Source organism: Paenibacillus sp. FSL E2-0178 (assembly GCF_038593005.1).
Taxonomy (GTDB): Bacteria; Bacillota; Bacilli; order Paenibacillales; family Paenibacillaceae; genus Paenibacillus_AQ; species Paenibacillus_AQ phytohabitans.
This window is the reverse complement of record NZ_CP151953.1, coordinates 7258231-7373573: the sequence shown is the minus strand read 5'-3', so window position 1 is coordinate 7373573 and position 115343 is coordinate 7258231. Positions and strand designations below refer to the sequence as shown.

Below are 115343 nucleotides of genomic sequence, written 5' to 3'. Positions count from 1 at the left end.
TTCTTGATAAAATAATTACTATTCATGATCCCAGGGAGCAGTATGCGTGTTATGAAGAATGTCTAAAGGCCTATCATATAATTGATTTCCACATAGAGCTTCTGAATAAAATATCTGGTCTTGAGAAAAAGCTGCTATTAATTATCGTAAAATTAGTTTCAGAAAAATATAAGAAAATACATGAGTCAAGAACAAGACATGAACAGGTGTACACCTCTTTATCCAGCTGTGAAGTCATTATTAGAGCATCAACTAAGATTGTACGCGGGCAGCTCTTGTCTTTACCAGAGTTCATGCAATGGCCGCTTAAACTGTGGATGGATATATTGCTGTTTATGCAAAGGGAAGACCTTGATGTCGACAAAGAGCGGGTAAGTAAACTTCTGAATACCCGAATGAGTACAATTACACTTCAAGAAATGATGTCCTTTTCACCTAGTGACTCCTTTGAGCTATTTCAGCAAATTCAACAAAACAGTTCGTTTCGAAATATTAAGTTTATGCTAGGCAACTGGATCCAAGATGAAGCAACTTTAAAGAGCACTCTAACGTTCCTGTTCGACTACAATATCATTAAATCAGCAGATGAATTACTTATTATCAGACATTTTGCTGATATTTTGAAGTATTTTCCTGATCGGATTATATTGCCTTTACTTCGCAATCAAAAAAATAAGCTGAAATTGAAAACAGTAACCTTGAAGGTTCTTAGAAAATATCTTTACTCGGATCAAGTTATGACGGAAGAATCTTTACTAGAAACCTTCCTTTTATCATTACAATTCTGCCTGGATTACATAAAGGAATTACTTACTGATTTTTCAAATAAAATACAATCTGAAGGCAACTATATACCGATCAATGATACCTTGCAGCAAATCCTCATAGATCTGGAGAATTTCAGTTCCGAGAATGAAATAGCAAATGTGTTAGACATACAACAGTGATGATATGCAGATAAAGCCCTGGCAATTGCCGGGGCTTAATTCTGTAACAACGTTCTTATTTCACCTACCAGAAGAGCGAATAGCTTCAATCATACACATTATCCAGAATCAGCACTTCATCACTGCCAAACGGGGTTTGGATCGTGACGGTATCGCCGGGACGCGCCAGAATAAGCCCCCTGCCCATCGGAGACCAGAGGGAGATGCAGAATTCATCCAGCTCAGCTTCGCCCGGAATTACAATTCTGTAGGCATCCTTCAGCGTTTCCTGCCCGATCCGCAGTGATACCCGCGACCCGACCAGAACAGTGGATTGCTCCAGCGCTTCATCCCCGCCGGACAGAATCTGCTCCACCGCCTCCTGATACCTCCTGATCATGGACTGAATCTCCGCCCGCTCGGCGGGCGACTCCCATGTGCCCCGGTCCAGAATAACGAATTTATGCTCATCGAGATAGACCAGCTGCTGCACCAGCTCCTGGCGCAGGGAAATCGTTATGAGACTATGGCTCATAGTAGATTTCACCCACTTTCTTCATAAGGTCATGCTCGAAAATACGCTTGCTCAAACTCATAGCCCTCAGTCCTCCCGGATAATAAAATAGATCCCACGTGGGGATCTACTCTCTATGATAGCATCTTTCTATGGAAAGACAATGTCATGTATATATGCTGTTATGATTTACTGCCTGGCTGCAGCTGCTCTGCTGTACATATTGAGATCCTGCAGCTTGATCAGCACCTTGCCGAACCGTCCGCCTTGGCGGATCACTACCTTTTGATCAGGATAAGCTGTATGCAAATATTCGGTAACTGCCTTCAGGGTAGCCTCTTTCCCGTCCAAATGATGCATTGGCAGCATCTCTATTACTTCAGCAAGCGCTGCCTCTATGGATAGCTCCTTGCTTTTCGTCTCCCGGGTCACAATCGATTCGTAGGAATATCCCTTCAAATACAGCAGCTGCATCAGGTAGGCCATATCCGAAGATTCCGCATGCACTGCCCGGCCCGTCAGCAGCGGCAGCACTTCATTCATGAGACTATGCTCCTGAACCCCCGCCGATGTGCTGATATAACAGTATTGCCGGGCACAGCTAATGACCTTCTCCGCACTCTCCCAGTCAAATACCGCCGGACACATGGATACAAACACAAGATCGAAGGCGTTCAGCCAGCCTTTGGCCGCAATATCGATATCCTCAAAGGCTTCGCGTACCAGCTCCACTTGACCGGGGGCGTAGCCTGCGGTGTTGTGCAGAAACAGTTCAGACAGCGGAATGTTAGGCTCTACTGCCGTTACCTTAGCCCCTCTCTCGATAAAAGGTACGGTGAAGCCGCCCGAAGCCGCGCCCACATCCAGGACAGTGAGCCCATTGAAATCTACTCCCTGGCCCTCCATCCAGCTGATAATCCGCTCACTTCTGTCTCTTCCGGCGCTGCTGAATACCTCTTCGTTAAATACCTTCGCCTTATGATCGAAGCTGCGGTGCGGGTCCATCCCCATTGCTTTGAACTTGTTGGCCATTGCCTTAGGGTCTTCCTTCCAGGCCTTCTCCCATACTGCTGCATCAAATAATCCGTTGTTCATCTCTAATCCATCCTCTCTTATTTAACAGACTTAACAGACTTATAATATCTATGAAAATCTCGAAAAAATAACGGAGCTTAATGGCTCTCCGTTAATTTTCCGGCAAGCTCGGACATCATTTTATTGCGCAAATACTCCTCCATCTGCCCTTCTGCCTTCACCATCTCCTGCTGGATCAGACACTCACTGGAATGATTAAGTGTGCAGTCAAACAGCGAAGCCGTACCTTCGATCGCATGGATAATGTCAAGGAACGAGATCTCTTCCTTCCTGCGTCTCAGCCGGTACCCGCCGTTCGCGCCGGATGCGGATTCCACCAGCCCCGCCTTCACCAGCTTAGTCAGGATTTTGGACAAATACGTAGGGGATACATTCTGCCGTTCGGCAAGCTGCTGCACTCCTACCGGCTTATCCGGAGCGTACGCCACCAGGAACAGCATCGTGTGCAGCGCGTAGTTCGTTGCTTTTGAGTATTTCATGTCTTGTTCCACCTTAAGTATGGACTTTGTTTCTAATCAAAGACTTTATTTATCTATAATATATTTTATACAACCAAAAAGCAAGTGCAGAAATGATTTCCTGTCTGAAGCGAAGTGGGAGAAATAGTCCCGGTCTATCCATAAAATTTTTTCATGGATTGCATGCACCGCTTGAATTTTACGCCTGCAGAATGCTGTTGTACACTTTGAATGTAAGCGTTACCATCATAACAAATGACCTGCGCGCACAAGGTTGGAAGGGACGAAAGCATATTCGAGGTTTTCTGGAACAGAGCTATGGTTCCGTTTAAGCAAAAAGTAGGTTACACATTTAATTAGGGGGGTTCTCATGGTTATTCAGGTTTTAGCCATCGTTCTGGCGCTTGGCCTGCTGATGTTCTTCGCTTACCGGGGGTTTCCGGTTATTGTTTTTGCACCTATATTCACACTGCTTGCGGTAGTTATCTCAGGGGTCGCCCTGATGCCGAGTTACACCGAAGTATACATGCTGAATGCGGCAAACTACGTAAAGAACTTCTTCCCGATCTTCCTGCTAGGCGCTATCTTCGGTAAAATGATGGAGCTTAGCGGCGCTGCCTCGTCCATCGCCCAGACGATTGTCAAAGCGCTCGGCTCAAAGAGAGCCATGCTTGCCGTTGTACTCGCCTGCTCCGTACTGACTTATGGCGGCGTATCACTGTTTGTCGTAGCCTTCGCTGTCTATCCGTTCGCTGTAGCGATCTTCCGTGAAGCCGATATCCCGAAACGGCTCATTCCCGGCACCATCGCACTTGGAGCGTTCACCTATACGATGGATGCCCTGCCGGGTACGCCGCAGATTCAGAACATCATCCCGACCACTTACTTCGGTACAGATGCCTATGCTGCTCCGCTCGTCGGTATTGCCGGCGCGCTGATCGTCTTCATCGGCGGCCTGTGGTGGCTGGAACGCCGCCGCAAGCAGGCAGCTGCTAACGGGGAAGGCTATGGCACCGGCCATAAGAACGAACCGGAATTGCTGGAGAACGCCAAATATCCAAACATCTGGATCTCCGTTCTGCCGCTTCTGCTGGTGCTCGTATTCAACTTCCTGCTCAGCCGGACGTCCATGTCAGTAACCAACTGGTACAGCAGCGAGCTGCTGGAAACCTTCAATATCGCCAATGTCAAAACCGTATCCTCAAGCTGGGCCTTGATTATTGCCCTCTGCATCGGGGTTATCGCTGCCGGATGTATCAATATCCGCCAGGTCAAAGGCAAAATGGCCGCTGGCCTGACCGCCGCAGCTATGGGCTCCCTGCTTGCCATTTTCAATACAGCCTCCGAAGTAGGCTTCGGCAACGTTGTCAAAACACTCCCAGGCTTCAAATCCATCCAGGAATGGATCATGAATATCAGCGATCATCCGCTAATTTCCGAAGCGTTGTCCGTCAACATTCTCGCCGGAGTCACCGGCTCCGCATCAGGCGGTTTATCGATCGCCCTGGAGGTTATGGGCAAATCCTATCTTTCCATGGCCCAAACGCTGGGGATCAGCCCGGAAATGCTGCACCGCATCGCTTCCATGGCATCCGGCGGTATGGATACGCTTCCACACAACGGTGCCGTCATCACTTTGCTGGCGATTACCGGACTTACGCATAAGCAATCCTATAAAGATATCTTTGCCATCACCTGCCTGAAGACAATTGCCGTATTCACCCTTGCCATCGTTCTATCCATCTTCTAATTCATCCCCATGGAGGTTATGCAGAAATGAGCAGATTTTTGGAAAATAGAGTAGCTTTCGTCACCGGCGCTGCCAGCGGCATCGGTCTGGAGATTGCCCGCAAGTTCGCCCATGAAGGCGCCAAGGTAGTCATTTCCGATGTACGTGAAGAGTTGGCCGTCAACGCTGCCAAAGAATTGCAAGCCCAGGGCTATGAAGCCTATGGCCTCAGATGCGATGTTACCCAGGAGGTGGAATACAGCGCGGCGATTGCCAAAGCTAAAGAAGTCTACGGAAGACTGGATATTCTGGTGAATAACGCAGGGTTGCAGCATGTGTCGCCGATTGAGGATTTCCCCGTGGAAAAATTCGAGTTCATGCTGAAGGTGATGCTGACCGGCGCTTTTATCGGCATCAAGCATGCCTTCCCGATTATGAAGGAGCAAGGCTACGGCCGCATTATCAACATGGCCTCTATCAATGGAGTCATCGGCTTTGCCGGTAAAGCCGCATACAACAGCGCCAAACACGGCCTGATCGGGCTGACCAAGGTCGCCGCTCTGGAAGGCGCTGCCCACGGCATTACCGTGAATGCCCTGTGCCCGGGCTATGTGGATACCCCGCTGGTGCGCGGACAAATGGAGGATCTGGCCCGAACCCGGAACGTGCCGCTGGAGAGCGTGCTGGAGGAGGTCATCTATCCGCTCGTCCCGCAGAAACGCCTGCTGGCCGTTGAAGAAATCGCCGACTACGCCATGCTGATCGCCAGCGAGCGCCTCGGGGGCGTCACCGGTTCTACCCTGCTGATCGATGGCGGATATACTGCGCAGTAAGCCAGTTTATTCAGTCCTCATACAAAGTTAAGCAGCGGTCCTCCCGTTAACTGGGGGACCGCTGTTTTGCTGTTTTGTGTTATAGCTGCTCAAGCTCCTTAGAGACTTGTTCAAATCTGTTTATACCTTGGACTATTTCCATATAAAAGAAAAATACATAATTATTTAAATATCGAAGCTGAAGCATGGAGATTTGCTTTCTTTTAATTTCAGCTTTGATGTTTATTAAAATCTTTGTAATGTAATCAAAATGACCGTAAAAAAAATCAGGAGATTCTTGTATTAACGGATTAATGGACATGTAATACTGATCAAAATAGTCACGTAATGCAGTAATTCTGTTCTCAAAAAAAAGGGTCAGCAGTTCAATGTATTCAATCGTATTGTTGTCTAAGTCAATTGCTGCTTCCAGAGCTTGCTGCTCTATTTCATACATAGTTTCGATTCTTCTTACCAGGATCCTTAACAGGCGCCTGTTTAGCATCACCCAGTGAACGTCATACGAGACGTATTCGAATAGCGGTTGGTAGAATCTCAACTCTCTTTTTAATTCATCAAATTTTTTTCTTCTCCTTTTGGCTTTAAAGAAGATAAACACCCCCTTTAAGAGATAATTCTATTACCTTATATATCCATATGCATCAGCATTAATCACACGGTAGTGGAACAATTTTCTGCTGAATCTTGCACCACTTTCAACATATATGTTATATATGTAATATAACAAACAAAATGTATTTTTAATACAGAAATAACCATAAGGAGGGATATTCGTGTTCATAGAGCTCGATCTGCAATCGGACACCCCGCTGTACACGCAGCTGGCCGATCAATTGACCGAAGGGATCGCGTCAGGCGAGCTGAAGCCGGGTGATCCGCTTCCGTCGATCCGGAGACTGGCTGAGGACCTCGGGATCAATCTCCATACCGTCAACAAAGCCTACAATTTGCTTAAGCAGGAAGGCTTGCTTCAAGTGCACCGGAAGACGGGCGTTATTGTTCAGCCGGACGGGATGCCCGGTGTGACGGAGGCGTTCGAGGCAAAGCTCCGGCGGCAGCTGCGCTCTCTTGCGGCAGCGGCTGCAGTACGTGGCATGGCGGAAGAGGTATTCGCGCAGGAGAGCAAATCGGTATACCGGGATATAATTACGAACCGTGGAGGGGAATAACGGTGACACAAGAACAGATGATTATTATATCCAGCAGCTATTTGATGATTGCTCTGATGCTCAGCTTACAGGTCTATATCGGCTTGCGGACTGTTCTGTTCGGCATTGTGCTGCCGGAGGAGGCCCTGAAGGATCCGTCCGTCCGCGCCATTCGCCGGAATTACGGTTTGCTGACCTCCGGTTTTGCGGTTGTCATCGGGGGTGCCTGCTTGTTCTGGCTACGCCAACAACCGGCGCGGGGTCTCCTGATTTTGACGTCATCCATCTTGCTTTTAATGATTGCTTCATCCTTCGTAGCCCGGCTAAGCCGGATATCCGCGCAACACTTGAAGGCAGCCAGAGGCTGGAAGGCTGTAGTGCAGAAGAAGCGCACAGCCAGCCTTACGGCCGGCCGGATGCATAGCCCGGTGCTGAGCTCTTGGTGGTACTCGGCAAATGCCGGCGTTATGTCGCTATGCATCCTCTTGGCTATTGCCAGGTGGGATACGATTCCACAAGTGCTGCATCTCGGAAATTGTAGCTTTTACAAAACCGGTTGGACGGTGTTCTCTTTAAACTTCGTGCAAGTACTGAATATTACCGTGTTCGTCTGCTACAACCTGCTGATTAGCCGTGCCAGAACCTCGCTGGACCCCCAGGACCGGGAAGGTTCGCTGCAGAAACAGTTGAAGCACAAGAGAATCCATTCGCTTCTGGCTTGGAGCGCGTCGCTCCTGATGGTTATATTCTACGGGGTGACGCAAGCCATAACATTGTACGGCTGGAAGGGAAATCTGCTCTTCCTCTCCGGCATGTCGCTCTGTACAGCACTCTTAGTCGCACTGTTCGGCGTCATCCTGTATATGCGAATCAAGGGTATTGATCAGCTGAGGGACGTTCCGTCGCTGGAGGAAAAGCACTGGAAGTGGCTTGGCCGCCTCTACGTGAATCCTGAAGATCCGGCGTTGATCGTTCCGAACACCCGTGGTTTCGGCTGGACGATCAATTGGGCCAATTCGCGCAGCAAGATCATAATCTCCGCCATCCTAGCCGTTCTGGTGATCGAATTTATAATTTGCTATCCTATCTTCAATAAATATCTTCAATAAATAAAGAAATCCTAGAGAGGGAGAGTTCAAATGATAAGAAATCGGTGGAGAACCGCAGCTGTACTATTCTTGTGTCTGCTTCTCCTACTAACCGCCTGCAATGACAACACACCAGTGGCTGAAATGCAGAACGTAGCAGAAGCACTGAATACGGCTGAGGTAACCCTGTCAAGTGCTGCTCCGCAAGTCGTGTCAACGGCGGAAGCGGACTCGCCTCCACAGCAAGCTGAACCCACTTACGAAATCACCCGGAAAGCTGCACAGGAAAAAGCAGATCGCCTCACAAATACATACGACACGAACAGCGTGCAATATGCCCTTATCGATCATGGTAACATCACCGTATCCGGCCAATCCGGCAAGAATGATGAGCAGGGACAGAATCCGCTCACGAAAGATACGATGTATGGGATCGGTTCAACAAGTAAGATGTTTACCACGGTTGCCGTTATGCAGCTGGCCGGCCAAGGAAGAATCGGTCTGGATACACCGGTCGTCCAGTATATCCCCGAGTTTACTATGAAGGATGAACGCTACAAGCAGATTACACCGCGAATGCTGCTGAATCATTCTTCCGGGCTGAACGGATCGTCGATGACGAACGCCTTTTTATTCGAAGATAACGATACCTACGCCCACGACACACTGCTGAGGCAACTGGCCGGTCAGAGCTTAAAGGCGGACCCGGGCGCTTATTCAGTGTACTGCAATGACGGATTCACACTGGCCGAGATTCTGGTCGAGCGCGTCAGCAGCATGGACTTTACCTCTTATATCCACCGGTATATTACGGAACCCCTGGATATGTTCAATACGAAGACGCCGCTCGATTCCCCGGATAGGGCAAAAATGGCGGGGCTCTATTATCCTACCTATACAGGGCAGGTTCCGGGCGAGACGGTCAACCTGATCGGAACTGGAGGCATTTATTCCACAGCGGAAGATTTGGCCCGATTCTCGCAAATTTTCACGGGAGAAGCGGAAGAAGTATTGGCCGGCAAATCGGCTGCGGCCACGGCACAAGACGAGTACAAGACGCCACTCTGGCCTGACGATGCGGACAACACCATCGGATACGGTCTCGGCTGGGACAGTGTCCATCTGTACCCTTTCGGTGAATACGGGATGAAGGCACTGACCAAAGGCGGTGACACAGTTCTCTATCACTCATCGCTCGTCGTGCTTCCCGGGCAGGACATAGCGGCAGCTGTTGTCTCTTCCGGCGGAAATAGCACTTACGATCAGCTTCTGGCCAGGGAAATCCTGCTTCAGGCTTTGAAGGAGAAAGGCACAATTGCTGAATTGAAACCTGAGAAGTCATACGGTGCGCCGGTAAAAGCTGATATGCCGGAGTCCATGCTGCAGTATTCAGGAAGTTATGGCGCGACCGGTACAACGATGAAAGTCAAAATATCCGAAGGGGGCGTTATGTCTATTAGTTCGGAGCAGCCATCAAGTAATTTGAACCAGATCTTCAAATATTCGGCGGACGGCATGTTCCATAGTTCGGACGGAAATGCGATGATCAGCTTCGTGATAGAGGAGAACGGCCGTACCTACTTATGGATTCGTCAATACGCTTTAGTGTTAGGCCTTGGGCATGTAGCTATATCCATGTACAATGCCGAGAAGCTGCAACCCCAAGATCTTCCGGTAGAGACCAAGGAAGCATGGAGTCAGCGCATAGGCAAAAAGTATTATCTGCTCAATGAGAAGTACACGTCGCTTGCTTATCTGGTGTTGCCATCCAGCCAACTGAATGTGTCGAGTCAATTGCCGGGGTACGTGCTCGATAAGCGAATAACCGGCCTAAATACGGCCGTCTCCGAATTGCAAATTCCGGGAAACAGCGGGCGGGATCTCTCCGGTCTTACGTTCTTTACACAAGATGGCGTTGAATACCTAAAGATGGGCGGAATCATCTTGGTGAATGAGGACACGGTGAAGCCCGTCAGCGTCTCTAAGAAGTCAAACGTTACGATTCCGCACAGCGGATACGCCAGGTGGTATACGATAAGCGACAAAGACGGGGGCAAGAACATCAAGGTGAGTATGCCCTCGAAAGCCTCCTTCGCCATTTATGATGCCAAGGGAACATGCATCTATTTCAGTATCATCGGAGGCAAGGATCAGATCACGCTGCCTGCGGGAGGATCGATTGTGTTCGCCGGGGATGCCGGCACGAAGTTTGAGGTTTCAGTGCAATAACGTCGTAACGGGTAGTTCTTCATCATTACTCTGGAGGCCCGGCACCGCGGATGCGTCTTGATGTTACGTGTTCCGGCCGTAAAGTCAATATAAACAAGGCTCCAGTTACTAGAGTTTGTCATTACTAGAACTTCCATGGTCAAGCCCCTTAAAGCCTGTACCGTGCTAGCTCTGATTTGATGTAGTTATGCTAAGAAAACGATATCTTGCCGCAATCTTCATAACTTGTCCGTCACCGAAGAGGACTGAGAATCCGTTATTTGTGTAAATTCGGCGAAATTGCCGGTTAATCGGACTCAGAATCGCTTATATAACCCGAAATGCCGTCTTTCGGGTTCAAATGAATAAGATAACGGAATCTCAGTCCGCTTCATCTCATATTACAGTTTTTTTTGAGAAATAGAGGAATCTCAGTCCGCTTCAGGAGAAATGGATCCAGGGAGGAGAAGCTGGTCTGACAGTTTGCTATCAAGTGGGAACGGCTACACCGTCCTTTAAAGGACGGTGCGTTTCAGCGAGAAATAGAAGGATAAGTTATCATGCGAAGCATATAAATTCTGGCGTAATATTTCAAAAAAAGCAAAGCCCCGGATATAGGAGCTTTGCCTGCAACAATATTGTTCCCTATTTCACAAACCTTCTGATCGTCCTGGCAAGGATGCCGCCTTCGCGGATGTCTGCAGCATATATCCGATCTATCTTCGCTATCTTCGCTCAATCTTCGCTCTATCTTCGCGCAATCTTTGCTCTATAACCGCTCGATAATCGTCGTGACGCCATGCCCGCCGCCGATGCACAGAGTGGCAAGTCCGGTGCGTGCACCGCGCTGCTTCAGTGCATGTACCAGTGTTACGAGAATTCTTGCGCCGCTCGCACCGATGGGATGGCCCAGGGCGATGGCCCCGCCGTTCACATTGACCTTCTCCTCCGGGAAGTCCAGGGCCTGGCCTACCGCCAGCATCTGTGCGGCAAACGCCTCGTTAGCCTCGATAAGATCGATGTCGCTGATCGTCAGGCCGCCCCGCTGCAGCGCCTTCTTCGTTGCCGGTACCGGCCCCATCCCCATGATGGAAGGATCCACACCGCCGGACGCGTAAGACAGGATACGCGCCAGCGGCTTCAGCCCCAGCGCCGCAGCTTTCTCCGCCGACATAATGACCAGCGCCGCAGCACCGTCGTTAATGCCCGAGGCATTCCCGGCGGTTACACTGCCGTCCTTCTTAAAGGCCGGGCGCAGGCCTGCCAGCTTCTCGGCCGTTGTTCCTTTCCGCGGAAACTCATCGGTATCGAAGATGATGGCATCGCCTTTTCGCTGCGGAATGACTACAGGCACGATTTCTTCCTTGAAATGGCCTGCTTCAATGGCGCGCACGGCCTTCTCCTGGCTGGACGCGGCCAGGGCATCCTGCATTTCGCGGCTGATCCCGAATTGTTCGGAGACATTCTCAGCCGTGATCCCCATGTGGTATTGGTTGAACGCGCAGGTCAGGCCGTCACTTACCATCGTATCGATCAGTGTACCGTTGCCCATGCGGTAGCCGTAACGGGCCTGATCCAGCACATAAGGCGCTTTCGACATATTTTCCATCCCGCCGGCTACAATAATCTCACTGTCTCCCGCCATAATACTCTGCGCAGCCAGGTGGACCGCCTTCATGCCTGAACCGCAGACCTTGTTGATGGTCAGGCTGGAGGCCTCAACCGGAATGCCCGCTTTCATTGCCGCCTGACGCGCCGGATTCTGGCCCAGCCCGCCCTGAAGCACATTGCCCATAATGACTTCATCCACCTGCTCCGGAGCAACACCCGCCCGCTGCAGCGCCTCCTTGATGACCAGCGCCCCCAGATCTACAGCGGCAATTCCGGCAAGACTTCCGCCAAAGGTGCCGAGTGCCGTCCGCACCGCACTGACAATGACAATTTCTTGGGCTGTATTCATAACAACACCTCATTCGAAGGGATATTCCGCATGGGAGACAGATCCGCAGAAACCGTAAACGCTGCACCCGTTCTATTTGTAACCGTTTCCAATTCAACGCCTGGAGCCAGCTCTTCCAGCACCAGCCCCTGCGGGGTGAAACGGAATACCGCCAGCTCCGTGATAATCATCGATACTGCGCCGCGCGCGGTTAGAGGCAAGGTGCAGTCGCTTACGATTTTGGAAGCACCGTTCTTGGAGGTATGCTCCATGGCGACAATAACTTTTTTTGCACCCGTGACCAGATCCATGGCGCCGCCCATGCCAGGCACCATTTTGCCGGGAACCATCCAGTTGGCCAGATTGCCGTGCGCGTCTACCTCCAGCCCGCCAAGAATGGTAACATCCACATGTCCGCCGCGGATGAGCGCAAAGGAAGTGGCACTGTCGAAGAAGGAACCCCCGGGCAGAATGTTAGCCGGTTTGCCTCCTGCATTGACCAGATCGGGAATGATCGTATCCTGCACCGGCCCAAGTCCGATATAGCCGTTCTCCGATTGCAGAATAATGTTGATGCCTGCCGGCAGATAATCCGGGATCAGCGTCGGCAGCCCGATGCCCAGATTGACTACGTCCCCGTCATGCAGTTCAACTGCCGCTCTGCGTGCGATCAGCTCTTTCGTATCCATGTTATTCACTCTCCTTATAGCAGATGATTTTATCGACCAGGACACCCGGCGTAACCACAATATTGGGGTCAAGCTCCCCGGTTTCCACAATTTCATCCACTTGAACAATGACCAGATCGGCGGCCAGCGCCATCAGCGGATTGAAATTGCGCGCCGAATTGCGGTACACCAGATTGCCCGACTTATCCGCTTTGTGTGCTTTCAGCAGGGCAACGTCCGCCCGCAGCGGCAGCTCCACCAGAAATTCCCTGCCCTCAATGGTCAGCGTCTGCTTGTTGTCGGCGACCATCGTCCCCGTTCCTGTCGGCGTCAGAATGCCGCCGAGCCCTGCACCGCCGGCCCGCACCCGCTCGGCAAGCGTACCCTGTGGCACCAGCTCCACCGCCAGCTCCCCGGCGAGCATCTGTCTGCCCGTCTCCGGGTTGGTGCCGATATGCGAAGCGATCACCTTCTTCAGCCGCCGGCCCAAGACCAGCGGGCCTACTCCTGTATCGACCAGAGCCGTGTCGCTGGAGATCAGCGTAATGTCTTTGATATCCCGGTCCATCAGAATGCCTACCAGTGCATCAGGTGCTCCGGTTCCCATGAAACCGCCAACCATAATGGTCATACCGTCATGCACAAGTTCGCCTATTTCTTCAAGCGTCGTTACTTTCCCCACACCGAACCCCTCCTGTTTTTTTGCTGCAGCCCATTGACAAATGTGATGCGGATGTCTTTATGTATACAGTGTACAACGCGCTTTTTTAGGGGTAAAATTCAGACATCGCATGCAAACCATGAAAATATATCATAGATTGGAGGCGCTTACTTTTGGATGTGCGGAACCTGAAATACGTGCTGGAAGTGGCCAATTTGCACAACATCACCAAGGCGGCGGAGAAGCTTCACCTGACCCAGCCCACCCTCAGCAAGATGGTTAAGAGCCTGGAGGACGAGCTTGGTGTCATCCTGTTTGACCGTTCGGGCAAATATGTCAGGCTGACCGATGCCGGAACAGCGGCGATGGAGCAGATCAGGCTGATTATTGCCGCAGTGGACAATCTGCATATGACGCTGGACGACATCAGCAACCTTAAGACCGGTACGATCAAGATTGGCCTTCCCCCGGTGATCAGCTCCGTTTTTGTCCCCAAAGTCGTGACTCCATTCCAAAAAAAATATCCCAACATCTCCTTCGAGCTCATTGAACAGGGCTCGAAGAATGTTGAGAATATGGTGCTGGAGGGCAGCATTGATCTGGGCGCCGTCCTGCTTCCCGTCCGGGAGGGCAGCTTCGGAATCAAGCCTTTTGTCCGTGAGAATCTGGCAATTGTTGTCCATAAGTCACATCCGCTGGGGGCACTTGAAGAGGCTTCGCTGACCGATCTCCGGGAAGAGCCGCTGATCCTGTTCGCCAAGGGGTTCGCCATGCGGCAGCATATTATCGAAGCCTGCATCAGCGCAGGGTTTGAAGCCAATATCGCTTATGAAAGCGCTCAATGGGATCTGCTGGTCGAGCTGGTGTCGGCCAATCTGGGCATCGCTTTTCTGCCTGAGCCGCTCTGTGAGAAGGTATCCAATCAGAATGTGCGCATTCTGCCGCTGCGTAATCCGTCTATTCCCTGGAATGTCGTGCTGATCTGGAACAAGGAGCGTTACATCAGTAAATGCATGCGGGAATTCATCCGCTTCCTGGAGGATCATTCCCTGGTTGTATAGCGCAATGTGACTATATAGCTTGATAGCTTGAACTGGTAATTTTTCGGATTAGTCCCGGGCTCACCGCATGGACAGCTGGCTGTGCCGGGATTCGCGCCGACTAAGCTATAACTGTATTTTGTACAACTAAAGCGGGCGATTATTGCGCTGTGAGGGTTTTAATTGCACTTTCTACACTTAAAAATCCACATATTTCGTAAAAGGGGACTCACCGCTTTTTTAGTTGTACAGAATACAGTTAAACCGGAAAATCCGGAATCTCGTCGTCTTTTAACTGCAGAAAATACAATTAAATGCTATGCACTTCACGCTAGTTACTGGCTGCATAAGAACAAATTCGTCCTAAGGGCGAATCAAACCACACACCAGAAGTTGAATGATCCAACCAAATTCCAATGAAATTTATCCTCAACAGACGAATTTCATAATTTCCTATTAATCAACAAAAAGCAGAGTCCCGTCATTCCCCAGGAACTCTGCTATACCGCTTACTTTTGTAAGGCATATCCGAATCTATATTCACCGGAGCCGAGCGTAATCTTCACCGACTGCTCCAGCTGCTCGGCAGAATGAATGCCGCGGACCGCCTGAAGCTCCTGCCCGTTCTCCAGCACACCCGTCAGCAAAGCGTCCGGGAGCAGTACAGTAGCCGAGGTATTCGGCGGAACTACGGTCACCAGCTCTATTTTGCCGGAATCAATCGTCCACTCGGAGCGGATCTCTCCATACATAGATTCCAGCCCGGCGGCAGCCGAAGTCAGTCCGCCTCCCGGATGCGGCTGAATCAGAAACTGCTTATAACCCGGATACTCTTCCACCTGCTCGATGCCGGCAACACAGCGGTACAGAAAATCACCAATCGCCCCATACGCATAATGATTGAACGAGTTCATATCCTTGCTCCAGAAGCTGCCGTCCTCCTTAATCCCGTCCCAATGCTCCCAGATGGTCGTCGCCCCCCGGGTAACCTGATACAGCCAGGAAGGGTAATCGGTCTGCAGCAGCAGCTTGTAGGCAGCATCATAATGCCCCGCTCCAGCCAACACCAGATTCAGATAAGGCGTGCCGACGAAGCCTGTGGTGAGATGATATTTGCTCTCTTCCAGCAGCTCTATAAGCTTGGCAACCGTGCGTTCTTCCGCCTTACCCTCCACCAGACCGAACATCAGCGCCAGCACACAGGCCGTCTGTGTAGCTACACTTATCCGTCCGGCAGGCGTGATGAATTCCCGGTTAAAAGCTTGTTTGATCCGCGCATGCAGCTGTGAATAGTACTGCTCATCTTCTGTTCTGCCCAGCACTGCCGCAGTCTTACCCATAAGCTCTACAGAATAGGCATAGAAGGCAGTCGCGATATAGTCCCTGTCCGTAGCGCCGATGTAGCTGTCCGGCTTGGCATCCAGGCCCAGCCAGTCTCCGAAATGAAAGCCGGTATTCCACAGGAATTCATCCGTCCCCTGCTGTCGGATATACTCCACCCAGCCCTGCATGCTGCTGTACTGCTGCTCCAGAATCCGCTTGTCGCCATAACACTGATAAATCGTCCACGGACAGATGACAGCCGCATCGCCCCAGGCAGCAGAAGAATGGGAATTCTCATCCAGCACGTGGGGAATTACGAACGGAACACCGCCGTTATCCAGCTGATCGGCCGCCAGATCCTTGAGCCATTTGCTGAAAAAGGGAGCTACATTCATCAGATACGCCGACGTACGGATGAACATCTGCGCATCCCCGGTCCAGCCGAGCCGTTCATCGCGCTGCGGGCAGTCTGTCGGCACATCGACGAAATTGCCTTTTTGCCCCCAGAGAATGTTATGCTGCAGCTGATTCAGCAGCGGATTGGAACAGGTAAAGCTGCCGGTCGGCTCCATATCCGAATGCAGCACCACCCCGGTGAAATCCTGCAGCGGGAGGTTCTCGGGGAAGCCTATCAGCTGCACATACCGGAAGCCCTGGAATGTGAAACGCGGCCGGAAGCTCTCCCGGCCTCCGCCTCTGGCAATATACGTAACCGTCTGTCTGGCCGCCCGCAGGTTATCTGTGTACACATTGCCTTCCTGATCCAGCACCTCGAAATGCCGCAGCTGAAATTCCTGTCCAGCCTGACCTTCGACGGTGAAGCGCATCCAGCCGACCATATTCTGGCCCATATCCAGCACGGTCTCCCCGGCCGGAGTGCGCATGATTGCTATAGGTATCAGTTCCTCTACAGCCTTCACAGGAACATTCTCCTGGGCCAGCAGAATATCCTTGGTGTACGGAAGGATCTCCGCAGGCATCCATGACTGGTCATCGTACTCCGCCCTGCTGAAACCGGTCTGCTCCAGACGGGCATCATAGGTTTCGCCGTGATAGATCTCCGACATCAGCAGCGGTCCGGGCGATACTGTCCATCCCGGGTCCGTTCCGATGATCTGCTCCACCCCGTCCGCATAGATGAGATGAATCTGCATCAGCAGGGCCGTGCGGTCGCCGAACACATGCTTTTTGTTATCCCAGGCCAGGTTTCCTTTGTACCAGCCGTTCCCCAGCCAGGCGCCAACCGCATTGTCCCCCACTGCCAGCTGCCCTGTAATGTCATAGGTCTGGAACTGCAGGCGGGTGCTGTAGCTGGTCCAGCCGGGGGTCAAATAATCCTCGCCGACTCTTGTACCGTTCAGCTCCACTTCATAGAGACCGAGACTGGTCACATACATTCTGGCCCGGGTGACCTGCCGGTCTACATGGAAGCTCCGCCGCAGCAGCGGAGCCTGCTCTGCCTGGACATCCAGGCAAGCCAGCGGCGCTGTAATCCACTCTGCCTCCCAATCCTCCGGCGAGAGCAGGCCCGTCTCCCACCAGGCGGTATCCGACCACTCTGTAGGCCGGTTCTGCTGATCCCATACTCTGATCCGGTAATAATAGCGCTGCTTAGGCTGCAGCTGCAGCTCCTTCAGCTCAATATGCAGGGATTGTCCGGACTCCACTCTGCCCGAATCCCATACCGTGCTTCCGAAGTCCTGATCCATTGCTGCCTGAAGCTGATACGCCTGCTGCATGACATCCCGCTCATCCACATCCAGCTGCCAGCTGATTCTTGGATAACGGACATCCAGCCCCAGCGGATTGTCTTTGTACTCCACACGTAATTTATGAACAGCTATCATTTCATTACACCCCGTCTTTTCTGGGATTGCCCCTATAAATATGAAACGCTTTCTATTACAATTATAGAATTCCGCAGCATTTAAATGACCTGCAATATGGACATTTCACCGGGGTAAAAAGGACATTCTGTTGTTTAGAGGAGTGAACTGATGCATTCGGCCAATCATACGCTAAAAGGAGAGTATTTCTTCCAGAACAATCTCCAGTTATATGTGAACCGCGCTACCGAGAACTATGATCTTCCGCTTCACACCCATGATTTCATAGAGCTGACGTTCGTTGCCGAAGGCAAGGGCTTTCATTATATCGGGCAGCAGGCTCAGCAGACCGGCAAGGGCCAGCTGTACTATATTCCCGTAGGAGTCTCCCATGTCTTCCGTCCGTCTTCACCCGGCCCGCTCCGTGAGCCGCTCGTGGTGTACAATTGTTTGTTTAAGCCGGAGCTGCTGGACAGCCTTGCCGCCCTGATTCCGGACCCGCCGATTGCCTCCTACCTGGAACAGATCCGCAATCATCAGCTGCCCGCATTCTCCGTAACGGATCTGAACGGTTCCATCGAGAGCCTGTTTCTGGCGCTTCACCGGGAGGTTCATCTTCCGCAGACCGGCGCGGGCAGCTATTTGCTGACCTTGTTCATTCAACTGCTGATAAGTATCTACCGGCTCAGGCATGACGAGGTCCAGTTTCCGCTGAACAAGCAGACGCAATTCCTGCAGATTCTGAATTATGTCAACCAGGAGTACGCGCAGGAAATCACCCTGAAGCGTCTGTCACGCAGCTTTGACTGGAGTGAAAGGCATCTTCAGCGGCTGTTCAAGGCGCATACCGGGCAGACCTTCCATCATTACCTGCAGAATGTCCGGATCCAGAAAAGCTGCCTGCTGCTGGTTCAGCAGCCCAAAGCGCCCGTTCAGCTCATTGCGGAGCAGGTCGGCTACCATGACCCGAAGACCTTCAATCTGGTGTTCAAGCGGATTATCGGCACCACTCCGGGGAGCTACCGGCAGGCGTCCGGCAGGAAGCATCCGGAGGGGCCGGAGCCGGGAGGAACAACTTTAACGCGGAATGATTGATGTTATTTGTAAATAGTGTTAGGCTATCAACGGTAAACTCAACATCTGTGCTCTTCAATATATCCTAAAATAGTCACAAATTTAGTTAGAAAGAAAGGTAACACTATGATAAAAGCAGAACACTTATCCTTCTCATTTCCGCAAAAAGAACTATATAAAGATATTTCCTTTACGCTTGAAGCCGCACAGCATTGTGCTTTCATTGGAACAAGCGGCAGCGGGAAAAGTACACTGACCGATATTCTGATGGACCCGGAAAAATATCTGTTTGAGGGCAGGTTAGAGATAGATCCCGCTTGCAGCATCGGGTATGTAAGCCAGTTCTCCCAACCGGAAAAAACTAAAGAAACAACCGTTTTTGAATATATCGGCGAAGAATTTATTAAAGTACAAAATGAAATAAATTCTATTTTGGCTGAAATGGAAACCTCCTCGGATATGGATTCGCTGCTGGAAAGGTATCAGTTGGCGCTAGACGCCTTCGATGCTATGGACGGGAATGATTACGAAAGCAATATTAATAAGAAGCTAAATCTGGCAAACCTCATGAAGCTAAAGGATGTCAGGGTATCTGACCTGAGCGGCGGGGAATTCAAGCTCATTCAAGTAATGAAGGAAATGCTCAGCCGTCCGGACTTCATGATAATGGACGAGCCCGATGTATTTTTAGATTTTGACAACCTAAATTCGCTTAAGAATCTTATTAATGCCCACAAAGGCATACTGCTGGTGGTTACGCACAACCGCTATCTGCTCAATCATTGCTTCAACAAAATCCTGCACCTTGAAAACAAGGAGATCCAGGAGTTTGACGGGCGGTATATTGATTACAACTTCTCCTTGCTGCAAACCAAAATTGAGCTGCAGGAGCTCGCCATCGCTGAAGAGGAAGAAATTGCGAGAAACGAGAACATCGTCAATAACCTTAGAGCAATCGCAACTTATAATTCTGAGGCCTCCAGAGGGAGAGCGCTAAAAGCCAGAGTTAAATTTCAGGAAAGACTGGAAGCACGCAGAATTAAAGCTCCATTCGTAGAGATTAAGCAGCCGGATATCCGTTTCAGTATCGATCATGAACTGGAAGACACGACTGTTATAACTGTTAATAACTATAGCGTTTCCTTTGATGAGCTGCTGTTAGAGAATGTTAACTTTGAGATCAAATCTACGGATAAAGTAGCCCTTATCGGTGCAAACGGCACCGGGAAAACGACATTACTCCGGGAGATTTATAGGAATAATCATGATGCAATAGAAGTAAATCCGGATGCTAAAGTGACTTATTTATCTCAGCTTCAAGGTGAAATGCTGAAGGACTCTAATACCATCCTGGAGGAATTCATCGATGCCGGGTTCGCAACGTATGATGAGATTAGATCGCATCTTTCAAGCTACGGCTTTGAGGGAGAAATCCTTGATCAGAAGATAGAATCTTTATCCGGCGGCGAAAAAAATATGCTTCAGTTAGCTAAAGTTTCGGCCAGTAAAGCGAACGTGCTGCTGCTTGATGAGCCGACAAGCCATTTGGACACCTATACACAAATCGCACTGGAGAACGCTATCCAGAACTATAAAGGTGCGATTCTCATGATTTCGCATGATTTCTATTCGGTGGTAAACGGGATGGATTATGTTCTGATCATTGACGGCAAGACGATTAGAAAAATGACGATCAAGAAATTCAAAAAGATGATCTATGCAAGGCATTTCGATAAGGACTATCTGGAACTGGAACAAAATAAAAAAGCTGTTGAAACGAAAATCGAGCTGGCTTTGAAAGCTGCTAACTTTGAACTTGCACAAGGTTTGATGGATGAGCTGGAAGAGCTGATTAAGCAGCTGTAAATCAATATATCTGTACTTTATGCAATAGCCTCAAGAATAAAGCAAATGATCCCCAAAGTCCGGGGATCATTTGCTTTTGCTTTATACACTAACCGCATTCTGCCTAGTGTTCGCTCAGGCAAAGACAACATGCAGCGTATGAATCTCATATGGTTTGAAATCAAGGCGGATAGCCGGTCCGTCCACCACCCCGGTCTCCAGCGGGCGCTCCATCAGATCGCGCAGCTGCCAGGAGACGGCGGAGTAATCGCTGCCGATATTCGCCGTGCTGCGTGTTCCGGTGTACTCATGCAGTCTGACGATACATCCGCTGCCATCCTCGGCCAGCTTGACGGCATCGACGGCAATGTTCGGGGCATCACAGGTGATCAACGACTTGCCGTTACCGGCGGCATAACCCCCTTCTGCAGCGAGGAGCGGATTATTCAGCGCCCAGGCTTCCTGCACCGTGCCAGCCGAAGCCCAATCCCCTTTATGCGGAAGCAAGGCATACGTGAAGCGGTGCTCGCCCTGGTCAGCCAGCCGGTCCGGGCTGGTTGCCGATTTGATCAGCGACAGCCTCATCGTGTGATCTTTGATGTCGTATCCGTATTTGCAGTCGTTCAGCAGACTGACGCCATAGCCCCGCTCCGACAAGTCCGCCCACTGGTGGCCGACGCTCTCGAACCGCGCATAATCCCAGCTCGTATTCCAGTGGGTCGGCCGCTTCACATTCCCGAACTGGATATCATAGGTAGCTTCCGTCGCGCGAACCGCAACAGGGAAAGCTACCTTCATCAGCTGATGCTGTTCATGCCAGTCCACCAGGGTCTCGAAATCAATCCGTGCACTTCCGGCATATACCCTAACCTTCTGAGTGATCGAGGAATCCATGTACTGCCAGGTGAACTCAAGCACCGCCTGCAGCGGGCCGCATTCGGTCAGCTCTACAGAGCGCAGATCGCTCACCACCCGCATTTTCTCCTGGTAATACAGATCGATATCCCAGGCATCATACATCTTCGGCTTATCCTCGAATACCTGCAGCAGGTTGCCGCATTCGCCCGGTGCCAGCACCTCACGGGTTTCTCTGCGGTCGAAGATCCGGCTCAGCTGCCCCGCTGCATTCCACTCCAGAATGTAATAAGGGGTAGTTAGCGTAGAATCCTGCCAGGTAAAAGGAACGGAGGGCTCCGTATTCTCTCCGGAAGCGGCGGGTTGTGCAGCGCGGATCACTGCACTGCCCATCGCCGGAACATCTTCTACCCCGACCAGCCACTGACTGCCGGAGCGCTGGGCGGACAGCAGGTTGCCGGCGGCATCACTCCAGACGGCATTCTCTGCGCTGTGAGGGACGGCTGCCAGGCGGGGACCTCCAAAGAGGGAGCTGTTGAACAGCGTGTAGTCCTTGTGTGACGCGGTATACGCCGGGTCATCCTCACCCGCTGATGCAGCATCAGGGCTGTTAAGGTTGACGAGTCCCGCAGCCGCAGCATTAAGCGCAGCCCGGCCCAGTTGCTCTGCTTCGGCATATTCCAGCCGTGAATCCTGGTAGACCTCATGGATCGAGGAGCCAGGGATAATATCATGGAACTGGTTGCGCAGAATAATCTGCCAGCCTTCCAGAAGCGACTCTGCAGGATATTGTGCATATCCGCCTGTCTCCGCAGCAAGGAGTATCTGCAGCCACTCCGCCTCGCGGTACAGCAGCTCAAGCTTCCGGTTCATTCTTTTATTATAAGCCTGGCTGGTGTAAGTCCCGCGGTGAAACTCCAGATACAGCTCCCCGTCCCAGGTATGCACATATTGATCGGTGCCTTCTATCGTTTCATGCAGCCGCTCGAAATAGTCATCCGCCCGGCCCGGCTTCACTTGCGGCAGCCCCGGCATGGTATCCAGCCTCCGGCGCATCTCCAGCATCTCGCGGTTTACACCGCCGCCGCCATCGCCATACCCGTAGGAGAGCAGCAGCTCACGGTTCAGGTTCTTGTCGCGGTATTGGTCCCAGATCCCCTGCACAGAGAAAGGCTCAATAAGGCCGTTATACGTATAGTACCAGGCGCTGGAATCAGGAGCCTCGGGTGTGGTGATAAAGTGGGTCAGCACCTCGCTACCGTCAATCCCCCTCCACTGGAACGTATCATGCGGCATGCGGTTATACTGGCTCCAGCTGATCTTGGTCGTCATGAAGGTGTCAATTCCCGACTTGCGCAGAATCTGCGGCAGCGCCCAGCTGTAGCCGAACACATCCGGCAGCCATAGATACTTGCAGTCCACGCCAAATTCCTCGCGGAAAAATTTCGTCCCATACAGAATCTGGCGCACCAGCGACTCGCCGCTGGTCAGATTGCAGTCCGCTTCCAGCCACATTGCACCTCCGGCTTCCCAGCGGCCTTCCTCCACCCGCTGCTTAATTTCGCTATAAATCTCCGGATAATCCTGCTTGATGTAGGCATAGAGCTGCGGCTGGGTCTGCAGGAAGATGTACTCCGGGAACTCCTTCATCAGCCGGAGCACAGTAGAGAAGGAGCGGGCCGCTTTCTCCCGCGTATGAGTGAGCCGCCATAACCAGGCCACATCAATGTGGGTATGACCGATCGCGGTTACCGTAACCGGATGCTGCTGCTCCAGCAGGGCCAGGGCCTCAAGCAGGCTCTTCTCGGCCTCCTGGACTGATGCATAGAAATCCGCGCTGCCGGGCCTTGACCAGTCCAGCTTGTTAAACGAGCGGTTCAATGCCATCAGCAGCTCATGCTTCTCGATCTGGCTGTCGGCAAGCTGCTTGAAAGTACCCAGTGCCGCCCGGCCTGTATAATAGAGATTGTCGGCCGCTTCATCCAGATATGCCAGCTCAGCCTGCTTGATCCGGTGCTCCTGGGGGATAAGCTGCCCGTCTCCGTTCAGGCCTGACCATAAGCGGAAAGTGAAATCCAGCTCCCTGCCTGCGGCATCTGCTTCAAGAAACACCTCCTGGTGGTTGGAATCCACGCCCTGATACGGCTTGCCATCCAGGAACAGCAGGGATTCGAAGCCGCTGTTGTTCCCTCCGCCTGTCCGGCCGAAATCGAATATACCTACAATACGTTTCCCCTGCCAAGCTGCGGGTACGGTTATTTTGCGGTGCAGCCACAAATATACGTCACTGCCGGTCCAGTAATCTCCTATACGAAGCTTCTTGTCTCCTTCCGGTGCGGACGGATAGACACCATTGTCTCCCTCCTGATCATCAGTAACCGCCCATTCATCTAGCGATACACTCTCACGGTACCGGTAACCCTCCAGCTCTTTCAACCGCAGCGCAAGCTTCTCTTCAGTCCAGAACATTTCCATTCCGATTCTCCTCCTTTTATATAACACGTGTTATCAAGCGGGCAAAAAGACGGTCCATCCGCTTAAGGATGGTACCGTTCCCTGGTAATTAGGATAAGCTGCCACTACAAAGTGAATCGCTGCTTAAGGCATATTGCCTGTTAGCTCAGCCGGCTCAGACTATGTGAAAGCTAAAGCTACATCGTCCCAGCCCCCCCTTCATACCAAGCGCAGTTACGCGCTTTCTCCTGCCCGTAATACTGCTGGAAGCCAGATTTTGTCCGCCTGTCCTGCTCCCATCCCGCCGTTCATCTGCATATGTAAGCAGCGCACAGCTTCCTCCCCCATACTCACATAAGGGATTTCTACGCAGCTTAGAGACGGCAGGCTAAGACGGTGGCCCTGAATCGTATTATCTGCCGCCATGATCCGCACGTCTTCACCAATGCGCAGGCCAAGCTTGTGAGCCGCCCGGTACAGGTCGGGAATCGCGCTTGACCAATTAACCAGCAGCGGCGCATGCTGCGGACCGCTATCCGCCAACCTCTGCAGGCACGCTGTCCAGTCGCCATGGTGTTCCTCCAGCCGGATCACGATTGGCTTCATCCCGTGTGCATTGCACCAGCCGGTATAGGCATCGCGGCGGTTCCGCTCTGCCCAGTTATCCGCACTATGCTCATGGTATACCTCGGCATAGACCGGGCCGGGCTGCTGCGGTGTACCCTCCCGCAGCAAATAATTCAGCGCCGTCTCCACACTGCCCGAATAATCGGCCAGCACGGAAAACACACCGGGTACTTCTGCATACCCTTCCACAGAAACATAAGGGATTCCGGCATTCCCTATGCGGGAAGCCCACTCCTCATCGTGGTAGCTGGTATGATCCAGCGTCACAATCCCGTCAATCTTCCGCTGGTGATACAGCTCCAGCAGCTCGGCCCTGCCGTTGGCGTTCCCCTTATGGCGCGGAGAGCAGAGCAGAATATGATACCCGCTGAGCTCACACTCCCGCTGCATGCCTTCCAGCAGCCGGGTGAACAGCGGATGACGCGTATCACCGAAAGCGGCAAGCGTCATGCTTTTTCCCGTCTTCATGCTGCGCGCCCCGGCGTCCACATGATAATTCAGCTCGCGGATGGCTTCCAGCACGGCTTCACGCGTCTCCGCTCCAACCCCGATGCCGGGAGTATCATTCAGCACAGCAGATACCACACTGCGGGACACCCCCGCCCGCTTGGCTACGTCAAAGCTGGTCACTCTTTTTTTGCCCATATATCAGCACCTCACCGAGAGTATAACACGTGTTATAAAAAGTTGTACAGCGCTTTCTTTATTTTTGCACCTGGCGAAAATAAGGGGGCCTTTTGCAATAACTCTGCTGCATGGCCCCTGCTAAGTGCGCTCGGAATCTAGACTGGCCTCCCCGAAGGCGGGGGTGCCGTCTCCGCCCATCCTTTCATCCCTGCGGTAGGCTCCGGGGGTTTGTCCGGACCATTTCTTGAACGTTTTGATAAAATAATTATCGTTCGGGAACCCGACGCTGCGGCCGATTTCATTAACGGTTAAGTCTGTCTCGCGGAGTAAGCGCCGGGCTTTCTTCACGCGCACATGCTGAAGGTAGTTAATGAGGGTCTCCCCTGTCTTCAGGCGGAAAAGCCCGCTGAGATAATGCTCCTCCATGGCAACATAACGGGCGACCGCCCGCAGTGTGATGTTCTCGGCAAAATGGCTGTGGATGTATTCCAGCACGCGGTTAATCTCGGGATGATTGGTTGTTATCCCCTCTGCTGCGGCCATGCGCACCTGCATTTCATCCGCCACACCCAAAAAGCAAGCGAGCAGCTCCCGGTGGGTGGCCGCTTCGCGCAGACGCTGAGCGGCACCGGACGGAGGAGGGTTGCCGATTTCGGCAAAGGTCCGCACCAGGCGTTCCGCCTTCTCCATCACCCGGGAGAAGGGCAGCCGGCTTGCCCGCAGCGTTCCCCACATCGCGCAGGCCGTACGCTGCATATCCGCGCTCCGCCGCTGGGCAAAGGCCAGAACAATCTCCTTCTCCATGACCCATATAGGCGGAAGCTTCGGCTCTCCGGCCACATCCTCCCTTGCGGCAGATGTAGACGCGGACTCTGCTCCGCTGCCGTCTGCCGGAGCTTCGCCCTTAATTTCGTACCAGAGGTCGTTTAGCTGCCGGTAGAGCCGGGTCCACTCCGCATGGATGAGACCGGGCGGAACCGGACCGCCGCAGGCCACAGCCGGAACGGGCAGGCCCACTGCAAGCTTGCCGGGCAGCCTAAGGCTGCCGTCAGACCAGAAGAAGCAGGTCGTACAGCCGTCTGCCGTAAAAGAACCGGTCCAGACCTCCTCCATCCAGGTGTCTGGCGGGCAGGCCTCCAGAACGGCTTCCAGCAACGGCCGGGCGGTCCCGATGCAGGAGATCATGAGCAGCCGCCGGTAAGATGCCGGAGGCGCTGGCGGCGCTGTCTCCTGCCCCGACTTCACCGCCTCCCAGACGAGGGGATAATAGCGGTCGAACGCCTGCCCCAGCAGCGCATGCCGCTGCCTGCGCGAGGCTGACAAATCTTCGCCGATCTTAAGCAGTATCTCCTGCAGCTCCGGGATACTCAGCGACAGCTTGAGCACATACCCGCTGGCTCCGAGCTCCAGCGCTTTGCGGGCATATTCGAACTCACCCATGCAGGTCAGCATGACAAACCGGCTGTCCAGCCCGGCATGGCGCGTCTGCCGCAGCAATTCCAGGCCATCCATGCGGGGCATAAGAATGTCGGCAATGACAAGATCGGGTCTCAGCTGATGCATCAGCTGCAGAGCCTCCTCTCCGTCGGAAGCCTCCCCTGCCACACTGAAGCCATAAGCTTCCCAGTCCACCAGTTTAAGCAGCTTGCGCCGGACAAACGGCTCGTCTTCAACCAGAAGAATTTTCCACATGCTCTGCACCTCCGAATTGGAAAGGATTTGCAATCAATAACGGGATGGTGATGCGTGCCATTGTCCCCTTCTCCCCCTCCAGAAGAACGAGACTGCCATCTTCCCGGAACAGCAGCTGCAGGCGCTGGCGGATGTTGGCGATTCCGATGCCCTTGCGCGTACGGAGCTCCGGGTGTTCCCCGGCGCGGGCAAGGCCGACACCGTTATCCTCCAGCTCCAGAATCAGCGTGCGTCCCGATCTCCTTGCCCGGACAGAGACCCGGGCATCCTCCTGCAGCGTGGAGAAGCCGTGTTTGAAGGCATTCTCCATCAGCGGCTGCAGCGCCAGCTTCGGAACAAGAGCATAGGCCAGCCCTTCCTCCACATCCAGAGTGACCCTTACTTTGCCTTCATAGCGGATATTCTGGATATATACGTACGCCTGCAACAGATCCAGCTCATTCTGCAAGGGAATCAGCTCTACATCCGAGTACAGGCTTGTTTCCAGCAATTTGCCCAAGGAAATCGATATTTCTGCGAGTTCATCCTCTTCCTTTTCATAGGCGATCCATTTGATCGTGTTCAGCGTGTTCAGCAGGAAATGCGGATTCATCTGGGCGGTCAGCATCTGGTAATGCAGCGCTTCCTTCTGCCGTTCCTCCAGCTTCAGCTTCTGCAGCAATCCGCCGATATCCGTCATCATCGTATTGAACGTGGCCGCCAGATCCCTCATCTCTCCATGGAAAAAGGATTCTTCCACCCGTGTATTCAATTCCCCCTGTGCGGATAACGCCATCTTGCGCCGGAGCAGCGCGATGGGCCGGGACATGGCACCGGCGATGAGGAAGGTAAGCAGGAGGAAGCCGCCGGACAACAGCAGGGAGAAATTGAAATTCTGCTCCCGCAGTTCCTTCATATTCCCAAGATAAGTATTCAGCGGCATGGACGCTGCCAGATACCAATCCAGATTGTAGAGCGGGCTGATCGTCAGAATCGACGAGCTCTCATAATCAACCCGCTGCATAGGTTCCTCTCTTTCCGGAACGCGGATCATTTCTTGGATGGCCGTGCGGTCCACTGCCCGGAAGTAATCAGAGGAATTGAGCAGCTGGCCTCCCTGGTCCATCAATACATAATGCTGCTGGAGCAGCAGGTCCCGCGACGCTTCGGCAAGCCAGCCGTCATAATAAAAATTAATCCGCAGATAACCGAACGGCTGCTGCCATTTATCGAGCAATACAGCATACATGGACAAATCCTCGCCGGTCACCCAGCGGAAGGAGTCTCCCTCCGCACCGAGTCCGGCAAACCCGCTCTCCGAGACAAAATCGGCATGCTCCAGCCCGGTCTGCACAAGCCCGTCGGTGTGGTACACCGTGCCGGACCGGTCAGCCAGCGTGACGGTAATCTGGGCGGGCAGCTCCAGCGATGCCGGACGGGCGGTGCTTAGCAGGAATACCGCTTTCTCCGCAGGATTGAATTGTCCCGGATACAGCAATACGGAGCGGGTATAAGGGTCCCGCTCCAGGTACACATAATAGAGGAAAGCTTTATTGATCTCGTTGTTCAAGGCGTCGTTAACCACGTTTAGCTGCTCGATTGCCTTTTCCTGAAACTCACGGGACACGGTCCGTTCCATCATCCGGTAATTATAGATTTGCAGCAGGAAAAAGGGCAGCAGGAGGAAGATCACAACAGCGGCAAATAAGCGGTTTCTGAACTTTTGTGGCCATATGTGTTTCCAGCCTCCCATCGTCTTCCCTCCCGGTTATCGTTACCGTAAATTCATGCTACAGTATATCACAACTGCCGGCCTCCGCAGGTTTATCCTGTTCATTCCGCATAACCCAGCTCCTGCAGCTGTTTCATTGCGCTGTCCTGGAAGATCTGGTACTTGAAGGTCGTGTTCAGCTTCTCCAGGAAGCTGTCGTATTGCTCCAGCTTTGTTTTGCCGTATTGGAATTTGAGCATTTCCTCATTCTTGAAGCGGTCGGCGTCGGCTGCGTTGTAGTTCTGCGGGAAAACAACAAACCCGTTGTAGGTATCCAGCACTTCAACCTGCTCGCTCGCCTGAATATAGTCAATCTGTTTGGCAAATTTGGTGCTCAGATATTCCGCTTCCGGCCGGCCGGCCAGCTGGTAGACCCAGGTAAAGGCCGCTTCTGCGGACCGGTCCGTAATCACCGGCTTACCGTTTTCTTTGGTGAAATGTACACCTTCCTGGCCAAACTGCACAAGCTCGGAGCCTTCACCGGAGGCCGTATAATTGATAAGGTCAAAAATGCGGTTCAGCTTGGTTTCGTCTTGGGCGGCCTGGCGCGAGATGGCTACGATGCCGGATACGCTGGACTTATCCATGGCGGCTAGGATGTCCGCTTTGGGTCCCTGCAGCTTGTTCAGCATCAGGAATTCCGCATCCGGATTGGCGCCCTTCCATTTCTCCACTTCATTGTCCTTCATAATCTGCGTCCAGTCGCTGATGATAATGCCGGCCTTGCCCTGGAATGCTTTGTCTTTGGCGTTGTCGCCCTTGTTGCTGGCAATCTCCGGATCAACCACGCCGGAATTCAGAACCTTCTGAGTATAAGCCAGCGCTTCCTTCATTTCCGGCTCGAACATGCCGTTGACCATCTTCCCGTCCTTGATATACAGCGCGTCGGCGACGCCATGCTGCAGGTTGATCAAATGGACCAGAGTGCCGAGGCTGCCTGTGATCCCGAACGTGTCTTTCTTGTTATTCCCGTCCGGGTCCTGATCGGTAAACGCTTTCGCAACCTCAAACACTTCATCCAGGGTCTCAGGAACCGGCAGCTGCAGCTTATCCAGCCAATCCTTGCGCACCCAGAATAAATTCCAGTTACTCTGGGGATTAAGCGATATGGCGTAATGCTTGCCGTTAACCTCCACCCGGCTGTACACATTGTCTCCGATGGCATCCGCTGCGGGCTTCAATTTCTCCTTATACGGCTCCAGATCAAGCAGAATGTTCTTCTTGACATATTCCTGGAACTCATTCCGTCCATTGAAGAGGATCACATCGGGCAGGTCGCTGCCCGCCGCCCGGATATTCAGCTTCTGAATGAATTCATCCGCAGAAGAGGTCAGCGTCATTTTCAGATCAATATTGAGTTTCTCATCCAGCGTCTTTTTCACGAAGTTATCTTGTTCCTTGGGCATCTGGGTGGTGGTGTTCCAGCCTACCCGCATGACCTCGATAGCTACCTTCTCCGCCCGGGCGTCCGCCGGAGCGTCTGTTGATGAGCCTGGCCCCTCCGTAGAGGAAGAATCTGACTGCGGGCTTCCTCCGCAGGCGGCCAGCAGCAGGCCCGCTGTTAATACACAGGCCAGTACAGCAGGAATACGCTTCTTGTGTTTCATAGTGATACTCCCCTTTCGTATAACAAATGTTGTATTGAGTCGGCGCTGCCAGCGTTTGAACAGCGCCGGGAACAATCCGTTAACCCTTCACGGCACCGATCAGCATGCCCTTGGTCAGATGCTTCTGCACGAAGGGGTAGACCACGATGACCGGCAGGCTTGCCGCCACTACCGAAGCCATCTGCAAGGTCGTTGTCGGCAGCACAATGTCCGCATTATATTCCATTTGCTCGGAGGATAATAACAGACCGCGGATGATGACCTGAAGCGGATTCAAGCCGGGGTCAGTAATATAGTAGACGGCGCTGAAAAAGGTATTCCAGCTGCCTACGACACAGAACAAGCCGATGGTCATCAGCACCGGGATGGAGAGCGGCAGGGCCAGCCGCAGCAGCACTGTAAATTCGCCCGCACCGTCGATCCGTCCCGATTCGAACAGTTCTTCGGGCAGGCTTTCGAAGAACGTTTTGACCACAAGCACATTCCAGGTAGACATCGCCCCGGGAATAATCATCGCCCAGACCGTGTTAAGCAGGCCGGTTCCTTTTACGACCAGGTAGGTCGGGATCAAACCGCCGCCGAACATCATGGTGAACACGATCAGGAAGATGAAGAAGCTGCGGCCCACCAGATGCTTACGGCTCAAGGTATAGGCCATGAGCACTGTCAGGACCAGATTGATCAGTGTGTTCATTACCGTAACGAAGCTGGTCACGAGGAAGGCGCGGGGAATAGCATCCATTCCAAACAGCGCCTTATAGGCCTCAAAGGTAATCCGGCGGGGAATCAGCACGAAACCGCCGTTGCGCAGCACTTCGCTGTAGGGTGTAATGGATACGGCGAACACATACAGCAGGGGAAAGACGGAAATCACGGCCAGCAATATCAGCAGGATATTAATGAAATAATCGAAATAGCGTTCGTTTCCGTGGCTTACCATAGATTGCCCCCCCATCTCCGGGCCAGCTTATTAGACAGGAAGATAAGCACAAGTCCAATCAAGGATTTGAACAATCCGACCGCTGTCGCCAGGCTGAAATTCAGTTGCTCCAGGCCTACCCGGAATACCCAGGTATCAATAATATCTGCCACCGGCATTACCTGGAGATTGTACATAATGTAAATCTGCTCGAAACCGGCATCCAGTGCGGAGCCGACCTTCAGCACCAGCAGCAGGATAATCACGGAGCGGATGCCGGGCAGTGTCACATGCCAGATCCGGCGCAGCCTTCCCGCGCCGTCAATGCGGGCCGCTTCATACAGAGTAGCATCAATGCTGGACATGGCCGCCAGATAAATGATTGCCCCCCAGCCAAGATCCTTCCAGACATCGGTTCCCACCAGCACACTGCGGAAATACGCTGTCGAGGTCAGAAACGGAATACCGTTCCCGCCCGCTTCCACCACCCAGCGGTTGACGAGGCCTGAGGTTTCCGACAGAAAGGCAATTGCAATGCCGTAGATAATGACATAGGACAGAAAATGGGGCATATAGCTCAGCGTTTGTACGATCCGGTTCAGCCAAAGGCTGCGGCCTTCATGAATGAGCAAAGCCACGCCGATGGCAGGAATCGTTCCCCAGATTGTTTTGTACAGACTAATCAGGAAGGTGTTCGTGAGCAATTGACTGAAATAAGGCGATTCGAAAAAAAACTGAAAATGCTTGTACCAGGGGTCTGCCCACGGACTGCGCACAATCCCGCTCAAAATGTCATAATCTTTGAAGGCAATCAGCACTCCGTACATGGGTACATACTTGTAAATAATGTAGTAGGCCACACCGGGAAGCAGCATGAGATACAGGACACGCATGCTCCATATGCGTTTCCACACCTTAGCTCTGTATGCGCTCTTCGGCATTGCGGCAGTGTTCAGGGGAGCCGGGAAATGCGCCACAAGGAATTCACCTCTTTGCATTGATATCGCTTACAAGATAAGAATAACAAGGGAACCGCGGCGCAGCCATGAACGGATTTAAGGGATTGATAGAACAATATTACTATTCGGATTGAGCCGGTCTGTCGGGAACATGAAACAGCAATAACCTGCATTACAGTTTCAACTCCAATCTATCTGGGCCGCACTATAGACAACAACCCGACAAGTTACCGAATGATCGCTGTAGGACTGGCGGAATACATCAATTCCATGCGCGTGATTCGTTGCCGGCTAAATGTGGACACTTTAGAAGCACTAAAGACAAAATTGTTGTACGTTTTACAACTTTGATTCATGGATAGCTCAGTCTTCGGGAGGATTGTTGTATAAAATACAAGAATAATCCGGCTAAGCCGTCTGAAACAGGCAAAATGTTGCATTTGATATAGGCGTGTTGATTTCCCAAAAAAAGGGACGAAAAAGGCCGCCATTTCGGGTAATGGTAAGTACGTCCAAACCAAACCGAAATGAGGCGACCTCATGAATAAATATACCCCATTTTTAGCCGTTTTCAAACAAGTATTAACACCCGAAGAAGTCCAAATGGTGACTGGACAAACCAAGGACTACGTGGATAGAGGAACCAAAATGACCGTCGGGTTGCTACTCGATTACTTTGTCCAAGCCTGCTACCACAAATGGGACGGCTTCCGGCAAAGTGCCCGCTTAGGCCCAAACTTTGACTTGCCTGAGATTCATTACTCCACCCTTTCCGGCAAGGCCGGTGAAGTCCCTTACGAAATCTTCAAACGTATCTTTCAACTGCTCGTCAAGAAATGTAACCGACAAACCCGGCGGCATCTGAATCTTCCTAAAGATCTTCTGCTGATTGACTCGACGACGGTCACGGCGGCGAATTCCCGAATGCCTTGGGCCTCATACAAAAAATTTAGAGGGGGCATTAAGCTGCATGTCGCTCTTTCGCAAGGTCAGCGTTTACCCGTGAACGTGGAGGAATCGATTGCGAAGCGCAATGACGCTCCGTTTGGAGAAGTTTTGGCAGATACGGACTACATTTTGGTACAGGATCGGGCGTATGGAAAAATTAGCAGATTGGATCAATATGTGCTCCAGGGCCAGTCGTTTGTGATTCGACTCAAAGACAATCTCCATTTGGTGAAGCCGAGAAACCTCCAGCGACCCGCAGAGGGAGAAACGAAAATTGTTCGTGATATGACTTGTTATATCGGTCAAGGGAAGTGCCAATCCGCTCAGCGCCACCGGGTCGTAGAATTTGAAAATGACCGGGGGGAAGTCGTACGGGTCGTGACCGATTTGAGAAAAGAGTCCGCTCATGTGATCGCTGAAATCTACAAGGCACGCTGGGAAATTGAAGTCTTTTTCCGCTGGATTAAACAGCATCTGAACGTGCCATGTCTATTTGGAACCACCGAAAATGCAGTATACAGCCAATTGTTTGTGGCCCTTGCTGTCTATGTGCTTCTGAGACGCGTTTATGATGAAATCCACCCCAACGTGCCTGCCTTTGCTCAACTGACCCTTTGGGAATTTATGCAGCATTGGCGTATATTTAGTCTTCCGCTGGAGTGGCAGGTTCAATTAAGTCTGCTCAGGAACAAGAGTATTTTGGGAATTATATCCATTCCATAATATGGGGAATCAACACGCCTGCATTTGATACAACAATATTGGATTTGAATCGATATTAGGCGGAAAATGTTGTATTTTGTGCAATATTTCACAAAAAGTCACCCGCTCCTGCCACGGAAAGCGGATGAATGAGGAAATTCCTGAGGTAACAAAGGTAACAAGTATTACTGCATACAAAAAAACCCGTAAACTGCGGGAACGCAATTCACGGGCCTTATCACATTAGCTGAATGATCCTGTTAGCGCAGGCGGGCATGCTTGTCTGCGTTCCGATACTGTACCTTTACTGTACCTTCGCTGTACTTTCGCTGTACCTCTACTTTACCTGCACTCAAATTATATTCTATTCTTACATTACCTCTACCCTACCATTTACTCTACTTTTACTGCACCCTCGCCGTTCCTTCTCTGCATGCATACTGTACTTTCTTTGTACCTTTGCTGTACTTCTACTGTACCTTTACTCTACCTTTACTGCACTCTCATTGTACCTTTACCGTACCCTCACTGTTCCTTCGCTGCATCCCTACTGTACCTTCATGTTGTACCTTTACAGCACCTTTGCACTACCGCAAATCCAGCCACTCCAGAGATGCCGCACCAGCCGCAGCGCTGACTGTCAGCTCATGTGCTCCAGCTTCCAGCGGCTGATCACTCTGAATCCGCACCGTCTGCCAGTCCTGCCCGGAGTCCGAGGCATTACCGTGAATCCGGCAGATCTCCTGACCGTCCAGCTTCACCATCAGCTCACTGTCCGGGCCGCTCATCAGGACCCGCAGCTCCAGAGCCAGCAAGCCCTCCAAGTCCCCCGGCTTCAGCAGCTCCATATCCCCGGCCGCAACCGCAACCGTAAATTCATACGCCGCCCAGTCGCCCTCGGCCAAGCTGACACACAGCCTCTCCTCAGGCAGCCAGGCTTGTCCGCGGCCATGCTGGAAATTGGGTCCCCTCCGGTCTCCTTCCACGAAGCGGAAGTCCATTCCGTCCTCCTCCCGGAAGCCGGTGCCTGCCGCAGCCTGCCTGCCGGAAGCTCTCCCGAAGCTCAGACCGCTCCCCTTGTAGCCATAAAAAATAGCAGGAATCCGCACCGGCAGCCGCCGAAACAGCGAGCGTACAACATTTGCATGGTACACACAGTTGTCCAGGCTCAGATTGTGCAGATATTCATCCAGAATTGCCTGTGCCTCCACACGCTCCGGCTTCGCTCCTCCTTCCAGATAACCGACCAGCTTGTGCCAGCCTTGCGGAAGAACGATGGAACAGGGGGAATTATCGGTGCCGAGCTTTTTCCATGTCCAGAAATTCCAGGAGATCCCGTGATCCTCAAACAACTGGAATGCACCGGCGTACCAGTCCTTATTGTTCTCCCCGCCCTCGCCCATGAACAGCGGCACATTTAGCCGCTCTCTTGCGTCCAGATACTTCTGAATGCTCTCCGTATCGGGGTTGTTCCAGTACTTGTGAAACTGCAGCATTACATTATCATCCGGCAGCTTATTATCCGGCAATCCCACGAAGATCGACCAGTCCGTCGCCCAGTGCACACCCTCCAGAATTATCATATGCCGGGCATCAACCTCCCGGATAGCCGCAATAATCTCACGGTACAGCGGCATCACCTGATCATTGTACTGCGAGAACCAATCCGGCAGCGGCTCGTTCAGCAGGTCATAGCCCGCAACGATCCATTCATCCTTATACCGCCCGGCGAGCATCCGCCAGATGGCGATGGTCAGCTGCTTATTGTGCTCATCCGTGAACAGCTCCGGCAGATCCTGCGCGGAGTCGTCGATATTCGTTCCGGTCTGGCCGCCGGGTGCTCCATGCAGATCCAGAATGGCGTAGATTCTGTGCTCCCGGCACCAGCCGATAACCTGATCCAGCCGGACCAGATGCTCCTCATGCCAGCCGGACACTCCCTCTTCTTCCCGCAGGATATAGCGGGCGTTAATCGGAATCCGGATCGAGTTGAAGCCTTCTGCGGCAATCCGCGCAATATCCGCTTCGGCCACATAGCGGTCATAATAGGTCTCCCAGAACGCCTCCGCCCCGTCAGCACCAATAAGCGCTGTAATCATCGCTTCGATCCGGCGCGGACGGTCTCCCTGTTCCGGGAAACGCCACATGTACCCTTCAGGCAGCAGCCAGCTTCCAAGCCCTACACCGCGCAGCAGCAGCTCGCGCCCTTCCCCGTTTCTTAAGCGGTGTCCGTCTGCATACAGAAACCCGCTTACTTCATGATCGTCCGGGTGAATCATTTGTATTTCCTCCCTTTACCCTTTGACGGCGCCTTCGGCAATGCCATTCAGAATATATTTTTGCAGCAGCAGATATAGAATTACAACGGGCAGCATCGTCAGCACCAGCGAAGACAGAATCGCCGACCAGTCATTATTGCCATATTGCCCGAACAGCATGTTGGTGGAGAGCAGCAGCGTATATTGATCGGCATCCGTGAGCATGAGCAGCGGCAGCAGAAAGTCATTCCACATCCACAGCAGGTTGAGAATCGCCACAGTTGTCGTAATCGGCAGCAGAAGCGGAAAAATAATCGTAGTGAATAGCCTGACCTCCCCGCAGCCGTCGATCACCGCAGCCTCATCCAGATCCCGGGGGACCGATTTGACGAACCCGTGGTACAGGAAGATGGCCATCGACACACCAAGCCCGATATAGATCAGGCCGAGTCCGACCGTTGTGCCCTGCACCGCCAGCTTCATCGAGATCCGGTTCAGCGAGATCATAATCGAATGGAACGGAATCAGCATCGACAGGACGAACAGGTTGAACAGGAACGTGCTGAGTCTGCCGGGTGTTCTGGACAGCTTATAGCCGGCCATGGACGAGAAGAGAATAATACCGACGAGACCGGTAGCTGCGACCACCACCGTATTCCCGAGACTGCGCAGGAAATTGGTTTTCTCAAAAGCATCACTATAGTTGCCGAATTCCAGCCTACTCGGAATGGCCAGAATATTATTCATCATGTCCCCTTCCGTCTTCAGAGAGTTGAGCACCCCCATGTAGATCGGAAAGAGCGTAATTACGGCACCTGCCAGCAGGAAAAGAAAGACGATAAACGAAGACAATCTGCGCCGCCCCGCAATACCGGACTTAGATGTTGAATTCAACCGGACGGTACTCATGCCTCCACCTCTCTTCGTTTCATGATGCTCAGCTGTATCAGCGTGATCACCAGGACCACCAGGAACAGGATCATCGCCTTGGCACTGGCGTAGCCGTAACGGCCGCTCATCTTGAACGCTTCCTCAAAAATATTCAGCGCCAGCACCTGCGTCGCCCTCCCCGGCCCGCCTCCGGTGAGCGCGAACACGGCATCAAAGGCCTTGAACGAGCTGTTCAGCGTCACGAAGATACCGATCGTTACAGCCGGATAGACCATAGGCAGCGTAATGCTGCGGAAGGTCTGCCAGCTGTTCGCGCCGTCGATTGCAGCCGCCTCCTTGAGCGAATCCGGTACTCCTTGAAGTGCCGCAATATAAATCACCATCAGGTAACCTACGCCGCCCCACAAGGAGACAATGACAATCGCCAGAAAAGAATATTTCGGGTCGCCGATCCACGACTGGTCCAGAAAAGCCAGGCCTGCATGTTCAGCGATATAAGGCAGTGCTTTGGTGAAAATAAACAGCCACATGAATCCGCCGATAATCATGCTGATCATGTTGGGCATGAAGAAGATCGTCCGGAACCAGGCCTTGCTGCGGCGGCGTGATTCGATCAGCACCGCCAGCAGCACCGCCAGCACATTCTGCAGCACGACCATAAACACTACAAATTTCAGGGTAAACCAGACTGAATCGATGAAAAAAGCATCATCCGTCAGCGCTTCGATGTAATTGGCGAATCCCACCAGATGGTAGGCGGGATTCAATCCGTTCCAGTCCGTGAAGCTGTACCATGCCCCGCCGAAGGCGGGAGCAAGCATGAATACGGCGTAGAACAGCAGGGCGGGAAACACGAAGGCCAGCAGAATGAGCGACTGTTTGCTTTTACTGCTTCCACTCATTTCTATCACTCCTATGCTGTTTCTGGGGTTCCCTTTAATTTCCTGCTTTTACCGCATTGGCCCAGGTCTTGTCGAGCGTCTTAATGAACTCATCCTGGGTTACCCCCTTGGTGTAATAGCTCTGCAGCAGCTTGGCCGTCTCATCGGTTACGCCGTTCGGGAGCGACAGATCCAGATAAGCCTTGCCTTCGGAGACATAAGAGCTGGCCTCGGTCACCCACGGATAGGTATTGTAGGTGTGCTGCTTCGCGACCGGATTAAATTTCAGCTCCTCGAACAGCGCCGAAGAATCCTGGTCATCCAGCACATAATTCACCAGATCCAGCGCCACATCCTTGTTCTTGCTGTTGGGGGATACCGCCAGGGAGGTCGAGGTCGCCAGATTGATCTGCGTAGCAGCCGGATCGTTGCTGACAGGCAGCGGAGCCACACCAAATTCCATATCAGGATTGGCCTTGAGGATGGATTCCGCTTGCCACGGTCCCTGCACCCACATCGCCGCTTTGCCATTAGCAAAATCTGTTGAGCCTGCCGCACTGCCCACCTCAAACGGTTTATCCGTGCCGTTAGCCATAATCAGATCAATAATGTTGAAAACATCCTTCACATCGGCATAGGAGGCTTCGCCTTTGTTCATCTTCTCTACCCAGTCCGGGTGCTCGGAGGATACGATGCCTCCAAGAGACAGCGCCATCATCAGCTGCGGAATCCACGATTCCTGGAAGCTCAGCTCGAACGGCTTAATCCCGGCTGCATTCAGCTTGTCAATCGCTGCCTGCATGTCATCCAGTGTCTGCGGCGGCTGAATGCCGAGCTCGCTGAAGATTTGCTTGTTGTACAGATAACCCCAGGACAGGCTCTCCAGCGGCAAAGCTACAACTTTATCATCATAGGTAACGGTCTGCCGGACACTGTCATACAGCTTCGGTACGAAGTCCTGATCCGACAGATCGCTCAGATAGCCGGCCTTGTAATACCGGGGCACATCCGCAATCGCATGGAGGGTGAATACATCCGGCGCATCATTTGAGGCCATCCGGGTCTCCAGAATCTGCTTGGCCTGATCCGGGTTCGGCATCTCCAGCTTGACGGTGACATCAATATTTTTCTCCGCCAGCTCCTTGGCCTTGAATTGCTCGAAATACTTATCGAATTGATCCTTAAAACGCGGGAAGCTCATGAATACCTTCAGCTCCACTTTTTGGGCCGGACCTTCAGTCGCTGCTGCCGCACTTTCCGCCGGCTTGCTGCTTGCGCTCTCACTTGGCGTATTTTCATTTGAACCGGAGCTGCACCCCGATACAATCCCCAGAACAATCATCAGTGTCATTGCTGTATTAAGCGCTTTATTCATTTCTGTTACCCCCTTCTGTTATGTCTGCCTCTTTAGTCTAGGGGATATAAGGGGCAGCGTCTTTTGAGGATATTAACATCGGGAGTTGCATTATATTGATACGCTTTCATTTTTATTTATCATCCGCAAAATTCACTTCTCGCTCCGCAGCTCTCCGGGGGGAATGCCGAAGTGCTTCTTGAAGACACGGTAAAAGTATGCCAGATCCTCGTACCCGCAGAGTCCGGCAGCCTCCTTGATCGGCATGTCACGCCCTGCGATCAGCTCTATGGCCCGCTCCATTCTCAGCCGGGTAATCCGGTCGAGTACCGTGTCTCCCGTTGCCGCCTTGAAAGCGCGGCTGAGATGCTCCTTCGTCACCAGGAAATGTGCGGCGATGCCCTCCAGCGATATCTGCTCCAGGTAATGATTCCGGATATAGTCCTCAACCTCCGCCAGATCAAGCTTAACGCGGTTCTTGCGCTGCTCCAGAAGCATGTTGATCAGCTCTGTGAAGTGATCCCCGAGCCCCGCCACCATAGCCTGAACCGACGGCCATGGCTTATCAGGTCTATCGGGCGTATCCGGCGCATCCGCTGCCGTCCCCCCCCCGTTTGTCTTCGCGGCTTCACCAGCCAGCAGCAGCAGATCACGGGCAGTCCGCTCTCGATCATTGCTTCCAGCTGATGCTGCGGCACCGAGCGTTCCAGCTCCCGCCCCAGCTTCTCCAGCTCTTCTCTTGCCGCCGGCTTGTTCAGCGCCAGCAGCTGATCATAGATCCGCTGGCGGTAGGCGAGATAACGCTCCATCAGCGGCTGATCCATGAGCATCAGCGGTGATCCGGTTAAGCGCTGCCGTTCCCGCTCCTTCGCGCACTCTGAGAGCACGTTATTCAGCTCCGCCCGGTCCACCGGCTTCAGCAGATATTCAACCGCCTTCGAGCGGATCGCCTGCTTCAGGTAGACGAAGTCATCATATCCGCTCATCACAATAATCTGCACCTCAGGGTACTGATGCTTCAGCCTTTCCAGCAGCTCTACCCCGTCCAGTCCGGGCATCCGCATATCGGTAATTACGAGCCCCGGATGAAGCTTCTCCACCAGCTCAAGTCCTTCGATTCCGTCCTCCGCTTCGCCGATCACCTGCATTCCGTGTTCTTCCCAGGCGCCGAGCGACTTCACGACCTGTCTGGACCAGGGCTCATCGTCAATAATCAGAACCTTCAGCATTCCGCTCTCCCCCCTCTGCGGCCGCAGGCCACTGGATCACAACCAGTGTTCCCGCCCCGGCCTTGCTGTATATACGCATTCCATATTTCTCTCCAAATTGCAGCACCAGCCGCGAATGGACGTTGTGCAGGCCGATGCCCTTTCTCCGCCGGGGAAGCTCTCCCGCCCCGGGATCGGCCAGCATCGTGACATTCCCCCGGAGTGCCGCACGGATCTCCTCCAGCCGCTCCGGCGTCATGCCGACACCTTCGTCCTTAACCATGAATACGGTGCGGCTGCCGACGGTCCGGATCCGGATCAGCAGCCTCCAGTGCCCGCGCTGCGGCTGCAGCCCGTGCTCAAAAGCGTTCTCCACCAGCGGCTGCAGCGTGAAGCGCGGCAGCAGGCTGGCCCGGGAGAACTCATCTGCCTCAATCACCACGCTGCAGCGTCCCAGGAAGCGGTTCTCCTGAATAAACACATAATTGCGCACATGCTTAAGCTCTTCCTCCAGCTTCACCAGCCCGCCTTCATTGCTGATCGAATAACGCAGCAGGTCGCCAATCACCCGGGTGATGTTATAGATATCATCGGCATTCCTCGACAAAGCCATCCCCCCGATCAGCTGGAGCGTATTGTTCAGGAAATGCGGATTGATCTGGGCCTGAAGAGCGAGGAGCTGGGCATTCTTGACCTCGATCTCCTGCCGGTATTCCACCTCAATCAGCTCCCGGATCCGCTCCATCATCGAGTTGTAGCCGCGCTCCAGCAGCCCGATCTCATCACGGCTCTGCACCGAGTGCTGTTCGAAGTTGCTGACATGCGCCTTGCGCATCGACACCGCCAGACTGACAATCGGGCGGGTAATGCGCAGCGAGAACAGTATCGACAGCAGAATGGAGGCAATCATGAACAAGCCTCCGGTCAGAAAACCGGCAGCAATCGTAGGCCGTGCGCTCTTGGCGACGGTGGACAAGGGAATGGCTTTCACAACGGTAAGCTGGCCGTCGGCCACTTTTTTCATGAAGAAGAAATAGCCGTCCTCCTGCCGGAATTCCAGTTCATGCTCAGAGAGGGCAAGGCTCTGCAGCCGCCTGCCGATGTCACCGGAGCTCTCGGAAATGCTCGAGCCGGAGAGCAGCTCGCCCTCATCATTCAGCAGGAAGACCGAGCTCTCGTCTTCGGACTGGAGAATATGGCTGACCTCCTCCCATACCTCCCGGTTGATCCGCACGCCGATGCCTCCGAGCAGCCGGTGATCCTCGAACCGGTTAATGCCGTGGTAGGCATAGATACCGCTGCCGTTCTGCTTGAAATACATATTGACCGGCCCGCAGGGCAGCCGGCTCCAGGGGCCCTCACCGATATCCAGCGGGGAAACGCTTCCACTATTCACGAAGTCAACGGAAATGGCTTTCAATTGGTCATGCATGTACAGTGTCAGCTCGTCTACCTTCCGGGAGTTCGTATAGAACTGCGAGGTTATGGCTTCGCGGATATTGTTCAGCGAACGGTACTGGACACTAATGTCCGGGCTGTCCGTACCCGTTAGCCCCGCCATAAGCTGCGGGTTAACCTGCAGGGTGTAGAACAGGGTATCCAGCTGTTCAATCAGCTCATCCAGATACTGGTCCGCCCACTGCATCCGGGAGTTATTCGCATTGATCATTTCCTTCTCCACGGATTGCCGCGTATTGTACGTGGCAATGGTGGTAACAGTGAGCACCGGCAATGTGGTCAGGCAAATCATGATGACCAGGAGCCGGACCCGGAGACTTGTCCGCTTCATCATAGGCTGATTCCTTTCTGCGAAGCTGGATTGCTTTTACCGTCAAAATATAGCATGCCGGATCAGGCCAGACAATACGGTGCTGAGAATATCGCAGGTTGGCTGTTCTATCTGTTCTTAGGTCCATGCACGCCAAACAGGATGCGCCGCAGCCATGATTCATTTCATTCACGGCTGTATGGGGCATCCTGCTGCTGTTACTTTGTGCGTGCTCCTGCTTATTTCTGCAGCTCCAGATCCTTTTGCTTCAGCAGGTCAGCGTATTCCGCTTTGTACTGTTCCAGCTTCAGCTTCAAGTCAGCGCTGTCCGGACTCGCTTTCAGCAGGCTGCTGGTGGCCAGAATATTATTGACAGCAGTATCAATTTTAGCGTCGATGACTTCGATTTTGCTTTTGGTCACGGTTAAGGCGGGATCAGGCGTTACAATCGGCACAGGACCCACAATGGTATTTTTATCGCTTGAGGAAGAATCCGCTCCCGTTTTCTCCTCCAGGCTGATCGTTTTGCCCTCTACAGAAACCTTGAACCCCGCTAATTCACCGATTGCGCGTACGGGCGCATAGCTTTTGCCGTCAATTACGATGGCCGGATCGGCCAGCTTCTTGCCATACACCTTCACGGTATACTCCGCCTGAATTGCCTTTCCTACCAATGTTGCCGAAGCGCCAAGCGCCTGCGCACCCACCATCAGTATCGCCCCGGCAATGAATCCGGCAGCAATCTTTTTCATAAGAAATTCACTCCCCGTCAAAGACTATGACTACTATTCTATCATTTTACAGCGGCCTGTGCCGCCCTTTGGCGCTGATTTCGTGGGATGTGCCTCGCCGAAGGAACCTTTTAACCCAAATTTAAACCCGGCGGATACCTGAGTTTAACCTTCAGTCTGTACACTTTAGAGAGGCTGAAGGTACGCAGCATGCGGTCTTACTGTGGATATAAATATAGGAGGTACATATGAGAGTATTGGAGATTATTTTGACCATGTCAGCATTATTATTAATGTTCAGCTTCGTGTCAGGCAAGTTGTTTCTCAAGGTAAAATTGGTATTATCTGCTATTAGTATTATATTGTGTGCGGTACAGCTTTGGATCGAAGGGTACCGCTTATAAACGGAAGCGGCAGATTGCAGATCCGGGTATCGATGCCGAGGAGGGAATTCCTCAGAATGCAGGTGATCCTGCGGCTGCCGGGTATGAGGAGGTTTTACAGGTCAATCGCCGACGGAATAGAAGAATACGTAAATTTCTCACAGCGGATTCGTTGCTGGCAGAATGGAAGCTTCATAGTAAGCACCGTAGACATAAATGTTGTATATTTTGCAGCTTTGATTCCTTGATTCCGGTGTGTGCGAAAGGATTGTTGTATGAAATACAGGAATTTTCCCGTTAAGGCGCCTAAAGAAGGAGAAATCCTGCCTTTTCTACAACAATTTGGGCTTTGGGCCAGGATGATGAGGGAAATGTTGTAATATGGGCAGGATTTCACAAAAGTTCCAGGATCTCAGCCGCCAAAGCGGATGAACCGAGGACTTCCCAAGACAACAATAGCCATTTGGAATTCCGAATACTCACAGGGTGAGGGATTGGTTGTATGTTCAATAATTTATTAAAAGGAAAGGGGCTGTCCCAAAAGCCAAGAAATGGCTGGGACGCCTCTTTTATTTATATTGATTTTGATCGAGCTGTTGCTTAGAAGAGTTTCTTTGAGGATTGACAACCTTGCTGTTCCTCTCTATTATAATAAAATATAATCAATTGATAATGATTATCATATTCATTTAGGTGTAAGGACAATTTCACAGTTGAGGACCGGCTGCTCTTACCTCCAACCTTTCCCCCTGCCTCTGCGGACCATTCAACTCCGTTGTAAATAGCGGGAGGGGCTAGTTACATAACAAACTATCATAAAGGAGCGTCATCCATGCTAAGCACAAAAAAGATATTTTTCCTTTAACCCTTCTGCTCCTCACGTTGATTCTGTCCTCCTGCGGACAATCGAACAACAGAAATAACGCAGCTCCGGCTTCTGCCGCTGCAACGGCAGCTGCTACCGAAGCACCGGCTGCCACTCCGGCGGCAACAGAGCCCGCTGCAGCTACAACACGGCTGTACACGGATTATAAAAAGAGAGAGGTTGAAATTCCGGCCGATCCGCAGCACATTGTATATGTCGGCAGCAATCCCGGCGACCTGCTGGCGCTTGGAGTAAAGCCTATAGGAGCCTCACTTAGTGTCATCGGGACGCAGGTTGCCTACCCTGATCTGCTCGAAGGCATTGAAGATATCGGGTATCCGTTCTCTCCAGAGAAGATCCTGGCCTTATCACCGGACCTGATCATCTTCGATGATTGGGATGAGACCGGGATAGAAGCGCTAAGTCAAATTGCACCGACCGTAGTGGTTGGTCTTGACGGCACCTTTCCCACGGAAGAACGTGTGCGCCAGTTAGCTGAATTGTTTGGACGTACTGCAGAGGCGGATACCTGGTTCGATGCTTACAAGGCGAAGGTTGCTGCTGTGAAGGAACAGCTGAACTTAACAGAAGGCGAAACTGCTACCTCCCTGCTTGTCCTGGGCTCTGACCTGTATATCATGGGCAACAAAGGCCTGAACGAAACGCTGTACGGACAGCTCGGATTCAAACCTACAGAAGGTGTCCAGAAGCTGATTGATGCCGAAGAACGGTTCGCGAACATCTCCGACGAGGTGCTGACGCAGTATATCGGCACACACATGTTCATTCTGACCGACAATAGCAGCGAAACCGTAGCGAGACAGACGGCACTTACAGATAGCGGCTTATGGAAAGCCATTCCTGCGGTCAAAGAAGGCCGCGTCTACACCTTCGACAGCAAGTACAACTTCGACGACCCGATTACGCTGGACAGGCTGCTGGATGAGATCACTGATATCTTCAGCCGTACGTCCGCCAAATAAAAGAATGGGGCTATCCCGTCAGCCGTGCAATGGCTGACGGGATAGCCCCTATTTTTTAAACAATATTTCATAAACCCGCAGCTCAAACCAGTTATTATCAGGCAACCTGATGGTTTTTGAAGGCCCGGTACGTAAATGGCAGCAGCAGAGCTATAACGATAACGGCAAACCCAGGTATAACCTTATACTCCGGAATCAATTGACCAAATATATGAATAACCTCGTAATCCGTTATTTTCCGGAAGCTGTCAAACATATTGCTTGGCAATAATGCCATTAGATGATTGAACAGCCGGCTGCTCTCACTTGCCGGAATAGCCATGGGGACGAACAGCAGCATCCCGGCGGCAATGATCACAGGGAAGGGACTTCGCATACGGCTGGACATCCACAGGGTTATCCCGCCAACCAGCAGACAGGCAAGACTGCCGATCAGGACTGCCCACATATAAGTTTGCAGGACGGTATAGGGAACCGGGGCCCTAAACTGAATCATCTGCACACTGGCGGTTCCGCCCTCAAAACCGCATATGCCAAGCAGCAGGAACGTATAGAGGCCCAGGCCAAAGATAAGCAGCATTACTGAAACAATCAGGCTTGCCCTCAGTTTCGCGGCTATAAGCCTGCTGCGCCCATAACGGGAGGATAGAAGGAGCGCATCGGCTCCGCTCTGATATTCCCCGGCGAAGACAGGGGCCAGACATACTGCGATGACAAAGGCAGTGAACAGAAAAATAAACTGCAGGTTCTCAAACACATTGGCCCAGCCTGTGACGTAGTTCATCTCAAAAGGAACCGGGATACGTTCATTCATGCGGATAAAGATGGCCTTCTCCTGTGCCGAATAATTGCCCTCGGGATGCTCTGCATTCAAATATTCGTGTACCCTCTCCATGCGTTTCTGATAAAAGGCAGCGGCGTCACCAGGTTGCAATTTATCGCGGATATAATAATCGTATTCATTCAAAGGAGAGAACGCCCGGGAAATTAAAGAATATAGCTGTTCATACTGGACCTCATTCTTAGCAAAGGCACTAACGGTCAGCTCCCCTTTCCCATCCAGATTATCAGGATCTTGCAGCAGGCGCTGATGCCGGATTATCGTTTGTTCCAGCTTGTCTGTGGTTAATGGACCCGCGAGCTGTCGTTCATACTCTCTTTCTAGCCGGATCGCGCGAACCCCATTCAAGAAATTGCCGTCCCGGCCTGTGATTTGCGCATTGTTCACCAGTATAACCGACATTAAGATTGCCACAGCCGCTATGATCGCAACTCCTGCATAAAATGATTTCTTCCGAATAATCTTCCGCAACTCAAACCGGGTTAATATATCCATTCACTGCACCTCCCGTATGCCTGCACCAGCTGCAACAGTCAGATCATCTTGAAAATGATACAGATAGAAGTCCTCCAGCGTAGGCATAACAGCTACTGCTTGATCCCCCGGCCTCTCCTGAGACACTATACGCAGCTCTGCCCACTCCCCTTCATGCCGCAGATTGCTGATGCAGTAGCGGGCATTCCATTCTTCAACCTCCCGGGCCGGAATTCGGCATGACCATACACAGCCCTCAGCCGCAGCTGTCAGCTGCTGCACCGTACCTGTCATCAGCAGGCTTCCCTGCTTCATCACCAGAATCTGATCCGCTATGTATTCTACATCCGCAACAATGTGCGTCGAAAGAATAATGATTTTCTCCTTGGCCAGATCGGCTAGGAGATTACGGAAGCGTACCCGTTCCTTGGGGTCAAGTCCTGCTGTCGGCTCATCCAGCACAAGAACGCAGGGGTCATTAAGCAGTGCCTGGGCAATGCCGAGCCGCTGCTTCATTCCTCCGGAGAAGGTACGGATTTTCTTGCGCGCAACCTCTGACAGAGCTACCAGCTGCAGAAGCTCCCTTGTTTTTCCTTTTGCCGCCGGCAGACTCAAGCCTTTCAATGTCCCTATGTACCAGAGAAATTCCTGTGCGCTGAAATCCGGGTAATACCCAAAGTCCTGCGGCAGATAGCCGAGCATATCGCGGTATCGTTCGCCCATCCGGCTAATGTCCCGGCCATTCATTTGAATACTCCCTGAGGTTGGTATCAGAATACCTGATATCATCCGCATCAGCGTTGTTTTGCCCGCCCCGTTTGCTCCCAGCAGACCATATACACCGCTGTTAAGCTTGATTGAAACTCCGTTTACGGCATGCCTCGCGGCAAAATGTTTATGTACCTGGTTCAAAGTCAGCTCCAGCATCCTATACTCCTCCTTGTACGGCCGTTTCCAGACTCCGGCAGGTCTTGCGTATACCGTAACCTTCATAGACCAATCCTGCTGCCGAGAGCAGCAGCAACACCAGACCTCTTCCTGCAGCCGATGAATTGAGCAGCAGGAGCGGGGGGTTAAACGAAACAATGAGCTGCAACAACACCAGCAGGCAGCAATATAAGAGGCAATAGTAACCGCAGTTTGGTGTGCGCACCCGGTTTAGCAGCCACAGACAGCCAAAGCAAGCCAGATTAAAGGGAATCAGCAAGTATAGGACCATCTCCAGGACTCCGGTATCTGTCCATGTACCCAGTAAGGCCCCAAGCAGCGTTAATCCAAGCAGATCGGCCATTCCCAGCAGGCTCATCCGGACAGCTGTCAGCTTATCAAGCAGATGATAGGTACTGAGTTCAACCTCCAGCATAGAGCGGCTTAATGACCGGGTCATGGTCTGTATCCCTGTGATTACAAGTAAAGGTGCAGCCAGAGAGGCCAGCATCATAAGCTGTATATTTGCCCTCTGCCCTTGCATAGAGTTGTGCAGTAAGAATGCCATTCCCATAACAATCAGCAGCTGCGCCGCCCATACCTTCCGGCTGATGAAGCGGAGCTGCAGCTTATAGAAATCTGCTAAACTTGTTCTCCGTCCGCCCAGCGCCTGTCTTAGCTCTGTCTCAGCTCCCACGATGGTTTCCTCCAGCCGCTTCCGCTCAACGGGGAACGAGGGGGAGTTCTGCAGGATTCCGATGATGGACTGCTGATGCTTGTTCAACATAATCACTCCTCTCCAAATGACTCCTTAAACTGTTCAGCCCGCGCTTAACACGGTACTGTACCATACATACATTCACTCCCGTAATACGGGCGATATCGCGGAAGGTCAAATCCAGGCAAAAACGCATAAATACCGGCTCCCGCTGCTCCTCCGGAAGCAAGTGAAGCAGTTCATCGACCAGCTGCCCCTTCTCCACCTGTTCCTCTATAGAAAGACCCTGCCAGACAGCTTCCCAGGTGACAGCCTCATCAAACTCCATGGAGGGGAACTGCACTCTCTTCCGCAGATGGTCATTACATAAGTTCCGGGCAATCGTATATAAGTAAGCACGGCATTTCCCGCTATTCGAATACCTTGCGATATGCCTGCAGAACCGGTAAAAGGTCTCCTGGGTCAGATCCTTGGACTCTTCCTCACTGCGGAGCCGGTAATAACAATACTTTTGTATTCCGGCGTAATACCGCTCAATCAGCGGCGTCAGATACCTGGTCTCCCCCTCCTGGATGCGACGAACCCATTCACCTTCATCCACTTGCGTCCTCTCCTTTCTACTCTATATAACTGTATTTGGCAGATAAAAAGTGAAGTATATTTGTGACTTTTTGATGAAGATTGATATTTTTTACATTTCCGGCAAAAAAGAAGCGTTCCGGCAGCCAGTTCATGACTTTGCGGAACGCCTTGTTCATTCAATCTATTCGATTCCTTTTATTGACAATAAGTAACGTGACTGGACACAAACTGATCTGGCTGAACTTGTCGGGAGCCTGCTACTCCCTACTGCCGTCCACCTTCAATGAAACAGCGCTTTTCGGCGCCATGGAAAAGGTCAGTACCTCTTCTCCCTGTAGCTTCACAGCTACATTCTCTTGCGTATCCCCATCGTTGAACAAAACCGCCGCAACCGATCCGTCACTGTTGCGGAAGGCAACGGAGCGTACTTGCTCATTGCTAGCGGCAGAAGCAAGGCGCAACGCCTTGGGCCGGATGACTTTGCTGAAATGCGCCAGCGCGTAATAATCCAAGGTATATGTAAGCTCCCTGGTCTGCTGGTTGACCGTCACTACTCCGCGGCAGGTACTCTTGCCGAAGCCGGGAACGGTGGGTCCATTCTGTTCATCCAGCGCCATATTCCAGAGCACGAACGACTTGCTGTGATTCCGCAGGATCTCAATTCCCGTGCGCATCACATTGGAGAACGCCTGCTCAAACGGCGGAATCCATTCCCCGCCCGAGCCTTCGGTGAAGTGCACCTCTTTGCCGGGAAAAGCTGCCAGCACTTCAGACTGCGCGGCCGGTGCGCCGCCGTACCAGTGCCAGGCTACGCCATCCACTTCAGCTTCGGCCTCTTCAAGAACTGTCAGCGGATAATCAGGCCGGTCCCAGTTATGATCGTAGCAGAAGATTTTGGTAGTCAGTCCGTGCTTCTGGAAGCCTGGCTTCAGAAACCTGCGGATGAACTCCTGCTGCTCCTCCGGCAGCATCAGCATACCCGGATAATGCTGCGGTTCATAGAGCGGCTCATTCTGCGCAGTGACGGCATAGGTAGGCAGACCATGAGCCGCGAAGGCCTGGATATAACGGACAAAATAATCCGCATATACCTGATAATGCTCCGGCTTCAACCGGCCGGTAATCATTGACCCGCTGGTCTTCATCCAGCCCGGTGCACTCCAGGGCGAAGCCATCAGCTTGATTTCCGGATTCAGCTTCAGCGCCTGCTGCAATAAAGGAATAATATCCGCTTCATCATGGGCAATGGAGAACCCGGACAAATCGGGATCGGTCCCGTTCTCAGGCAGATCGTTATAGCTGTAGACCGTTCTGGCATAATCCGATGCCCCCATCGGATTCCGCAGGAAGGACAACCCTATCCCCTCCTGCGGGTGGAACAGCTTGCTCATTACTTCCGTTCTTTGCTCCCCGTCAAGCACCTGATGAATCAGATAGGCGGCCGAGTCCGTGAAGGAGGCCCCGAAGCCATCTATCTCCTGGTACGTTTGACTGGCATCTATCTCAATTGTGGCAGTAACCGCATCAGCAGAAATCTGCGGCAGTTGTGCAACTGACTGCTCCACAAACAGCTCGTCTTCTCCGTTAGACTGATACATGATAATTTCCCGCATGTGTTATCCCTCCATCTTTTTATACAAAAGGGCCCAAAACGGGCCCTTTCCTGTGCCTTGCTTATTTAATGCCAAGCTTTTCCTTGTTGGCTTGCATCTTCCCGCTGCGGATTTCTACGATCTTATCCCAGCTGTTTTTGTCCAGGAAGGCTTTATAGTCAGCCAAGGTACTGTCAAAGGCTGCATCATCCTTGGCACGGATCATGCTTACCATTGTTGTGTTCCAGGTGGTGTTAATCGCCGTCAGGCCGCGGGCTTCGGCTGTACCCTGATCGGGATTGATGTTCTCCAGGATGAAATGCGGTTTCAGCTTGCCTTGGCCCCATTCCTGCATTTGCTTGATCGATTCAGGGAAGGCATCCTTGCTCAGCGCTTTGTGGCGGTCATGCCCGAAGAACATGAATTCGCCCATCCGGTAATCCTTCTTGAACTTATCCGCATTATTCAGCTGCAGATCCTTCACTTCAGGCAGCAGTTCAACCGTTCCGTCGCTATTTGCCTTGTAGGTCTCGCCTTCAATACCATAGTTCATCAGCTTCTGGCCTTCTTCGCTCAGCAGGTACGTGAAGATTTGAATCGCTTTAGCCGGGTCCTTGCAGTCTTTGGTGATGTAGCTGATCATCCAGCCGGTAATCCCGGATTGATTGAGGGTCGGCTGATGTCCAACCGTGCTCTGTGGACCATCGATGGCAATGTACTCTTTTCCCGGATTAGCACTCATGAAGATCTGCAGATTCCCGCCCTGCTGTGGAGTACCGTCGAGCAGCATCGTGGCATATTTACCGGATTTCACTTTCTCCTCGAAGCCTGTACCGTCATCGGCAAAGCTGTCGTCACTGATCGCTCCGTCTCTGTATACGGCATTCAGCGTCTTAAGCCAGGTCAGATAATCCTCATCCAGATTGCGGTTGTAGAACTTGCCGTCTTCCGTTTCCAGCGGAACGCCGATGAAATCCTGCAGCACATCCCCGAGCGAGCCGGTGCCTTCCCCAATGGAGTTGAAACCGAAGGGAATCATCTCAGGGAACTGTGTTTTGATCTGGTTCATGACATTCTTGAATTCTTCCGGGGTCCCGAAGGAGGGGCTGCCCAGTGCTTCATAGACATCCTTGCGGATAACAAAAGCCGTTTTGGCCGGAATGTTACCGCTGTCATAATCAGCCTGTGTATTGGAATAGTTAGGATAGCCGTAGGTTTTGCCGTCTTTCAGTTGGAACCAGTTCAGCGTGTCGGCCGCAGCAACCTTGTTGAAGTAAGGATCATATTTCTCGGCCAGATCATTCAGCGGGAGCGCCCAGGTAGCGGCCTTCTGCACGACCGGAGAGTTCGAGTCGAAAATCGTCAGCAGATCCGGCATATCGCCACCCGCGAAGAACGTATTCAGCTTGGTGTCGTCTCCCGTAATGAACTTGATGTCGATGTTCAGATCCTCTTTGATCTTCTTGGTCACCACATCCTTGCCGAAGTCCGTATTCCACCAGTCCGCGTTGACATACCAGGTCAATTCCGTAGTCTCTGACTTTTTATCCAGCTGCCAGGCCGGAGTTTCCGGGTCCACCGTGTAGCGGTCTTCTATTGAGACATCGCTGCCCTTCTTCGAACCGCCGTTTGAGCTGCAGCCTGCCACCACCAGCATTGCCGCCATCAGCAGCAGCGCGAGCTTAACACCCTTATTCCCCAGAACTTTATTCATTTTAATCATTGATAAACCTCCCATAATATGATGTAGAAACCGATTTCTTTTGAAAAATACGCCCCCTCTTCTTCTCTACTCTTTGACCGCCCCCATCATCATGCCGGAGATAAAGTACCTTTGAAGAACTGGATACATCGCAACAATAGGCAGGGTAGTAATGACAATTGTTGCTAGCTGAACCCCTTTGGTGGTGGTTTCAATCACGGCTGAGCCCCCGATGTTCTGCATCGACTGGGTCTGTGACTGCACGATAATCTCATACAGCTTCATCTGCAGCGGGTAGAGCGCCTGATTGGTGATATATAGCTTCGTTGTCATGAAGTCGTTCCATTGCCCCACCCCGTTGAACAGAGCGATTGTCGCCATAGCGGGCATGGAGAGCGGAATGAAGATTTTGAGGAAAATATGCCAGTCGCCTGCGCCGTCAATCTTGGCCGATTCTTCAAGCGAATCCGGGACATTCCGGAAAAAGTTCATCAGAATGACAACGTCGTAATAGCTGAATAATGCGGGTATGATGTACACCCAGAAGCTGTTCAGGAGTCCGAGCGATTTAATGAGCAGGTAAGTCGGAATCATCCCGCCGGAGAAAAACATCGTAATGACGCCCATCGCCACATACAGCTTGCGGCCGCGGATGTATCTTTTGCTGAGACCGTAGCCGATCATTGCGCAGAAGAACACATGAGTGAAGACCCCGACGAAGGTTTTGGAGATGGAGACCAGGAAGGACTGCCCGATGCTGCTGTCATTAAATACCGCGCGGTAATTCTCGAGCGAGAACTCTTTGGACCAGAAAATAAATCCGCCCTCGGCAAGCGCCTTGCCTGAGCTCAAGGATGAAATAATGACGTTCCATAAGGGAACGAGAATAATAACCATGAAGATTACCAGCAGAACCATATTGACCGCGTCAAAGATCCGGCTGTCGATATCTTCTTTAACCACCTTTCGGTTCACAGCACATGCCTCCTTCTATAACACGGATTGATTATCATTTAACTTACTGGTGATTTTGTTGGCCGTAACCAGCAGGATCACCGATACGATGGAGACACCCAAACCAACGGCGGTCGCATACGAGAAGTCACCTTGCGTCATCCCCATACGGTATACATACGAATTGATGACCTCCGCTCTGGCCCGGTTCTGGGAGTTCATGAGGACCAGCGTCTGATCCAGATTAGAACCGAGTAAACCGCTTACAGTCAGAATCAGATTCAGGCTGATAATCGACTTCATGTTCGGAAGCGTGATATTCCAGATTTGCCGGAGCCGGCTGGCTCCATCTATTTTGGCCGCCTCGTAGTAGGTCGGATCGATTTTTGACATAATGGCCAGATACAGGATCGTGCCCCATCCGGCTTCTTTCCAGATATCGGACAACGTGGCAATCCACCAGTACTTGCCGGAATCCAGCAGAATGTTGGACGGCTTCGAGATCAGTCCCAGATTCAGCAGCAGCTCATTGAACAAGCCGGAAGTAGAGAACCAGGTGATCAGCATCCCGCCGAGTACGATCCATGACAGGAAATGTGGCAGGTAGGAGATGGTCTGGACGAATTTTTTGAAGCGGCCCATATTCAGCTCGTAAATCATGATCGCGAGAATAATCGGAATGATAAACCCGATCCCAAGCTTCAGGAAGCTGATGCCCAGCGTGTTCACGACCGCATCCCAGAAGTATTCGTCAGACAGAATAATCTTGAAGTTATCCAGCCCCACCCAAGGTGCGGAAGATAGTGTGTCTATGACCGTGTAGTTCTTGAAGGCAATTGTCAGACCGTAAATCGGTATGTAGCAAAAAATAATCATAAAAATAATGCCCGGCAGAATCATGGATTGAATCTCCCACTGCCTTTTGTAATCGATTACAAACTCTTTGATCCGCTGCCCCATAGGCTTCTTGGCGTTCGGCGGCATTGAAGTTGGCGGTACTACAGCTGTTTTATTCACGTTCTTCTCCCCTCCAAATCAAGAAATCAGATGTTCAAATCAATAAAAACGTTTTTATTTCCGCGCAAAAAAAAGCCCCCCTGCTGTGCATATTTTTATATAACAATGAAGTAGAAACAGAAGGAAACCTAATCGAGCGAAAACATATGGATATTTATATCTGGAAACGACCACTCCTGCCCTTTACGGGCGGTCATTCCGGTCCATCTTTACATGGCTTGAGCCTCTTACTACCAGTTCACCCTGCAATTTCTGTACGGCGCCTTGCTCTTTCTCTTGAATCATACGCACCAGATGGTCAATTGCCAGCATGCCCTGCCTTGCGATCTGATTCCGCACTGTCGTGAGCGGCGGCGAATAGTATGGAGCGATATCAATATCATCGAAGCCCATTACGCTGACATCCTCCGGCACCTCATACCCGTAGCTCTTAAGCGCCTGGATACAGCCGATCGCACTGATATCATTACCGGCCAGGAAGGCGTCAGGCAATTTCTCGGGATGCACGCGGATAAAGGACTTCACGGCATTATAGGTACTGTCTTCCTCAAAATAACCCTGAAGAATATAATCCTCATCCACCGGAAGCTGATATTGGCGGAGTGCAGTCAGGTAACCTTCCTTACGCTGCACACTGTCGAACATCGTATCTACGCCGGAGATATAGGCAATTTTCTTATGCCCCAGGCCGATTAAATATTTGGTAGCCTCATAGCCTGATTCAAAAGAATCAAAAATGATGCTCCCCATCCCTTCGTCCTCCAGCACCCGGTCCAGAAACACTGCCTTGATCTTGTCTTTCTTCATCGCGGCAATGTCCTTCTCGTCGATGCCCAGCTCCTCGTAGATAATGACGCCATCCACGCGCCGTCCGAGAATGTTGCTCATAACCACCTGCTTGTCCTTGGTGACAAATACATTCAGGCCATAACCAAGGCGGTCGCATTGACGGGCCATGGATTCTACCAGCTTGTAGAAGTATGGACCTGACACACTTGTGGTGAAGAACCCCAGCATCTTGGTCGTACCGGATTTCAGCAGCTTACCGTTCAGGTTCGGAACATAATTCAGGCGCTGCGCTACCTTCAGCACATGGGATTTGGTCTCCGGGTTGAGTACATCCACGTCATTCAAGGCGTTGGAGACCGTGGAGATGGAGACGCCTGCTTCTCTGGCCACGTCTTTGATTGTTATCTTTCCCATATCATTGTTCCTCTACAATAAAAACGTTTTTATAGTTTATAAAATAGCATGAAACCGTTTTAAACACAACACTTTTTCTCATGATCTTTCTCCAGCCACCTTTTCCGCTAGTTATTGCCCGCTGAACGCAAACATAATCTCTGCCTCGCACACCCGCTCACCGTCTACAGTGGCGGTCCCGGTTCCTTTTACAATCATCCCTTTGACGCGTGTGACCTCAAATTCAAGGCGCAGCTGATCTCCCGGCTTCACTTGACGCTTAAAACGGCAGTTGTCGATTCCCGTGAGCAGTCCAATTGTGCTTCCGCCCTCTTCCTGCTTGGACATGGCTAGACCGCCTACCTGGGCCAATGCCTCTACGATCAATACACCCGGCATCACCGGATATTTGGGGAAATGCCCCTGGCAGATCCCCCCCAAAGTGGTGCTTAGGCTTTGATGATTACTCAGGTACTTTGCGGGGACCCCAAAACATATAAATCCCTAATTAAAAATAGGTTCGTTTATACTCACATTCTTAATCCCGACCGCCCGCTTGCCTTCTTCAAGCTCGGTGATCCGGTCTACCAGCAGAAACGGATAACGGTGGGGAATCCGCGCTTGAATTTCATTGACGTCCAGCATACAGTAACTCCTCTGTGATTAAATTTATCTCATTTTACTATAAAGCAGCTGGATTTAGCTATGCAGGAGTTGGGCGGGCGGATGCGGGCGGCAAGTAACCGGGGTGAAGTATGGTGCGGAGGACTGGCGGTAGTTCGGGCGTGGGCGGTGGGTGCCGGTGGCTGGCGGGGTGCGAGCGTGGGCGGTGGGTGCCGGTGACCGGCGGTGGTGCGGGCGGGGGCGCTGGGTGCCGGTGACTGGCGGGGTGCGGGCGGGGGCGGTGGGTGCCAGTAACTGTTGGTGGTGCGGACGGGGGCAGTGGGTGCCGGTAACTGGCGGTGATGCGGGCGGGGGCGGGGGGTGCCGGTGACTGGCGAAAGTGCGGGCGTGGGCGGTGGGTGCCGGTAACTGGCGGTGGTGCGGGCAAGCACGAGTTGGGAGGTGAATGCGGACTGAGTGTTATAGGTGCAGGCGATGATGAGGCGTATTGAGAGACGCGGTCCCCCTTCGTTCCACTCACTAGCCCACTTGCAGCAGAATTAAAGGGATTTATCCCTCTAATTTCACTCGTCCCGCCTACTTTTGGCGTATTTAATGGGATTTATCCCTCTATTTCCCTCATTCTGCCTAATTTCGGCGTAATTAGTGGGATTTATCCCTATATTTCTCATCTGTGCCCCACTTCTACCGGAATCAGGGGCACTTTTACCCCTCATTTACCTCTCCAGGCCCACTTCTACCGGAACCAGGGGCACTTTTGCCCCTCATTCCCTACTCCAGGCCCACTTCTACCGGAACCAGGGGCACTTTTGCCCCTCATTTACCTCTACAGGCTACCTCCAACGGAACCAGGGGCACTTTTGCCCCTCATTTCCCCCTCCAGGCCCACTTCTACCGGAATCAGGGGCACTTTTACCCCTCATTTCATCTCATAGCCTACTTCGGGGTCCCATGAATACATCGTATAATTTCCTAAACGCCAAAAAACCTTGGATATAAGTTAAACTTAAGAATGTTGATCAGCCGATGTACGAACCTCCTGCAGAGCAAGAAGTTCGTCCATGCAGCATTTCAGATTCTAAGTTTACCCTATATAGATTCAAGGTTTTTAAAGAAATCTAAGTAATTTACTTAGGGCTTCGGGTCTTCAAGTCCCCAGTGCTTCAGGGCGTCACACCGACGCCACCGGCGCAGCCCCCTCCGGATCATCTACACTAGCCATGTTTCTCAGCTTCTTGTTGAAGCCTAGGAACAGGATAACACCCAGGAGACTGGTGGTCACCTCGGTAACGGTCATGGACCAGATCACGCCATGCAGGCCGAAGAAATGATGCAGCACGATAATCACCGGGATATAGAGCACGCCTTGCGTAACTGCCATAATCCCCGCCTGTGCGCCTTGGCCTGTAGCCTGGAAGATGCTCATGAACAGACCGGTGAAACCATTGAACAGCGCGGAGATGAGCATGGCTGCCAGGATGTAAATCCCCATGCTGATCACCGAGTTATCATTGGAGAACAAATGCAGGATAGGTCCCCGGAACACATAGACCAGACTAACAAATACCACCGCAATGCTGGCGATATAGCCAAAAGCATACTTAATACTTGAGGTAAGTCTGGCTCTGTTCCTGCTGGCATAGTTAAAGGCGAAGAGCGGGATCAGGCCCAGGAACAGTCCCATCGACAGGAACTCGGGAATCTGCACAATTCTCAGCGCTACCCCGAACCCGGCTACCACATTATCACCATACTGGATGGAATAGTTATTAAGCAGCAGTGTTGTCACAATCAAAAAAGCGCATTGCAGCAGTTCAGTGATGCCGACTTTATAGATCTCCAGCTTATCCTGCAGGGATATTCTGAAATGCTTCAGGAACCCCCTGAGATTCTGACTCCGTTTCTCCAGATAATAGAGATAATAGAGTGCCGAACCAAGGTTAGCGAGGCACATGGCCAGCGCCGCTCCTGCTACATGCCAGCCCAGAATCAAGATAAACAGCGGGTCAAAGATCAGGCTGAGCGCCGTGCTGATGAAGATCCCGTACATGGACTCCTTCGACGCCCCCTCCGCACGGACCAATTGTTCGAGTGCAAAGTTAAGCACAATCGCGAAACCGCCGGCGAACATCGTCAGGGCATAGGTCTTCGTGTAATCGAAGGTTGCCGCATCCGCACCGAGCAGGCGGGTGAGCGGATTAATCGCCAGCAGCGCCAGCAGGGCGATAACGATCCCGGCGATGATGCTTGCATAGAAGGTATATCCGGCGATCCGCTTTCCCTTCTCCGTATTCTTCTCCCCGGCCAGCCGGGTGACGAAGGTTCCGCCCCCCACTCCGAACACATTGCCGAAGGCCATCAGGACGGTAAAAATCGGCAAGCCCAGCGTGATCGCCGTCAGCATCCCCGTATTATGCAGCAGGCCGATGAAATACGCGTTGATCACATTGTAGACCGTTCCGACTGACATGCCGATCATCATGGGAACCGACAAATGGAATATCGCCTTTTTCATTGGAGCGGATTCCAGGTAATATTGGTTGGATACTTCCTTGTTCATATTCATTCCTCCAAACGTGTACTTTCATCATCCAATTCATTCCATTACAAGCTTTGATTAACTTTGGACAGCAGCGACAATAGGGTTGATGCCTCCTCTTTGCTGAGCTGCCGGGTAATACCGGCTTCAACATCCGAGAACATCAGGTTGAACTCCTCGACCAGGATAACTCCCTTCTCCAATACGGTCAGCTTCTTCTGACGCTCATCCTTGTCATGGGTGACGCGGGCGATATAACCTTTCTTCTCCAGGCCCTGGAGCATGCTGGTGATGCTGGCCCCGCGCCGCTTGAACTGCTCCGCCAGATCCTTCTGGATCACGCCTTTGTCCTGATTCTCATAGATATATCCGATCATCCGGCCTTGCGCGGAATTCAGTCCCAGCTCGTTCAGCCGGGCATCGGCAGAGCTCTTAAGCTTCAAGCCAATCTCACGGATCAAATCTGAATACGGTGTATGCAAAATAGGTTCGGTCATCTTCATGTCCCCTTGTCGATTAGATAGAATTCTAAGTAATATAGCAAGCATAGTAGATAGAATTCTAACTGTCAATGTTCTAACTATCTGGACATCTTCTAAATTATCTGGATATCTTCTAGCTAACTGGATACCGAAGCAGACCTAAGCCTCTCCTCCTTTCGGCATAGCCTTGATCCCTGCTGCAGACCTAATGTACTTAGGGAATGTAAACTGAGTTTAAACGGAATCCAAACAAACAGCATATATACTTGCCCTTGACAATCCCCGCCGAAAGGATAATAATGTCCCTAGAATGATCATTCTAATGGACGGTATATTTTTTTATCACGCATTAGAATGATCGTTCGATCTAAAATTAGGAGGGAATATTCATGTCTACTAACACAGCAGCTCAAACGATTTTCATCACAGGTACCAGTTCGGGACTCGGAAAGCTAACTGCGATTCATTTTGCCAAAATGGGCTGGAATGTGGCGGCCACTATGCGTACACCGGAGAACGGGCAGGAGCTGCGCCAGTACGACAATATCAGGCTGTTCAAACTGGATGTTACAAATCCGGACCAGGTGAGTTTGGCTGTGGATGCGGCTATAGACGCTTTTGGCAAGATAGATGTTGTTGTTAACAACGCAGGAATGGGCACCTATGGACCGCTGGAGCTGGCGGCTGAGAAGGATATCGATTGGCAATTCGCTGTCAATACCCGGGGACCGATCAATGTGATCCGCCGCTTCCTGCCTCACTTCCGGGCCAATGGCGGCGGGATGTTCATCAACATCAGCTCCTTCATGGGTGTGACCACTGCGGTTCCGCTCGGCTCTCTCTATAATATGTCCAAGTTCGCGCTGGAAGGATTAACCGAAGGGTTGTACTACGAGCTGAAGCCGCTGAATATTGAGCTGAGGCTGATCGAGCAAGGCGGTTCTTCCGGCAATAACTTCACGAATAATATCATCTGGAACAGAGATGAGAAGATTACAGTGTACGATGAGATGATGGAGAAACTGAGTGCGCTGATGGGAAACCGCGACAACAGCCAGCTGGATGACCCGCAAGTAATTGTTGATGCGATAGCAGACCTGGCCACCGGGGTAAGCAGCAAATTCCGGACGGTGATCGGCGATACAGGGAACAGCTTAATGGCGCTGCGTAATTCCGTGCCGATTGAAGAGTACCTGGAGACCATGGCGCAGAATAACCGCTAAAACGCAGTCATAATACCGTTCCCCTACGTGCCTTGACAAGCCGGAACCTCTTGCCTTACATTAGAATGAATGTTCGATTGGAGGCGGGTTTATGTTCGACAATTATAATAAGGTTCAGCAGGCCGTTCTGGAAACGACGCTGGGTCTGATTATTGAGAAGGAGCTTCAGGCGACTTCCATGTCGCTGATTGCCAGGAAATCCGGGATTTCTACCGGAAGCATCTATCATTATTTTGAGAGTAAAGAAGCAATCATCAATGAGCTGTATAGGGGTATCGTTACTTTTAACGGGCATAAAGTGCTTGACGGTGTATATACCGACGAACCTCTGCGCACCCGTCTGGAGCGGGCCTGGAGGAATCTGATCACCCTGTCACTGGAGTATCCGCAGGGCTTTCAATTTATCGAACAGTATTCGTTCTCGCCCTATATCTATGATGAAGTCAAGCAAGCGGCCTATGAAGGCGGCTGGTGTCATCCGCTGGAGAAGCTCTACGCCGAAGCCGTTGAGCAGAAGCTGTTTACCGCTATGGACCCCAAGTTCATGGTGCAGATGCATTACGGCTCCATCGTCTATGTCGTGAAAAGCGCACTGAACCATTATCTGGACCTTAAGGACGAGGAGATCGAAGGTCTAATTGACTCCTGCTGGCAAAGCGTAAGCCTATAAAAAAATGATCACAAAAGAAAGGCCTTGCACGTTAGCAGGCCTTCTTTGTGTGCTCTATGGCTTCAGGCTAAAACGCCGGTACCTCATCACTCTGCGGTACATGGATTTATCCTTAAGCTGATTAAAGATATACGGGTCAGGATTCATGTTCACTTCAATAATCCATGGCTTGAGCGTCCGGTCAAGACCGATGTCTACACCGAATTGCCGGTGGCGCGGATAGGTCTTCTGCATTTGAACCGCGATGCGTGTGCCCAGACGGTTCAGCTCTCCCTTCAGCTGCGCGAGCTGGTGGGCCGACAGATGGGTAGAGAGCAACTGCTCCACTGCGGTCGGTTTGCCGCCGCTGTGGTAATTGGTTACTATTTTGCGCGGATGCCCCAGCCGGCCAATGATCCCGGTAGCCTCCCAGACGCCCTTGGGGCTGAGCTGCACCATCACCCGGATGTCGAAACGGCGCCCGCCCTGCTTCAGCAGATGGATACCTTTTTGAACCAGATAGCTCCTTCTGCCGATCTTCTTCGCCAGACTTTTATGAAATGCTTCAAACGTATCGAAATGGCGCCGCGTTTCCTCATACTGGTACGTATACCCCTGCCGTTCCCCCCGCTCAGCGCGGATCACTCCATTGCCATAGGTTCCCCGTTCAGGCTTGACATAAATCATTCCATAGCTGTGAATCATCTGCTCCAGATTGCGTCTGGTAAACCTCCGGGTATCCGGAATGAAGGGGGTAATGGTTTGGTTCTTAAGCAACAATTGGGTCTTGTACCATTTGCTCTGACCTGACTGAACCTGCTTGGCTGTCACGCATGCACTCTCCTGTCCGGGAAGGAGCTTTCCATCCTCCCTTGATTTGCATAGTCGCTGCATTCTATGCGGAAGAAGGCGTATTTGAATAAAGCATCTGCCCCCTATGGGAAGATAAACTTTCAGCAGGATCATTGCCCTGTCAACCGTTAATCCGCAGGCATACCCTAGTGCAGACGCTCAAGTGTCAATATAGGTACGGAGATGAACCCATGTCAGATACTTCGGAAAATGTAACGAAAAACGGCCCTCCAATCGATGTTCTGATCCCGGCTATTGAAAAGGATCTTGCCACCCTCCCCCATGTGATCGACAGTCTCCGCCGCTACGTCCGCCACCCTATCAGCCATATTTATATTGTTTCGCCGAACAGCAGCAAGATCAGAGGGCTGTGCTCCCGCAAAAATTGTGTCTTTGTCAATGAAACCACCGTTCTGCCGTTCACCAAGAAAGCTATCCGCTACTCCTCTTTCCGCTGGAACCGTTCCGGCTGGCTGTACCAGCAGCTGCTTAAGATGAACGGGGATCATATTTGCCGCGAGAAATTTTTCCTGGTGGTTGATGCGGATACGGTGCTGATTCGCCCCCATCGTTTCCGTTCCGGCGGGAAAAGCATCTTTTATTGCCGCAGCTGGAGCCAGCCGGAATATTTCCGCACCTACCGGAAGCTGCTCGCCGCCGCCGCTCCTTCCCCTAAGTCTTTTGTTACACACTATATGCTGTTCGAGTCCGCGAAGCTGGCCAGTCTCAAAAGAACTATTGAAGCCCGGCACGGGATGCCCTGGCATGCCGCCATTCTCCGCTCCATCGACAAAACGAAGCAGTTCGGCTTCTCCGAATTCGAAACCTATGCCAATTATGTGTACAGCAGGAACAGCGCCGCTGTGCTGCTCAGGAACGCCAACAATAAAGCTCTGAAGACTCCGGCAGCCTCCCTGGGCAAAGCGCAGCTTCAGAAGTATGCCCGTACGTACCGTTCGCTGTCCTTCCATCAGCGCAAGGGATATTCCACTCCGCCCAAACCTTAAGGAGGCAGACCGCCTTGCATACTATTCTTCTAAGCGGGGGCTCCGGTATGCGGCTATGGCCCCTCTCCGGCAGCCTCCGTTCCAAGATGTTCCTGCCGCTGCTTCCTGCACCTGACGGGGGCACAGAGTCCATGATCGGACGCGTATGCCGGCAGCTCACTCAAGCGGGACTTGACGAATCCGTGCTGTTCGTCGCACATCAGGACCAGCTGGCCATCACCCGCCGCTATACCGGAAACAAGTTTCCGGTGATCGGGGAGCCTCACAAGCGCGGCACATTTACGGCAGCCGCCTATGGCGCCCTGCATTTGTACTCCGCAGGAAAGGCTAGACCGGAGGACATCATCTGCGTGGCTCCGGCTGATATGTATGCGGACGAAGACTTCTTCCGGCTGTTTCCTCAATTTCCGGATATTCTGGCATCCTCACAGGCAGAGCTCCTCCTGCTTGGAACCCAGCCTGCCTATCCTTCCGATCAATACGGCTATATTGTCCCGGCACAAGGGGGCACGGAGGCGTATGCTCAGGTGCTCTCTTTTGCAGAGAAGCCGGATATCGCCAAAGCCCGGGAGCTGATAGAGGAGCAGGCTTTATGGAACTGCGGGGTATTCGCGTTTCGGCTAAGCTTCCTGCTGTCGCATCTGCAGAGGATGGGGCTGCCCGCTGATCATGCGGCATTTGCTGCGCAATATGCCGGACTTCCGGTCCGCAGCTTCGACAAGGAAGTGGCGGAGCACAGCACCAAAGCAGTCGTTGTACGGCATAAGGGGGAATGGTCTGATCTGGGAAGCTGGGATACGCTGGCTGCCCGGCTGGACTCTCCGTTGACTGGCGAAGGAGGCCTATGGGGGGAATGCCGGGATACCCATATCGTCAATGAGCTGAAGGTTCCGCTGCATGTAATCGGTGTACCCGGCATAGTCGCCATAGCGAGCCCCGAAGGCATCCTGGTTGCAGCCAGGAAGGAAGCAAACATGATCAAGGATATCCTGCAAGAGCATTCTGTTCAGTTGCCGAGGTACGGGGAGACCGGCTGGGGCAGCTATACCCTTCTGGACCAGGCGGCAAACGATTCGGGGCTTGTGCTTACAATTAAATTATCCCTGCTGCCGGACCATGCTCTGCTTGAAATGCCCTGTCTTCATTCCAGCAAGAGCTGGATGGTCGTGTCCGGTCACGGGGAAGTCGTTCTGAACGATTCGATTGCTGAGGCCCGTACAGGTGAGATATTTACAATGGTTCGGGGAGACCGGCATGGAGTCAGGGCATTCAACGCCATGAAACTGATTGAGATACGGACTCTCGAAGAACAAGATGAAGATCACTATAAGATCTACGACTCCTGATCAGAAATGAATCGTTAGAAAACTTTACGTAAAAGCATAGAAGCACCCTCAGTACGGTGAGATACCGGCTGAAGGTGCTTCTTTTAATAAGACATGCTGCTGGTTACTTCAGGTAGGTACCCGTCACTCCAATTCCGCCGCTGCCATTTAACACATACACTCTCGCATTTCCTTTACCGGAGCATGTCAGTGTGATCGTGCCGTTGGTAACGGTTTTGGAATCGCCAGTCACCGCATCTACGTAAGTTCCGTTCGGGATTCCGGTAAAAGTGGCATTCCCCGAAATCGTAACCAATGCAAAGCTGTCAATGCCTTTGGCGTTGTCGGTATATCTTCTCTTAAACGCCAGATTGCCCGATACATTCTCTGTAGAATACTGACCTTTCTGCAAAGCAGGAACCGCTCTTCTGATTAAATTGAGCTGTCTGATATGTTTGGCCAGAGGATAGTTGAGCGAGTCCGCAAGTGTGCCGGTAGCATTGGTATATCTGCCGTAATCCTGTACCGTAACACTGCCTTCAATATGGTCCCCGTAGTAAGCGCGGCCTGTTGTGCTGAGCGGTGCGTTTGGACCTACATCGATAACGGCCCCCTTTTTAAATTCGATTTCAGAACCATAGAAAATGGCGGGGATCCCCCGGAAAGTGAACATCAGAGCGAGATTCTCAGCCCAAGTGTCCTGTGTACCGGCAAAGCGCTGGTTTTCCGGAGCCTGGTCGGGAGCATAGTCATGAGAGTCGATATAGGTTACATTCCAGGTAGCATCGTTATAGAATTGGTCACCGCTTTTCATACTGAATGCTTCCTGTGCTGACTTGAATGCCCAATGCATAGGAAAATCAATTACATCCATACCCGATTTCATCGAATAGTCAGGCGCATGATAGGTATTGCCGATCAGGAAAGCATTGTTCGAGGTAGGCTGTCCTGCTGTAGTCGAGTTGTCTGCCCACTCCTGTTCAACCGACGCTTTATTAGAAGCGTAGTCATTTATGTTATCGCCCGGATACGATTTCGAAGATTTCCATGTATAAAATGGTGTCGAAATTGCCGGAATCCCGCTGTTCCATACATCTCTGTAGCGGGTAGCCACTTCACCAAAGATAAAGAAGTCCGAGCCGCCTCTGGTCTTCCAGGCCGGAACAAAGTATTTGTTAAAAATATATCGGCTCACATGCTTCACAGTATCCACACGGAAAGCATCAACGCCCATATCAATATATTGGTTGTAGGAGTCAATCAGATATTGGTTAACTGCTGGATTCTCTGTGTTGAGGTCGACGCAGTCTCCGGCAATCTGTCCTGTCTGTACGGTATAAGATTCCCAGGAAAGACTTTTCTCCGTATGGTAAATGTTATTATTCATCCCCTCTGTCTTCATTAATGCAAGTCTTGCCTGATATTGCTGATCGGGTGTCATAGAATTATAGTTTGCCGGCAGCTTATCCGTGATTTTGAGCATGTTGCCCACAGTATCCGGCTTAGTCTCATCTTTCTTGAACATGGGGAACAGATTCTCTTCACCGAAATTACCGGTATGATTGACGACGATATCCTGAATAACCTTTAGTCCTTTGGCATGGGCCGCCTGGATCAGTTCCTGATAGGAAGCACCTGCCGATTCATACCTTGGGTCTACTTTAGCGAAATTAATTGCATGATAGCCGTGATAATCATAACCGCTCGCATTCTCCACAACAGGTGTAATCCAGATGGCACTGAATCCAAGAGCTTTGATGTAATCGAGCTTTTGAATCAGGCCCTTGAAATCGCCTCTCCAAGCCGGGTCCGAATCCGGATTGTTCGCCTTGGCATCATCCCATGCGTGCACATTGTTGCTCGGATCGCCATCATAGAACCGCGAAGTGATCACGAAATAAATGCTGTCTTCCCGGAAATCCCCCGACTTTCCGATATTGTAGACAAAGCTTTGTGTCGTTTGATTGCCGGCGCCGTCTATCACTAGAAACTTCAAAGTGGTGGTTTTGGAGATAAGTATGGAAGGTCCAGTCAAGCCGGTCAGTGTATTGCCTGAAATATAGGCTTTAGAACTTGCGGATGGTTCCGAACCATCGTCTGTGTAGTATGCCCTCGTCGTTGCTGCCTTGTTATCTTTTATCGTGAAAGATACAGCGACCTGGGACTCAGAATGCCCAACAGGCAAATTTGCTGTGATTGTCGGGGCCCCAAAATCGGCATTTAAGTCAATCACATAAGCGAAAGAGACTACATTTCCTGCTTGACTCAATGAGTTCACACCAAAGGCCTTGATAGTCAAAGAGGAAGCCACCTGAATTGGCGAGGTATACAAGGCCGATGCTGTCGTAGGTGTTGAGCCGTCTGTTGTATAGTAAATTTTATCGCCGCTATTGGTACTGGAAAGTTTCACTGTCTGGGCAGAATCGTATGTTTTCGGCACAGGAGAGACTGAAACCACTGGAATTTTGGGGATTTCCGGGTTGGCTTCATACCACACGTTATCCGTGTAATACCAGGACTCCTTCACACTGCGGGACAAATCGACCGTCTGTTTCCCGCTGCCGTCATTAAAAATAAGACTCGCGCCCGCGGCATCAGCAATCGTATAGCTGTACCAGTCGTTCCCATCCGACTTCATCAGAATTCCCGGCCATGCCCCGCTTGTTGGAACGGTTGCCGGACTCAGATTCCAATAATGGATTCGCATCGCTGAATTCCAGCTTGAAGGTTTCTTAATGTGAACCGTTACCCCGGCTGCGATAACTGTGGGTGTCGGCGTTACGGTTGCCGGCGGTGTTGCGGTAGCTGTAGGTGTTGCAGTTGCTGTTGGTGCTGCAGTTGTTGTTGGTGTCGCAGTTGCTGTTGGTGTTGGTGTTGGTGTTGGTGTTGGTGTTGGTGTTGGTGTTGGTGTTGGTGTTGGTGTTGGTGTTGGTGTTGGTGTTGGTGTTGGTGTTGGTGTTGGTGTTGGTGTTGGTGTTGGTGTTACGGTAGGCGACGGAGTAGCTCCAGGCGAGACGGTCACATAGTCGATATTAATGTTTCCAGTGTCAGTGGAGTCGTATTTATAAGCAACCGTATTATTTCCGGCCTGCAAGGAGAGCGTTTCTGTCTGGTCACCCCATGTATCCCAATTGGCCAAGCTAGGCAAAGTTGTCTGTTTTACTTTTATTCCATTGACATAAATGGAAATGTTCTTCTCGCTGCCCGTCGCATTCGCATAGCGAAGAGTGGCATTATAGGCGAACTGACTGGACGCCTGGACGCTGAAAGTTGCAGCTGCTCCGGAGGCGGTGTATCCATCCACAAACCCGGTCCCGGAATATCCGGTGTGGTTTGTATTTACTTTCGCCCCTCCAGACAAGCCTGCGTTCTCTGCTTCGTATTTCCCGGTAACCGGAATTGTGACCGTCCAGTTTTTCCCGCCATTGCTGTCCCAGTAATCTGTCGGGGCCGTAATATGATAACAATAAATTAGTGTGGCACCCTCCGGCACATTGATGTTAGCCGTAAATGTGGTCCCATTCCTGGCCATAGCCGTGTCCACAACATTCATCCAGTTATTAGTAGTCCAGTGTAATGTCACAGCTGTCGCTGTAGAGCTTGTATAGGTGACCGTATAATCGGTATCGCTGGCCGAAGCCCCCCCTGATAAGCCGAATAAGCTGAAGCAAAGCGCAAATATAACCAACCATGAAATTAATCTCCGAGCAGTTTTTTGTGCCAAATAAACAACCTCCTGATTTAGTGTTAATAGGGTAAAAATGTGCAAACGTTTGCATTGAAGAGAAAAAAAAGAAAAATATTCTAACTAAATAATATTGGTCCGTTGATCTCCTCCTCCGTAGGTAATTCGGAACGATCCATTTAGATGTTTGCGCTTACAAGAAGTGTCTTCAAGAAACTTCCGCTACGCCGCCGTTACACAGAGTTTTCATATCTCCAATGAATTTTCCTGTTCTGATTATAGTCTCCATACTTTTCCAGGTCAATAAATCTCTTTACCTATTTAGCTGTGGCTATACATATTTCTCCAAGTTACTCCTCCCGATTGTCGATTGTTCAGCTACGCTATCACCAATTGTTGGGTCAGCGTACCCCGTTTTAGCGAGAAAGATAAGGCTGTCCCAAAAGTAGATTTTCTACAGCGGAAGACAGTTCTCTTCATTCTTAATGCTAAAAAAAGTGAGCAGAGCAGCGATTCTCCCGTTATTGGAGGATCGCTGCTCTGCGTTTTTGGTCATTGGTGGCTTGCTTCAGCAGATTATGAGCAAGGGAAAGCGATCCGACCTCAAGCGTCACTTTCTCCATGCCGCGAAGCAGAAATCGCCGGAAGCCCCGGTTGTTCTTCAGTTGTCCGAATACACTTTCCGGCTCCGTCATTCGGCGTACGGCCAAGGCGTAACCTTCCTCACTCCGTAGAATTTCCCGAGCCTGTTTCTGGTATCGCAGCCGTTCCAGACTGACGACCACCTCCCGATTTCCTGCCGCTTTCGTGCAACGCTCCTTTAGGGGGCAGCCGTCACAGGAGCTGCTTCGGTAATGACGTCTACGAATTTCATAGCCGCTCTCTAAGGTCTCTTTGCTTTCCCTATGAAAATGCAGCATTTTCCCAGCTGGGCACGTCCAGTTATCCTCGGCTGTATTGTAGATCCAGTTCTCAATTTTACCAACATTCGCTTTCCAGGCTTTGCTCTTTTCCTTGTGGTAGCTGCCGTACTTCACTACCGCCTGAATCTCTTCCTTTTCCAGATAGGCGTAGTTTTCTTCACTGCCACAACCTGCGTCTGCAATGACTGTCTTTGGCAATTTCCCGAGGATCTGCTGCGCTTTTTCCATATGTGGTTCTAAACAGCGGGTGTCGGTCGGTCTTTGGTGTAAACTGTAGGCTAAACGTTGCATCTGGATCGGTCTTGCTGAAACTGTACCGGTCCCCTAGCAGCTTTTGGTATTGTTCGTACTTCAGCAGCCGGGGAAGCAAATCCTTACGCAACTTCCGAACGGCTTTTTTCAGGGGCTTGTCTTTGGGTTTTTCGAGCAGTTGTGACTCCAGCGCCTGAGTCATTTGTTCGAGTTTCCCGCTGCTCATCTCGGTGGACTCGCCAAGTTCGTTCAGGTCCTGGCCACGGAGTTCCTGTTCTTCTTGTTTCTCTGCGGCCTCAATGTCGGCAAACAAAGCCTGTACCTTTTCTTGGAGTTTGGCCTTATGCTTATTAACCGCTTTGCCCCACACGAAAGTGTAACGATTCGCGTTGGCCTCGATCTTGGTGCCGTCCACAAAGTAATGCTCAAGGGAAATGTATTTTTCGTCAGCTAGAAACTGAAGCACGGCGGTAAATACCGTTTCAAGGACACTCCTCATTCGCTGGGAACGGAAGCGATTCAACGTACGAAAGTTGGGGCGTTGCCGTCCGGCCAGCCACATGAAAGGGATGATCTCTCGAACGGCCTTAGCGATTTGACGAGACGAATAGATTCGCTGAGTGTAGGCGTAAATAATGACTTTGATTAGCATCTTAGGGTGATAACTGTCACGGCCGCCGCCGGGATAGACCGCGTCAAAAATGGCGTTGTCCAGCCGATTGACGGCGGCATTCACGAGCGCGATCGAGGTGATTTTCCGGGATATCTTCTTCCAGATCCATTGGCAAGCAAAGTTGGTCCATGGTATATTGAATGTACAAAGAAATCGCTCCTTTTGAAATGGTTGGGTGGTACCTCCATTTTACCAAAAAGGCGATTTCTTTTTTTGTGTTTGTTGAAAAAAGTGTTTTCGTATCCCGCTTAAACAGCGGAGAGGACGGACTGATTGTGGAAAAGCGAATGCGGTCGCCTTTGTCCCCGGATTTTCACTGCTAAGGGGAATCAATAAAATCTGGGGACAACAGCGATTGGAACAACGGTCCGTTTGCGGAGCGTCCACCCAAGTGCCCACGTTGATGCTACTACAAAATAAAGAGCTGTCCCAAGCAGCCATTTCTTGGCTTTTGGGACAGCCCCATGTTTAAAACAAACGAAGACCACCTCTTTTGCGGGTATCTTGCGTTTTTTGGAACTAGCATTTACTGTCCCTAATCAGCAGACGGCAGAAACTGGAACCACTTGAAGTCAAACCGGCTGCCCGGCAGGAACAGGAAGGTGACCGTCTGGCTGCCGCTTACCGGCGGCTCCAGAGTGAATTCACGCTCCGTATAGCTGCCGCTTCCGGCAAATTCAATCAGCTGCTTGGACTCACCGCCGGGACCGCTGAACAGGATCTGCAGCGTATTGTTCGCAAGCGTTGAGCGTCCGCAAATGACAACCCTTGAGCATTCCCCCCCGCCAAAGTCCATCCCGGCAAATATAAGCGAGACATTGTTGCCGATCCCTTCAATGGCATCCTCCGTTACGGTGAAGGCATCCCCGTAAACAGCACTGTTGGCCTGTGCAGCCAGACGCTCATACGCCTTGTGCCTGCGGACAAACGAGAAGCCCTTCAGATGAATCTTCTTCCGCAGGACGAAGGACAGTGAAGTGATGCCTGTCAGCCTTTTGGGCAGCGTATAGCTTGCTTCCTGGTACACATTCCAGCGGGACGGCTTCTGGTAAGTGACTATGGTGAGTAATTCGGCACCATTCTCTCCGGGAATGCCTTCCCATATCTCAATCGGGAATTCCTGATCATCCAGCGAGAAGATTGGCAGAACGATCTCATCGGCTCCATCATCCCCAAAGTCGATCCGTTCGAAGCAGATCCGGCTCTCCCCTTCCCGGGCTGTAGCTACACCGCGTTCATTACCGTTGGTTAGATTCCGGCTATGGCTGCTGTTGAATCCCGAGGAGACAAATTCATACGGATTCAGATAAGCCTGGCCAAGCCCTGTAAGCTTGAATTCCATCTGTGAATAGAGCCGGATGCCGTCTGCGCCATTGGCTGTCCCGCAGCGGATGTATACATCGCCATCACCCAAAGCCGTGATTACGGCTTCATGCCCGCTGGTCTCAATGGTAGCGATATTGGCATCAATTCCGGCGGCGTTGGTGATCCGCCACTCGACATCCTGCCAGGCGGCACCCTGCGGATGCAGCTTCACCCGGACCGGAAGTGAAGGCTGCGCCGGCGTCAGAATATTACCCTCAGGGCAGATCATCTCCAGCTTGCGGACCGGGATCTCCTCTTCCTTGCCGCTCTCCGGATTACCGGATGCCGCCTCTGCCTCCAGCGGGTTATGCGCATACAGATACAGCTCATCTTCGGCGATCATTCCCGGTGCGGGAAGCACCGACCGCAACGTAAGCTCAGCCGAAGCCAGATCCGCTGAAGCCGCACGCAGCGTAATCGTTCCGGGCTCCAATGTACCGGCAATCACAGCCAGCAGCTTACCGCTGAACAGGCGGCGGCTTACGCCTTTGTAGGAATCATAGTCCGTGCTGTCCCCGTTATCCAGACCGATCAGCCGTCCGGGGCCCTCAACACTGAGGTGAACCCGGTTATTGGCATTCGCTACCGGACGCCCCGACGGATCCAGCGTGCTGACCGTTACGAAGATAAGATCCGTACCGTCTGCGGCAATCTCCTGCTTGTCTGGAGTTAACACCAGTGAAGCTGCATCCCCGAAGGAGGAAATCTGCTCCGTGGCGATTACATTCCCCTGCTCATCATAAGCAGCTGCACGCAGGACACCGTCCGCGTAAGGCAGCTGCCATTCTCCAAGCAGCTTATGTCCGTGGACATGATCGATGTCCACGCTGCCCTGCGACACTTCATTCATGAACAGCTCAATGCGCGGAGCATTCGAGCAGACCCGTACATCAATCAGCTGGCCCTGCGAGAAATCCCAGTAAGGAAAGATATGAATCATCGGATGCGTGCGGTAATCCGTCCATTCTGCCTGATAGATATAATAGGAATCCTTAGGGAAGCCGGCGGTATCCAGCTGCCCGAAGTATGAGTTCTTGGTGTGATAAGGAGTCGGTTCCCCGATATAGTCAAAGCCCGTCCAGAGAAACTGTCCCAGCGAGAAGGAAGCATCCCGGTCTGCGGTGATGCAGGCCTCCGTGCTTTTGGCACCCCAGCTGGTCGAGCTGTTCCCCAGAGAAGAGCACTGCTGATCATCATCGGCCAGAACAGATTGAGCCAGCGGGAAATGATAGACTCCCCGGCTCTGTACTGTCGAGCAGGTCTCACTGCCGTAGATTATCCAGTCCGGATGTTCCCGGTGATGCTGCTCATAATATTTCTCCGCATAGTTGTAGCCTGCCACCTTGACGATATCGGCGCATTTCTGCGCATTCTCCCAGGGCATATAGTTCGAGCCAATGGTAACAAAAGCATTGCCGCGCGGATCATGGACCAGCACTTCCTCCTGCAGCTCCCGGGTGAGCTCCTGGCCGCGGCTGTCAGCGTGGGTATCATAAATCTCGTTGCCGATGCTCCACATCAGCAGGCTTGGCCGGTTGCGGTCCCGCCGCACCCAGCTGGCAATGTCGCGCTTCCACCACTCCGGATAGAACCGTGCATAGTCATAAGGCGTCTTGCTGCGCTCCCACATATCGAAGGCTTCCGACACGATCAGCAGCCCCATTTCATCGGCCAGCTCCATAAGCTCCACAGCTGGCATATTATGCGCGGTGCGGATGGCATTGACGCCCATTTCCTGCAGCAGGACGAACTGGCGGCGCAGCGCCGCCTTGTTCACAGCAGCGCCCAGAGCACCGAGGTCGTGATGCTGGCAGACTCCGTATATTTTGACATGACGGCCGTTGAGGAAGAAGCCCTTGTCACTGTCCAGCTCCATCGTCCGGAACCCGAAGCTCTCCTTCTCCACTTCAATGACCTCATCGTCTGCCAGCAGTTCAGATTGCAGAGAATAGAGATGGGGACTGGTAACATCCCATAGCAACGGGTGATCAACCGTCAGGCGGCTGTGGTTATGTACGGCTGAACCGCCCTGCAGCACAGGCACCTCAGAGGTTCCTGCGGCAATTACTGTTCCTTGCGCATCCAGAATGCTATGCCGCAGCTTCAGCTCCCTGCCTGACGCCCCAGCTTCAGCAGTATGCAGCTCCACATCCACATCTACAGTCCAGGCTCCACCCTCCGCCGCTGCTCTGGCCGCAATATAAATTCCGTCAGCAGCCATATGCGTCTTCGGCATTGTCTTCAGCCAGACCGGCCGGTAAATTCCGGCGCCGGAGTACCAGCGGGAATTGGGCGATTCGTGGATCACACGCATATAGACTTCATTGTCTCCCGCTATCACGTACGGGGTGATATCGAATTCAAAGGTGGAGTATCCGTATTTCCACTCCCCCGCCACCTGTCCGTTCACGTACAGCGTCGAGTTCATATACACTCCCTCGAAACGCAGGGACACCAGCTCATCGGCAGGTACTTCTTCGAACGTAAGGCTGGTGCGGTACCAGCCCTCCCCGTTCTCGTAGAGATTGCGGGTATCATAGATCAGCCAGTCATGCGGCAGCGTAACCGGCATCCAGTCTGCACCTGCGGCGACCTTGGCAAGCTCCGAATGAAGCGGCTGCTTGCTGAACTGCCAGCCATTGCTGAGTTTCCTTTTTTGACTCATGGATAATTCCTCCTAAAGGTTTGGTAGTATAAGCCTGGAAATATGAGCATCATCTAACGGTTCAGGTAACGTTCATAGGCTGCTTGTTGAATTTCCAGCGCACGCCCGATGCCCAGGTCCCTCATCTGCTGCACATAGTTATCGTAATTGTCTACGGAATCGGTGCCCAGAATGATCTTGAGCTCAATATCTTTCACAAAAGCATTGATGTCGTTCATAATGCTGCTCATTTCATCCGCTTCTTCGGCGGTTGGCGTTACCGGAGGCAGCAGGTGGCTCTCATGATTGGTCTGTTTCCAGATGCCGATAGATTCTGTGGTTGCCGGATATTTCGCCGGCAGATTATTGTCCTGCTGAATCATCGGGAAGTTGGTGCCGTGCGAATACTTGGACATGACCTGGTCGCTGCCGAGGCCATCCGGATTCTTAACCACAAGTTCGGTATAGACAGGCTTGCCGTTTTCCAGCGTATAGGTAGTTCCTTCAATCCCATAGGTATTCAGCATGCTGCCTTCTTCGGTAAAAGCATAATCCAGCCAGCGCATAGCGGCTTCGACATTTTTGGTTGTGGCTGAGATGGCTGCCGAGCTTGTCCCCGCATAGGCATTATCCAGCTGGCCGAACTCAGGAAGTCCGCCTTTGACCGCAGACGGGTATGGAGCGGCTACAAAATCGGCTTCCGGGTCCGATTCCTGTACGGCTGAGTTATATTTCTCAATATAGTACTGCCAGCCGATCGTTGCTCCGCTTACATTCGAGGTCATTTTCTTGTCAACGGTAGCGCCGTCAATCGAAGCGAAATCCTTGTCGATCAGCCCTTCTTTGTACCACTGGCTCATGGTATTGAGGTATTCCTTGTAGCCAGGCTCCAGATAGCCATAGACTACTTTGCCGTCGTTAACGTAGAAGTTACCCATCACACCGAACGCTCCGGCGAACCCTCCAGTCCGCTCTCCCAGGAATATCGTACGGAAGGTTACGGGTGAGGCTGCATTTTTCTTGTCTTTAAAAGCAGTCAGTACGGTATGCCACTCCTCAATCGTTTCCGGGATGCCGAGATTCAGCTCATCGAGCCAATCCTTGCGGATAATCGGCCCCCCGTAGACCCGGCCGATCTCCGAGCGGATGAACGGGAAGGCGTAATACGTACCGTCATCGGTTTTGATCATTTTGTCGATATCCGGGTTCTCTTGAAGGGTCTTCTTCAGGTTAGGCGCATATTGATCGATCAGATCATTGAGCTTCAGAATGTACCCCTGCTCCACGGCTTTATCAGGTCCGCCCGGGTATTGCAGCCAGGTATTGAGGAAGATATCCGGCAGCTCGCCCGAGGCCAGCAGCAGACTGAACTTCTGGTCGGTCATCGGTGTTCCGCCCAGCTGTCTGATTGCGATTCCTGTCCGCTTCTCATATTCGTCATCGACCGGCAGCCGTTCCGGCGTACCTCCCAGCTGTTCATTCATATAAGTCAGCTCAATGCCGCCCGTCATCGGATAAGTGAAAGCTGCAGCGGCTTCATTGGAAGCCGGGGCATTTCCGGCAGGAGTGACAGAAGCGCTTTCATAATTATCCTTCTTGGAGCTGCTGCAGCCTGCAGCAAGCAATGTGAGACCTAACACAACGATAAGCGGTTTATGCAGCTTATTGGATCTGGATGAATTCATCACTGGTACGACCTCCGTTATAGGTGTAGTTGATGGCTTGATGCCTCTACAATGTAAGCTGAATCTTGTATACAAACAATATTCAAAATGCGGAATCAATGGTTAAAAACGCAAAAGGAGAATAGAATAAGCCTAATTCTATCCTCCTGTCGTGAAATTGGCTATCCAGATGGCGCTTCATCTTCTGCACTGCCTAACCTCATATAGAATTCCACTATATGAAGTTGCGCCCGGGGGGCAATCCGCAATATGAACCAGACCGGCAGTCTGCAAGCAATGCCGCTGTCCAGCGCAATCCGGCGGGATGTTCCAGCTGAACGTTCAAAACCTCCTTGCCGGCAGGAGTCCTGAAGGGACAGCCATTGTCCCTTGGTCTTCATACCTTCAAAGAGGTTCCGTTAATTATACAATCTGATAGACGGGATGTTCCTGAATGTAATGCACCGGCACATCCGGGAACTGCAAGGCCAGCCGCTGCGCCAGCAGCTTCATCCCCGGCGCTTCACTCTCCGCATGGCCCAGCATAATTAATGCCCGGCTTCGGCCCTGCCGGACGGCATCCCGGATATATTCCGGGGTCTCCCACTCCGGGCCTTCACCGGCGATAATCAGATCAAGTGACTCCTGCTCAAATAGGGGAATGGTAGCTGCACCACCGCCTCTGTAGCCAACCAGCACGCCCACTCTGCTGCATACAGCGGATAAATTGCCTGCTGCGCGGACATAGGGGATATGCAGCTGCTGCTTCAAATATCCGGCAATCTCTGAAACTGACGCAGCAGGGAGCGAGAGAACAGACACATGGGGCAGATGCCGTTCGACATACGGCTCCCATTCCAGCTCCCGCAGCAGCCCTTCTATGATCCCGTCCGGTGTATAGCGGTGCACATAATCATGGAAGCGGTAAATACCTACACCGGTGCTGGCGACCAGTTCAGATTTCTGCCGGTAGACAGGATCATTCTCCAGCCCCTCCCGGTTATTCTGATGGCTGTAATAAACACCTTCATGCGTAATGATCAGATTCGCGCCAAGCAAGGCCGCCTGCTCAATTACATATTGCGAAGCCGAGAAGGCGGTCACAATCCCCTGCACCTCCGACTCCGGAGCTCCCGGCTCCAGTCTGTCTACCGTTCCATCCGGCTTGCGGATGCCTGCTGTTAAATGTCCGATAACCTGTCCGAAAGTGAGCGTCATGAACCTGCCCCTCCTAATAGTTCCCTATTAACTCTCAATAAATCTTGCGTGCTCCGGAATCTTCTATGCCGCTCTTGCGGTAAAAGTAAGTATTGATCTGGTCGCGCCACTCCTTGGCATGCGCAGCCTGTCCCCGCAGACGTTCCTCTACCTGCACATACAGCACCTCTGCGATCCTGCCCTTCAATCCGCTCCAGGCAGCCAGCAGTCCGTCAGCACGTTCCGCACCTTCAAAATGGGTGTCGTAGATATGCTGAATCACAGTTTTGCCGGAATGCAGCACATGGGTATACGGCACATGATGGAAGAACAGCAGCAGCTCATCCGGACATTCTTCCAGCGAATCATATCGCTGTGCATTGCTGCCCATATACTGGGCACTGTAGCCGGTGCCTGTGGCCACAGTCCGGTCTACACCGATTCCCTGATGATCGGCATAATGGTAGGTACCCCATTGTGAATATTCATAGCCGTCCACATTAGGGCCGTAGTGATGCTCGGGATTAATCATCCAGCCCACGCCAAGCGGTGCTGTATAGGATTCGTAAATCTCCCAGGAATCCAGTAAAATCCGGCTGATTACGCCGGCAACCGCAGCGTCTGTACCAAACGTCAGGGCGATCCACTCCGCAGCAATTTCTTCCGCGCTAAGCTCCGGGTTCCAGGCCAGCCGCCCGAATCCGTAAAGATTCGCCTGGGCCAGCAGATGCCCGGTCCAATTCCGGTCATTGCCCACATTGGATACTGCAGCCACACCACTGTAACGGTTGCCCCATAGCGAGCCGTCGACGATATGCTTCACCGGAGCCGTTCCGCCTTGGGCCAGCGTGTCAAATTCCATAATCTCTTTCCACTGCGGAACCAGGTAACAGACATGACGCTGCTGTCCGGTATACTCCTGGGCAATTTGAAATTCAATCACCTGATTGGTCTGTTCAAGCGCCCCGAACAGCGGAGATACCGGCTCTCTGACCTGGAAATCCATCGGGCCGTTCTTGATCTGCAGAATTACGTTATCATGGAACTTACCGTCAAGCGGCTTGAAATGATCATAGGCTGCTCTCGCCCGGTCTGTCTTGCGGTCACGCCAGTCCTGCTTGCAGTTGTACACGAAGCAGCGCCAGATGACGATGCCGCCGAACGGCTTCAGCGCCTCCGCCAGCATATTCGCGCCATCGGCATGATCCCGCCCGTAGGTGAACGGGCCTGGCCGGTTCTCTGAATCGGCCTTGACCACGAATCCGCCGAAATCGGGAATCACCGTATAGATTTCAGCCGCTTTCGTCATCCACCACTCCCGGACTCCGGCATCCAGCGGATCTGCGGTTCCCACTTCCCCTTCATGCATCGGACCGGCGAAGTTCACGCTCAGGAACAGGCAGATGCCGTACGTTCTGAATACATCAGCGATCCGGGCAACATCAGGCAGGTAGGTGGAGATAAACAAAGTTTCCAGCGCATGAACGTTCACGTTATTGATCGCAATGGCATTGATGCCTGCGGTGGACATCAGCCGTGCGTAATCGGTAATTCTGTTAAGATCATCCGTGAAGCGGTTATTCTCATAGAGGAAGGATCTCCCCGAATATCCCCGCTCTACACTGCCGTCGAAATTATCCCAATGGTTAATCATGCGCAGCGCGTTCAACGGATTCACGGTTTCATCCAGATGCTCAATGTCCTTCAGACTTCCGATCAGGCGCAGGAGGTGGAAGACACCATACAGCACACCTGCCGGTGAGGAAGCTCCTACGGCAATACACTTATGGGTCAGGCTGGTGCGGATCGCGAACCCTTCCGGTCCCACCGCCTGTCCGGCTGTTTCGTCAAATATGGCTTCGACCCACGGATTGCCGCCGTTAAAGGTGCCGAATGCCACACTGAATCCGTCCGCAGCCGGTGAAGCCCCTGCCTCAATGTCCAGCATCGAGGCAATCCCTCTCTGCCATTCACGCAGCGCGGCTTGCACCGTCTCCTGCTCTTCCGTCACGGATACGGCTCCGCACCATTTCACATATTCCGTATATAGATTGCCTTGCGGCAGCTTCGGGTAGCTTAACCAGGCGTCGTATCCGCTGCCGGCTACTGCGGCAGTCTGATTGTCCGGTTGTTGTCTCATGCCAACATCTCCTCCAGTGTATTATTCATGCTTAGCGGGCGTATGACCGGGCAGGTATCGTGAGCCACAGTATAAACACAGCCGGTGAAGCCCGGGCTTCTGCGCCCATCTTGTATACTAGTTCCTGTTCAGGTTCATCCTACCACGCAGCCGCCGGACGGGAACATTGTCAAATCAAGCAATTATTTACCCAAATCAAGCAGGTTTCAGCTATACTAAAAACGGGATAATGGATCGCGTAAAACGAATACACTCATTAATTCTAACGCAAGCGTCAGGGGGAGAATCTAATAGTTTCCGCTTTTTTACCGCCTGTTCTGGGACAATGCCTTAGTGAAACGATCATCCCGGATGTGAAAACCACGCTTAACCTGTTTGGCATGCATCTGCGCAAGGTCAGCGGGGAATGGGATTATCCGCTGCATGCCCATCCGCAATATGAATTCAACTATGTGCTGGAAGGGGAGCAGCTGTTTACCGTTAATAACCGCAGCTATATCCAGCAGGCCGGAGACTTAGTGCTGCTCCGGCCGGGAGATTCTCATGCCAGCTGCAGCGGAAACGGCCAGGCTTTTACGTATTTCTGCATTCATTTTGATATCGATGACAAGCTCCTGATCTCCTTGCTCAGCCGCCTGAATCACGTACTCTTCCCTTCCGCAAGCAATATTGCCCATAAGCTAGGGCCCATCCTCTCCAAATTGGTGGATATTTCAGGCTCTATCTCGGGGGACATCACCATGTCACAGCGCATGAGGCTGCAGTCCGCCGTCTTCGATCTGTTCGCCCAGCTGTGGGAAGCCTTCTCTATTGAAGCTGATCTGTCTTCCCCTGCCACCTATGAGAAGATTGAGCTGGCCCACCAGATCCGCAGCCGCCTTCAGGGGCTGGTCTACCAGCAATTCAAGCTGGAGCTGCCCTATGACAGCCATTACGGAATTGATGATATTGCCTCGGAGCTCGGGATCAGCGCCTCGCACTGCTACCGGGTGTTCCGCCAGGTGTTCGGCATCTCGCCCCGGGAGTTTCTGTCCGAACAGATGCTCCATGAAGCCAAGGTCCTGCTGGATGATCCCAGCCTGTCCGTCAGCCGGATATCAGGCATTCTCGGCTACCGCGATATTGCCCATTTCAGCCGGCAGTTCAAGCGCTGGCACGGCACCTCACCGCGCGAATACCGCGAGTCCGGACAATAGGCCTCCATGCCAAATATCCCTGCCTTCATGTCACATGAGTGCAGGGATATTTGGCATCTGCCAGACGGTCCAGAATACGGATTTATTTCTTGATATAAGTGGCAAAATGCTCCTGAAAGTTCGTCGAATCAATATCTGCCCGCAGATGATGATGCAGCAGTTCATCGATCCCCGCTGTGTCCCCCTGCACGATATAATCCAGCAGCTGCTGATGCTCCTGCTGAATTGTAGCCAGCTTCTCGTCCTTCAGCATATGCAGCTTCCGGTAGCGGATGTAATGCACATTGAACTGCTGCAGCACCCCCCACAGGAATTCTCGTCCGGCCAGGCCGAACATGGTGCGGTGAAATTGATCATCCAGCTGCAGGAAAACCTCGGCCCCCTCGGCCTGCTCAATGCATTGCTGCTGCTGCGCAAGGTTACCCCTCAGCTCATGCAGCCCCTTCAGCGGAATATTACCGGCCAGCGACTTCATAATTTCCTTCTCCAGCACATTGCGGAGATAGATTATCTGCTCCACCGACTCCAGATCTATGTACGAGACCAGATTGCCTTTTTTGGGATAGATGTCAACGTACTGCTCCAGGGACAATTGCTTCAGCACATCCCGGATCGGCGTCCGCGACAGCTGGAAGCGTTCGGAAAGCGCGGTCTCACTGATCATCGACCCGGGCTTCAGTGCAAGCGAGAGGATTTCCTGTTTCAGATACGACATTATTTCTTTCTTGGAAGTCATGGAATGGACCAACTTTCTGTACGATATTCTTCTCCACTCATTATATAGAAAACAGATAGGAATTTCATTGACAAAGCATAAAGCTTATTCTATGATCAATACGAATCCTAACTTGTATACAAGATGATCATATCACAAAACGTTTCATCCGTAAGTTCAATTCTCACAAGGCTTCAGAATGACTTTATTTGTATTTATGTTTAATACCAAGGAGGAAATGACAATGAATATGACTTGGAGATGGTACGGCGAGGGCAACGACAATATTACCCTTGACCATGTACGTCAAATTCCGGGGGTAATGGGCATCGTCTGGTCGCTGCATCACAAGGTAGCGGGTGAAGTATGGGAAATGGAAGAAATCCAGAAGGTTGCCGATCAGATTACAGCCAAAGGCTTCAGCACAGCTGTTGTTGAGAGCGTTAACGTTCATGATGATATCAAAATCGGGCTGCCGTCCCGCGACAAATACATTGACATCTATATCGATACCATCCGCAAGCTGGCCAAGGTCGGCGTTAAGGTCATCTGCTACAACTTCATGCCGGTGTTCGACTGGACCCGTACTGAGCTGTACAAGGAGCTGCCGGACGGATCGAATGCACTCTTTTATGAAAAGGCTGCCATTACGGATAATCCGCGTGAAATGGTTGACCGGATTCTCAAGGGCGCCGGAGAATTCACGATGCCGGGCTGGGAGCCGGAGCGGCTGGAGAAGCTGGATGATCTGTTCGCGGCTTACGCCGATGTTACCGAGGATGTCCTGTTCGACAACCTGAAATATTTCCTGGAGCGCATTATTCCGGTGTGTGAAGAAGTCGATATCAAAATGGCGATTCACCCTGACGATCCGGCCTGGCCGATCTTCGGACTGCCGCGCATCATCCGCAGCCGTGATTCCATCCGCCGTTTCCTGGACATGGTCGACAGCCCGTATAACGGACTTACCTTCTGCACAGGTTCGCTTGGAACCAACCCGCAGAATGATCTTCCGGCGATGATCCGTGAATTCCATGACCGGATTTATTTCGCCCATATCCGCAACGTGAAGGTATTCGACAATGGCGACTTCATCGAAGTATCCCACCGCGGACGCGATGGCAGCGTGGATGTAGCCGAGGTTGTCAAAGCGTACCATGAGAACGGATATACCGGTTATGTGCGTCCGGACCACGGCAGACATCTCTGGGGTGAAGAGAAAAACTGCCGTCCGGGATATGGCCTGTACGACAGAGCGATGGGCATTATGTATCTGCTGGGCGTATGGGACAGCCTGGAGAATGTCAAGGGGGCGAAGTAAATGCTGAGCCTCACCCGAAGCAGCATCGCGGACCGTGAAGCCTGGGAAGCCGCAGGTGTAGAGCTGCCGCAGTTCGATTTCGCAGCGGTAGCGCAGAATACGCTGGAGAAGCCGGAGTGGGTTCATTTTGGCGCCGGAAATATCTTCAGAGGCTTCGTGGCCAATGCCCACCAGAAGCTGCTCGACAGCGGCAAGGCAGATACCGGCATCATCGCTGCCGAGACCTTCGACTTCGAGATGATCGACAAGGTCTACAAGCCTTATGATAATCTGACTCTATTGGTACTGATGAATGCGCGCGGCGACTTCCAGAAGAGAATCGTCAGCAGCATCGTGGAAGGCCTCACAGCGGATAAGACCCGCGAAGCGGATTACAACCGCCTGACCGCAGTGTTCGAGAATCCCAGCCTGCAGATGGCCAGCTTCACGATTACGGAAAAAGGCTATTCCCTCACCGGTCCGAACGGCCAGTATCTGGGTATCGTCGAGAAGGATATCGCCGGCGGTCCGGATCAGCCGGTCCATGCGATGAGCATCGTCGCTTCCTTCGCTTACAAGCGTTATCTGAAGGGACAGTACCCGATGACCTTCGTCAGCATGGACAACTGCTCGCATAACGGCGACAAGCTGAAGAACGGCATGGTTACGATCGCCAAGGAATGGGCGGCCAAAGGCCATGTGGAAGAAGGCTTCGTAGCCTATCTTGAGGATGAGCAGAAGATTACCTTCCCGCTGTCGATGATAGACAAAATCACGCCGCGCCCGTCCGAATCGGTGCAGGCTGCGCTGCTGGAGCAGGGAATCGGCGGCATGGATGTGATCGTCACCTCCAAGAATACGTACACTGCACCGTTCGTCAACGCCGAGATCAGCGAGTATCTGGTGATTGAAGACAAATTCACCAACGGCCGCCCGGCGCTGGAAGAAGCCGGTGTAATTTTTACCGACCGGGATACGGTCAACAATGTGGAGACCATGAAGGTCACCACCTGCCTCAACCCGCTGCATACAGCGCTGGCTGTAACCGGCTGTCTGCTGGGTTATACACTGATTGCCGATGAGATGAAGGACGCCACATTGCGGAAGCTCGTGGAGATCATCGGCTACCAGGAAGGTCTGCCGGTCGTGGTCGACCCCGGCATTCTCAGTCCGAAGCAGTTCCTCGATGAAGTGCTGCAGGAACGCTTCGCCAATCCGTTCATTCCAGATACCCCGCAGCGGATCGCTACCGACACTTCGCAGAAGGTCGGCATCCGCTTCGGCGAGACGATCAAGTCGTACATCCGCCGCGCGGATCTTGATCCGGCGCAGCTGACCGCCATTCCGCTGGCGATTGCGGCCTGGTGCCGGTATCTGCTTGGCGTGAACGATGAAGGCGGCGTATTCGCACTGAGTCCTGACCCGCTGCTGGAAGCCTTGCAGACCCGGCTGGAAGGAATTACGCTTGGCGCGAATGCAGAGCAAGCAGCGAAGGTGCGGGCAGTTCTGGAGGATCAAGCTATCTTCGGCGTTGATCTGTACGCCATCGGACTCGGCGAAGTCATCCAGGGGATGTTCACTGAGATGCTGGCGGGACCCGGTGCCGTAAGGGCTACGCTGGAGAAGTATGTCGGCTGATCTGATCATAGTCATTGGCAGATGAGATATGAGGTAGCATAGAGACAGACCGGGAGCATGCTCCCGGTCTGTTTATTCGTCCACAGCCTCGAATCTCGCTCAAACATTTCAACCCTGTTTACTCAGAAACAGTTCAATCTGCTCCATATAACCATCAACCGTAATCTTCCGCGGGGCAAAGAGACTGATCATCAATGCACGCAGTGCAGAATCAGCCGTTTGGACCCGTAGCATAGAGTGCTCGGTGTCCGGGAACAGCTTAACCGTGAGCAGTGAGGCAGGGCTGATGTTCTCACGGTACACGGACTCCGTTTGTTCCACATCTACATTCAAGTCCTCTTCGCCAAGCAGCAGAAGTACCGGGGATTTGAAGTTCTGCAGATCATTTGCAGCATCGGCTTGAAAGTTCCGGCGGACAAAAGACCAGCGTTCTGCGGACATTTTCTCCTTCGGATGAGTCAATTGAGTATATTCTTCGTAATCGGCCCCACGTAGCAGAAGCCCGTTCACTTGCTGCTCATAGGTGATCTGGCGCTTAATTTCCTCGTCGGTATAACCGTCCTTCTTCATTTGCTGCCGGGTGTTATACGCTCCCTGCTGCAGCCAATTGATGGCAGGAGAGACCAGAATGCTGAAGGCGAGCGTTTCTTGTGCCGCAAGTATCGGAATCACCCAACCCGCTTGGCTAGCTCCCCATACACCAATCCGCCCGCTATCCACGAACGTCTGTGTTCTGGCCCAGGCCAGGGCCTGACTTGCTTCCTCCACCCGGTCTCCGATACTCTGCTCAAGCCAGTTGCCGGCGGAGCCGTTGATCCCTCTTTTGTTAAGCGACAGAGAGGCATAACCCAGGGAGGCGAGCCGTTCCCAGAGCGGTTTGTATCCGTCATTATGTGAAGCATCGACTGGTCCGTCGCCATGGATAAACAGCACCAGACCCAGTCTACCGGGCGCATTCCGGGGCAGCGTAAGCGTACCGGTCAATTTGCCCTGCGGCGTGGGAATTTCGACGGCTCGCTCTATCATGTCAAAAGTATTTTGCCGCACAACATAGAGACCTGCACCAAGCAGCCCAAGTAACACGATGATTAATGAGATTGCGGTTTTCTTCCTCATAAGAACCTCCCTATTGCCTGCAGATCATATACTCCCACTTCACTTCACCGGACAGAAACTTGCTTAACAGGCTATACTCTTCCGCTTGGGTGCTGAATCCAAGCCGTTCATACAAACGCTTGGCAGCCCTGTTGTGTTCGGAGACATGCAGGCTCAAACCTAATAACAACGGATGCTTCTCCATAAATTGATGTGCCCAGCGAACCAGCAGCCGGCCTACACCTGTCCCCTGATGTTCAGGATGAACCGCAAGATCTGCGATATAACATTCTCCCGGCGCCGGGTCATGGTTTAGGCAATAGAGGGTGGCCAGCAGCAGCAGTGTATTTCTTGTGCCAATCCCGGCAATCTCCTTCCATACGGAAAGCTTAGCAGATTTAGCAGCGGCCCCGGCGATACGCCCGGAGTTCTTGTGACACTTTAAGCTAAGGGTACCGACCACGGTCTCCCCTTGCAGCGCCACCACCCGCTTCGTGTACGGACCTTCCACCGTATAGCCCAGCAGCTGTTCGAAAAACAAAGCCAGCCCATCCGGCTCAATCTTGGTTCGCGCAGTAAACTTGCCCTGGAATCCATGGACAATGATCCGGCTGACCTCGCGGTTATACCCAGGCTGCATGTCTGCAATCGTAACCGTTGTAGCAGTCGAAGTGTTCGTCACCTTGCATCAGCACCTCCTGTAGCGTCCCCAGATTCAATGCAGAGTAAAATTTCGTAATGTAGCTTGTCTCTGCTGAATAAGGAGAGATAGGATTTCTCGATGAGAACAAGGGGACCCGGAAGTTCACCATATTCTTGCTCAGCATAGCGGCTGAATTGTCCGATCTCTTCCTTAAGCACGGATTCATCTGTTACCTGTAGCCGGCAAGAGAGATATTCTCCCGCCGGCAAGACCCGCCCTACTTCTCCGCCGGGCTCTACAGCCGTATACAATGACACAGTATTCGTACGATCGTAAATATAATGAATATCCGTTTCGGACAAGGCGTTCACTCGTACAGACTGCTCCGCCAGTGTTCTCGCATCAAGAGTTGCTGCCGAATCCATTTCAAACCACTTCTGCAGCGGCATTGCTTCCCGCATCTTCACCTGGCAGCTCTGTTTCTCCATTTGGAAATCGCGCTGCTCCTGCAGAACCTTCAGAATGAACTGCTCCAGCAGCTGGAGCCGGGCAATCTCTCCGCCGATCTCTACCAGCGAGCGGTGCAGCTTCTCTTCCATTACCTGCTGTCCGGATTCCGCCATACTTTCCTTGACCGCCTGCACAGGCATCCCCAGCTTGCGCAGCAGCATAATTTGCGACAGCTGATAGATCTGGTCGATGCCATACTTCCGGTACAGGTTCGTATCCGTATAGGAAGGAAGCAGCAGACCTTTTTCCTCGAAATAACGGATCTGATGAACCGACACCTGCATAAGCTTGGCCAGCTCGCTAATTGTAATTTCTGTCCCCACCAGTCATCCTCCTCACTTCCCTGCTTATGGCTTCAATGATATACCTTAGGCCAGACCTAAGGTCAATGGCTTAATCTGAAACGTAAAAAGACGGCACAAAAAGAGTGATGCACTTGAGTACACCCCTCTTCTTGTGACGCCTGACATTCTCTTGTTCAACCCGCATAAAAGGCGCTTTACACCTCAAACTCCCGGTACTCAAAATAATCAAAATCTGCCGCACGCAGCGTTCCGCTCAAATCCTGCACACACATTCCGATAAATGTGCCGGTAAACCGGATATAGGCCGGGAAATCATCGGACAGATGATAGATTTCCAGTGCCCTGCCGATCTTCTCCCAGTCAGACTCGCCGGCCCGGTAGTAGAATTGGGCGAATTCCCGGTCGATCACTACCTTTAATGCTACGCTTGCTCCCGGCGGCAGCGGGACATCCGCAGTCAGGGTATCCTCATAGACCCCGTCCCGGGAGCGGATGATGCCCACGCATTTCCCGAGGGTCTCATCATGAGTGATCCGCAAGTAGAGGTAATCCTTCGTATCATAATAGACAATTAATGCGGCCATCTGCTGGAAGTGCTGCGGCTTGAATTCAATGGCGGTTTCGGCGCTGCAGCTGAAGGCCTGCTGGCGCAGGGCGACCAGACTCTGGCGGTGCATGGAGCTCATGGATTCTCTGCCCCGGAGGCGCAAATATCCGGGGCGCTCCTGTAGCGAGAGCCACGCTTCCTCAGCAGGCACACGCAGGGTGCTCCAGCGGACATCCAGCTGCAGGTCATCGAAATCATCACGGGGAGCCGGAGCGGAGAATGGATGCTCCGGAATGTCCGGACCCGGCACAGTAAGCGCCGGGGCGTTCCCGCCTCCGGCCAGGGCGAGCCAGCCGTCATCCGTGAATTCGCAGCGCTGAATCGCTGTCTCCCGGCCCAGATTGCAGTAGTCGTCTTTCACGGGACGGCCGCACAGATGCACCATATACCATTCGTCTGTATGCGTGTGTACAAGACTGGCATGTCCCGCCTTCTGCAGCTCCAGTTCACGGTTCCCGGCAGAGGTCAGCAGCGGATGATTCGGAGCTGTCTCATACGGACCTTCAATCTGCTTCGAGCGGGCCACCGTCACCGCATGATTATACTGTGTACCGCCCTCAGCTGTGATGAGATAATACCAGCCGTCCTTTCGGTACAGATGCGGCCCTTCCGTAAGCTTCAGCTCGGTTCCCTTGTAGATGTGAATGACCGGACCGGTCAGCCGCTGCTCTGTTGCAGAATATTCCTGCAGCACAATCCCGGCGAAGCTGTTATTGCCGGTGCGATGATCCCACAGCATGTTGACCAGCCATTTGCGCCCGTCATCGTCATGGAACAGCGAAGGGTCGAAGCCGCTGCTGTTCAGGTATACAGGCTCAGACCAGGGACCTTCGATATTCCCGGCAGTCACCAGATAGTTAGGCGTATCCTTGAAGGCACCCTGTCTGCTTTTGACATCGGTATAGATCAGATAAAAGAGTCCATCATCGTAAGTCAGGCAAGGTGCCCACACGCCTCCGGAATCCGGGTCACCTTCCATATTCAGCTGCGACTTGCGGGTTAGTGCATACGTAAGCGGCCGCCAGTTCACGAGATCGCGGGAATGATGAATCCGTACGCCGGGAAACCACTCGAAGGTGGAGGTGGCAATATAATAGTCTTCTCCCGCCCGGCAGATGGACGGGTCCGGATGAAACCCGCGTAGAATCGGATTGTGAATCAGTGTTGTGCTCATCTTGTCTCCCCCAGTACTTGCCGTCCTGCTTCCAGTAAGGCAATAATTCTATCCGTATCGTAGACACAGCCCTGCCAGGTCCCTCCGCTTGCCGCCTGTAGCGCAGCCCATAGCCGGGTATCATCCGGCAGTCCCGGATCAACGGCAAGGCCCGGATGCGGAGTCCTTGCGTTCAGAAGCTCCGTTCCCGCTTCCTTCGACAGCGGCTGTCCGCCTTCTCCGCCTTCCCCGATCAGATTCACGCTCCCATCCAGCTTCACGGTATCGATCAGCACTTCTACCCAGTCATTATCCCGCAGCTTCCCGAGGGGACCGCCAGCCAGCGCTTCGGGTCCCATATGCCCGATGCAGGCACCGGTGGACACGCCGGAGAACCGGGCATCCGTGATCAGCGTGACATATTTGCCGTAAGGCAGATGCTTGAGCGCGGATGTCAGCTGGTAGGTCTCTTCCATTCCTGTTCCGCTGGGACCCCGGCCGATGATGGCCAGAATATCCCCGGCCTGCACCTTACCGTTCTTGATGCTACGGATCGCATCCTTCTCGGCAGTGAACACCTTCACTCTCCCCGTATGCCTGTAGACTCCTTCGCTGTCCAAGACGGAAGGGTCAATCGCTGCCGATTTGATTACTGCACCTTCGGGGCAGAGATTCCCTGTGGGGAACGTCATCGTGGAAGCCATACCCTGCCGCTTGGCCTCTTCCGGGCTCATGATCACAGAATCCGGGTCAATGGCATCCGCTTCCTGCAGTCTCCGCCGCATGTCCGCCCGTCTCTGCGAGGTCTCCCACCAGTCCAGATTCTCGCCCAGCGTCCGCCCTGTCACGGTCAATACGGATTCGTCAATTAGCCCCAGCCGCCGTAAATGCAGCATGACTTCCGGAACACCTCCTGCCAGGAACACGCGGATCGTCGGATGCGGCACCGGTCCGTTCGGAAGCACACTGACCAGCCGGGGAACCTGGCGGTTCACCTCGTTCCAGTCATCAACTGAAGGAATCTTCAGCCCGGCGGCATGGGCAACGGCCGGCAGATGCAGCAGCAGATTCGTAGAGCCTCCGAACGCGGCATGCAGGACCATCGCGTTCTTAATGGCCCGATCTGTAAGAATATCACTCATCACTATTCCGCTATGCTCCATATGCTGAAGCGCGCGGGCCGACTGGCGGCCGATATTCTTCCAGACCGGCTGCCCCGATGGTGACAGAGCCGAATGAGGCAGCGACATGCCCAGTGCTTCAGCAATCACCTGGGCCGTTGCGGCCGTGCCGAGGAATTGACAGCCGCCTCCCGGGGTAGCGCAGGCCCGGCAGCCCAGATCGGCTGCATCCTCGAGCGAAAGTTCACCATTGCTGAACCGCGCTCCGATGCTCTGCACCTTGCCGGCATCCTCGCCGTTAACCGGCGGCAGTGTAACGCCGCCAGGCACGATAATCCCCGGAAGCTGATGCCGCATTCCGGCCAGCGCCAGCATCATGGCGGGCAGACCTTTATCGCAGGTGGCTACGCCCAGAACTCCTTTGCGGGTGGGCAGGGAACGAATCAGCCGCCGCAGAACCACTGCCGCATCATTCCGGTAAGGAAGAGAATCGAACATGCCCGTGGTCCCCTGGGAGCGCCCGTCACAGGGATCACTGACATAACCGGCAAACGGAATCCCCTGATTGGCGGTGAGCTCCTCAGCGATTTCTTCCATCATCACACCGATTTCCCAGTGTCCGGTATGGTATCCGAGCGCAAGCGGACTGCCGTCCTCCCGCCGGATTCCGCCCATCGTGCCGAGAATCAGATATTGCGGCCTGTTCAGTTGCAGCGGATTCCAGCCCATTCCCGCATTCTGGGTCATTCCGAAGATTTCCCCGCTTGGGGCATTTCGCAGCACCTCACCTGTAATCGGAAGCTTGCCTGCAGGCCCTTCCGCAGCGGTATGTACAGGAACAGTATCATCTATGGCTTCCTTCATAATCTCATGCAAAGTCAGCTCCACACTTAACCCTTCTCTCCTTCAGGATGAACTTGCCCAGACCATTAACACAAGGATAGTTTCCTCGCCAGCTCTATCACTTCCCTGACCGCAGCCTCCTGTTTATCGGCAAAAGCATGCTGCAGCATCGTGGTGCTCACAGCGGCAACGGCATTTCCCGCAGCATCCAGAATCGGCGCAGCCACGCAACTGATGCCCTGTATAATTTCTTCCCGGTCCACTGCGTAACCGGCCTCGCGAATCTCAGCCAATGCAGCCGTGAATTCCGCCCAATCCGTCAACGTGTGAGACGTAACCGCAGTTAAGGTTTTGCCGGAATAACGTCTTATGAGCTCGCCGTCCGGCAGCAGTGCAAGCATCATCTTGCCCATGGCGGTCGCATGCGCCGGGAACCGCATCCCGGGACTGGACTCCAGCCTCACAAGGGAGGGGCCTTCCTGCTTGGCCAGATAGATAATCTCATCCCGGTCAAGAACCGATAACTGAAAGGTTTCCCCGATTACCCTGACGCTCTGTGCAGAGCCTGCCAGGAAGCGCTCCACCAGATTCGTATTCTGCTTAAGCGATTCGTTGTAAACCGTATTATAGTAGGAAACCCCAGCCCCTAGCGCGTAAGCCTCCCTGTCATCCTTCACCACCCATTGCAGGGTTTCCATTGTACGCAGCAGCGAGAACATGGAGCTTTTGTTAATGCCCGTTTCATCGCACAGGTCGGTCATCTTATGTTCTCCGGGCTTCCTGGAGATTGCCGTAAGAATCAGATCGGCCCGTTCTAAAGCTGGAACCCAATATTTCCGGTCCAAACCTTCATTCCCCTCTCATAAATCAATTGATTAAGCTCTCTTAGTTCACTATAATAATCTTATGTTTATAATAACAAACCTGGAGGCGGAATAAAATGAAAATTTCTAACATGACCATGAGACCGCATCATACAGGCATCATTCCCCCGGTTCCGACGATTCTGGATCAATCCGGAAAATTCGACCCTAGCGGAATGAAGCTGCTGATCGACAGCCTGATCCGGCAAGGGGTTCAGGGACTCTTTTTCCTCGGGACAGCCGGAGAATTCAGCTTGTTCAGCACCGAGCAGCGCGAGGAAATCGCTGAGGTATGCATTAAATACACGAATGGCCGTCTTCCCGTATGGATTGGCACCGGCAGCAATACGACAGCAGAGACCCTCCGCCTTAGCAAGCATGCTGCGGAGCAAGGGGCGACAGGCATCGTTGTCATTAATCCTTATTATTACAAGCTTAGCGAAGAGGCTTTGTTCTCGCATTATGCCTCTATTCTGGAAGCCGTTGATGTGCCGCTGATGCTGTACAACTTCCCGGCGCTGACTGGCCAGGATCTGAGTCCGGCCTTCGTCAGCCGCCTTGCCGCCAAATATACAAATGTAACTGGAATTAAGGAAACCGTAGACCAGCTCAGCCATATCCGGCAGATGATTATGCAGGTGAAGGCGGTTAAACCGGACTTCTCGGTATTTTGCGGTTTCGATGAATATCTGCTGCCTACGCTTGCTGCCGGTGGAGACGGGGCGATTGCCGCCAGTGCCAACTTCGCACCGCAGCTGATGCTCGGGTTACTCAGCAGCTTCCTGAAGAATGATATGGCAGAGGTGCTTGAGTTTCACCGGAGAATTATAGAGATCCCTCCGCTGTATAGTATCGATGATCCCTTCATTCCTTCAATAAAAGAAGCCATTCGTCTGGCAGGTGTGCCAGTGTCCACCTTCAGCCTTGCACCCGCAAATCCCTGGAACGCAGACAAGGAGGTTACTTTGAAAGAGATTTTTAGCCGGGCGGGAATCTCCCAAGTCTCTATCTAGTCCATAGTCCGCATAATCCGTAAAACATGGCTGCGCTACTCTGCCTGGGCCGTTTGGCCGCCCCCTTAGATCCGGCACACCGGTTCAGTCTTTATTCTCCGTGCGGAATGCTCTATACTTTTGTTCAGATGCACAATGGAAGAGACTGAGGTTGCTTAGGCAGCCATCCGGGCACGGCGAAGGGGGGAATTCCGGTTGTTTCAGCTATCCGAGAAGCAGGCGCAGGAAATTGTAGACAAAATGATGATGGATATTCCTTATAATATCAACATCATGAATCATCAGGGAATTATTGTCGGCAGCGGAAAGAAAGAACGGGTCGGCACCGTTCACCAGGGGGCAGTCAAGGCCTTGTCCACCGGACAAATGGTCGAGGTGCTGGAGGATGGTCTGTATGAGAAAAAAGGGACCAACGAACCGATTGTCATCGGCAACACCCGCGTCGGTGTGATCGGAATTTCCGGGAGCCCTGAGGAGGTCCGGCCTTTTTGCAACATCGTAAGAACCACGGTATCCCTGCTCATCGAACAGCGGAACACGCTGGAGAATCTCGCGAATGAGGCAAACCGCAAGAAGGCTATGCTGGAAATGCTGCTCGCCCATCAGGGAGCGTATTCCCAGAAATTAAGAAAAGAAGCTGCTGCCTACAATATTGATCTGCTGCTGAAGACTACGGTACTCTATCTCAAGCATTTCAATCCGGAAAAAGATGCTGCCAAGCTCCTGCTGCGTTACCCGTCCTTCCAGCTGGATGAAGATACCTGGCTGCTGCTGATCCAGAACCGTCCCGACTGCAGCCCGCTGATTACAGAGCTGCTGCATAACCAGCCGCTCCTGCTACTGGCCTCCGGCAGACTGGAACCCAGCATTGCCGAAGGGTACCGCCAGGCCAAATCGGCCTTGGGTATACTGCTTGCGCTGAAGCCTGCTTCACAAGCCATTACCTTCGAAGAAGCTGAATTTCTGGTGAAGCTCAGCCATGCGAAGCTGTCGGACAAACCCGGCAGGGCGATCAAGCTGGAGGATACCGCCGATCTGCTGGAGACACTTAGAAGCTTCATCAACCATAACTGCAGCGTCTCGCAAACGGCGGATCATCTCAATATTCACCGTAATACTCTGCAATACCGCCTGAAGCGGATCGAGAGTATTACCGGCAAAGACCCGAGGAATCTGCTGCAGCTCTTCGAGCTTACGTATGAACTGCTAGCGCTCTATAAGTAGAGCGGCTTCTCGTGTTGTTATGTCCTGGCGGGGGTGCGGGAGGGTGTGCGAGTGCGGGCAGGCGGGCGGGTCCGTCGGCGGGGTGCGGGTGCGCGAGTGCGGGCAGGCGGGCGGAGTGTGTCGGCGGGGGCTCGGGCGGGGATGCGGGTGTAGGCGGGCGGATTGCGCGGGGCGGATGCGGGTGCGGGCGGGGGCTCGGGTGCGGGTGCGGGTACGGGTGCGGGTGCGGGTTGCGCGGGCGTCCCGTGCGTTGAATTACTGCCTCGCGTTTCCAAATGTTGTACATAATACAACTCGGAATCATAATTTCAGGCGGTTTCGTAACGATTGTTGTATGAAATACAACAATTTCTCCGCTTACCCGCCAATACACGGGGAATTGTTGTATTTCCTACAACAATCTGTGATTAAGCCCGATATCACGGGAAGAATGTTGTATTTCGTGCAGGATTTCACCTCTGCCTAAGATTACTCTCCCCTATACAAAACCAATAGCCCCTGGGAATTATCCCAGGGGCTATTCAATCAGACTCAATCCAATTCAACTCAGCTATTCGCCCAGCTTAACTATTCACTCAGCTACACTAATCCCCCAGCTCCACTATTCTCCCAACTCAATTGTTCACCTAGCTACATATTCGCCCAGCACCACTATTCACCTTGCTACACTACCCGCCCAGCTTCACTATTCGCCAAGCTTCAGCAACCTCGCAATATTCTCGCAGGTCCGCTCAACATTGGCCGGGCCTTCGGCCAGCAGTTGCTCCAGGCTGGAAGCGCCCGGGACTATGCCGAAGATGGCGTCGATACCTTCTGCATACAGCGTTTCAATTCCTTCGCCGATGTAGCCGGCCAAGGCAATCACCTTCTTGCCGTTTGCCTTGGCGGTACGGGCTACGCCATATGGTGTTTTGCCGAATTTCGTCTGGAAATCGATCCCGCCTTCACCGGTAAATACGAAGTCCGCATCCGCCAGCTTCCGGCCTAGACCCGTGTATTCAATCACGATCTCGATCCCCTTCTGGAGTGTGGCCTGCGTGAAGATCATAAGGCCTGCCCCCAGACCGCCGGCCGCACCGGCACCGGGAAGATCCCGCACATCCTTGCCAAGCTGCTGCTTCACCACCGCCGCATAATGAGCGAGATTGGCATCAAGCTGCTGCACCATTTCAGGTGTAGCGCCTTTTTGCGGGCCGAATACTGCCGATGCCCCATGATCGCCGCAGAGCGGATTCGTCACATCACAGGCCACAATCAGCTGAAGCTGCTGCAGTCTTGCATCAAGCGAGCTGATGTCGACGCTGCTCAGCCGGCCCAGACTACCGCCGCCGCGCGGCAGCAACTCCCCCGCTTCATCGATGAATCTCGCACCCAGCGCCTCGGCCATGCCTGCGCCGCCGTCATTGGTCGCACTCCCGCCGATGCCGATAATAATCTTGCGGATTCCCCGTTCCAGACATTCCAGAATTAGCTCACCTGTACCGTAAGTCGTTGTGATTAGCGGATTCCGGTCTGCCTTATCCACCAGCTGAATGCCGCTGGCAGAAGCCATCTCAATCGCCGCAGTCGCTCCGTCGCCAAGAATTCCGTATTTCGCTGTAACCGGCTGTCCGAGCGGGCCCACGACTTTTTTATAATGAATCTCCCCGCCGGAAGCATCGACAAGAGACTGTACCGTCCCCTCTCCGCCGTCTGCCATGGGAACATGGATATAAGCCGCTTCCGGATAAATCTTCCGCAGTCCGCTCTCCATCGCAAGACAGACTTCCTTCGCAGTCATACTCTCCTTAAAAGAATCCGGTGCCAGTACAAAGGTTTTCTCTCTCATTTCCACACCCCGTATATGATATTGATATTAGAATAAAAATCCGTAAACCAGCGTAGCCACAATCGTCATCGTTCCGCCGACAAGCGCTTCGTAAGGAATCAGCCCCATACGCTGCTTGATCGTCATCTTCATACTGTCCGCAGTAACGTGGAAGTAAGTGCCCTGCGGCAGAGAGTCTATGACCGTTGCTCCGGTATGGACCATAACGGCTGCCGCCAGCGGAGCCGTGCCCATATCCAGAATGGCCTGTCCGAAGGAGCCGGTCGCCACAATAACCCCAGTCGAAGTGGACGCGGTTGCCGCTGCCATCAGAATACCGGAGATCGGCGCCAGGAACGTGCCGGAGATACCGGACAGCTCAATGAGATGAACCACCTGATTCGATAAATCCGAAGCAGAGATCAAGCCGGCAATTCCGCCTGCCCCGATCAGGATCAGGACGGTGGCAGTCATTTTACTAAGACCGGAGGAAGTATACTGCAGAACCTTGTTCCCCTGCCCCATCGCCAGCATACCGATAATTCCGGCCAGCGGCAGAATATAAAGCGCATCCACTTTGAGTCTGGCCAGTGCTTCGATCCCGGAGATCGAACCGATTGGATTAATCATCAGCAGGACAATCGCAACCAGAGGAGCGACGATTGCTCGGCTGAGCGGCGGATATGTAGCTGTATTCGCAGTGTCGGTACCGTTAGCAGCTTCTTCAGTGGTAACCATTATACCTTTTTTCTTCAGCAATGAGGCAAGGATAACGGTTACAATCAATCCACAGACGGCCGGGATCAGACCCGCCAGCATCACATGGCTTAAATCCAGGTCGAAGCCCCGTGCGGCTGCGATGGTATTCGGATTCGGGGAGATAATATTCCCGGCCTTCCCTCCGCCCGACAGTGCCAGCAGCAATGCTACCTTGGAAATCCCCATCTTGTTACCTACCGACAGGGCAATAGGCGCTACAATTAATACCGCTACCGGAATGAAAACCCCCATGGCCGTAATGACCATCGTTGCCAATGCGAGGGCGAGTATCGCCTTGCTTCCGCCGAACTTTCTCACAATAGCCTGGGCTATTGCTTCAGCTGCACCCGATTCCATCATGACACCAGCCAGAACACCGGCGGCCAGCACCCGCAGAACCGTACCCATTACGCTTTGTGTACCGCTTACAAGAACGCTTACCGTCTGTTCCAGATTGGCTCCGCCAATAAGCGCCCCTACAATGGCTCCCAGGAACAGTGCGTATACCGGATTCAATTTTCTAAGGATCAGAATAATGGCAATTGCCAGTCCTGCCAGTGCTCCGTACCAATCAATGATTAATCCTTCCATTTCGAATATCCCCCTAAGTACTTGTTGAACACGCTCTCATTATAAGGTCTTAGGGCAGCAAAAGAATATTGATGATCGGACGAAATGCATTGTGCAAGTGACCAATAGAAACCCGTTATTTGTACTCCATTGTTAAAAGAGGACCTCCGGCAACTGCCGGAAATCCCCTTATTAACTCTCGAATATTAGGAAGCCGTCTGCCGTCTTGGCGTATCCGGCTGTGGTGCAGCATGGCTGTGAACGATACTCCGTCTCACGAAGAACCCTGCAATCACACCAATCAGCGTGATGACTGCCGCCAGAATGAACGCATTATGCACGCCTGCCGCCAGACTTAGTGATCCCATATCCGCTGCTGCGGTATCCAAATGAGTACTGATGTAAGTACTTTGGCCGGCAGTCATCACACTTACAATCAGAGCTGTTCCGACTGCACTGGCTAACTGCTGCAGGGTATTCATGATGGCTGTACCATGCGGATGCAGTTCCCGCGGCAGCTGATTCAGCCCGTTCGTCTGCGCAGGCATCAGGGTAAGCGCAAGACCTACTGTCATGCAGCAGTGCATAAGAATGATCATGTAGACTGGAGTATTTACGTCAACGCTGGTGAACATCCACATGGCAGCGGACAGAATGATCATACCCGGAATAACCAGTACCCGGGGGCCGACTTTATCAAAGCTCCGTCCGATAATGGGTGACAGTATGGCATTGACCAGCCCTGCGGGAAGCATGAGCAGTCCGGCATACAGCGCTGACAATCTCAGTGACCCCTGCATAAAGATCGGCAGCAAATACGATGTAGCGAAAATCGTCAGGAACCCGATAACAATAAACAACGTACCTGCTGTGAACATCGGATATTTGAACGCCCGCAGATTCATGATCGGCTGCTTCATTGTTAGCTGGCGCAAAATAAACAATAAGAGCGCTACAAGTCCGATAACGAGGCAGGCGATAACCTTCTGGCTGCCCCAGCCTCCGTCTCCTTCGCCTACAACACTAAGCCCGTATACGATACCGCCAAAAGCGATGGTGGACAGGACAAGCGACAAAATATCAATCTTCGGTTTGGTGATCGTTGCCACATTCTCAATATTAAGCAGCCCGATAATAAAGTCGATCACCAGGAAAGGAACCAGCACCCAGAACATCCAGTGCCAATCCAGCTTGTCGATGATCAGCCCGGACACGGTAGGTCCAAGCGCCGGAGCTACCATCATCACGAGACCTACCATACCCATAGCCGCCCCGCGTTTGGCGGGTGGAATAATAGTCAGGATCGTATTGAAGATGACCGGCATCAAGATTGCGGTACCCGCTGCCTGAACCAAACGCCCGATAAGCAGCATCCCAAAGCCCGGGGCAAGTCCTGCGGCCAAGGTTCCGAGCATAAATAAGCTGATGGCAGTCACGAATAATTTTCTAGTTGTGAACCACTGCAGCAGTAAGGCTGAGACCGGCATAATGATGCTGATGACCAGAATGTAACCTGTGGTGATCCATTGTGCGGTTGAAGCGGAAAGATTCCACTCCGCCATAAGCACCGGCAGGGCCACGTTCATCATGGTCTCACTTAACAGACCGATGAATCCCCCCAGTAATAGCGCTACGAGCACAGGGATTACCTTGTATTTCACCTTGATTTGTGATGCCTCATTCATGTACTAACGTTCTCCTCTCGAATTGCCTATCCATATTATTTATATGTCCGCTTATTATATGTTCACTTATTAAATGGAGTCAAGGTTTTTCTTTAACCTTTCTTTTGGCAAATTCATTCCAGATCTATGTCGACAGCATCTTTAATCGGGCAATGAAATCATGCATATCCGGCCCCAGCTTGGAGAAAAACATCTGGTCCGCGCTCATAACTATCCGGCTGGCACGTTCCATAACAGCTACACCGGATTCGGTCAGTGAGATCAGCTTGGCTCTGGTATCCTGCGGATGCGGCACACGGCTGATATACCCTTTTTTCTCCAGTGTTCTCAGCACTTCTGAAGCCATCATCGGATCGATATCAGAATTGTGGGCAATCTGAATCTGCGTCACACCGGACGCGCTTTCCCGCTCATTCAGTGCATGGCAGGACCGCAGCAGCGCAAACTGGACATGTGTCAGATCCACCTCCCGCAGCTCAGCTTTCATTAACTTTTGCCAATTGTTCGTGACTCTCCACATGATATACCCTATGTCTTCCGTATATTGCTCCATTCCCGCGTCTCCCGTCGTTGTTGCTGCATTATATTTGTTCATTATAAGCAGGAGAGGTAGCGCCGTCAAAAAATAGGCAGGACTGGCACAAGCAGCCGCATTCCTGCCGTAGGATTATCATTCTATTGACGCAAACAGTACTTTTTGCTGATTACGATATTCTACCGGACTCACACCTTCACTTTCTTTAAATACGCGGTTGAAGTTCTTGGTGTTCTCAAACCCGGATTTCTTGGCGATCTCGTAAATCATATCATCTGTGGTTTGGAGCAGCTGCTTGGCCTTACCGATCCGGACTTTCTTCAAATAGTTCACAAAGTTCTCTCCCGTGTAATCCCGGAAGGCCTGGCTGAAATAAGAATAGTTATAGGACACTAGATTAGAAATAATGGTCATATTAATATTCTGCGCATAGTTCTCATGAATGTACTGGATCGCCTTCTTCATTTCTTTATTATCGATCTGCACGGATTTCAAGGTTTGGAGGTTGCAATCCAGCAGCAGGAGCAAGCTCTCTACTTCACGGTAATAGTCTTGGAAACAGCTGAACTGATATAAATCGCTAACCTTGTTGTACCGTTGCAGTCTTTCTGTTGATTCTTCTTTACCATACGATTGAATGGTTTGATCAAATACAATTTCGTTCAAGGCTCTGCTGATTTCCTCAAGATACCCGATATTCTTCGGGCTGATATCTGCAGCGTCTAATATCTCATGCAGCAGGCCCAGCATCTCCTTCTCCCGCCCTGAACCCAGCATATTCGCAACCCTTTTGATTGTATCTGCCGGCACCTGATAGCCATTATCCTTAAGGCAAACCTCTTCGAATGTTACGATACCGGGTGCGGGCAGCATGAAAGTATGCTTCAAAGAAACAGCCGCCTCCTCATAAGCAGAGTACAGCTTCTCCATCCCGTAATTCAGCCCGCTTACGGCGATGTTCAGGTGAGAATCTGCCTGCATCAGCAGTCCGGTTACTATCCGGGCAGCATGCATCCCTTCCGTCAGGATAACAGCCTGCGTATTCCGGCCAAAAAAACGTACAAAGCGAAAATGAAATGCAGGCTGAAGCTGTTCTATTAACGCATGGATCTGCGCCTTAAAGGTAACCGTCCCTAGTGCCTGCAAATCTCCCGCATATTTAATCATCACTGCATGAAAACCGTGATCCATCCAGTTCAGCTCCAGCTGGGTCAGCCGCTCTCTAACCTCTTCCGCCTCCGCTGATGGATAGCCCGCGTAGTAATTCAGCTGGCTCTCCATGTACTCCTCCCACTGCTCAGAGGACGCGGACAGTGCATCTATCACTTCTTCTCTTCGTCCAAGCTCCTCTTCAGCGCGCTTAATTGCAGCAGCCAATTCCTCGCGGATCACCGGTTTGAGCAGATATTCCTTCACTTCATAGCGGATAGCCGCTTTGGCATAAGAGAAATCATCATAGCCGCTGACAATCACAATTACTGGCTTAAGATGGAAGTCTTGAATCGATTTTATTAATCCGATCCCATCCATCTCCGGCATACGAATATCTGTAATCAGAAGGTCTATATGCACAGCTATCAGTATATCCAGCGCCTCAAAAGCATCGCAAGCCAAGTGAATGTCATAGACATCTGCATATTCCCGCTCAATCATGGCCTGAAGCCCGCGGCGGATATTCTTTTCATCATCCACAATCAGGAGCTTTCTCATATAATCTGCGTTCCTCCTCTTCCTGATGTTAATAAAGGCAGTTTAACGGTCACTTGGGTATAGCTTCTCCGCTTGCTCTCTATCTGGAGTCCATGTTCATTACCGTACACCATCTGAATCCGCTGATTCACATTTCGCAGCCCGATGCCGCTGCCCTTATTCAGCTCCGTTGTTTCCGCCGTCTCCCGGGGCAATGCATTGAATTCCTCTTCACTCATAATCAGCTTACGATTCAGCTCCTGCAGCTTATCCTCTGCAATTCCGATACCGTTGTCAGTCACCTCAATATAGAAGAAACCCCCGTCTTCAAAAGCATGGATAGCCACAATCAGGCCGTCACTTTTCATCAGAGGGGAATAAACCCCGTGCTTCAAGGCATTCTCCACAATAGGCTGCAGCGACATCTTCAATATCTCGTGATCCCAAAATCTGTCCTCCACCTCAATCTCCAGTTTCAGCTTGTAATCATAACGGATGCTCATAATTGCTATGTAATGCTGAATATGCCCCATTTCATCTCTCAGCTGCACCCGGTCACCTGTCCATCGGAGATTGTAACGCATCATACTGCCCAGGGAAGTGAGCGCATCCGATACTACATACTGTCCCTCAACCTCTGCAAGCATCTTCAAATTCTCCAGGGTATTATATAAAAAATGGGCATCAATCTGATTGTGCAACGCCTGGAGCTCGGCTTCTTTCGTGGCTGCGCTGCGCTTCACCGCATCGGCGATCATTCCATTGATCGTATTCAGCATCTGCCGGAAATGGTGGGCCAGCTCTCCGATCTCATCGCCGCCCTTGACATCAATGTCTACGCCAAAGTCACCGCCGCGTACTTGTTTCATGGAGTCCCGCAGAATATTCAGTTTGTTCAGTATGATGGACTGCATGAAGAAGGTTGTAATTGCCAGAAGTATCAGCAGGATTAGAATAACCACAATAACGGTGTTTCGGGTTTGATCTATCTTGGAATATGTAGTGTGTAATGAAATCACATTGATAAGCTCTGCATTTATTTTATCGATAGGTTCAACAAGGTATAGGAAATCCTCCCCCTTGTGGGAGAGCAGCAATGATGACTTGCCTGCCTGCTTGTACTTAGCGACAGCCTGCTGAATATCAGCTTCATCCAATCCCGGTAGCGGGTCTGTGCGGTTGGTATGCAGGTTGCCCTGCTGATCAAGTATGTAGAACCGGGAGTCCCGGTCACTGCTGTTGTTATAAGCTTTTTTGAAGAAATTCCCGATGGGCATTTCGACTTTGATGATTCCAAGATGCTGGATAAGATTCTGGCTGTTCATTTGATTAACTCCCGCCATCAAGGCGACTATAGAGCTTGAGCTTGGGTTCACAGCAGCGTTGCTGTCCTGTAATATTGCATCTTCAGATTGAATCTCCCATAGATCGTTTCCGGTTTGATTCATCACTTTAGTATAAAATGGCTTGTCCTTAATCCTTTCTTCATGAAAAATGATCGGCCAGAGCTCACTGATCCAAGGATTATCCACGAAGAAGCGGATGCCCGCAATATCCGAATTATTGAACAGCACGCTTTGTAAGAAGGTCAGAGAGTATTCCTGAAACCGCTTGATATCGTTCAACCCGGGCTCCGATTCAACAGTTACATACTCCCTCAGCTGCCGATCCGAAACCAGTAATCCGATTGACTGCTCCATGACTCCGATTTTGCTCATAATCTCTTGTTTCTCATTATCGGTCTGGTAACGGTTCTCCTTGATAATGTCTTGGATCGTATTCTGATAGAACCCGGTAAACAAATAGTTGGAAATTATAATAACCGGAACCAGAATAATCACGATATAAGCCCCAATCAGCTTGATTTGAATCGATAGATCCGCAAACCACCTCTTAAGCTGCTCCGCTGTGCTCCTAACCCTGGCCATCTCCCGCCCCTTTTCTTCCAACCGCTTCTGTTCTCTCAATTATATTTCATCATGTTTGAATTCATAAGGCAGCAAATTTCAGTCAGGATTGCAGAATTTTAGTTATTTGTCTCAATCGCTGCCGATTGATTAGTTTGAACTATATTTCATAGCAAAAAAGCCGGCTCCCGTTATAGGCAGCCAGCCTCTTTTATTGAATAGCCTTCTCTTTATGGAGTTAACCCCCTGGTGAAGGTCTGTACACTCTCCTTAATGAATGCCTCAAGTGAGATTGTGCCAATATCCAGATTGTTGGCGAAAACCCCGTAATTCATCGAGATGAAGGAATAGGCCTGAATCTCCGGATTGACATCGGTCAGCTTCCCCTTGCCGGCCATCACCGTGAAATAATTCGTCAAAATACTTATAAATTGTCTGGGATGCTTCAATGTTCTTTCACTGAACCCCGGTAAATTATCCGCTTCCTTCACGCTGATCATAATCATCTTCCGGTTGCGGTTCATGATTTCATGGTAGGTCCGGCTGATCAGCAGCAAGTCTGTCTGCAAATCCCAGATCAGTTTCTCATCAAACAGCCTGGTCATTTCTTCAGCATAATGAAAACGGTCAAAGGCAGCTTCGAGCAGGTTCTGTTTACTTCCAAAGTGGCGGAACAATGTTTTCTCACTGAATCCGGCTGCGGCAGCTATTTCCTGGGTAGTTACCCCTTTATACCCCTTGCTTGCAATTAAATCGATTGCTGCGAGCAGCAATTTGTCACTGTTGCTTATACTGCTGTCTTCGCTCACTTAATCCACCTCCGCTTTGTATTTTAGCACTGCGCCCGAATTGAAGGAAGAAGAGCAAGACCATTACAGCAACCAATAACGCGAGCGCCAGGAAAATATTGCTGTATACGAAGGCAGTGCTATTGTGCGGGAACGGGTTCAGATGAATAGCAGTTGTGCCCATATCAAGGATCTTCCCGAAGACAGCGGCAGAGACCGCCCCGGCAATGAAATTAAACATGGACAAGAGGCCCATCCCAATTCCGATCTGCTCCTTCGGCAGCGTCCGTGAAACGGTGTTCGTCAAAGCAATCTGCATCAAAGATTGACCGAGCACACTGAAGATAAGAAAGACCGAGATAAAGACCGGTGACATCCCCACAACAGAAGACAAGCATAAGAAACCAAAGATAAGAATGCTGGCCGCTGTATATAGAAGAAAAGGATTGCCTTTCTCATCCGCCAGCTTGCCCCCTTTGCGTCCCATAAATGCAGTGACAAGAGCCGACGGCAGCATAATGATCCCCGTAACGGCTGGTGAGACCTGGTTTACCTGGGATAACATTTGAGGTGTAGTGAACGGAGTCCCGAAGCCTATAGCCGCCGTTACAAAGTATATTGCTAAACCGAAGGTAAACGGTCTGTTGCGGAACACAGCAGGTTTGACGAACGGATCAGCAGCATAGCGGATACGCACCATGAACAGGATCAGCATAACAACCCCTGTCACAGCATACCCCTTCCCTCCGTTAGTCAACGCAAGCAATAAGGCAGCAATCGTTCCTGCCAACAGAACTCCGCCGATGAAGTCGATTGTGCTGTCACTGCCTTTCTCATCATCCAGATATTTGCGGTACAACGGCAGTGTAAACAGCGACAATAGAGGAATCACAAACAGCACCTGCCAGTTCCAGGCATTGGACACGAAGCCGGCAATAATCGGGCCTAGTGCAGCGCCAAGAGAAGTCCCTATTACGTTGGTGCCTAACATCCGGCCGCGCTTTTCCGGTGCAAAATAACGGATGGGAATGATCATGGCCAGCGCAGGAATGACCGATGCTCCAACAGCCTGCAGAATACGGGCGGCGATCATCATCCAATACTCGGTAGCCAGTAGCCCCACTATGGAGCCGGCAGAAAGGAACAATAGACCGAATGTCAGCAGATTCTTCAAGCTGTATTTGTCCGTCAGTTTGCCGAAGGTCACTGTGCCAATGGCGTATACAATCAGATAACCGGTCACGATCCAGCTCACCTGCGATGGCGAAAGCTGAAACTGTCTGCTGATCACCGGAAGAACCACATTGAACATCGTTCCATTCATCACGGAGATGATCAGTGTGAAAACAAGAATACGCATTAATGGCATACCATGATTGGTCCGCATACTATCCTTTGATTGAACGTTATCGTCCATTACATTCATTCGCCTCGTTTCTACTTTCATTAATGACTGTCAGTGCTTACTGACATTTAAATAGATAATAGCTTACTTTTTTATAAATTGTCAACGGATAGCGGCTAGTTCAAGAATATCAACTTAAAAAGGCATACGATGGAATCATCGCATGCCTTCGCACAGTAACTGTTATTCTGCCGGTACAGCAGACACCTGTTCACTTGTGACAGGCCTTCTGGATGGCAGTTTTAATAGAAGAGAAACCAGGAATCCCAGGAATATAATTGACCCCAAAATCCCGAAGGAAAGCGGGTAGTACTCCGTCTTTAATAATTTCAGGGCTAACAGGGGTCCCGTGCTGGCGCCTAAGAACAGAATAAAAGCGTTGAATGAAATTGCCGATCCGCGCGCACTCCCGCCCAGCTGGCTGACGATGGAAATAACCACGGGAGTTACCAGGGCAATCCCCGCCACAAAAACAACACTCATCAGGATAATAACCGGCAGGCCCGGGTTTAAGGCTAAAGCAAGCAGCCCTGCTGAAGCTAAAGCTAATCCGCCCCGCAGAACGGCAGCCATCCCCAGCCGCCCGGCAATTCTTCCCGAGAAGGGTGACAACAGCATTCCGGCGATGCCCGCTGCACGAATCGAAAGGATTGCCTGTGCGGAGAGTCCAAACTTGGCTGAGCTTAAATAACTTCCTAATACGGTATACATCCCGACCAAGGATAACAACAGCACAAAGGTTATGGCGAAAGCCAGCAGCAGCTGTGTTTGTTTGAGCAGCCCGGCCATCTGCTTGAACTTTAGCAGCACATTTTCTTTCGGGCGGTGCAATTCATCCTTCGGGAGAAAACGAATGACAATGACTGCCGTAATCCCGTACACCCCTCCGAGAATGAAGAAAATTTCGTGCCAGCCCCAATATTCGTTAACCAGCCCGCTGAACACCTGGCCTACAATGCCTGCCATCAGCAGCCCGGAGCTTATAAATCCGAGAGCTGTGAGTCTTTTATGGGGAGGAAACATTTCCCCGGCATACACGAGTGAAATCGGCGCGAATGCAGCGGCAATAAGCCCCTGAACCCCTCTGAGGACAATAAGCCCGTAGAAGCTATCCACAAATCCGATCGCAACGGTGACTAAAGTTAACCCGATAATACTTGCCGCCAGGAATATTTTACGTCCGTATCTGTCTGAGAACGGTCCGTAGAGCAGACAACCCAGCGCATAACAGAGTGAGAACGAGCTTCCGATCCAAGCGGCCTCACCCGGGCTGATCTGAAAGGCCTGCGTAAATACATCGGCCAAAGGAATTGTGATATACATGCTGGTTAAGATGACCAATCCGCACCAGAATAAAATGACCGTCATTAAAGAGTAGCCTGGATTGCCGCTCTGCTTGTTTATCGTCTGATTCATGATGGAAAGCTCCCCGGTTTAATAATATTTTTAAGTTGTCGCAGCAGCAGCGATTCCATTCATCACATGGATCAACAGATCGTTGATGTAATCCTCATCCGGGATTTTTTTATAGATCAGAATCTGAAAGTAAATGGGACCATAGAGCAGATCCAGGACGACATCCAGGTTAACCGCCGACTTCACTTCACCTTTATCGATGGCTGCCTGGAGCGCCTGTTTGGCTGTATTTCGCTTGGTGATTAAGAATAGGGTGTAAAAGTCTTTGGCAATCTCATCATTCTCCGTAACGATGGTTAAGGTGGACTTCCCGATCGGGCTGTTCAGAATTCGCGCCAATGCTTCAAGCTGCTGCCTAAAGTTATCCTGAATCGGTTTATTTCCGTCAAAACCAAACTCGGATTCCGCAGTCATGAGAAACGCATCCAGTACAAGACGCGCTTTATTGTTCCACCACCTGTAAATGGTTGATTTGCCTACTCCGGCCTGTGACGCCACTGCCTCAATAGTTAAAGAGGAATAACTGTTTGCAGCGAGCATCTCAATCGTCGCCTCCAGAATCCCCTGTTTGCTGCGGGCTTCCTTGTGCTTCACATTTATGTGTATGTCCGTGTTCAATGGTTCACCCCCTGAATCGCTGTTATTGCCTATGAATAAACGATACGATACGTTTCGTTATATTATCTAATAAAAATTCATAATTGTAAATTTAAAATAATATTCGTGAGGAGTAGATTAGCCGGCGGAGTGCAAACGAACGCGTCCTCCCGCAGAGCTATCCGGACTCAGAGGACCTTATTGGGCGAAAAAACCTGTTTCACTGCCTGTCGCGGACCCAGGAGCCGTTATATTGCTCTCTCGGGCTTAAAATGAGGGAAGCCGGGTCCGATAAGTGCATCTGAGTCCGCATAGCCTGCAAAAAGGCCTGATTTGGCCAAATAACGGCTCTCCAGTCCGCATAGGTGCTATCGCTGATGGACCGCCGGAGTATGACGGGCGCCATACACAAAAAGAGATGCCCCGGCCAGCCATGCAACGGCTCTGGGGACACCTCTGATTACTCTGGTACTCTATTAAGCTCCACCGGTTAAATTCTGTTCTGCGGCAGCAGGAGTTGTATATCCACTTATCTGCCAGCTTCCTCCTCAACCCAGACGGACATTTCACCAGCTCCGCGGTTGGCCCAGGCAAAGTAAGGGATGAATTTCAGCTGCACCTCCCGGCCGGTCCAGGAGGCTCCGCTGCTGTACAATCCCTCCGCTGCCCACTCCCCTTCCGGCTGTGCCCTGATCCCCGGGACGCTCAGCGTCTGAATGCCCGCCGGGAATCCCGGTTCTTCGGCAAGAGTATAGGCTTGCCCGGCAGGCAGACGCAGCTGGTACAGCCGCTTTCCGTTATCTGCCTCCTCCAGACAATAGACGAACGGACCGCGCTGCAGGGCGACTTTGGAGAAAATCTGGCGGATATGCGGATGTCCCTTCATCCGGTGCACCGGCATCGCGAAGCACACCTCAATGACATCGCCGGGCGCCCAACTGCGGGTTAGATGAATATACCCGTCAGCACTTCCGCCGCTGTATGTACGGGCCTGGCCTTGTATGGATACTATCGCCTCATTGCTCCACTCCGGCATGCGCAGGGCGATGGTGAATTCCCGCTCCTGCTCCGGATCGACCACAAAGCGGACCTTGCCATCCGTAACGTAACTGGAATGCTGTTCGAGCCTTAACGGCAACCCGTTCACCACCGTTTCCAGCTGTCCGCCGATATAGAGCTCCACGTATAAGGTATCCCCTTGCGCAGAATACATGTAATCTCCCAGCGAAGCCAGCAGACGCGCGACATTGGGCGGGCAGCAGGCGCAGGTGAACCAGCCCTGCCGCTCTGCTTGTATATGCTTATAATTCTTGTTCTTGCCCAGAACCTCCGGGTACACCTCCAGCGGATTCACATAGAAGAACTTGGTCCCATCCAGCGACATGCCGCTGATTACGGTATTGTAGAGGGCTCTCTCCAGCACATCCGCATATTTGCGGTGATGATCCAGGGCCAGCATACGCCGGGCAAAAAAGATCAGCCCTACAGATGCACAGGTCTCGGCATAAGCCAGATCAGGCGGTAAATCATAATCGGCCGTAAAGGATTCCCCTTGTTCCATGGACCCGATGCCGCCCGTAATATACATCCTTCTATTCACAATGTTATCCCACAGCTTCCGGCAGGCGGCAAGCAGTCCCGCGTCCTTCGTCTCCAGGGCGATATCAGCCATCGCTGTACACATATACACCAGGCGGACCGCATGTCCCTCTGCAGTGGCCTGCTCCCTGACCGGAACATGGGATTGGTTGTAGAGGGGATCATGTACCATGTCGAGTTCCGGGAAATGCAAGGTACGGCCGCGCCGCTCCCATTCCTCTTCGAAATAAGATGGCTGCTGCCCCCGCTGCTCCAGGAAATAACGCCCCAGCTCTAAATACTCCCGCTTCCCTGTCGCATGGAATAATTTCACGAGTGCCAGCTCGATCTCCTGATGCCCGTCATACCCGTGCAGCTTGCCGGGTCCGGTTCCGAATACGGAAGCTATGTAATCGGCATAGCGGCTGACCGCATCCAGCAGCTTTCTTTTCCCCGTAGCCCGGTAGTAAGCTGTTGCCGCTTCAATCAGATGTCCGGCGCAATATAATTCATGGCATTCCGCCAGATTGCTCCATTCCTGCCCCGGTTCCTTCAGCAGAAAGTAGGTGTTCAGATAGCCATCAGCCCGCTGGGCGGCAATCAGGAGTTCAATCACCTCATCGGCAATGTCCTCAAGCGCGGAATCCCGCCGGGTCTCCAGCAGATAAGCAACCGCTTCGAGCCATTTGCCGACATCGCTGTCCTGAAAGACCATTCCGTTGAACCCGCCCTCCTCCTGTCCGGCAGCAATCTTGAAATTGCGGATCGCATGGCTGGGAACAGCCCCCTCAATACGGTCATTCAGCGCTTCCCACTGATAAGGAACCATAACTTCGCGGACCAGACGGATATATTCGGACCAGAACACATCTTGGATCTGAACTTTGCCGGATGCGGCTGTAGTAATTTCATTCATTATATGGAACGCTCCTCTCATCTCTGTTACAGAATTCTCCCGCCTGTACGCAGCTACCCCTTGACTGCGCCAACCGTTAATTGCCGGGCCCTTTCCTTTCATCTTTCCAACTTCAAAGAAAGCGCTTTATTAATAATAATACATGTTGTATCATGAGAAAAAACGAGGATTTCCAACCTTATTTTTCATCATTTCAACCTACTGGAGGCTTATCAAATGCTCTCACCGATACTCCATTTCATTTCCCCGCCGATTCCTTACTTCATAGATTGCGGCCACGCCACTTATACGGCTGGTGATTATCACATCGACCGCAACTGCATCGGGGTATTCGATTTGATTGTTGTGCTGAAGGGAACCCTGCCGGTCGTTGAGGACGGGAAGGAGTGGCAGCTGAAGGAAGGCGAGATCCTCATTCTCCGTCCGGACGGGCATCATTACGGCAGCGCTCCCTGCACCGGGGATACGAAGATTATCTGGATTCATTTCCAGACCTTTGGCAGCTGGAAGGAATGTGAGAGCATGGATGAATGTCTGGACAATCAGAGTGCCTTGATTGAGAGCCATAAGCAGAAGGCCTACCTCAATCATGCCGACGTCTGTTCCATTTACATCCCCAAGCATATGAAGATTACAGCCAAGGCAATGGAGGTGCTGAACCTGTTCTTCGAGCAGGAGCATGAACCGCAGTCCCTGCGGAACTGGAAGCGCCAGGCTTCCTTTCAGTCCTTCCTCCAGCATCTGGACCGTGACCTCGCCTCCCCCTCTGACGCTACCGCCATCCAGCTTGCCGAACGCATTGAGCTCTATATCCGCCGTAACTATACCCAGGACATCAACAATCCGCTGCTGCAGAAGGAATTGAATTACCACTCCAACTATCTGGCCAAAAGCATGCTGAAAGCCTACGGCATGACGCCTATGGCTTATCTCCAGAACTACCGGGTCGAGCAATCGAAGCGTCTGCTGCTGCAGACCTCCTGGTCCGTGACCCGGATTGCCGAGGAGGTCGGCTTCCATCATGTCTCCCATTTCTCCTCCTGCTTCTCCAAGAAGGAAGGCCTGTCCCCGTCGGACTTCCGCAGCAGGTTTATCCGGAAACGCTGAGTGTGCACAGCCGGATTAAATTCCAGGACAGCCGCTCCGTCCGCCTCATAAACGACAAAGAGGGAGTCCCCTATCTCACGGGTTCTCCCTCTTCACTATATGCATTTCTCTGGAAGACTTCCGGAGGTCAGCTTACAGGCACTTCAGGTGTTACCGGTGCTTCAGGTGTCACAGGAACCTCAGGTGCACCTGGATCAGGAGCACTGCTTTCCGGCAGCGGAGTGACTTCGCTGTCCGGCTGCTGTCCATCCGCTTCGTCAAGCGGCGGCAGGGCAAGCCCGGAATCCGGCTGCAGGGCATCCAGTTCCTCCAGGGAAGCGGAAGCCGACAGCGCAGGCATCGTCCCTCCGAAGAGTGCGGTAATCTCGGAAGCACTGAGGGCACGGTTGAAGATGATGAAATCATCGACAGCGCCGTTCAGATTCGGATCACCGTATTGTGATCTGCCGATATAATTCTGCGTGGTATTGCCCAGGCTGGAAGGCTTCAGTGTCATGCTTGTATTGACGGCAACCTGTACGCCGTCCAGGTAGAGACGGCCTGTCGTGCCGGACAGGCTCACAACGACATGCTTCCATGCTCCGGTGGCCAGCGGTGCAGTTGCTGTAAGCTGCTGCTCGGTGCTGTTGCCGCCGGTGGTGATGGCAAAGCGCATCCCCCCGCCGCCAATCTGGGGCGCCAGGAACATATTAGCGGTTATTCCTGTGCCGAAATCAAAGATTCGCGCCCAGTCACTATTAGCCGTAATCTTGACCCAGGCGGAGATCGTAAAGTCGTTCAGCTGGCTGACCACGCCTGCCGGCAGTGAGGCATAAGCGCTGGTTCCGCTTAGGTTCAGCGCATTGCCTGCACCTGTGCGGCCGGTAACCCAGGTGGAGGTTCCGGTCAGTGCCGCATGGTTCAAGCCGTAAGAGGAATCCGTAACCGTTGTTCCGGAGGACTGGTTCATGTTGTAGTTGACAACGATGGAGGAGACCGGGGTGGCAGTTCCCTGCTGGATCTTCACCTCATAGGAAGACCCCGTGCCGATATTCAGGCTGGCGGTTGCAGTCTGCCCGTTCACTGCCGTGAAGCTGCCGGATGCCACATTGTTCACCGTTACGTTATAAGTTCCGGGGGCAAATCCGTTAAAGGCCACCTTCGTAACATGTGCGGTCCCCGGTGTTGCATTGCTGAGCGTGAAGCTGGCACTGGTCTTCGCCTTAGCGACGGTTGCCAGAGTGTATTTGTCCCGCTCCAGGCTCATGCCCCATTTCTCAGTGATCAGATTCAGGCGCTGGTATACGCCGTCCTTAGGGGTGACGATGTAGTTCCCGCCGCTCTCCGTAACCTCGCAGCCGTAGCCGTACAGCCCGAAGATCGGGTCCACTGCCACATCGGAGCTAAGCAGCTTGATCGCGCCGAACAGGCCGAGATCCGCTTCGCCGGACATGCCGCGCCAGCCATTGAACAGCGGTCCGCCGTCAAGGCCCAGTGCGCCGTTATTGCCCTTCATCGCCTGATACGTCCAGGATACGGCGCCGATATCCGCCGGATCGGAGCTGATCTGTCCGGAGTTGATCGCAGTCAGATTCGCGAGCTTGGCAGCATAGGTTAAGCGCTGTTCTACTTCAGGAGTGGCGGAATTATTGCGCACCCAGTCATCCATTGCCGTTCCGGCAAGCGCTGCGGTGTATTGGAACTGCCACCAGGGCTCCCCGTTGATCGTTACCGGATCGGAGTAGAAATACCAGACCGGCATTTTCCCGCGGACGGCACGGGTTTTGGTGTTGATTTTACTCTTAATCGTATTGTTGTTGTTCATCTTCGCCAGCATATACACGGCTTCTTCGCCGGTATTGTCATAGTTGTATTCGGAGCCGTAAGGGTATGCGGTACTGGCGAAATTGTTGTATTTGGTATTCATTTTGGCAATGATATCATTGGCCTGGGTAGTATAGCCCTCTGCCTGCAGAGCCTTGATGATCTCCGGAGTAGTCACCTCGCCCATGAGGCCCGTATTCCAGTTGTAGGCTACAGGACCATCATAGAGCGCTTTCATAATGTTATATGCCCGCAGCAGATAAGTATTGCTTGGCTGCGTATAGGTGATCAGGCCGGGGTACAGCTTGGAAATCTTGTACATGCTGAAATACGTATTGTAGATATGCGGGTAAGCGTACCCCCGGTAGGTCGGTGTAGTGTTCGGCGCGGCCATGAGGAAGTCAGGCACCAGGTAATCGGTATGATGGCCGGCCATCAGGTTCGTCCAGATCGTGGTCTCCAGATACTGGTCGAGTGCAGTGACTTCTGAGGTTACAGGCTTCTGGACGTTCTTCTCGGCGAGGAATTGGGCATGTGTGTATCCCCAGTCATCCCCCCAGCCCCAGTACCCGGCAAAATTATTGCGTTTGCTATTGGTCTGCATCATCCAGTCATCGAACGCCTTGTCCCGGATATCCCCAGGCACGTTCCACTGCTGATTGTTCACCATGAAGGTGGCATGGCGCTGGAGCGCCGTATCTACCGGTTCAATGGCGTAGAACTGCAGGGTCGTCTTTTCTCCGCTGCCGTAATTAACAGTGATGTTGTTGGGACCGAGGTGATTCATCTGCAGGGAGTACAGCTTGTGATCCCCTGCCGTTGTTCCAAGGGAAGTCACCGTCGTTTCGGACGGATACTGCGCAGTTACGGAAGTGATAGTCTTGGACGTGCGGAGGTCGAATTTGGCCGTCTGGTTAGTTGGCACGACTAAGCTCGGTACTACCGTGGTATCAATCAGCCCTTCCGAGTACAGCCGGTCCTTGGTGGCCTGCTCACTGGCTGATTTGAAGAATTTGAAGGCATAGGTTTTGCTTGCTCCCGGGGCAAGTGTCAGGCTGCTGTTCGGCAGGTAGCCGCGCCCCGTACTCTTGATTACATTGGAGTGGATGTAGTAGACCGAGAGGCCTTCCACCCAGCCGCCCTGATCGCCCGCCCATTTGCTGCCCGCATGATCCTGGATGCGCCAGTTATCCATGTACTCGAAGCCTGCGCCGGTGGTGGCATCCGGCACCAGCAGTAGGGAAGGGCCGATGCCGCTTGGGCGCTGTGCAGTCACATAGGAGCTGTTATTACCGATGAAGGATTGGGTGACTACTCTGGATTCATAAATCTGCTCATTTCCTCCGCCGGTCCAGAATTCGTTGAAGGGCAGCGGCAGGCCGAAATCACCGATCTCCAGAGTCTGTGTGCTGGTGTTGGTCACTTGAATCTGCCAGAGCAAGTAATCGCTTACAAGAGAATAGCTTTCATTCACCCGGAAATTACGGATACCTTCGGCATTTGCGGAATTCTGGTAGATGATATTGACCGTACTGCCGGTCTGGCTCTGCGTGCGGCCGTCGGCTGATTTATTGGTTAAAGCTTTGGTCCAGGCGCCGTTGTTCAGCCGGTAAGTGAACATCAGCTCTCCGAGCCACTGGTGGTCTGCCGTATTCTGGTTGGGGGCATTGGTGGCATTCATGACATAGTTGGTGGGGAAGTTATCTCCGGTCAGCTTCAGGCTGGTGATATCGCCGTTGGTACCGGTACTGACCTGAAAATTGCTGTTCGACAGATCATAAGCAAAGGCGGGCTGGGCAAACCACAGTAAACTTAAGGCTGCTGTAGTGAATACGGCGCTTAGCAGCGTCCTTTTCACGAATGGGGATTTCATTCTTCCCGGCATTGCGGTTCCTCCTTGAAAAGCGGAATGTACAGTATGTCTCTTCCTCCACTTTACTGGAATTCCTCTATGAATCTTCGAATCTGTGCGCTGCTCCTCCCCTCCCGGCCAGGCCTTGCACCCGTTGTGGTATTTCAAAATTATAGTAATTCACCTACAATAATACATGCTATCCGGCGAAAAAAAATCGCGGATTACAACCTCATTTTTAACCATTACAACCTGCTTCACTGGGAATGAAGACCGTTAACGTGGTTACCGCTCCCACCCTCCGACTGAATCTGCAGTCAGGGAGAACCGCTGAATTCTCCAAATTCCATAAATGAAGACAATAAAAACCAAACAGATTACATATATTGGTTTACAGTTTGCAGATATACTCTAATGTAAGCGTTAACAATTATGGACTGACGGAGGGGATTGTATTCGTGTATACCCGTATCATCACCCTGATGAACAATCTGAAGCTCAGGACCAAGCTCTTTCTATCCTTTGGCTGTGTTGTCCTGATTCCGGTGCTGATTGTGGGGGTGTTCCTGACAAGTGAACTGCGGAATATGGCTCTGGATAACGCACTGGAGCAGATTACAGCCAATGTAGACCGGGTGAAAAAAAGAACCGGCGAGATGCTGAATGTCCCGCTCGATATCGCTTACCGGCTGTCCAATGACAGCCGGCTGGAGGAGGCCGCCAACCACCGTTATGAATCGGTCTACGACGTAGTACAGGCCTATTGGGACTATCCGGACTTCCGGGAATTCGTCCGGCTATACAAAGAAATCTCGAGCATCCGGCTGTACATTGACAACCCGACGGTGCTGGACAACTGGGAGTTCCTCCAGGCAGATGCTGCAGTAACGCAGGAATCCTGGTATCAGACCGCCCTTGCCCAGAAAGGGCTGGTCTGCTGGAATTATATCCGCGACAACCGTAACGGCCAGTATTATCTCAGCCTGATCCGCAAGATCGATTTCCTGAAGCAGCGGACAACCGGCGTGCTGATTGTGAATGTGAATACGGAGAGGCTCAACACCATTCTGGATCAGGAGACCTTCGAGACAATTATCGTTGATGAGAACGATAACATTGTTGCCTCGAACCGTGCAGATACGCTGGGCAAGACGCTGGAGGACATCGACTTCAAGCCGCTGTCTCCCCTTGCCGGACAAGGGCCGGCTGATGTAAGGATTGACGGCAAGCCCTCCAAAATGCTGATCGATGACTGGCATCCCGGGGGCAGCCTGAACAGCCTGCGGATTATCTCCATCTTCTCGGTAGAGAGCATCGTGGGTGAACCCAACCGGATTATCTCACTGGCGTCTATGGTCATTATCTCGGCTCTGATTCTGGCAATTATCCTGATCTACTACTTCTCACGGCTGCTCACCGGACGCATGCTGCACTTAAGCAAGCATATCTCCAAGGTCGCATCCGGGAATCTGGAGGCGAGGCTGGTGATAGACGGCAAGGATGAGATCGGCCAGCTGGCCAGGCAATTCAATCATATGGTAAGGAATATCAACGATCTGATGAGCGAGGTGCAGGAATCGAACCGCCAGAAGAACGCCACCCTGCTGAAGCAGAATGAGATTAAATTCAAGATGATGGCCAGCCAGATTAACCCTCATTTCCTGTTCAACGCCCTGGAATCGATCCGGATGAAAGCCCATTCCCGGGGCCAGACCGACATCTCCCAGGTGGTACGGCTGCTGGGTAAGATGATGCGCAAGAATCTGGAGGTGGGCAATGGGAGAATAGCGCTGCAAAGTGAGCTGGAGACCGTAAGCTGCTATCTGATCATCCAGAAATTCCGCTATAATGACCGGCTCGCCTATGAGCTGTATGTAGATCCGGCAGCGAATGCCATACAAATACCTCCGCTGATTATTCAGCCGCTGGTAGAGAACTGCGTCATTCACGGATTGGAAAACCGGATGGACGGCGGAATGGTCAGAGTAGACATCAGGGTCGAGAATGCCCTGCTCAAGGTTGAGGTATCGGATAACGGAATAGGGATCTCAGCTGCCCGGATCGCTGAAATCCGGCAAATGCTGGACAACAAGGATGATTATGAAACCAATAATATCGGAATGCGCAATATCCACCTGCGTCTTCAGCTGACCTATGGCCTGGAATGCGGCCTGAACCTGGCCAGTCAGAGCGGATACGGCACACAGATCAGCTTCGCCATCCCCCTAAGGAGTGATTCCTATGTATAGTGTATTAATTGTTGATGATGAATTGTCTATCCGTGAAGGACTTGTCACGCTGCTGGACTGGGAGAGTCTTGGCTACCGGGTGGTGGATACGGCGGCCAATGCGATTGAAGCACGGCATAAGGTTGAGCTGTATTCCCCGGATCTGATGATTATCGATATCCGCATGCCCGGGAAGGACGGACTGGAGCTGATCCGGGAGCTGCGGGAGGATGAGGCCGATATGCATATGATCATCCTGAGCGGATACGCCGACTTCAGCTATGCCAAGCGTGCGCTGTCTTACGGCATCGACAACTATCTGCTTAAGCCTGTCGATGAAGATGAGCTGCAGCAGTATCTGACCAGCCTGTCTGACGTGCTGAATGCACGGACTATAGACCGCAG

Annotated in this window: 84 protein-coding genes and 1 pseudogene (2 of these 85 only partly in view); 23 read left to right on the top strand and 62 right to left on the bottom strand. The window is 52.2% G+C overall.

The genetic code is table 11. The features are described 5' to 3' along the window. Nucleotides 1-947: the 3' end of a P-loop NTPase fold protein gene (locus MHI42_RS31580; RefSeq protein WP_342421760.1), read on the top strand. It extends 1738 nt beyond the left edge of the window; the window shows 947 of its 2685 coding nt (coding positions 1739-2685); its start codon lies off the left edge, out of view; its stop codon occupies nt 945-947. Between the two features lie 85 nt (nt 948-1032). Here the strand turns inward: MHI42_RS31580 and MHI42_RS31575 are convergent, their stop codons facing one another. From MHI42_RS31575 to MHI42_RS31565, 3 genes are all read right to left on the bottom strand, one after another. After that, nucleotides 1033-1461, bottom strand: a complete 429-nt coding sequence (locus tag MHI42_RS31575; protein WP_171718175.1) for a GreA/GreB family elongation factor — start codon at nt 1459-1461, stop codon at nt 1033-1035. 168 nt (nt 1462-1629) lie between these two features. Further along, a complete protein-coding gene (locus MHI42_RS31570; RefSeq protein WP_342421759.1) occupies nt 1630-2535 on the bottom strand; it encodes an SAM-dependent methyltransferase in 906 nt (301 codons plus the stop codon). A gap of 77 nt (nt 2536-2612) precedes the next feature. After that, complete coding sequence (locus MHI42_RS31565) at nt 2613-3014, bottom strand: Rrf2 family transcriptional regulator (RefSeq protein WP_039295309.1); 402 nt, start codon at nt 3012-3014, stop codon at nt 2613-2615. Nucleotides 3015-3363: 349 nt separating this feature from the next. Here MHI42_RS31565 and MHI42_RS31560 point away from each other — a divergent pair, with 349 nt between their 5' ends. Together MHI42_RS31560 and MHI42_RS31555 are read left to right on the top strand one after the other, a co-directional pair. Beyond that, nucleotides 3364-4743, top strand: coding sequence for a GntP family permease (locus MHI42_RS31560; protein ID WP_342421758.1), 1380 nt, complete (start codon nt 3364-3366; stop codon nt 4741-4743). A gap of 26 nt (nt 4744-4769) precedes the next feature. Further along, nucleotides 4770-5555, top strand: coding sequence for a 3-hydroxybutyrate dehydrogenase (locus tag MHI42_RS31555; protein ID WP_342421757.1), 786 nt, complete (start codon nt 4770-4772; stop codon nt 5553-5555). A gap of 79 nt (nt 5556-5634) precedes the next feature. Here MHI42_RS31555 and MHI42_RS31550 read toward each other — a convergent pair whose 3' ends face one another. Next, nucleotides 5635-5991 carry a hypothetical protein gene (locus MHI42_RS31550; protein ID WP_336103336.1) on the bottom strand — a complete coding sequence of 119 codons (357 nt, stop codon included), beginning with the start codon at nt 5989-5991 and terminating at the stop codon, nt 5635-5637. A 337-nt stretch (nt 5992-6328) separates the two neighbouring features. Here MHI42_RS31550 and MHI42_RS31545 point away from each other — a divergent pair, with 337 nt between their 5' ends. The 3 genes from MHI42_RS31545 to MHI42_RS31535 all read left to right on the top strand — a co-directional run bounded on the left by MHI42_RS31545 (nt 6329) and on the right by MHI42_RS31535 (nt 10020). Then, the gene (locus tag MHI42_RS31545) at nt 6329-6724 is read left to right on the top strand and encodes a GntR family transcriptional regulator (RefSeq protein WP_042138822.1); all 396 of its coding nucleotides are present in this window, start codon (nt 6329-6331) and stop codon (nt 6722-6724) included. A gap of 2 nt (nt 6725-6726) precedes the next feature. Next, nucleotides 6727-7812, top strand: a complete 1086-nt coding sequence (locus MHI42_RS31540; protein WP_342421756.1) for a DUF5808 domain-containing protein — start codon at nt 6727-6729, stop codon at nt 7810-7812. Between the two features lie 123 nt (nt 7813-7935). Then, nucleotides 7936-10020, top strand: a complete 2085-nt coding sequence (locus MHI42_RS31535) for a serine hydrolase domain-containing protein (RefSeq protein ID WP_342421755.1) — start codon at nt 7936-7938, stop codon at nt 10018-10020. A 748-nt stretch (nt 10021-10768) separates the two neighbouring features. Here MHI42_RS31535 and MHI42_RS31530 read toward each other — a convergent pair. The 3 genes from MHI42_RS31530 to atoD are packed head-to-tail and all read right to left on the bottom strand — an operon-like array spanning nt 10769 to nt 13288. Beyond that, complete coding sequence (locus tag MHI42_RS31530) at nt 10769-11959, bottom strand: acetyl-CoA C-acetyltransferase (protein ID WP_342421754.1); 1191 nt, start codon at nt 11957-11959, stop codon at nt 10769-10771. Continuing rightward, complete coding sequence (locus tag MHI42_RS31525; protein ID WP_042138826.1) at nt 11956-12627, bottom strand: 3-oxoacid CoA-transferase subunit B; 672 nt, start codon at nt 12625-12627, stop codon at nt 11956-11958. Before MHI42_RS31525 ends, MHI42_RS31530 begins: the two co-directional genes overlap by 4 nt. A gap of 1 nt (nt 12628) precedes the next feature. Continuing rightward, nucleotides 12629-13288, bottom strand: coding sequence for an acetate CoA-transferase subunit alpha (atoD, locus tag MHI42_RS31520; protein WP_076245753.1), 660 nt, complete (start codon nt 13286-13288; stop codon nt 12629-12631). Nucleotides 13289-13446: 158 nt separating this feature from the next. Between atoD and MHI42_RS31515 the strand changes: the two genes are divergently transcribed. After that, on the top strand, nt 13447-14328 hold the full coding sequence (locus tag MHI42_RS31515; protein ID WP_342424844.1) for a LysR family transcriptional regulator: 882 nt from the start codon (nt 13447-13449) through the stop codon (nt 14326-14328). 488 nt (nt 14329-14816) lie between these two features. Here MHI42_RS31515 and MHI42_RS31510 read toward each other — a convergent pair whose 3' ends face one another. Then, entirely contained in the window at nt 14817-17477 is a 2661-nt protein-coding gene (locus MHI42_RS31510) for a glycoside hydrolase family 78 protein (RefSeq protein WP_342421753.1), read from the bottom strand. A gap of 150 nt (nt 17478-17627) precedes the next feature. On the opposite strand from MHI42_RS31510, the gene MHI42_RS31505 reads away from it, so the two are divergent. Further along, nucleotides 17628-18551, top strand: coding sequence for an AraC family transcriptional regulator (locus tag MHI42_RS31505; protein WP_342421752.1), 924 nt, complete (start codon nt 17628-17630; stop codon nt 18549-18551). Between the two features lie 105 nt (nt 18552-18656). Next, nucleotides 18657-20396: an ATP-binding cassette domain-containing protein gene (locus MHI42_RS31500; RefSeq protein WP_342421751.1), complete on the top strand. Its 1740-nt coding sequence runs from the start codon at nt 18657-18659 to the stop codon at nt 20394-20396. A gap of 114 nt (nt 20397-20510) precedes the next feature. Here MHI42_RS31500 and MHI42_RS31495 read toward each other — a convergent pair whose 3' ends face one another. The 7 genes from MHI42_RS31495 to MHI42_RS31465 form a co-directional block, all read right to left on the bottom strand. Further along, nucleotides 20511-23699, bottom strand: a complete 3189-nt coding sequence (locus MHI42_RS31495; protein ID WP_342424843.1) for an alpha-mannosidase — start codon at nt 23697-23699, stop codon at nt 20511-20513. A gap of 219 nt (nt 23700-23918) precedes the next feature. Next, a complete protein-coding gene (locus MHI42_RS31490; RefSeq protein ID WP_342421750.1) occupies nt 23919-24956 on the bottom strand; it encodes a LacI family DNA-binding transcriptional regulator in 1038 nt (345 codons plus the stop codon). A gap of 120 nt (nt 24957-25076) precedes the next feature. After that, nucleotides 25077-26630 carry a response regulator gene (locus tag MHI42_RS31485; RefSeq protein WP_342421749.1) on the bottom strand — a complete coding sequence of 518 codons (1554 nt, stop codon included), beginning with the start codon at nt 26628-26630 and terminating at the stop codon, nt 25077-25079. Beyond that, nucleotides 26608-28362: a histidine kinase gene (locus MHI42_RS31480; protein WP_342421748.1), complete on the bottom strand. Its 1755-nt coding sequence runs from the start codon at nt 28360-28362 to the stop codon at nt 26608-26610. The genes MHI42_RS31485 and MHI42_RS31480 overlap by 23 nt, the downstream gene beginning before the upstream one ends. An 80-nt stretch (nt 28363-28442) precedes the next feature. Beyond that, nucleotides 28443-29987, bottom strand: a complete 1545-nt coding sequence (locus MHI42_RS31475; protein ID WP_342421747.1) for an extracellular solute-binding protein — start codon at nt 29985-29987, stop codon at nt 28443-28445. A gap of 79 nt (nt 29988-30066) precedes the next feature. Continuing rightward, a complete protein-coding gene (locus tag MHI42_RS31470; protein ID WP_342421746.1) occupies nt 30067-30927 on the bottom strand; it encodes a carbohydrate ABC transporter permease in 861 nt (286 codons plus the stop codon). Beyond that, the gene (locus MHI42_RS31465) at nt 30921-31847 is read right to left on the bottom strand and encodes an ABC transporter permease subunit (RefSeq protein WP_342421745.1); all 927 of its coding nucleotides are present in this window, start codon (nt 31845-31847) and stop codon (nt 30921-30923) included. Before MHI42_RS31465 ends, MHI42_RS31470 begins: the two co-directional genes overlap by 7 nt. A 558-nt stretch (nt 31848-32405) precedes the next feature. Here MHI42_RS31465 and MHI42_RS31460 point away from each other — a divergent pair. Further along, the gene (locus MHI42_RS31460; protein WP_342421744.1) at nt 32406-33536 is read left to right on the top strand and encodes an IS4 family transposase; all 1131 of its coding nucleotides are present in this window, start codon (nt 32406-32408) and stop codon (nt 33534-33536) included. A gap of 566 nt (nt 33537-34102) precedes the next feature. Here the strand turns inward: MHI42_RS31460 and MHI42_RS31455 are convergent. The 8 genes from MHI42_RS31455 to MHI42_RS31420 form a co-directional block, all read right to left on the bottom strand. Beyond that, nucleotides 34103-35794 (bottom strand): cellulase family glycosylhydrolase, encoded by a 1692-nt coding sequence (locus MHI42_RS31455; protein WP_342421743.1) that lies wholly within the window; start codon nt 35792-35794, stop codon nt 34103-34105. Between the two features lie 15 nt (nt 35795-35809). Next, nucleotides 35810-36667, bottom strand: a complete 858-nt coding sequence (locus MHI42_RS31450) for a carbohydrate ABC transporter permease (RefSeq protein WP_342421742.1) — start codon at nt 36665-36667, stop codon at nt 35810-35812. Between the two features lie 11 nt (nt 36668-36678). Then, nucleotides 36679-37566, bottom strand: coding sequence for a sugar ABC transporter permease (locus MHI42_RS31445; protein WP_342421741.1), 888 nt, complete (start codon nt 37564-37566; stop codon nt 36679-36681). Between the two features lie 34 nt (nt 37567-37600). Continuing rightward, nucleotides 37601-38920, bottom strand: coding sequence for an extracellular solute-binding protein (locus MHI42_RS31440; protein WP_342421740.1), 1320 nt, complete (start codon nt 38918-38920; stop codon nt 37601-37603). A 132-nt stretch (nt 38921-39052) separates the two neighbouring features. After that, nucleotides 39053-39439, bottom strand: a complete 387-nt coding sequence (locus tag MHI42_RS31435) for an AraC family transcriptional regulator (protein ID WP_342421739.1) — start codon at nt 39437-39439, stop codon at nt 39053-39055. Next, nucleotides 39403-40128 (bottom strand): response regulator, encoded by a 726-nt coding sequence (locus MHI42_RS31430; protein ID WP_342421738.1) that lies wholly within the window; start codon nt 40126-40128, stop codon nt 39403-39405. The genes MHI42_RS31435 and MHI42_RS31430 overlap by 37 nt, the downstream gene beginning before the upstream one ends. After that, nucleotides 40106-41899: a sensor histidine kinase gene (locus MHI42_RS31425; protein WP_342421737.1), complete on the bottom strand. Its 1794-nt coding sequence runs from the start codon at nt 41897-41899 to the stop codon at nt 40106-40108. The genes MHI42_RS31430 and MHI42_RS31425 overlap by 23 nt, the downstream gene beginning before the upstream one ends. Nucleotides 41900-42114: 215 nt before the next feature. Then, nucleotides 42115-42627, bottom strand: coding sequence for a hypothetical protein (locus tag MHI42_RS31420; protein ID WP_342421736.1), 513 nt, complete (start codon nt 42625-42627; stop codon nt 42115-42117). Between the two features lie 1244 nt (nt 42628-43871). On the opposite strand from MHI42_RS31420, the gene MHI42_RS31415 reads away from it, so the two are divergent. Further along, on the top strand, nt 43872-44837 hold the full coding sequence (locus tag MHI42_RS31415; RefSeq protein WP_342421735.1) for an ABC transporter substrate-binding protein: 966 nt from the start codon (nt 43872-43874) through the stop codon (nt 44835-44837). Between the two features lie 97 nt (nt 44838-44934). Here MHI42_RS31415 and MHI42_RS31410 read toward each other — a convergent pair whose 3' ends face one another. The 12 genes and pseudogenes from MHI42_RS31410 to MHI42_RS31355 form a co-directional block, all read right to left on the bottom strand. After that, nucleotides 44935-46173, bottom strand: a complete 1239-nt coding sequence (locus MHI42_RS31410) for an ABC transporter permease subunit (RefSeq protein ID WP_342421734.1) — start codon at nt 46171-46173, stop codon at nt 44935-44937. After that, nucleotides 46174-47079 (bottom strand): ABC transporter ATP-binding protein, encoded by a 906-nt coding sequence (locus tag MHI42_RS31405; protein WP_342421733.1) that lies wholly within the window; start codon nt 47077-47079, stop codon nt 46174-46176. A 1-nt stretch (nt 47080) separates the two neighbouring features. Next, nucleotides 47081-47866: a hypothetical protein gene (locus tag MHI42_RS31400; protein WP_342421732.1), complete on the bottom strand. Its 786-nt coding sequence runs from the start codon at nt 47864-47866 to the stop codon at nt 47081-47083. After that, nucleotides 47802-48398 (bottom strand): RNA polymerase sigma factor, encoded by a 597-nt coding sequence (locus MHI42_RS31395; RefSeq protein WP_342421731.1) that lies wholly within the window; start codon nt 48396-48398, stop codon nt 47802-47804. Before MHI42_RS31395 ends, MHI42_RS31400 begins: the two co-directional genes overlap by 65 nt. A gap of 238 nt (nt 48399-48636) precedes the next feature. Then, nucleotides 48637-49992, bottom strand: a complete 1356-nt coding sequence (locus tag MHI42_RS31390) for a glycoside hydrolase family 30 beta sandwich domain-containing protein (RefSeq protein WP_342421730.1) — start codon at nt 49990-49992, stop codon at nt 48637-48639. Between the two features lie 61 nt (nt 49993-50053). Continuing rightward, complete coding sequence (locus MHI42_RS31385; RefSeq protein ID WP_342421729.1) at nt 50054-51694, bottom strand: sugar ABC transporter substrate-binding protein; 1641 nt, start codon at nt 51692-51694, stop codon at nt 50054-50056. A 66-nt stretch (nt 51695-51760) separates the two neighbouring features. Next, entirely contained in the window at nt 51761-52648 is an 888-nt protein-coding gene (locus tag MHI42_RS31380; RefSeq protein ID WP_171718142.1) for an ABC transporter permease subunit, read from the bottom strand. A gap of 15 nt (nt 52649-52663) precedes the next feature. Beyond that, nucleotides 52664-53644, bottom strand: coding sequence for an ABC transporter permease subunit (locus MHI42_RS31375; RefSeq protein WP_231575181.1), 981 nt, complete (start codon nt 53642-53644; stop codon nt 52664-52666). Between the two features lie 183 nt (nt 53645-53827). Beyond that, the gene (locus MHI42_RS31370; RefSeq protein ID WP_342421728.1) at nt 53828-54847 is read right to left on the bottom strand and encodes a LacI family DNA-binding transcriptional regulator; all 1020 of its coding nucleotides are present in this window, start codon (nt 54845-54847) and stop codon (nt 53828-53830) included. A gap of 111 nt (nt 54848-54958) precedes the next feature. After that, a pseudogene (gene fabZ / locus MHI42_RS31365) lies at nt 54959-55471 on the bottom strand (3-hydroxyacyl-ACP dehydratase FabZ). A 1150-nt stretch (nt 55472-56621) separates the two neighbouring features. After that, nucleotides 56622-58010, bottom strand: a complete 1389-nt coding sequence (locus MHI42_RS31360; RefSeq protein WP_342421727.1) for an MATE family efflux transporter — start codon at nt 58008-58010, stop codon at nt 56622-56624. A 44-nt stretch (nt 58011-58054) separates the two neighbouring features. Then, nucleotides 58055-58486, bottom strand: a complete 432-nt coding sequence (locus tag MHI42_RS31355; RefSeq protein ID WP_342421726.1) for a MarR family transcriptional regulator — start codon at nt 58484-58486, stop codon at nt 58055-58057. Between the two features lie 374 nt (nt 58487-58860). Here MHI42_RS31355 and MHI42_RS31350 point away from each other — a divergent pair, with 374 nt between their 5' ends. After that, entirely contained in the window at nt 58861-59694 is an 834-nt protein-coding gene (locus tag MHI42_RS31350; RefSeq protein WP_342421725.1) for an SDR family oxidoreductase, read from the top strand. Nucleotides 59695-59785: 91 nt separating this feature from the next. Continuing rightward, a complete protein-coding gene (locus MHI42_RS31345) occupies nt 59786-60364 on the top strand; it encodes a TetR/AcrR family transcriptional regulator (RefSeq protein ID WP_342421724.1) in 579 nt (192 codons plus the stop codon). Between the two features lie 54 nt (nt 60365-60418). Here MHI42_RS31345 and MHI42_RS31340 read toward each other — a convergent pair whose 3' ends face one another. Then, nucleotides 60419-61174 (bottom strand): YheC/YheD family protein, encoded by a 756-nt coding sequence (locus tag MHI42_RS31340; protein ID WP_171718135.1) that lies wholly within the window; start codon nt 61172-61174, stop codon nt 60419-60421. A gap of 212 nt (nt 61175-61386) precedes the next feature. On the opposite strand from MHI42_RS31340, the gene MHI42_RS31335 reads away from it, so the two are divergent. Beyond that, complete coding sequence (locus tag MHI42_RS31335; RefSeq protein ID WP_342421723.1) at nt 61387-62202, top strand: DUF6492 family protein; 816 nt, start codon at nt 61387-61389, stop codon at nt 62200-62202. Between the two features lie 14 nt (nt 62203-62216). Beyond that, a complete protein-coding gene (locus MHI42_RS31330) occupies nt 62217-63548 on the top strand; it encodes a sugar phosphate nucleotidyltransferase (protein WP_342421722.1) in 1332 nt (443 codons plus the stop codon). A 103-nt stretch (nt 63549-63651) separates the two neighbouring features. Here MHI42_RS31330 and MHI42_RS31325 read toward each other — a convergent pair whose 3' ends face one another. The 7 genes from MHI42_RS31325 to MHI42_RS31295 form a co-directional block, all read right to left on the bottom strand. Further along, entirely contained in the window at nt 63652-67251 is a 3600-nt protein-coding gene (locus MHI42_RS31325) for an alpha-amylase family glycosyl hydrolase (protein WP_342421721.1), read from the bottom strand. Nucleotides 67252-67733: 482 nt separating this feature from the next. Continuing rightward, on the bottom strand, nt 67734-68363 hold the full coding sequence (locus tag MHI42_RS31320; RefSeq protein WP_342421720.1) for a transposase: 630 nt from the start codon (nt 68361-68363) through the stop codon (nt 67734-67736). Next, nucleotides 68293-69123: a transposase gene (locus MHI42_RS31315; RefSeq protein ID WP_342421719.1), complete on the bottom strand. Its 831-nt coding sequence runs from the start codon at nt 69121-69123 to the stop codon at nt 68293-68295. Before MHI42_RS31315 ends, MHI42_RS31320 begins: the two co-directional genes overlap by 71 nt. A 472-nt stretch (nt 69124-69595) precedes the next feature. Continuing rightward, nucleotides 69596-73090: a glycoside hydrolase family 2 TIM barrel-domain containing protein gene (locus tag MHI42_RS31310; protein WP_342421718.1), complete on the bottom strand. Its 3495-nt coding sequence runs from the start codon at nt 73088-73090 to the stop codon at nt 69596-69598. A gap of 53 nt (nt 73091-73143) precedes the next feature. Then, nucleotides 73144-74754 carry an extracellular solute-binding protein gene (locus tag MHI42_RS31305; RefSeq protein ID WP_342421717.1) on the bottom strand — a complete coding sequence of 537 codons (1611 nt, stop codon included), beginning with the start codon at nt 74752-74754 and terminating at the stop codon, nt 73144-73146. Nucleotides 74755-75156: 402 nt separating this feature from the next. Then, complete coding sequence (locus MHI42_RS31300) at nt 75157-75951, bottom strand: Nif3-like dinuclear metal center hexameric protein (RefSeq protein ID WP_342421716.1); 795 nt, start codon at nt 75949-75951, stop codon at nt 75157-75159. Between the two features lie 34 nt (nt 75952-75985). After that, complete coding sequence (locus tag MHI42_RS31295) at nt 75986-78070, bottom strand: alpha-glucuronidase family glycosyl hydrolase (protein ID WP_342421715.1); 2085 nt, start codon at nt 78068-78070, stop codon at nt 75986-75988. A gap of 380 nt (nt 78071-78450) precedes the next feature. Here MHI42_RS31295 and MHI42_RS31290 point away from each other — a divergent pair, with 380 nt between their 5' ends. Beyond that, nucleotides 78451-79266, top strand: coding sequence for a helix-turn-helix transcriptional regulator (locus tag MHI42_RS31290; protein ID WP_342421714.1), 816 nt, complete (start codon nt 78451-78453; stop codon nt 79264-79266). 82 nt (nt 79267-79348) lie between these two features. Here the strand turns inward: MHI42_RS31290 and MHI42_RS31285 are convergent, their stop codons facing one another. Beyond that, nucleotides 79349-80002, bottom strand: a complete 654-nt coding sequence (locus tag MHI42_RS31285; RefSeq protein WP_076248876.1) for a GntR family transcriptional regulator — start codon at nt 80000-80002, stop codon at nt 79349-79351. 223 nt (nt 80003-80225) lie between these two features. On the opposite strand from MHI42_RS31285, the gene uxuA reads away from it, so the two are divergent. Both uxuA and MHI42_RS31275 read left to right on the top strand, forming a co-directional pair. Next, nucleotides 80226-81302 carry a mannonate dehydratase gene (uxuA, locus tag MHI42_RS31280; protein ID WP_342421713.1) on the top strand — a complete coding sequence of 359 codons (1077 nt, stop codon included), beginning with the start codon at nt 80226-80228 and terminating at the stop codon, nt 81300-81302. After that, entirely contained in the window at nt 81303-82919 is a 1617-nt protein-coding gene (locus MHI42_RS31275; protein WP_342421712.1) for a mannitol dehydrogenase family protein, read from the top strand. It abuts the gene before it with no gap. Nucleotides 82920-83027: 108 nt separating this feature from the next. On the opposite strand, the gene MHI42_RS31270 is transcribed toward MHI42_RS31275, so the two are convergent. The 6 genes from MHI42_RS31270 to MHI42_RS31245 form a co-directional block, all read right to left on the bottom strand. Next, nucleotides 83028-84035, bottom strand: coding sequence for a CocE/NonD family hydrolase (locus tag MHI42_RS31270; RefSeq protein ID WP_342421711.1), 1008 nt, complete (start codon nt 84033-84035; stop codon nt 83028-83030). A gap of 10 nt (nt 84036-84045) precedes the next feature. Further along, the gene (locus MHI42_RS31265) at nt 84046-84696 is read right to left on the bottom strand and encodes an N-acetyltransferase (RefSeq protein WP_342421710.1); all 651 of its coding nucleotides are present in this window, start codon (nt 84694-84696) and stop codon (nt 84046-84048) included. After that, entirely contained in the window at nt 84693-85490 is a 798-nt protein-coding gene (locus MHI42_RS31260) for a MerR family transcriptional regulator (protein WP_342421709.1), read from the bottom strand. The genes MHI42_RS31265 and MHI42_RS31260 overlap by 4 nt, the downstream gene beginning before the upstream one ends. Nucleotides 85491-85666: 176 nt before the next feature. Continuing rightward, on the bottom strand, nt 85667-87253 hold the full coding sequence (locus MHI42_RS31255; RefSeq protein ID WP_342421708.1) for a glycoside hydrolase family 43 protein: 1587 nt from the start codon (nt 87251-87253) through the stop codon (nt 85667-85669). Next, the gene (locus tag MHI42_RS31250; protein ID WP_342424842.1) at nt 87250-89217 is read right to left on the bottom strand and encodes a YjhG/YagF family D-xylonate dehydratase; all 1968 of its coding nucleotides are present in this window, start codon (nt 89215-89217) and stop codon (nt 87250-87252) included. The genes MHI42_RS31255 and MHI42_RS31250 overlap by 4 nt, the downstream gene beginning before the upstream one ends. A 65-nt stretch (nt 89218-89282) precedes the next feature. Next, nucleotides 89283-90041, bottom strand: coding sequence for an IclR family transcriptional regulator (locus MHI42_RS31245; RefSeq protein WP_171718121.1), 759 nt, complete (start codon nt 90039-90041; stop codon nt 89283-89285). Between the two features lie 95 nt (nt 90042-90136). On the opposite strand from MHI42_RS31245, the gene MHI42_RS31240 reads away from it, so the two are divergent. Further along, nucleotides 90137-91072 (top strand): dihydrodipicolinate synthase family protein, encoded by a 936-nt coding sequence (locus MHI42_RS31240; RefSeq protein ID WP_342421706.1) that lies wholly within the window; start codon nt 90137-90139, stop codon nt 91070-91072. 195 nt (nt 91073-91267) lie between these two features. Then, a complete protein-coding gene (locus MHI42_RS31235) occupies nt 91268-92296 on the top strand; it encodes a sugar diacid recognition domain-containing protein (RefSeq protein ID WP_342421705.1) in 1029 nt (342 codons plus the stop codon). Nucleotides 92297-92981: 685 nt separating this feature from the next. Here MHI42_RS31235 and MHI42_RS31230 read toward each other — a convergent pair. The 11 genes from MHI42_RS31230 to MHI42_RS31180 form a co-directional block, all read right to left on the bottom strand. Then, nucleotides 92982-94124 carry a glycerate kinase gene (locus MHI42_RS31230; protein WP_342421704.1) on the bottom strand — a complete coding sequence of 381 codons (1143 nt, stop codon included), beginning with the start codon at nt 94122-94124 and terminating at the stop codon, nt 92982-92984. A gap of 27 nt (nt 94125-94151) precedes the next feature. After that, on the bottom strand, nt 94152-95453 hold the full coding sequence (locus MHI42_RS31225) for an SLC13 family permease (RefSeq protein ID WP_171718118.1): 1302 nt from the start codon (nt 95451-95453) through the stop codon (nt 94152-94154). Between the two features lie 185 nt (nt 95454-95638). Beyond that, nucleotides 95639-97117 carry an MDR family MFS transporter gene (locus tag MHI42_RS31220; RefSeq protein ID WP_342421703.1) on the bottom strand — a complete coding sequence of 493 codons (1479 nt, stop codon included), beginning with the start codon at nt 97115-97117 and terminating at the stop codon, nt 95639-95641. A 124-nt stretch (nt 97118-97241) separates the two neighbouring features. Next, nucleotides 97242-97712 (bottom strand): MarR family transcriptional regulator, encoded by a 471-nt coding sequence (locus MHI42_RS31215; RefSeq protein WP_156118677.1) that lies wholly within the window; start codon nt 97710-97712, stop codon nt 97242-97244. A gap of 75 nt (nt 97713-97787) precedes the next feature. Continuing rightward, nucleotides 97788-99362 carry a response regulator gene (locus MHI42_RS31210; protein ID WP_342421702.1) on the bottom strand — a complete coding sequence of 525 codons (1575 nt, stop codon included), beginning with the start codon at nt 99360-99362 and terminating at the stop codon, nt 97788-97790. Next, entirely contained in the window at nt 99359-101269 is a 1911-nt protein-coding gene (locus MHI42_RS31205; RefSeq protein ID WP_342421701.1) for a histidine kinase, read from the bottom strand. Before MHI42_RS31205 ends, MHI42_RS31210 begins: the two co-directional genes overlap by 4 nt. A 209-nt stretch (nt 101270-101478) precedes the next feature. Continuing rightward, nucleotides 101479-102057 carry a TetR/AcrR family transcriptional regulator gene (locus MHI42_RS31200; RefSeq protein ID WP_076244649.1) on the bottom strand — a complete coding sequence of 193 codons (579 nt, stop codon included), beginning with the start codon at nt 102055-102057 and terminating at the stop codon, nt 101479-101481. After that, a complete protein-coding gene (locus MHI42_RS31195) occupies nt 102026-103405 on the bottom strand; it encodes an MFS transporter (RefSeq protein ID WP_342424841.1) in 1380 nt (459 codons plus the stop codon). Before MHI42_RS31195 ends, MHI42_RS31200 begins: the two co-directional genes overlap by 32 nt. 219 nt (nt 103406-103624) lie before the next feature. Then, on the bottom strand, nt 103625-104857 hold the full coding sequence (locus tag MHI42_RS31190) for an MFS transporter (RefSeq protein WP_342421700.1): 1233 nt from the start codon (nt 104855-104857) through the stop codon (nt 103625-103627). A 30-nt stretch (nt 104858-104887) separates the two neighbouring features. After that, nucleotides 104888-105475, bottom strand: coding sequence for a TetR/AcrR family transcriptional regulator (locus MHI42_RS31185; RefSeq protein WP_342421699.1), 588 nt, complete (start codon nt 105473-105475; stop codon nt 104888-104890). 508 nt (nt 105476-105983) lie between these two features. Next, nucleotides 105984-107948, bottom strand: a complete 1965-nt coding sequence (locus MHI42_RS31180) for a beta-L-arabinofuranosidase domain-containing protein (RefSeq protein WP_342421698.1) — start codon at nt 107946-107948, stop codon at nt 105984-105986. Between the two features lie 216 nt (nt 107949-108164). Between MHI42_RS31180 and MHI42_RS31175 the strand changes: the two genes are divergently transcribed. Next, nucleotides 108165-109055 carry an AraC family transcriptional regulator gene (locus MHI42_RS31175; protein WP_076244642.1) on the top strand — a complete coding sequence of 297 codons (891 nt, stop codon included), beginning with the start codon at nt 108165-108167 and terminating at the stop codon, nt 109053-109055. 127 nt (nt 109056-109182) lie between these two features. Here the strand turns inward: MHI42_RS31175 and MHI42_RS31170 are convergent, their stop codons facing one another. Continuing rightward, complete coding sequence (locus MHI42_RS31170) at nt 109183-112743, bottom strand: DUF5695 domain-containing protein (RefSeq protein ID WP_342421697.1); 3561 nt, start codon at nt 112741-112743, stop codon at nt 109183-109185. Between the two features lie 425 nt (nt 112744-113168). On the opposite strand from MHI42_RS31170, the gene MHI42_RS31165 reads away from it, so the two are divergent. Further along, nucleotides 113169-114959: a histidine kinase gene (locus MHI42_RS31165; protein ID WP_171721140.1), complete on the top strand. Its 1791-nt coding sequence runs from the start codon at nt 113169-113171 to the stop codon at nt 114957-114959. After that, a protein-coding gene (locus tag MHI42_RS31160) for a response regulator transcription factor (RefSeq protein ID WP_342421696.1) crosses the window boundary here: on the top strand, nt 114952-115343 show its beginning. The gene runs 1210 nt beyond the window's last position; only the first 392 of its 1602 coding nucleotides appear in the window; it begins with the start codon at nt 114952-114954; the stop codon falls past the right edge of the window. Before MHI42_RS31165 ends, MHI42_RS31160 begins: the two co-directional genes overlap by 8 nt.

Coding starts and splice junctions, on each gene's coding strand:
- MHI42_RS31575 (WP_171718175.1), bottom strand. CDS start 1,461: ATGAGCCATAGTCTCATAACGATTTCCCTGCGCCAGGAGCTGGTGCAG.
- MHI42_RS31570 (WP_342421759.1), bottom strand. CDS start 2,535: ATGAACAACGGATTATTTGATGCAGCAGTATGGGAGAAGGCCTGGAAG.
- MHI42_RS31565 (WP_039295309.1), bottom strand. CDS start 3,014: ATGAAATACTCAAAAGCAACGAACTACGCGCTGCACACGATGCTGTTC.
- MHI42_RS31560 (WP_342421758.1), top strand. CDS start 3,364: ATGGTTATTCAGGTTTTAGCCATCGTTCTGGCGCTTGGCCTGCTGATG.
- MHI42_RS31555 (WP_342421757.1), top strand. CDS start 4,770: ATGAGCAGATTTTTGGAAAATAGAGTAGCTTTCGTCACCGGCGCTGCC.
- MHI42_RS31550 (WP_336103336.1), bottom strand. CDS start 5,991: ATGTATGAAATAGAGCAGCAAGCTCTGGAAGCAGCAATTGACTTAGAC.
- MHI42_RS31535 (WP_342421755.1), top strand. CDS start 7,936: ATGCAGAACGTAGCAGAAGCACTGAATACGGCTGAGGTAACCCTGTCA.
- MHI42_RS31530 (WP_342421754.1), bottom strand. CDS start 11,959: ATGAATACAGCCCAAGAAATTGTCATTGTCAGTGCGGTGCGGACGGCA.
- MHI42_RS31525 (WP_042138826.1), bottom strand. CDS start 12,627: ATGGATACGAAAGAGCTGATCGCACGCAGAGCGGCAGTTGAACTGCAT.
- MHI42_RS31510 (WP_342421753.1), bottom strand. CDS start 17,477: ATGATAGCTGTTCATAAATTACGTGTGGAGTACAAAGACAATCCGCTG.
- MHI42_RS31505 (WP_342421752.1), top strand. CDS start 17,628: ATGCATTCGGCCAATCATACGCTAAAAGGAGAGTATTTCTTCCAGAAC.
- MHI42_RS31500 (WP_342421751.1), top strand. CDS start 18,657: ATGATAAAAGCAGAACACTTATCCTTCTCATTTCCGCAAAAAGAACTA.
- MHI42_RS31495 (WP_342424843.1), bottom strand. CDS start 23,699: ATGTTCTGGACTGAAGAGAAGCTTGCGCTGCGGTTGAAAGAGCTGGAG.
- MHI42_RS31490 (WP_342421750.1), bottom strand. CDS start 24,956: ATGGGCAAAAAAAGAGTGACCAGCTTTGACGTAGCCAAGCGGGCGGGG.
- MHI42_RS31485 (WP_342421749.1), bottom strand. CDS start 26,630: ATGTGGAAAATTCTTCTGGTTGAAGACGAGCCGTTTGTCCGGCGCAAG.
- MHI42_RS31480 (WP_342421748.1), bottom strand. CDS start 28,362: ATGGGAGGCTGGAAACACATATGGCCACAAAAGTTCAGAAACCGCTTA.
- MHI42_RS31475 (WP_342421747.1), bottom strand. CDS start 29,987: ATGAAACACAAGAAGCGTATTCCTGCTGTACTGGCCTGTGTATTAACA.
- MHI42_RS31470 (WP_342421746.1), bottom strand. CDS start 30,927: ATGGTAAGCCACGGAAACGAACGCTATTTCGATTATTTCATTAATATC.
- MHI42_RS31465 (WP_342421745.1), bottom strand. CDS start 31,847: ATGCCGAAGAGCGCATACAGAGCTAAGGTGTGGAAACGCATATGGAGC.
- MHI42_RS31460 (WP_342421744.1), top strand. CDS start 32,406: ATGAATAAATATACCCCATTTTTAGCCGTTTTCAAACAAGTATTAACA.
- MHI42_RS31455 (WP_342421743.1), bottom strand. CDS start 35,794: ATGATTCACCCGGACGATCATGAAGTAAGCGGGTTTCTGTATGCAGAC.
- MHI42_RS31445 (WP_342421741.1), bottom strand. CDS start 37,566: ATGAGTGGAAGCAGTAAAAGCAAACAGTCGCTCATTCTGCTGGCCTTC.
- MHI42_RS31440 (WP_342421740.1), bottom strand. CDS start 38,920: ATGAATAAAGCGCTTAATACAGCAATGACACTGATGATTGTTCTGGGG.
- MHI42_RS31435 (WP_342421739.1), bottom strand. CDS start 39,439: ATGGTGGCGGGGCTCGGGGATCACTTCACAGAGCTGATCAACATGCTT.
- MHI42_RS31430 (WP_342421738.1), bottom strand. CDS start 40,128: ATGCTGAAGGTTCTGATTATTGACGATGAGCCCTGGTCCAGACAGGTC.
- MHI42_RS31425 (WP_342421737.1), bottom strand. CDS start 41,899: ATGATGAAGCGGACAAGTCTCCGGGTCCGGCTCCTGGTCATCATGATT.
- MHI42_RS31420 (WP_342421736.1), bottom strand. CDS start 42,627: ATGAAAAAGATTGCTGCCGGATTCATTGCCGGGGCGATACTGATGGTG.
- MHI42_RS31410 (WP_342421734.1), bottom strand. CDS start 46,173: ATGGATATATTAACCCGGTTTGAGTTGCGGAAGATTATTCGGAAGAAA.
- MHI42_RS31405 (WP_342421733.1), bottom strand. CDS start 47,079: ATGCTGGAGCTGACTTTGAACCAGGTACATAAACATTTTGCCGCGAGG.
- MHI42_RS31400 (WP_342421732.1), bottom strand. CDS start 47,866: ATGTTGAACAAGCATCAGCAGTCCATCATCGGAATCCTGCAGAACTCC.
- MHI42_RS31390 (WP_342421730.1), bottom strand. CDS start 49,992: ATGCGGGAAATTATCATGTATCAGTCTAACGGAGAAGACGAGCTGTTT.
- MHI42_RS31385 (WP_342421729.1), bottom strand. CDS start 51,694: ATGATTAAAATGAATAAAGTTCTGGGGAATAAGGGTGTTAAGCTCGCG.
- MHI42_RS31370 (WP_342421728.1), bottom strand. CDS start 54,847: ATGGGAAAGATAACAATCAAAGACGTGGCCAGAGAAGCAGGCGTCTCC.
- MHI42_RS31360 (WP_342421727.1), bottom strand. CDS start 58,010: ATGAACAAGGAAGTATCCAACCAATATTACCTGGAATCCGCTCCAATG.
- MHI42_RS31355 (WP_342421726.1), bottom strand. CDS start 58,486: ATGACCGAACCTATTTTGCATACACCGTATTCAGATTTGATCCGTGAG.
- MHI42_RS31350 (WP_342421725.1), top strand. CDS start 58,861: ATGTCTACTAACACAGCAGCTCAAACGATTTTCATCACAGGTACCAGT.
- MHI42_RS31345 (WP_342421724.1), top strand. CDS start 59,786: ATGTTCGACAATTATAATAAGGTTCAGCAGGCCGTTCTGGAAACGACG.
- MHI42_RS31335 (WP_342421723.1), top strand. CDS start 61,387: ATGTCAGATACTTCGGAAAATGTAACGAAAAACGGCCCTCCAATCGAT.
- MHI42_RS31320 (WP_342421720.1), bottom strand. CDS start 68,363: ATGGAAAAAGCGCAGCAGATCCTCGGGAAATTGCCAAAGACAGTCATT.
- MHI42_RS31310 (WP_342421718.1), bottom strand. CDS start 73,090: ATGAGTCAAAAAAGGAAACTCAGCAATGGCTGGCAGTTCAGCAAGCAG.
- MHI42_RS31305 (WP_342421717.1), bottom strand. CDS start 74,754: ATGAATTCATCCAGATCCAATAAGCTGCATAAACCGCTTATCGTTGTG.
- MHI42_RS31300 (WP_342421716.1), bottom strand. CDS start 75,951: ATGACGCTCACTTTCGGACAGGTTATCGGACATTTAACAGCAGGCATC.
- MHI42_RS31295 (WP_342421715.1), bottom strand. CDS start 78,070: ATGAGACAACAACCGGACAATCAGACTGCCGCAGTAGCCGGCAGCGGA.
- MHI42_RS31290 (WP_342421714.1), top strand. CDS start 78,451: ATGCATCTGCGCAAGGTCAGCGGGGAATGGGATTATCCGCTGCATGCC.
- MHI42_RS31285 (WP_076248876.1), bottom strand. CDS start 80,002: ATGACTTCCAAGAAAGAAATAATGTCGTATCTGAAACAGGAAATCCTC.
- uxuA (WP_342421713.1), top strand. CDS start 80,226: ATGAATATGACTTGGAGATGGTACGGCGAGGGCAACGACAATATTACC.
- MHI42_RS31275 (WP_342421712.1), top strand. CDS start 81,303: ATGCTGAGCCTCACCCGAAGCAGCATCGCGGACCGTGAAGCCTGGGAA.
- MHI42_RS31270 (WP_342421711.1), bottom strand. CDS start 84,035: ATGAGGAAGAAAACCGCAATCTCATTAATCATCGTGTTACTTGGGCTG.
- MHI42_RS31255 (WP_342421708.1), bottom strand. CDS start 87,253: ATGAGCACAACACTGATTCACAATCCGATTCTACGCGGGTTTCATCCG.
- MHI42_RS31250 (WP_342424842.1), bottom strand. CDS start 89,217: ATGAAGGAAGCCATAGATGATACTGTTCCTGTACATACCGCTGCGGAA.
- MHI42_RS31240 (WP_342421706.1), top strand. CDS start 90,137: ATGAAAATTTCTAACATGACCATGAGACCGCATCATACAGGCATCATT.
- MHI42_RS31230 (WP_342421704.1), bottom strand. CDS start 94,124: ATGAGAGAGAAAACCTTTGTACTGGCACCGGATTCTTTTAAGGAGAGT.
- MHI42_RS31225 (WP_171718118.1), bottom strand. CDS start 95,453: ATGGAAGGATTAATCATTGATTGGTACGGAGCACTGGCAGGACTGGCA.
- MHI42_RS31220 (WP_342421703.1), bottom strand. CDS start 97,117: ATGAATGAGGCATCACAAATCAAGGTGAAATACAAGGTAATCCCTGTG.
- MHI42_RS31215 (WP_156118677.1), bottom strand. CDS start 97,712: ATGAACAAATATAATGCAGCAACAACGACGGGAGACGCGGGAATGGAG.
- MHI42_RS31210 (WP_342421702.1), bottom strand. CDS start 99,362: ATGAGAAAGCTCCTGATTGTGGATGATGAAAAGAATATCCGCCGCGGG.
- MHI42_RS31205 (WP_342421701.1), bottom strand. CDS start 101,269: ATGGCCAGGGTTAGGAGCACAGCGGAGCAGCTTAAGAGGTGGTTTGCG.
- MHI42_RS31195 (WP_342424841.1), bottom strand. CDS start 103,405: ATGCCATTAATGCGTATTCTTGTTTTCACACTGATCATCTCCGTGATG.
- MHI42_RS31190 (WP_342421700.1), bottom strand. CDS start 104,857: ATGAATCAGACGATAAACAAGCAGAGCGGCAATCCAGGCTACTCTTTA.
- MHI42_RS31180 (WP_342421698.1), bottom strand. CDS start 107,948: ATGAATGAAATTACTACAGCCGCATCCGGCAAAGTTCAGATCCAAGAT.
- MHI42_RS31175 (WP_076244642.1), top strand. CDS start 108,165: ATGCTCTCACCGATACTCCATTTCATTTCCCCGCCGATTCCTTACTTC.
- MHI42_RS31170 (WP_342421697.1), bottom strand. CDS start 112,743: ATGCCGGGAAGAATGAAATCCCCATTCGTGAAAAGGACGCTGCTAAGC.